Consider the following 112,543-nt stretch of genomic DNA (forward strand, 5'->3'; position numbering starts at 1 on the left):
AGCGCGATTAGCTCAGCGGGAGAGCGCTTCCCTGACACGGAAGAGGTCACTGGTTCAATCCCAGTATCGCGCACCATCCAGGAAGCCCCCGGCCGCATCGCGGTCGGGGGCTTCTTCGTGCGCGGGGCGGGAGGAGTGCACCGGGAGGTCCGGTGCACCGCGTCACCCGGTCAGGAGGAGAAGAGCATCCGGCCGAAACCGCGCTGCCGGTAGTGACCCCCGTGGTGGCCGCCGTGGTGCGGGGCGCCCCAGGCGGGAGCGGCGGGCTGCGCGGCCGGGTAGGCCTGCGGGGCCGGCGGCGCGGGCGGGGCCTGCTGGACCCACTGGGACTCCAGGCGGGTCAGGGCCTCCAGCTCGCCGTAGTCCAGGAATATGCCGCGGCAGCCGCTGCACTGCTCGATCTGGACGCCGTTGCGGTTGTACGTGTGCATGGCCGCGTGACACTTGGGACACTGCATGGTCGGCTCAACTCCCTGACTTCGCCGTTCGAATGGTGGCCTCACCCTACGTGGACGCCACCGCGGCCGAGTCGGTTCGATGCCCGGCGATACGGGCGCAGGTGTCGATCATCACGTCCTCGACCTCGTCCAGCGGCCGGCCCTCCGCCGTCGACTTCGCGACGGCGAGCGCGGCCGTCTGCACCGTCAGGGCGCGGGCGGGCACGTCGAGTTCGGCCCAGGGGTCGGCGCCCACCGCGGGGCCGCCCGCCGCCCGGTACGCGCCGAGGAAGCGGGACCAGACCTCCGGGGGCAGGATGCCGGCGGCGAACCAGGCGGCGGGCCGGGCGAGATCCCAGGCGGGGTCGCCGAGACCGGCGTCGTCCACGTCGATGAGCAGCCAGGGGCCCGCGTCCGGGGCTCCCCCGCCGCGGACCAGCTGGCCCAGGTGGAAGTCCCCGTGGCAGAGGAGGCGCGGACCGTCCGCCGGGGCGCGGTCCGGGACCGACCGCCAGGCGGCCAGGACGGTCGCGGCGGCCGGATGGTCCGGTGCGGTCCGGCGCATCCGGTCGACGGCGAGGGCGGCCTTCACGGGCGCCCGCATGGCGGGGAGCGGGCCCGCCGCCGGGTCCACGGGCGGCGGCGTGCGGTGCAGCACGGCGAGCAGGGCGGCCGCCTCCTCCCAGGGAGCGGCGTCGGGGTCGGCCGGGTCGACGGGCGCGCCGTACGGCCACAGGCTGACCGGCCGGCCGTGGAGTTCGCCGTGCCCGGGGCCCGGGAGGGGTGGGAGGAGGATCCCGCGGAGGTCCGGACGGGCGGCGAGCGCGATCCGCGTGCGGTGCTCCGCGGGGTCGGTTCCCGGGGCATGGGCCTTGGCGACGAGGTGCCCGTGCCGGACCACCGTTCCGTCGTCCCGGTCGGCCAGCACCCGGACGCGTCCGCTCGCGCAGCGGCAGGGCGCGCCCGGCGGGTGGACGGCGGTGTGCGCGTACGCGGCGAGGGCGTCGGAGAGGGGCCGGTCGGGGAGGTCCACGGGGGTGAGCGTACGGGGCGGGAACGCGCGAGGGCCGGTCAGCTCCCCAGCTGACCGGCCCCACGCTGCCGTCCGCCGCACCCCCGTCCCCACGGGGCTGATGGCCGGATGTCCCGACCCGGGCCGCTCTCCCGGGTCCGGGGCGCTGGTCAGCGCCCCAGCATCACGCCCACGGACGACGCCTGTGTGACCACTGCCTCCCAGCCGCCGAAGACGACCACGAGCAGGGCCGCGAGAGGGAGGACCATGGCGGTGGCGACCAGCGGGTGACGCCGGCTCGAAGGCTGGGTGCTCGTCCGCGATGCCGTGAGGGCCATGGTTCCTCTCCTGTCGTGTCTGGCGCGGCGGGTGCGTGACCTCGGGGGACGAGTGCTGCACCCGCCGCTTGACCTCAAGACTAGGGATCCGGGGGCGGCCGGACGTCATGCCCGCGTACCGACTTGCGGGCCTCCCGGAGGATGACGTGCGGCCGTACGGCGTACTCCCCTGGGTGGAGACGGCCGTGCGGAAGCCGGGGTCATCCCTGAGGCGTCCCCCGGAGACCTCCGGAGGGCCGGCCGGGGCGTGACTTCGATCACGTGCCGGGGCGCCGTGCGAACGCCCTGGTCGGAGGGGGCCGGCGCGTCTCCCCGGGAGGCCCGGAGGGCTTCTTCGACAGATCGTCAACTGAATTGCCCCGCCGGGGGGTTGGGGCGAGGGGCGGACGCGGCCCGCGCCGTGTCCGCCCCTCGCCGCCGACAATCGATCCGGGCGCGAGGGCGCGGCCTATGAGCGCGTGCGGGCGCCACTACGTAAGCTGTGCCACGTCGAACGGACGAGGGGACGGACATGGCGATGATGCGGCTCCGGCGCGAGGATCCGCGGATCGTCGGGTCGTTCCGGCTCCACCGCAGGCTGGGGGCCGGCGGGATGGGCGTCGTGTACCTGGGGTCCGACCGGCGCGGCCAGCGGGTGGCGCTCAAGGTGATCCGGCCCGACCTGGCCGAGGACCAGGAGTTCCGGTCCCGGTTCGCCCGGGAGGTCTCGGCCGCCCGACGGATCCGCGGCGGCTGCACGGCCCGGCTCGTCGCCGCCGACCTGGAGGCCGAGCGCCCCTGGTTCGCCACCCAGTACGTGCCCGGGCCCTCGCTGCACGACCGGGTCGCCGAGGAGGGCTCGCTGCGTGCCGCCGACGTCGCCTCCATCGGGGCCGCGCTGTCGGAGGGGCTCGTCGCCGTCCACGAGGCCGGTGTCGTGCACCGCGACCTCAAGCCCTCGAACATCCTGCTCTCCCCCAAGGGCCCCCGCATCATCGACTTCGGCATCGCCTGGGCGACCGGGGCCAGCACCCTGACCCACGTCGGGACCGCCGTCGGCTCCCCCGGCTTCCTCGCCCCCGAGCAGGTGCGCGGCGCGGCCGTCACCCCCGCCACCGACGTGTTCTCGCTCGGGGCGACGCTGGCGTACGCGGCGATGGGCGACTCGCCCTTCGGGCACGGCAGTTCCGAGGTCATGCTCTACCGGGTGGTGCACGAGGAGCCGCAGCTGCAGGGCGTGCCGGACGCGCTGGCGCCCCTCGTCCGGGCCTGTCTCGCGAAGGATCCCGAGGACCGGCCCAGCACCCTCCAGCTGTCGATGCGGCTCAAGGAGATCGCGGCGCGCGAGGCGCAGGGCCTGCCGGTCGCGCGGCCGCCGGTGCAGCGGGAGCGCGCCGAGGAGCGGAACACCGTGCGGCCGACGGAGCGGTACACCGACCGGGACGTGCCGGGGCGCGGGCCGGAGCGGGGGTCCGAGCGGAACACGGAGCGCGGCGCGGACCGCGGCACGGAGCGCGGCGGGCGGGGGCCCGGTCCCGCGTCCCGGCCCTCGGCCGGTCCCCGGACCGGGGGCCGTCCGGCGACCCGGCCGGGTGCGCGGTCGACGTCCACGGGCCGCCGGCCGGCCAACCCGCGGCTGCTGCGGCAGCGCCTCTTCGTCTTCGTGGTGGTGACGCTGGTGGTGGCCCTGGGCATCGCCGCGGCCCAGGCGCTCCAGGGCTGAGCCCCCGCACCCGGGGGGCCCGCCCACCGGGCCTCAGGACTCCGGGCGGCCCGTCGCCACCGCGTAGAAGGCGACCGCCGCCGCGGCGCCCACGTTCAGCGAGTCGACACCGTGGGCCATCGGGATGCGGACCCACTCGTCCGCCGCCCGCAGGGCCTGCGTGGACAGTCCGTCGCCCTCCGCGCCCAGCATCAGGGCCACCCGGTCCATCCGGTGCGGGGCGGCCTCGTCGATCGACATCGCCTTCTCCGCCGGCGTCAGGGCCAGGAGTTTGAAGCCCGCCTCGCGGACCGCCTCCAGACCCCGCGGCCAGGAGTCCAGCCGGGCGTACGGCACGGAGAACACCGCGCCCATCGACACCTTCACCGAGCGGCGGTACAGCGGGTCGGCGCAGTCCGGCGACAGCAGCACGGCGTCCATGCCGAGTGCCGCCGCGCTGCGGAAGATCGCACCGATGTTGGTGTGGTCGTTCACCGACTCCATGACGACCACCCGGCGGGCGGTGCCGAGCAGTTCCGCGGCGTCCGGGAGCGGCTTGCGCTGCATGGAGGCCAGGGCGCCCCGGTGCACGTGGTAGCCGGTGACCCGCTCGGCGAGGTCCGGCTGGATCGCGTAGACCGGCGCGGGCACCTCGTCGATGACGTCCCGCATCGCGTCGACCCACTTCGCGGAGAGCAGCATCGACCGCATCTCGTACCCGGCCTGCCGGGCCCGGCGGATGACCTTCTCGCCCTCCGCGATGAACAGGCCCTCGGCCGGTTCCCTCCTGCGGCGGAGTTCGACATCGGTCAGACCGGTGTAGTCCCGCAGGCGCGGGTCGTCGGGGTCGTCGATCGTGATGAGTTCGGCCACGAGGTGATACTGCCTTGTCCGGGGTGTGGTGCCAATGTGTCTGCCGCTGTGCGTCGCCCGTCCGCGACCGGGTGCTACGAGAGCAGGCGGTCGGGTCCCTCCGCGACGACGTCGCCGATCACGATGACCGCCGGCGGGCGGACCTCCTGGGTCCGGACCGTCTCCGCGACCGTCGCCAGCGTCGCGTCCACCCGGCGCTGCGCGGCCGTCGTGCCCTCCTGGACCAGGGCCAGCGGGGTCTCCGGGGCCTTGCCGTGCGCGATCAGGGCCTCGGCGATCTTTCCGATCTTGTCCACGCCCATGAGGATCACCAGGGTGCCCGTGAGCTTCGCCAGCGACGCCCAGTCCACCAGGGAGCGCGGGTCCTCCGGGGCCACGTGGCCGCTGACCACCGTGAACTCGTGCGCCACGCCCCGGTGCGTCACCGGAATGCCGGCCGCACCCGGGACCGAGATGGAGCTGGAGATGCCCGGCACCACCGTGCAGGCGATGCCCTCGGCGGCGAGCGCCTGCGCCTCCTCCATCCCCCGGCCGAAGACGAACGGGTCGCCGCCCTTGAGCCGGACGACGGACCTGCCCGCCTTGGCGTGCTCGATCAGCGCGTTGTTGATGGCCTCCTGCGCCATGAACCGGCCGTACGGGATCTTCGCCGCGTCGATCACCTCGACGTGCGGGGGCAGCTCGTCCAGCAGGTCACGGGGGCCGAGGCGGTCCGCGATCACCACGTCCGCCTCCGTCAGCAGACGGCGGCCCCGGACCGTGATCAGGTCCGGGTCGCCCGGGCCGCCGCCGACCAGGGCGACGAACGGGGTGCGGGCGCGGCGCTGCGGGGCCGCGATCGAGCCGTCCCGGAGGCCCTCGACGATCGCGTCGCGCACGGCGGCGGAGCGGCGCGGGTCGTGGCCGGTGAGCACCGCGACGGTCACGCCCTCGCTGCGGCCCGTCGCAGGAGTCCAGGCGGTGGCGGCCTCGGCGTCGTCGGAGCGCACGCACCAGGTCCGGGACCGCTCGGCCTCGGCGGAGGCGGCGGCGTTCGTGGCGGCGTCGGTGGTCGCGACCAGGACGTACCAGGCGTCTGCGAGGTCGCCCTCCTCGTACCGGCGCTTGATCCAGGTGATCTCGCCCGTCTCCGCCATCACGTCCACGGACGGGGTCGCCGAGGGCGAGATCAGGGTGATCTCGGCGCCCGCGGCGATCAGGGCGGGGAGGCGTCGCTGGGCGACCTGGCCGCCGCCCAGGACGACCACGCGGCGGCCGGCCAGGCGCAGGCCCACCGGGTAGGCGGGGTGCGTCGACGGCTGGGCGGTGTGATCGGCGTGCTCGGCCATGGGTGCGCGGCTCCTCGGAGGGCGGATGCTGGCCGCTGCTGCGATGGAGCGGCTGGTGGGCGGCGGCGGGGCGCCTGTGACCACGATATCTGTGGCGGGGGCACGTCACGCTGTGACGGATCTCCCCGCCGTGGGGCGTGACGTGGGGACCGCTCCGGAACGGGGTTCGGGACTGCATGATGTACGGCGCCCACCGCCCTGGAGAGTTCGGCTTCTGTAAGCGCCACACATCACGCTTTACGTCCCGAACCCTGTTCCTGCGCGGCCCCCCACTCCCGTACGGGGGTGGGGGCCGCGTCGGTGGTGCTACTTCTCGGTGACGCCCGCCGAGTCGAACGTTGCCACCTCGTGCATCGCGCGGGCCGCGCTCTGCACCAGCGGGAGGGCGAGCAGCGCGCCCGTGCCCTCGCCGAGGCGGAGGTCCAGGTCGACCAGGGGGCGCAGGCCCAGCTTGTTGAGCGCGGCCACGTGCCCCGGCTCGGCGCTGCGGTGTCCGGCGATGCAGGCCGCGAGCGACTCCGGCGCGATCGCGCGGGCCACCAGGGCCGCCGCGCCGGTGGACACGCCGTCGAGGATCACCGGGGTACGCAGGGAGGCCGCGCCCAGGATCAGGCCGACGAGGGCCGCGTGTTCCAGGCCGCCGACCGCCGACAGGACGCCGATCGGGTCCGCCGGGTCCGGCTTGTGCAGGTCGAGGGCGCGTCGGACGACGTCCACCTTGCGGGCGTGCGTCTCGTCGTTGATGCCGGTGCCGCGGCCCGTGACCTCGGTGGGGTCGACACCCGTGTAGACGGAGATGAGCGCGGCGGACGCGGTGGTGTTCGCGATGCCCATCTCGCCCGTGAGCAGGGCCTTGTTGCCGGCCGCCACGAGGTCGCGGGCGGTCTCGATGCCCACCTCGATCGCGGCCAGCACCTCCTCGCGGCTCATCGCGAGACCCGTGGTGAAGTCGGCGGTGCCGGGGCGGACCTTGCGGGGCAGCAGGCCGGGGGTCGCCGGGAGTTCGGTCGACACGCCCACGTCGATGACGCAGACCTCCGCGCCCACCTGGTTGGCGAAGGCGTTGCAGACCGCTCCCCCGCCGAGGAAGTTGGCCACCATCTGGCCGGTGACCTCCTGCGGCCAGGGAGTCACGCCCTGGGCGTGGACGCCGTGGTCGCCGGCGAAGATCGCGACGGCGGCCGGCTCCGGGATCGGCGGCGGGCACACCCGGGAGAGTCCCGAGAGCTGGGCCGCGATGATCTCCAGCATGCCGAGCGCGCCGGCCGGCTTGGTCATCCGCTTCTGGCGTTCCCAGGCCTCGCCGAGCGCCTTCGCGTCCAGCGGGCGGATGTTGGCGACGGTCTCCTGGAGCAGGTCGTGCGGCTCCTCGCCGGGCAGCGCGCGGCGGCCGTACGTCTCCTCGTGCACGACCCAGGCCAGCGGGCGGCGCTTGGACCAGCCCGCCTGCATCAGCTCGGGCTCCTCAGGGAACTCGTCGACGTATCCCACGCAGAGGTACGCGACCACTTCGAGGTGCTCGGGCAGGCCCAGGGTGCGGACCATCTCGCGCTCGTCGAAGAAGCTGACCCAGCCGACGCCGAGGCCCTCGGCGCGGGCGGCGAGCCAGAGGTTCTCGACGGCGAGAGCCGAGGAGTACGGGGCCATCTGCGGCTGCGTGTAGCGGCCGAGGGTGTGCCGGCCGCCGCGGGTCGGGTCCGCCGTCACGACGATGTTGACCGGGGTGTCGAGGATGGCCTCGATCTTCAGTTCCTTGAACTGCTTCGCCCGCGCCTTCGGCAGCGACTTGGCGTACGCCTCGCGCTGTCGCCGGGCCAGCTCGTGCATCGACTGCCGGGTCTCGGCGGAGCGGATGACGACGAAGTCCCAGGGCTGGGAGTGACCGACGCTGGGGGCCGTGTGGGCGGCCTCCAGGACGCGGAGCAGCACCTCGTGCGGGATCGGGTCGGAGCGGAAGCCGTTGCGGATGTCGCGGCGCTCGCGCATCACGCGGAGGACGGCCTCGCGCTCGGCGTCGTCGTAGCCGGGGGCGGGGGCCGACTCCGCCTCCGGCAGGGCCTGCGGGCCCTCCGGGTCGTCCGCCGCCGGGGTGCCCTCCGTGGCCTGCGGGGCGTCCGCGGCCGCGGGGGGCGCCACGTCCGGGGCGGCGTCGTGGGCGCCCTGGGCGTCCGGGGCGTCACCGGCGGCTGCGAGGGCTTCGGCTTCGGCTTCGGCTTCGGCTTCGGCTTCGGGGAGCGTCTCCGGCTGCGCCTCGGCGGCCACGGCCTCCACGGGGGCGGCCTGGGCGACGGGCTGCTCGTCCGCGACGGGCTCCTCGGACACCGGCTGCGCCGACGGCTCCTCGCCCGGGGCCTCGGCGGCGGGCTCCTCCGCGACGGCCTCCGGGGCCGGCTCGGGGAGGGCCTCGGGGGCATCCTCCGGGGCCTCCTCCGGTACGAACGGGATCTCGTCGGCGACCGCCTCCACGGGGGCCTCCTCGGAGACCTGCTCCTCCGCGGGCTGCGTCTCGGACGCGGCGACCGCCTCGGCCGGGGTCTGGGCGACCGCCTCCGCGACGGGCGCCTGCTGCTCCTCGGCGCGGGCCTCCGGGGACTGCTCGGCCGCAGCCACGGGCGTGGCCTCGACCTCCTCCGGCTCCGCGGGCGCGGCAGCGGGGACCTCGGCGGCCGGCTCGCCCTCGCGCGGGGCGGGAACGGTGGCCTGGACCTGCGCCTCAGCGGGGGCCTCCGGCGCGGTCTCCTCAGCGGCGGCCGGGACCTCTTCGGCGACCGGCGCCTCGGGCTGGACCTGCTGCTGCTCCGGCTCCGCGTGCGAGGCGGCGGGGACGGCGCCGTCGGCCTGGACGAACGGTCCGTCCTGCGGGACGACCGTTTCTGCGGGGACGGCCGGGGCCTCGGGCTGCGCCGGCTGGGCGCCCCACGGCTCGGCGCCCTGCGGCGCGAGCTGCTGGTCCTGGGCGATCTCGAAGTACTCGGGGCCGCCGGTCGGCGGGCCCGGGGTGCGGACCGGCACCGGCGCGGGGCCGGTGGCCACGAGCGGCTCGGGCGCGGGGGCCTGCGCGGGCTGCGGGGCGGGCGCGGGCGCGGCGGCGGGACCGCGGTCGGCCAGTGAGAGGACGACGCCGCCGGCCTCGGGCACCGGCGGGCCCATGTGCAGCGGGCGGCGGGCCTGCTGCGGGGCGGGGGCCGGCGGGGGCACGCGTACGCCGCCGAGGTCGACGGAGCCGGAGTCGCGGCCCGCCGCCTCGTGGGCGCCGGTGTCGAGGATGCCGGGCTCGTAGCCGTGGTCGGTGGGCACCGGCTCCTGCGGGGCGGGGACGCCGTGCGCGGGGGTTCCGGTGGCGTGGTCGAACGGAACGCCGTGCGCCGGGGTGCCGGTGGCGTGGTCCATCGGGACACCGTGGGCGGGCGTGCCCTGCGGCTGCTCCAGCGGAACGCCGTGCGCCGGAGTGCCCTGCGGAGGGGTCTGGTGCTGCTGCGGGGCCGTGAGGACGTCGCCGAGGGCGACGGAGTCCAGCGGGGCCGTGAGCGGGTCGGGCAGCGGATCGGTGAGCGGGTCGCCGATCGGGGCCGGCGCCTCGGCGGGGGCCGGGTGCCCGCCCGGCACGCCCTGGTGGGGGGCCTGCTGGTGCGGGACGACGGGTGCGGCCGGCGGCGGCACGGCGACCGGGGGCGCGGGCGCGACACCCGGCGGGTGCTCGCTCCAGGCGCCCTGGGCACCCGGCATCAGGAGCAGGTCGTCGTCCTCTGCGGTGTGCTCGGAGGGGTCCAGGAAGGTGTACGCGCCCGGTGCGGGGATGCCCGGCTGCTCGACCATGCCTGCGTTCTCCGGCAGCCCCTCGCCCGGGACCTGGCCGGTGTCCGTCATGCGTACCCCTCGCCCATCATGTGTGCTCCTTCAGACCTGCGCCCGTCGACAACAACGAGCGCGCGCGCCGCGCGGCACGAAGGACACGCGGACACCCACACATTGTCGCGGCCCCGGGCCCTCGTGGCAGGGAGATTCGCCACGGTGCGCTGTGGACTGCGCCACGTCGCGCGGTCCCCCCTTGTCGCGTACCGCCGAACATCCGTATGCGGTACAACAATCGGCCAGCCTACCTGGCCAGACGGGCCGAACGGTCACGGGTGGGGGGTGCCCGGACCGGGCCAGGGGGGTACCGGGGCACGGCCCGGAGGGTGTCGCGCCGATCGGGCCGGACCGGGGAGCGGCGTGATCGGCGGGACGCCGCTCAGGGGGCGTCGGTCCTGCGTCCGGAGAGCAGGAAGACGACCGAGCGCTCGCGTTCCGACCAGTCGTGCGGATCGAGTCCGACGGTCTGGAGGAGGAGGCTCTCCACGGTGTAGCCGCCGTCGGCGAGTGCGGCGCCGATCGCCTCGGCCTCGTCCCGGGTGGAGGCGTGGGCGACGATCCGTTCGGGACGGCGGTCGGTGCAGGCGGTGACCAGGGCGGCGCCGCCGGCCGCGATGCGGACGACGTCGGGTTCGGGGAGGGTCTCCAGGACGTGCGGGGCCCGGCCGCGCACCGTCTGGAGGCGTACCCCGTGGCGGCGGGCGGCCTGCTCGGTGCGGGCGCAGGCGGTCGCGTCGACGTCCACCGCGATGACGGCGGCGCCGAAGCGGGCGGCCTCGACGGCGAAGGCGCCTCCCGCGCAGCCGATGTCCCAGACGAGGTCGCCGGTGCGGGGGCCGAGGCGGGCGAGCTGGGCGGCGCGCAGGGAGGGGTCCTCGCCCGCCCGGGCCGGTGCGTCGTCCGCGGCGGAGTCGTACTCCTCGGCGGGCAGGCCCCAGCCGCGGACCGCGGGCGCCGCCGCGTCCAGGCCCATCAGCCAGGGGGCGGAGGGGGCTCCGCCCGAGGTGCCGCCGATGACGAGGACCACGTTCGGGTCGCGCCAGCTGTGGTCGGCGGCCTTGTCGGAGGTGAGGACGGAGACCTGTTCGCGGGAGGTGCCGAGCTCCTCGCAGACGACGAAGGTGCGGTGCACGCCGTCGAGCAGCAGGGCCAGTTCGGCGGGTCCGGCGCCGGGCGAGGTGAGGACGGCGACCTTGGGGTGGGCGCGGCAGACGTTGACGGCGCGCCGCAGGGTGCGCTGGTGGGCGACGACGACGCGGGCGTCCTCCCAGGGCATCCCGGCGCGGGCGAAGGCGGCGGCGACGGAGGAGACGGCGGGGACGACCTCGACCTCCAGGCCGTGCTCGGGGGCCCGCAGGGTGCGGACGACGCCGAAGAAGCCGGGGTCGCCGTCGGCCAGGACGACGGCGGTGCCCCGGTGGCCGGCGATGCGGCGGGCGGCGAGGTCGACGCTGCCGAGGCGGATGCGCTCGGCGCCGGGCGGGATCTCGGGCAGCGCCAGGTGGTGGGCCGCCCCTGCCACCAGGGTGGCGGCGGAGAGCGCGGACCGGGCCGCCTCGGTGAGGGGCGAACCGTCCCAGCCGATCACCGTGACGCGGTCGGCCATTCGTCGTCTCCTGGTGTCGTCGCAGGTCGGGGGCGTGCCGAGCGTACCCCGGGTGGGGTCGCGGGAGTCAGCTCCAGTCGGTGTACGAGGAGTATCCGGCCTCGGCCATCTGGTCGGCGACGCCGTCGAGGTCCTCCGGGAGGAGGCCCCAGACGATGTAGTCGGTGCGCAGTTCGGTCCAGCCGCCGTCCTCGGTGCGGGTGCGGGCTATGCACGCGTTGCGCAGGACGCCCTCGCTGATGCAGCCGATCTTCTGGGCGACCTGCTGGGAGGCGGTGTTGTCGGCGGCGGTGCGCAGCTCGATGCGCTCGAACCTCTGGTCGCCGAACAGCCACTGGGCGGTGGCGAGGGCGGCTTCGGAGGCGTATCCCTCGCCGCGGGCCCAGGGGGCGACGATGTAGGAGATCTCGGTGGAGCGGACCTTCCAGTCCGTCTTGGCCAGCTGGACGATGCCGACCAGGCGCTGGGTGAGGAACTCGGTGACGGCGAGGTCGATGCCCCGGCCCGCGGCGCGTTCGGAGGGGGCGTACTCGGTGATCCAGTGCCGGGCGGCGGCCTCGGTGTAGGGCTGGGGCACCGCGGTCCAGGCGCCGACGAGTTCGTCGTTCATCATCTCGGCGAGGGCGGGGGCGTCCGCCTCCTCCAGCGCGCGCAGCACCAACCGGTCCGTGTTGATGGAGATGTCCGGAAAGGTGGTAGTCATGCGCAGCTCCATGCCGTGGACCGTCCGAATCGACCGTGAACGCACAGCATGCAGCATGCGGCCGCCGGTGCGCATGGCCGGGTCGGTGTCGGGTGGGGGGTGTGGCGAAGGCCCCGCGCACCGGACGGGGTGCGGGGGCCTTCTGCTCAAGGACTGTACGGGGGAGCCGTTCTGACGGCCCCTCGGGCGCCGGAGTCTACTGGGCGGCGCCGAAGGCCGGGATGACCGAGCCCTTGTAGGTGTCCTCGATGTACTTCTTCACCTCGGGCGAGTTGAGGAGCTTGGCGAGCTTCTGCACGCGGGCGTCCTTCTCGTTGCCCTCCTTGACGGCGAGGAAGTTGGCGTACGGGTTGCCGTCCGCCTTCTCCAGGACGAGGGCGTCCTTGGCCGGGGAGAGCTTGGCCTCGATGGCGTAGTTGCCGTTGATGACGGCGGCGTCCACGTCGTTCAGGGCGCGGGGCACGGTGGCGGCCTCCAGCTCCTTGAACTCCAGGCCCTTCTTGTCGGTGATGTCGGAGATCTTGGCGTTGGTGCCGACACCGGGCTTGAGGGTGATCAGGCCGTTCTCGGCGAGCAGCTGGAGCGCGCGGCCGCCGTTGGTGGTGTCGTTGGGGACCGCGACGGTCTGGCCGGCCTTGATGTCCTTCACCGACGTGAGGTTCTTGGAGTAGAGGCCCAGCGGCTCCAGGTGGACGTCGACCACCGGGACGATGTGGGTGTCGTTCTTCTTGTTGAAGTCGTCGAGGTACGGCTTGTGCTGGAAGAAGTTGGCGTCGACCTGGCCGGTCTCGGTGGCGGTGTTCGGCAGGACGTAGTCCGTGAACTCCCTCACCTCCAGCTTCAGGCCGGCCTTCTCGGCCAGGTGGTCCTTGACGTAGTTGAGGATGTCGGCGTGCGGCGTCGGGGACGCGGCGACGACGAGCGGCTTGTCGGCGGCGCCGGCCGCGTCCTTGGAGGAGGACGGGTCCGAGGAGGTGCCGCAGGCGCTGAGGCCGAGGGCCAGGGCGGCGGCGGTGGCGATACCGGCGGTGAGCTTGATGTTCTTACGCACGAAGAGTGCCTCTTTCCGGTGGTGCGGTGGTCGCCTGGACAACAAGTCCGGGCCGTGTTCTTCGAGGGGACGAAGTCTGGGGTGGCCGGGGGCGGTTACGCGGTGCGGCCCCGGCGGGCGAGGAGTCGTACGACTCCGTCGCCGATGAGCTGGACGACGGTCACGATCAGGACCAGGACGACGACGGTGACCAGCATGAACGTGGTGTCGAAGCGCTGGTATCCATAGGTGACGGCCTTGGAGCCGAGGCCCTCGCCGCCGACCGCGCCGGCCATCGCCGAGTAGCCGATGAGGACGATGACCGTGGTGGTGACGCCCGAGATCAGCGACGGCAGTGCCTGCGGGAGCAGCACCTTGCGGACGATGGTGGGGATGCCGCCGCCCATGGCCTGGACGGCTTCGACGAGCCCGTGGTCGACCTCGCGGATGGAGGTCTCGACGAGGCGCGCGAAGAAGGGGATGGCGCCGATCGCGAGCGGGACGATCATCGCGGTGGGGCCGATGAAGGTGCCGACGACGAGGGTGGTGAAGGGGATCAGGGCGATCAGCAGGATGATGAACGGCAGCGAACGCCCGATGTTCACGATCGCACCGACGACCTTGTTGACCGGCAGGTTCTGCAGCAGTCCGCCCTTGTCCGTGAGGACGAGGAGGATGCCGAGCGGGAGGCCGCCGAGCACGGTGACGACGGTGGCCCACAGGACCATGTAGAGGGTGTCGAGGGTGCCCTGCTCCAGCAGCGGCTGCATCTCGGACCAGGTCACTTGGCACCTTCCTTCACGAGCAGGGTCGCCGCGTCCTGGACAACCGTTTCTTCGGTGGGCGTCTCCTCGACGACCTCGACCTGGAGGCCCTGCTCGCGCAGGAAGCCGACGGGGACGACGTTCTCCTCGTACCGGCCGGGGAGTTCGATCCGCATCCGGCCGATCTGCCTGCCGCCGACGGTGTCCATCGCCGCCCCGAGGATCGAGATGTCGATGTTGTACGTGCGGGAGAGCTGCGAGATCACCGGCTGGTTCGCGGCGTCGCCGTGGAAGGTGACGTCGACGACCGTGCGGTCGGGGCCGGTGTGGGCGCCGCTCACCGGGAAGAGCTCGGCGGCCAGCTGGGAGCCGGGCGTCGCGAGCAGCTCGCTCACGGTGCCGGACTCGACGATCCGCCCCTTCTGCATCAGCGCGGCCGAGTCGCAGATCGTCTTCACGACGTCCATCTCGTGCGTGATGAGGAGGACGGTCAGGCCGAGCTGCCGGTTGAGGTCGCGCAGCAGCTGGAGGATGGAGCGGGTGGTCTCCGGGTCGAGGGCGCTCGTGGCCTCGTCGGAGAGGAGGACCTTGGGCTCGCCGGCGAGGGCGCGGGCGATGCCGACGCGCTGCTTCTGGCCGCCGGAGAGCTGGCCCGGGTAGGCCTTGGCCTTGTCGGCGAGGCCGACCAGGTCGAGGAGTTCCAGGGCGCGGCGGGAGCGCTCGGCTCCGGAGACGCCGAGGATCTCCAGGGGGAGCTCGACGTTGTCCTTCACCGTGCGGGAGGACAGCAGGTTGAAGTGCTGGAAGACCATGCCGATGCTGCTGCGCGCCCGGCGCAGGTCCCTGCCCGCGCGGCGGCCCCTGCCCGCGAGGGCGGTGAGGTCCACGCCGTCGACGGTCACGGTGCCGGAGGTGGGGCGCTCCAGGAGGTTCACGCAGCGGATGAGCGAGGACTTGCCGGCGCCGCTCTGGCCGATCACGCCGAACACCTCGCCCTCGCGGACGTGGAGGTCGACACCGTCCAGAGCGGTGACCTGGCGGCCGCGCGACTCGTAGACCTTGGTCAGGCCCGAAGTGGTGATCACAGGGGGTTTCCGTCACTGTCGAGTGCGCGACGCGGGGTCCGTCGTGCACGGGGCATTCGTCTTAGGACAGTCAGGCGCACGGGGGCCGGTTCCGGCGGGTGGCCGGGGGGTCGGCGGGTGCGCGGGGCGGGCGCGGTCCACCGCCGCGAGGCGGGTGGCACGGCACGGCCGTCGGTCCCGCTTCGGGGCGCGGGACGCGGGCGGGGGCCCTCAGATGGCGCACATTCGACACATACAACGAGCACCGGGCGTCATGGTCGCCTCGGTCGCAAGGGTGCGGCTGCTCGTCGTGGTCATGTCTGCAAGTAAAGCATGCGCAGGTGCGAACGAAAGGGGGCTGTCCGAATAGCGGACGCCATTGAGACGCCATGCGGACACCGCGGAGGCGCTCGTTCCGCCCGTTCTCCCCGTGTGGCCAGCGGGGACGGGCGTCCTCCGGCGGCGTGCGCGCGGGGTGCGCCAGAGTCCTCGCGGGCGCCCCGTTGTGGCCAAGGCCACGGTCGGCGCGGGGTGCGCGGCGGCGGCTCGGGGGCCGGGCGCGGGGAGGGGCGCGCACCGTAATACCCTCGGGCGCATGCTTGACGCCCTGACGGTCGCGGTCTCCGTGGCCGCGCTCGCCCTCGCCGCCTGGTGCGGCTTCGCCGCCTTCCGCGACCAGTCGACCAAGGACTGGCACTTCATCGGCATGGCCGTGGTGACGTTCCTCGTCCTGGTCCAGCTGGTCGTCGGGATCGTGCAGCTGGCGCGCGGCGAGAAGGCCGAGGAGGGCGCGACGATCTTCGTCGCCTACCTGCTCGGGGCGCTGTGCGCGGTGCCCATCGCCGGCTTCATGTCGCTGGCGGAGCGCAGCCGGTGGGGTTCGGCCACGGTGGCCGCGGGCGCGGTCGTCCTGGCCGTGCTGGAAGTGCGTCTCTACGACATCTGGACGGTGGGCTGACCATGACCGAGACGCAGCGGAAGGCGGCGGGGGGCGCGCGGGCGCGTCTCGTCTCCGGCCCCGGCATCCTGCTGGTGTGGCTCTACGGGGTCATGTCGGTCGGCGCGGTCTCGCGCTCGATCTACCAGATCGCCACCGAGTTCGACCGGGCGCCGCTCGCGTACACGCTGTCGGCGGTGGCCGCGGTCGTCTACGCCTTCATCACGTACACGCTGGTACGGGGCGGCGAGAGGGCCCGCAGGGCGGCGCTGGTGTGCTGCGCCGCCGAGCTCGCGGGCGTACTGGTCGTCGGGACCTGGACGCTGGTCGAGCCGTCCGCCTTCCCGGACGCGACGGTCTGGTCGGACTACGGCTACGGCTACCTGTTCATCCCGGTCCTGCTGCCGCTGAGCGGCATCTGGTGGCTGCGCCGGTCGCGCGCCGCGACGGCCGGCTGAGTCAGGCCGCCGTCTTCTCCAGGGTCACCAGGGTGAGCTTCGGGCCGAGCTCCCGGGTGGCGACCTGCGCGTAGCCCCTGCTGCGGTAGAGGCGCAGATTGCCCTCGCTGCGGTGGCCGGTGAAGAGCTGGAAGCGCTTGGGCGACGGGGTCTCGCGGAGGGCCGCCCGGTCCGTCCCGGCGAAGTGGCGCTCGATGCCGTCGAGGAGGCGGCCGCCGAGACCGTGCCGCTGCATGCGGGGGTGCACGATGAGCTTGGCGATCCGTACGGTGCCGTCCTCGTCGATCCTGGCCCGCACGGAGGCGACGACCTCGTCGCCGAGCCGGGCCACCAGCCCGTAGCCCTCGGCCAGTTCGGCACGCAGGCCGTCGAGCGACTGGGTGAGCGGTTCGATGGACCAGTCCCCGTAGAGCTCCGCCTCGCTCTGGTAGCAGAGGTACTGCAGCTTCAGGATGTGCTCCGCGTCCGCCGCGTCCGCCGCTGAGATGGTCACACTCAGGCCCATGTGTGCACGCCTCCCGCTCATCTGCCGATCACCGGTCTACCGCACCCTTCCCCTTCGGCCGGGGGCGGGAACCTCTGCAGCCAGCATTCTGCGCAGGCATCCCAGGCAACGGGAACGCATCGGCCCCAGACTGCCCTGTGAGATACCCAACTCTCCTGCGATTTCGCGGTACGTGGGGTCCTCGGGATCGAGCATCGCGGCCAGCACCCGGGGGCAGCGGCCGGGGGTCCGGGTGACGGCGTCCCGCAGCGAGCGGCGGCCCTCGGCGGCCATCAGCGCGTGCTCGGGGGACCCCTCGGGCTCCGCGGCGCCGGGTTCACGGCCGGGTTCGTCGCGGTAGGGGCGTTCGCGGTCGCCGGTCCTGCGGGCGCGGCGGGCCTCGGCCCGGACGGCGCGGCGCAGCCATTCGGCGGGACGCTCGGGGGCGGTTCCGGTGTCGCGGAGCTGCTCCAGGAGGCGGAGCCAGACGGCCTGCTCCAGGTCGCCGGCCTCGATGCCGGCGGCCGGCGCCTCGGCGTCCGACTCGGCGGCGAGCAGCGGGGCGAGAGCGGCGAGGAGCCCGGGGGCGGTGTCCGGGTCCGCGGAAGGATCCGAGCCCCGGGCGGCGGAGTCCCGGGCGGGGGTCGAGTCCCGGGCGGGGGTCGGGAGGCCGGTCCGGGTGGGTGCGGGAGTGGTCACGGGGATGGTCATGCACCGGACCATGCCGGGGCACGCGGGCTTGGTTGCGCTTCGGCCGCCAAACCACCCGGGAGGGCGGTGTGCGGGCCCGGTCGGCGGACCCGCACACCGCTCGCGCCGCTCAGTCGCGGCCGGTGAGGTCCGCCGCGCCCAGCAGGGCCGTGTCCGGGTTGTCGGAGAAGATGCCGTCGATCCCCGTGGCCAGGTAACGCCGCAGCGCCCCGAAGGAGTCCCCGTAGGCCGCCGGGTCCGTTCCCCTGCGGAACTCCACGGGGAGGAAGGAGTTCTCATTGCGGTGGGTGTACGGGTGGAGGATCAGACCGGCCCGGTGCGCGTCGCGGACCAGGGTGGTCGGGTCTCCGAGGCGGCCGCTCGCGTCCTTGGGGATCACCAGGTCGAGCGAGGGGCCGATGCCCTTGGCGTACGAGGCGATCCAGCGCAGGCCCTCGGGGGTGACCAGGTCGGCGACGGTGCGCGGGTCCCCCGCCTCGACGAAGTCCCAGGGGCGGCTCGTGGGGCCGGAGAGCAGGACGACACCGGGCGGGTCGACCAGCTCGGCGAGCCGCCGGACGCTGGTCGGCTCGAAGGACTGGAGGAAGACCGGGGAGTCGGCGCGGTCGCGGCCGTACCGGCGCAGCAGCCGGGCGAGGCGCTCTTCGAGGCCGAGGCCGAGGGAGCGGAAGTAGGTGGGGTGCTTGGTCTCGACGTGCAGCCAGATGCGGCGGCCCCGGCGGCGGCCCTCCTCCTCGGCCCAGCGCAGCACCTCCTCGAAGGTGGGGATCGTCCAGCGGCCGTCGTACAGGGTGTTCTCCTGGCGGACGGCCGGGATGCGCTCCTTGGCCCGGAGGGTCTTCAGCTCGGCGAGCGTGAAGTCCTCGGTGAACCAGCCGGTGAGGGTGACGCCGTCGACGCTCTTGGTGGTCCTGCGGGACGCGAACTCCGGGTGGTCGGCGACGTCGGTGGTGCCGGTGATGTCGTTCTCGTGGCGGCAGACCAGGTGGCCGTCCCTGGTGGGGACGAGGTCCTGCTCGATCACATGGGCGCCGAGGTCCAGGGCGTGCCGGTAGGAGCCCAGGGTGTGCTCGGGCCGGTAGCCGCTGGCGCCGCGGTGGGCGATGACGGTGGGGACGGGGAGGGAGCGGTAGCCGCGGTCCCGGCCCGCCGCGGCGGACGCGGCCCCGGCGGTGTCCGGCGCCGCCTGCGCCGCGCCGCCGCCGGTGAGGGCCGTGGAGGCGCCGAGGACCGTGGCGCCCGCCGCTCCGAGAACCGTGCGCCGGGCCGGGATCCGGCGTTCGCCCTGGGTCATGTGGTGTCCTCCTGTGTCATGTCCCGCACCTGTCGACGGGTGCCCCCGACGCTAGGCACCGGGGCCCACCGCGCGGCAGACCTACGCCGAACATGGCGGAAACACACGTCAACACTGCGTATCCGGTCGGTGAACCCGATGTGCGCACGGACGTGACCCGCGAGTATCGTCGCCAGCTGCACCGTCAGCTCGACTGACCCGCATCCCACCGGAGGAACCGTTGTCCCGTCTCGCGATCATCAAGGCAGTGCTCGGGCCGGTCATGCGCCTGATGTTCCGCCCCCGCGTGGAGGGCGCCGAGAACATCCCGGGGACCGGTCCCGTCATCCTCGCGGGCAACCACCTGACCTTCATCGACTCGATGATCATGCCGATCTGCCTGGACCGTCCGGTCTTCTTCATCGGCAAGGACGAGTACGTGACGGGCAAGGGCCTCAAGGGCCGCGCGATGGCCTGGTTCTTCACCAGCGTGGGCATGATCCCGGTGGACCGGGACGGCGGCCGCGGCGGCGTGGCGGCCCTGATGACCGGCCGCCGGGTGCTGGAGGAGGGCAAGATCTTCTCGATCTACCCGGAGGGCACCCGCTCCCCCGACGGCCGGCTGTACCGCGGCCGTACGGGCATCGCGCGGCTGACGCTGATGACGGGCGCCCCGGTGATCCCCTTCGCCATGATCGGCACCGACAAGATCCAGCCGGGCGGCGCGGGCTTCCCGCGTCCGGGCCGGGTGACGGTCCGCTTCGGCGAGGCGATGGAGTTCTCCCGCTACGACGGGATGGACCGCGACCGCTACGTGCTGAGGGCCGTGACCGACTCGGTGATGGCCGAGGTCATGCGGCTCTCGGGCCAGGAGTACGTGGACATGTACGCCACCAAGGCGAAGGCGGCGTGACGCCGCGACCGTGACGGCAGGGGCGTGCCCCGTACAGCCCGGCTGTACGGGGCACGCCCCTGTGCGGGAGCGTCAGTGCTCGACGCCGTCCTCCAGCTTCTGGCCCCTGAGCAGGAACCAGGCCGCGACCGCCGTCGCGAGGAGGACCGCGGCGCCGACGCCGGCCGCGATCCGCAGACCGTCGACGAAGGCCTCCTGGGCGGCGGACACCAGCGCGGTCGCCGTGTCCGGGGCGAGGGCGCCGGAGGCCTCGACCGCGCCGCCGAGGGACTCGTGGGCGGCGGACGCGACATCGGAGGGGACGTCGGCCGGGGTGGCGAAGCCCCGGTAGACGCCGGTCACGATCGACCCGAGGACGGCGATGCCGAGCGCGGCGCCCAGTTCGTAGGCGGTCTCGGAGACCGCGGAGGCCGAGCCGGCCTGGTCCTTCGGGACGCTGGAGAGGATCACGTCCGCGGTGACGGTGAAGGCGAACCCGGCGCCCACACCGACCACGAGGAGCGCGGCGCCCAGCAGCGGGTAGCCGGTGTGCTGGTCGAGCGTCGTCAGGACGGCCAGGGAGAGGCCGACCGCCGCTAGACCGCCGGCGACCACGGACCGCACGGAGAAGCGCCGGGCGACGACACCCGCGATCAGACCGGCCGTGACCGCGCCGACCGCCGCCGGGAGTTCGGCGAGTCCGGCCTCCAGCGGCTGCCTGCCCTGCACCAGCTGGAAGAACTGGGACAGGAAGAAGACCAGGCCGGAGAGGCCGAGGATGGTCAGCAGGTCGGCGAGCACCGCGCCCGAGAAGCCGCGGTGGCGGAAGAGCCGCATGTCCAGGAGCGGCGCGGGCAGGGTCAGCTGCCGGCGGACGAACCAGGTCAGGGCGCCGGCCCCGAGGAGGGCGGCGAGGCCCGCGTCGGCGGAGAGGCCGTGCGAGGCGAGTTCCTTGATCGCGTATACGATCCCGATCAGGCCGACCAGGGAGAGTCCGACGCTCGGCAGGTCCCAGGGACCCGGGTTCGGGTTCCTGGACTCCGGGATCAGCTTGATGCCGACGAAGACCAGGACCGCCATCACGGGCAGGTTGATCAGGAAGACCGAGCCCCACCAGAAGTGCTCCAGGAGGAAGCCTCCGACGACCGGTCCGACGGCGGCGCCCGCCGACGCCATGGCACCCCAGATGCCGATGGCGAGACTGCGCTCGCGCGGGTCGTGGAAGAGGTTCCGGATGAGCGCGAGCGTGGACGGCATCAGGGTCGCGCCGGCGACGCCGAGCAGGGCGCGCGCCACGATCATCATCTCGGGGCTGGTCGCGTAGGCGTTCAGCACGGAGACGGCGCCGAAGGCGGTGGCGCCGATCAGGAGCAGCTTCTTGCGGCCGATGCGGTCGCCGAGGCTGCCCATGGAGACCAGGAGTCCGGCGATGACGAAGGAGTAGACGTCGCCGATCCAGAGGAGCTGGGTGCCCGACGGCTTCAGGTCCTCGGAGAGGAAGGGGGTGGCGAGGCCCAGCACCGTGGCGTCGACCGCCACGAGCAGGACGGCCAGGACGAGGACGGAGAGGGCGAGCCACCGGCCGGGGCGGCGCACGCCCTCGGTATGGCCCGTGGTGTTGAGGGTGCTGGTGGTCACTTCTCCACGCTCCTGCGCGCTCCGCCGAGCAGCAGCTCGACGATCATGTACTGGAAGTCCTTGGCGGCGACCCGGCCGTCCTGTACGGCCCAGGCGCCGGAACCGATGAGCCCGTAGAAGGCCTCGGTGAGCCAGGCGGGGGTCAGGTCGATCCGGAAGACGCCGTCCTCCTGGCCGCGCCGGAAGAGCGCCGAGACGCGGGCGTCGATGCGGGCCCAGCCCTCGTTCTGCTGGTCGCCCTCGAAGAGCTGGTTCTCGGTGACGAGGAACGACAGCAGCGGGGCGAGGTGCTCGACCTCGGCCACGATCCGGCGCACCGCCTCGTCGGCGGACCCCGCCTCGGGCTCGGCCCGTTCGAGCGCGGCCTCGATCTCCTGCAGCCCGTGCTCCTCGAGCGCCCGCACGAGCGCGTCCCGGCCGGCGAAGTGCCGGTGCAGCGTGGCCCGGCCGATCCCGGCGGACCGGGCGACCTCGTCCATCGTGGCGGTCGCCTTGCGGGAGAGCAGGGCCGCGGCTGCGTGGAGCACCTGGGTGCGATCGACTGACATGAGACGACCATACACCCGATGAGACATCTATGTCTCATTCAATAATTCGACGCCTCACCCGGGGCGGGAACGGAATGCCGTGAACATGACGAAGCCACTGCTGCTGCTCGACGTCGACGGGCCGCTGAACCCCTACGCGGCGCAGCGCGAGCGGCGCCCCGAGGGGTACACGACCCACCGGATGCGGCCGGGCGGCTGGGACGGGACGAAGCCGCTCCGGGTGTGGCTGAACCCCGGGCACGGGGACGAGCTGCGCGCGCTGGCGGAGGCGTACGAGCTGGTCTGGGCGACAACCTGGAAGGGCGAGGCGAACGACTGGATCGGACCGCACCTCGGGCTGCCCGCGCTGCCGTTCATCGACTGGCCCGTGATGCACGGAAAGGCCCCTCGCGGGACCTTCTGGAAGACGCAGTACATCCTGGAGTACGCGGCGGGGCGGCCGTTCGCCTGGGTGGACGACGACATCACCCCGTACGACCGGGAGTTCGTGGAGCGGAACCACCTCGCCGCCGCCCTGCTGCTGCACGTCGACCCCCGGTTCGGACTGCTCCGGCCGGACTTCGACGCGCTCGCGGACTGGGCGGCGGCGCTGTGACGCCCCGAGGGCGGCGGACTACTTCCTCTTGGCGGCGGCCCAGGCGTGCTGGATCACCAGATCGGCCTTGACCTCGACGAGCTGGACGGCGACCGCGGAGGGGGCCGTGCCACCGCGGCCGCTGCGGGAGGCGAGGGCGCCCGGAACGTTGAGGACGGTGCGGACCTCGGGGGTCAGGTGCTCGGAGATCTTGGCGAACTGCTCGTCCGTCAGCTCGTCGAGCTCCTTGTCCTCGGACTCGGCGACCTTCACGCACTCGCCGGCGACCTCGTGGGCCACCCGGAACGGCACGCCCTGCTTGACCAGCCACTCCGCGATGTCGGTGGCGAGGGAGAAGCCCGCCGGGGCCAGCTCCTCCATGCGCTCCCGGTTGACGGTGAGCGTGGCCATCATGCCGGTGAAGGCCGGCAGCAGGACCTCCAGCTGGTCGCAGGAGTCGAAGACCGGCTCCTTGTCCTCCTGGAGGTCGCGGTTGTAGGCGAGCGGCAGCGCCTTGAGCGTGGCGAGGAGGCCCGTGAGGTTGCCGATCAGGCGGCCCGACTTGCCCCGGGCGAGCTCGGCGATGTCCGGGTTCTTCTTCTGCGGCATGATCGACGAGCCGGTGGAGAAGGCGTCGTGGAGGGTCACGAAGGAGAACTCCTTCGTGTTCCAGATGATGATCTCCTCGGCGATCCGCGACAGGTTGACGCCGATCATCGCGGTGATGAAGGCGAACTCGGCGACGAAGTCGCGGGAGGCCGTACCGTCGATCGAGTTGCCGACCGAGCCGCGCTCGAAGCCCAGGTCCCTGGCGACCGCCTCCGGATCCAGCCCGAGCGAGGAGCCGGCGAGGGCGCCGGAGCCGTACGGGGAGACCGCCGTGCGGGTGTCCCACTGCCGCAGCCGCTCGGCGTCCCGCGCGAGGGACTGCGCGTGGGCTAGCACGTGGTGCGCGAAGAGCACCGGCTGGGCGTGCTGGAGGTGCGTACGGCCGGGCATGGCGACGTCTGGGTGCGCCTCGGCGAGACCGACGAGGGCGTCCTGGAGGTCGGCGACGAGGCCGCCGATGATCCGGGCGTGGTCGCGCAGGTACATCCGGAAGAGGGTGGCGACCTGGTCGTTGCGGGACCGGCCGGCCCGCAGCTTGCCGCCGAGGTCCTGGCCGACGCGCTCCAGGAGCCCGCGCTCCAGGGCGGTGTGGACGTCCTCGTCCGCGATGGTGCCGACGAGGGTGCCGTCGGCGACGTCCGCCTCCAGCCGGTCGAGGCCCGCGAGCATGCGGGTCAGCTCGTCCTCGGTGAGGAGCCCGGCCTTGTGCAGCACGCGCGCGTGGGCACGGGAACCGGCGATGTCGTACGGCGCGAGGCGCCAGTCGAAGTGCACCGACGCGGACAGCTTCGCCAGGGCCTCGGCGGGCCCGTCGGCGAACCGTCCGCCCCAGAGCCGCACGTCACCGTTGTTGCTGCTCACAACTGCTCCTCAGTCTTCGCGACCATCGATATGCATGAGTATGCAGAACTCTGCATGATTCGTCAATCTGGCCGGGTCGGCTCCGCCCGCGGGCGGGATATTCGCAGGTGGACGGGGGCATCGGACCACTACAGTCCCGCGCATGACACCGCCCGAGCCCCTGCCGCCCCTGCTGCCGACCCGGCACCGCTCCCCCGGAGAACGACTGCTGCACGGCAAGGGCATCGCCGCGGCGGCGGACGGGGTCCGCGCCGAGGACTGGACGAGGCTCGACCTGAGCGCACACGTCGCCACCTGGTGGACGGGTTCCGCCCGGTCGAGCGGCCGCGTCCGGGTGGGCTTCCACTGGTTCGACAGCCGCGAGCTGGACGCCCACGGCGCACCCCCGCACTGGCACGAGGCGGGGCCGGACGGACGTCCGGCCGGGGTCGCCTGGTCCCGGCCGCCCACCGAGTCCGAGATCGCGCTGGCCCTCTGCCACGACGACCCGCGGCTCCGCGCGGCCGCGCTCCGGCTCTCCGCGGACGGGACACTGCCCGCCGCCGCCCTGCCGCTGGTGCTCCTCCGGTGCGCCGACACGGACGGGACCGTGCGCGGGCTCGCCCGCCCGGTCCTCGCCGGGATGCTCGACGCGGCCGGGGACGCGACCGTACGGGCCCTCGCCCCGCTCGCGCTGCTCCTGGACCTGCGGCGGCACGGCGGCTGGGCCCGGGAGGCCGTCCTCGCCCGGACCGGCGGCGTCCCGGCCGACGCGGTGGCCGAACTGCTGGCGAGCCGCCGGCCGGAATGCCGCACCGCCGGGGTGCGGGCCGCGGAGTCGGCGGGACTGCTGGACGCGGCCGGGGCCTACGCGATGGCGGAGTCGGAGGCCGACGTGGGCGTCGCCGGCCATGCGGCGCGCGCCGCGGCGCGCCTGACCCGCCGGGCCCTCGACGCGCCGGGCGGCCCCACCCGCGCGGCGGCGCTCGCCCCCTTCCACTCCTTGATGGCCGCCCGCCGGGACCCCGATCTCGGCCGGGCCGCCCTGACCGCCGCCCACGCGTCGGGGCTCCTGCGGGCCGAGGACCTGGCACGGCTGGCCGTCGGCCAGCCCGAACCGAGAACGCGCCGGCACGCCCTCGGCACACTGCTGGCCGAGCACGATCCGACCCCGTACCTCGACGCCCTGGCGGACGCCCGCGACGCCGCCGCCCGGAGGGCCGCCGTCGCCCGGCTGCGGTCCGCCGGCCGGGCCGGCGAACTCACCCGGCACCTCACGGACGCGAACGCCTCGGTGCGCGCCGTCGCGCGCCGCGAGCTGGAGGCCGACGGGGGCGACGCGCACCCGGTGTACCGCGCCCTGTGCGCGGACCCGGCGGCCGTCACCCCGGCCGCCGTCACGGGCCTCGCGGAGCGCCCGGGCCCCGGTGACCCGGCGCTGCTGCACGCCCTGACCCGCCATCCCCGCGGCCCGGTACGCGCCCGCGCGGTGGGCGCGCTGCGCATGCTCGGCGCCCTGCCCGGCGACGCGCCGGTCGCCTTCGCCGGCGACCCCGACCGGGCCGTGCGGCACACCGCCCTCCGGGCCGTACGCCGCCTCCCCGACGCCCTGCGCGCCTGCCTGGCCACCGCCCACGGGGATGTGCGGGCGGCGGCGCTCGACCTGCTGGCCTCCCGGCACGGGCTCGACTGGCGGGAGGCCGTCCCCTTCCTGGAGGACCCCGATCCGCGGGTGACGCGGGTGGCGCGGCGCGTGGTGGGGTGGAACGCCTCCGAGCTTCCGCTCCCCTTCGTGCTCGGCCTCGCGGCCCCCGGCAGTCCGCTCGCCCAGCGCGCGGTCGGGCTCGCCCTGGTCCGCCACCACGACGAGGCCGGGGCCCTGCTCGCCGCCCTCCGGCTGGCCGACGACACCGACCCCGCGCTGCGCGGGGAGGCGCGGCTCCGGGCCGTCCACGCCCTGCGGCGGCTGGACGAGGAGGTCGGCGGTCCGCACGGGGAGGAGATCCGGCGGCTCGTGGAACGCCATGCCTCCGCGCTGCCGCTCTGGTACGAGGAGATACGGCGGCGGAACCGGGCGGCGCGGCGGCGCTGAGGTCCGGCCACGGAGCGGAACGGCTTCGCGTCGGAGCCGCCGTTCGGAAAGAATCCCGACCATGGGAAAAACGTACGAGCGGATCGACGGGCGTCTCCGTGCCTTCATCGAGGCCCAGCCGGTGTACTTCACCGCGACCGCCCCCCTCTCCGGGGACGGCCATGTCAACCTCTCCCCCAAGGGCCGCCGCGGCACCCTCGTGGTGCTCGACGAACTGACGCTCGCCTACGTCGACTTCGGGGGCAGCAGCGCGGAGACGGTCGCGCACCTGCGGGAGCCGGGCAACGGGCGGATCACCCTGATGTGGACGGCGTTCTCGGGGCCGCCGACCGTCGTGCGGGTGCACGGGACCGGGGAGGCGGTGTTCCGTGACGACCCGCGCTGGGCGGAGCTGTTCGCGCGGTTCCCCGCGGAGGCGGTCGAGGGCCAGGGCAGCGCACGGGCGATCGTCCTCGTGCACGCGCGGCGGATCAGCGACGCGTGCGGGTTCGCGGTCCCGCTGATGGAGTACCAGGAGGACCGGGGGATGCACGCCGAGTACTTCAACCGGAAGACCGACGAGGAGTTCAACGCGTACTGCGAGCGCAAGGACCACATCGGCACCAGCCTCGACGGCCTCCCGGCCCTGCCGCTCCCGCTGCCGCCGCAGCCGCACACCGCCGGTTAGCCGCGCCCCGCGGGCGCGGGGCGGGGGGCGCGGCTAGGCCGTCTCTTTCGGATCTTGCCGGTCAAGCCCGCGTCGTCCGGTGCCGTGCATCGCAAGGCGGAGAGGTACCCGTGTACTGGGCGTACCCGGGTGCCTCGACAACGCGGCGAGGTGCGGTGCCGGGCGGCGCGGGTCAGGCAAGATCCGAAAGAGACGGCCTAGTGTCGCGGCCATGCGCACCGGACTCCCCCGCACCCTGGCCGTCCTCGCGGTCGCCCTGCTGTCGCTCGGCGCGGGGCCCGCACCCGTGCCGCTGCCCGCCCGCATGGCGGACACCGGCGGCGGCTCCCAGCTGATCACCGCGGAGGCCGCCGGGACCGGTTCCACCACGGGCACCCTGACCTGGTGGGACCGGCGCGGTGGCCGGTGGGTGAAGGCGGGGTCGGCGCCCGCCCGGTTCGGCGCGAAGGGGCTGGTCGAGGGGACGCGGCGGCGGCAGGGCACGAACACCACCCCCACCGGGCTCTACCGGCTGCCGTACGCCTTCGGGATCGAGGCCGCGCCGCCGGGGACCTCGTACCGCTACGCGCGCGTGACGCAGCGCTCCTGGTGGTGCCAGGACGGCGACTCGCGCGCGTACAACCGCTGGGTCGAGGGGCTGCCGCGGGACTGCCGGGCCGCCGAGGCCGAGCACCTGGTCACCTACCGGCGGCCGTACGCGCACGGGCTCGTCATCGGCTTCAACTACGACCGGCCGGTGCGCGGGCGCGGTGCCGGGATCTTCCTGCACGTCAACGGGAAGGGGGCGACGGCCGGTTGCGTCTCCGTGCCGGCGGAGGCGATGCGTGCGGTGCTCGCCTGGGCCGATCCCGCGCGCCGGCCGCACATCGCCGTCGGAACGCGCGGCGGTCCGACGGCGATCACGCGCTACTGAGGCCGGGCTACTGCTGCGCGAGCTTCAGCAGGTGGTCGGCGAGCGCCTGGCCGCCCGCCGGGTCGCGGCTGATGAGCAGCAGGGTGTCGTCCCCCGCGATCGTGCCGAGGATCGCGTGGAGTTCGGCCTGGTCGATGGCCGACGCGAGGAACTGGGCGGCGCCCGGCGGGGTCCGCAGGACCACGAGGTTCGCGGACGCCTCGGCGGAGATCAGCAGTTCGCCGGAGAGGCGCCGCATGCGCTCCTCCTTCGCGGACTCGCCGAGCGGGGCCTGCGGGGTGCGGAAGCCCCCCTCGCTCGGCACCGCGTAGATCAGCTCGCCGCCGGTGTTGCGGATCTTGACCGCGCCCAGCTCGTCGAGGTCGCGGGAGAGCGTCGCCTGGGTGACGCTCAGCCCGTCGTCCGCGAGGAGCTTGGCGAGCTGGCTCTGCGAGCGCACCGGCTGCCGGTTGAGGATGTCGACGATCCTGCGGTGGCGTGCGGTGCGGGTCTGCGGAACGGACGGCCCGCCGTGCTCATTTTCCTGCGCGTCGGTCATCGTCGTCTCATTCTCCGGTTCGTCCTTGCCCGTTCACCACGTCGAGGACTCCGGGCAGGGCCTGGAGGAAGGCGTCCGCCTCGGCGTCGGTGAGGAGCAGCGAAGGCATGATCCGTACGACATCGGGGGCGGGCGCGTTCACCAGGAGGCCGGCGTCCTGAGCCGCCTGCTGCACCTGGGGTGCGAGGGACTCCGTGAGCACGATACCCAGCAGGAGGCCCGCACCACGGACGTGGGAGACCAGCGGGTGGCCGAGACCCTCGATTCCCTGCCGCAGCCGCTCGCCGACCGCCTTCACGTGGTCGAGGGCCGCGTCGGCGCCGAGGGTGTCGAGAACGGCGATCCCGGCGGCGCAGGCGACCGGGTTCCCGCCGAAGGTGGTGCCGTGGTGGCCGGGTCCGAAGAGGTCGGCCGCGGGGCCGAAGGCGACGGTGGCGCCGATCGGGAGGCCGCCGCCGAGTCCCTTGGCGAGGGTCACGACGTCGGGGTCGGCGCCCTCGTGCGCCTGGTACTCGAACCAGTGGCCGCAGCGGCCGATGCCGGTCTGCACCTCGTCGAGGACGAGGAGGGTGCCGGTGGCGCGGGTGATCTCCCGGGCCGCCTTGAGGTAGCCGGGGGGCGGGACGACGACGCCGTTCTCGCCCTGGATCGGCTCGATGACCACGAGGGCGGTGTCCTCGGTGACGGCGGCGCGGAGCGCCTCCGCGTCCCCGTAGGGCACATGGGTCACGTCGCCGGGGAGCGGCAGGAACGGGGTCTGCTTGGCCGGCTGCCCGGTGAGCGCGAGGGAGCCCATGGTGCGGCCGTGGAATCCGCCCCGGGTGGCGACCATGTGGGAGCGGCCGGTGAGCCGGCCGATCTTGAAGGCGCCTTCGACGGCCTCGGCGCCGGAGTTGCAGAAGAAGACCTTGCCGGGCCTGCCGAAGAGGGCGAGGAGCCGCTCGGCGAGGGCGACGGGCGGCTCGGCGACGAACAGGTTGGAGACGTGGCCGAGGGTGCCGATCTGCCGGGTGACGGCCTCGACGACGGCCGGGTGGCCATGGCCGAGGGCGTTCACGGCGATGCCGCCGACGAAGTCCAGGTACGTGTTGCCGTCGGCGTCCCAGACCCGGGCGCCCTCGCCGCGGACGAGGGGCAGCCGGGGGGTGCCGTAGTTGTTCATGAGCGAGTCCTGCCACCGTGCGGTGAGCTGCTCGTTCCCGGTCTGCGTGGTGCCGCTCATCAGTCCCCCTGTCCGTCCGGCACGACCATCGTGCCGATGCCCTCGTCGGTGAAGATCTCCAGCAGGATGGAGTGCGGGACCCGGCCGTCGATCACGCGGGCCGTGGTGACCCCGTTCCGTACGGCGTGCAGGCAGCCCTCCATCTTGGGGACCATGCCGCTGGAGAGCTCGGGCAGCAGCTTCTCCAGCTGGCTCGCGGTGAGCCTGCTGATGACCTCGTCGCTGTGCGGCCAGTCCTCGTAGAGGCCTTCGACGTCGGTGAGGACCATCAGGGTCTCGGCGCCCAGCGCCGCAGCGAGTGCCGCAGCCGCCGTATCAGCATTGACGTTGTAGACATGTCCGTCGTCCTGGGAGCGGGCGATGGAGGAGATGACCGGGATCCGGCCGTCCTCCAGGAGGGCCTGGATCGCGCCGGTGTCGATGGCGGTGATCTCGCCGACGCGTCCGATGTCGATGTGCTCGCCGGCCACGAAGGGGCGGTGCCGGGTGGCGGTGATGGTGTGGGCGTCCTCGCCGGTGAGGCCGACGGCGAGCGGGCCGTGCTGGTTGAGCAGCCCGACGAGTTCGCGCTGGACCTGTCCGGCGAGGACCATCCGCACGACGTCCATGGCGTCCTCGGTGGTGACCCGGAGGCCGGCCTTGAACTCGCTGACGATGCCGTGCCGGTCGAGGGCGGCGCTGATCTGGGGGCCGCCGCCGTGCACGACGACGGGCTTGAGGCCGGCCTGGCGCAGGAAGACGACGTCCTGGGCGAAGGCGGCCTTGAGGTCCTCGTCGATCATGGCGTTGCCGCCGAACTTGATGACGACCGTCTTGCCGTTGTGCCGGGTGAGCCAGGGCAGGGCCTCGATGAGGGTCTGCGCCTTGGGGAGCGCGGTGTGCTTCCGGGTCGTGCTCTCGGGGTTCCTGGGGTCGCTCATGACGAGTACGCGCTGTTCTCGTGGACGTAGTCGGCGGTGAGGTCGTTCGCCCAGATGACGGCGGACTCGTCGCCGGCGGCGAGGTCGGCGGTGATGGTGACCTCCCGGTAGCGCATGTCGACGAGGTCGCGGTCCTCGCCGACGGAGCCGTTCTTGCAGACCCAGACGCCGTTGATGGCGACGTTCAGCCGGTCGGGCTCGAAGGCGGCCCGGGTGGTGCCGATGGCGGAGAGCACCCGGCCCCAGTTGGGGTCCTCGCCGTGGATGGCGCACTTGAGGAGGTTGTTGCGGGCGATGGACCGGCCCACCTCGACGGCGTCGTCCTCGGTGGCGGCGTTGACCACCTCGATGCGGATGTCCTTGCTGGCGCCCTCGGCGTCGCCGATGAGCTGGCGGGCGAGGTCGTCGCAGACCTCCCGCACGGCCGCGGTGAACGCGTCCTGCTCGGGCGTCACGCCGGAGGAGCCGGAGGCGAGGAGGAGGACGGTGTCGTTGGTGGACATGCAGCCGTCGGAGTCGACCCGGTCGAAGGTGACGCGGGTGGCGCCCCGCAGGGCGCCGTCCAGGCCCGCGCTGTCGACGTCGGCGTCCGTGGTGAGCACGACGAGCATGGTGGCGAGGCCCGGGGCGAGCATGCCCGCGCCCTTGGCCATGCCGCCGACGGTCCAGCCGCCGGCGGTCACCACGGCGGTCTTGTGGACGGTGTCGGTGGTCTTGATGGCGATGGCGGCCTTCTCGCCGCCGTGCTCGGACAGTTCGGCGGCGGCCTTCTCGACGCCGGGGAGGAGCTTGTCCATGGGGAGCAGGAGGCCGATGAGCCCGGTGGAGGCCACGGCCACCTCGCCCGCTCCGACCTCGGCGCCGCCGGCGCTGAGGACCTCGGCGACCTTCTCGGCGGTGGCGTGGGTGTCCTGGAAGCCCTGGGGGCCGGTGCAGGCGTTGGCTCCGCCGGAGTTGAGGACGACGGCGGTGAGCTCGCCGTCGGCGAGGACCTGCTGGGACCAGACGACCGGGGCGGCCTTGACGCGGTTGGAGGTGAAGACTCCCGCGGCGGCGCGGCGGGGCCCGGTGTTGACCACGAGGGCCAGGTCCGGGTTGCCGTTCGCCTTGATTCCGGCGGCGATGCCCGCTGCCGTGAACCCCTTCGCTGCGGTGACACTCACTGTGCTTCTCCGTTCGCTTCTCCGCCGGCGCCGGGGGTACCGCCCGCCGGAGGCGGGAGGAGCGGCGGTGCGGGCTTCTTCGTCGTCTGCGGACCGGTGGCTGCGCGCGCGTCGCTCACGGCGCCACGCCGATCGTGGAAAGTCCGGTGCTCTCGGGGAGGCCGAGGGCGATGTTCATGCTCTGCACCGCGCCGCCGGCGGTGCCCTTGGTGAGGTTGTCGATGGCGCTGATCGCGATGATCCGGTTCGCCGCGGCGTCGTACGCGACCTGTACCTGGACGGCGTTGGAGCCGTAGACGGAGGCGGTCGCCGGCCACTGCCCCTCGGGGAGCAGGTGGACGAACGGCTCGTCGGCGTAGGCCTTCTCGTACGCGGCCCGCACGGTCTCGGCGGTGACGCCGGGCTTCGCGGCGGCGGTGCAGGTGGCGAGGATGCCGCGGGGCATCGGCGCGAGGGTCGGCGTGAAGGAGACGGTGACCCGCTCCCCGGCCGGTCCGCTGAGGTTCTGGATCATCTCGGGGGTGTGCCGGTGGCCGCCGCCGACGCCGTAGGGCGACATGCTGCCCATGACCTCGCTGCCGAGCAGGTGCGGCTTGGCCGCCTTGCCGGCGCCCGAGGTGCCGGAGGCGGCGACGATCACGGCCTCGGGCCGGGCGAGTCCGTGCTCGTACGCGGGGAAGAGGGCGAGGGAGACGGCCGTCGGGTAGCACCCCGGCACCGCGACCCGCTTGGAGCCCTGGAGCGCGGCGCGGGCGCCGGGCAGTTCGGGGAGGCCGTAGGGCCAGGTGCCGGCGTGCGGGGAGCCGTAGTAGGCCTCCCAGTCGCCGGGCTCCTTGAGCCGGAAGTCGGCGCCCATGTCGACGACGAGGACGTCCGGGCCGAGCTGTTCGGCGACGGCGGCGGACTGGCCGTGCGGGAGGGCGAGGAAGACCACGTCGTGCGGCCGGTCCCGCCCGGCGAGCTCCTCGGCGGTGGTGGGCACGAGGACGCGGTCGGCGAGCGGCAGCAGGTGGGGCTGGAGGGCCCCGAGCCGCTGGCCGGCGTTGGAGTGGCCGGTCAGGGCGCCGATCTCCACGTGGGGGTGGGCGAGGAGGAGACGCAGGAGCTCTCCGCCCGCGTATCCGCTCGCACCCGCCACTGCTACTCGTACCGTCATCGAAACCCTCCTCATGGATGGCATGACTATACGTGGCGCCGCAGTTTTATGCAACGACGTACGGGCAGGCGGGCGGGTCGCCCGGTTCCAGCCCCGGGCGACGAACCCCGGGGGCCACCCGGACGCGCCTCACCCCCCTCCCCCCGCACGCCGACCCACCCCTCACGAGGACCCCGATCGAGCGGCTCCCCGCCGCCCGGCGAGGCCCCCTTTGCATGACCATGCGAGATGATGCATACTCTTCCCATGTCCAAGGTCCTCACCTCCCTGCCCGCCGGCGAGCGCGTCGGCATCGCCTTCTCCGGCGGCCTCGACACCTCCGTCGCGGTCGCATGGATGCGCGACAAGGGCGCCATCCCCTGCACCTACACCGCCGACATCGGTCAGTACGACGAGCCCGACATCGCCTCGGTGCCCGGCCGTGCCAAGACCTACGGTGCCGAGATCGCGCGCCTGGTCGACTGCCGCGCCGCGCTGGTCGAGGAGGGGCTCGCCGCACTCACCTGCGGGGCGTTCCACATCCGCTCCGGCGGCCGCGCGTACTTCAACACCACGCCGCTCGGCCGCGCCGTCACCGGCACCCTCCTCGTGCGGGCGATGCTCGAGGACGACGTCCAGATCTGGGGCGACGGCTCGACCTTCAAGGGCAACGACATCGAGCGGTTCTACCGCTACGGTCTGCTCGCCAACCCGCACCTGCGGATCTACAAGCCCTGGCTGGACGCGGACTTCGTGACGGAGCTCGGCGGCCGCAAGGAGATGTCGGAGTGGCTCGTCGCCCACGGCCTCCCCTACCGCGACAGCACGGAGAAGGCGTACTCCACCGACGCCAACATCTGGGGCGCCACCCACGAGGCCAAGACGCTGGAGCACCTCGACACCGGCGTGGAGACCGTGGAGCCCATCATGGGCGTCCGCTTCTGGGACCCGTCGGTCGAGATCGACACCGAGGACGTCACGATCGGCTTCGCCCAGGGCCGGCCGGTGTCCATCAACGGCAAGGAGTTCGCCTCCGCCGTCGACCTCGTCATGGAGGCCAACGCCATCGGCGGCCGCCACGGCATGGGCATGTCCGACCAGATCGAGAACCGGATCATCGAGGCCAAGAGCCGGGGCATCTACGAGGCGCCCGGCATGGCCCTGCTGCACGCGGCCTACGAGCGGCTGGTCAACGCCATCCACAACGAGGACACCCTCGCGCAGTACCACAACGAGGGCCGCCGCCTCGGCCGGCTCATGTACGAGGGCCGGTGGCTGGACCCGCAGGCCCTGATGGTGCGCGAGTCGCTCCAGCGCTGGGTCGGCACGGCCGTCACAGGCGAGGTGACCCTGCGGCTGCGGCGCGGCGAGGACTACTCGATCCTCGACACCACGGGCCCGGCGTTCAGCTACCACCCGGACAAGCTCTCCATGGAGCGGACCGAGGACTCGGCCTTCGGGCCGGTGGACCGGATCGGCCAGCTCACCATGCGGAACCTCGACATCGCCGACTCGCGGGCCAAGCTGGAGCAGTACGCGGGCCTCGGCCTGCTCGGCACCGACAGCCCCGCCGTCGGCGCCGCCCAGGCGGCAGCGACCGGGCTCATCGGCACCCTCACCGAGCTCCCCGAGGGCGGCGCCGAGGCCATCGCGTCCCGCGGCGAGGCCGCCGACGAGGACGAGATGCTGGACCGTGCCGCGATGGAGTTCGGCACCGACTGACCCCCTCCGGTCGGGCACCGCGCGCTCGACTCCCCCGTCGCGCACCCGTGCCCGACACCCCCGGCAGGCCGGCTCGACGACCCCCGCGTCGAGCCGGCCTTCGCCGTCCTCCCGCCCGGAGGGCGGCCCCGGACGGAAACTCCGGCGCGCCCGGACGCCCGCTCCGCTAGCCTCGGCAGCATGTCCACGCCCCGAATCTCCTAGCTGAGGACCCGCACCCACGCCACCCGTGTGTCCTCAAGCCCTTTCGGAGCGTTACCCCATGATCACCGTTCGTGGTGCCGACGTGCGCGTCGGCGCCCGGCTCCTGCTGTCCGGCGTCTCCTGCCACGTCGCCCCCGGCGACCGGATCGGCCTCGTCGGCCGCAACGGCGCCGGCAAGACCACCTTCCTCGACACCCTGGCCGGGCTGCGTCCGCCCGCCGCCGGCACCGTCACCCGTACCGGCTCCGTCGGGCACCTCGCCCAGGACTCGCGGGCCGCCGACCCCACCGTGACCGTCACCGACCGGATCCTCTCCGCGCGCGGGCTCGACGGGGCGGTGCGGCGGCTGGAGGAGGCCGCCCGCCGGCTCGGCGAGAACGCCGACGCGCGGACGCTCGCCGCGTACGACCGGGCCGAGGCCGCCTTCGAGGCGGGCGGCGGCTACGCGGCCGAGGCGGAGGCCGCCAGGGTCGCCGCCGGCCTCGGCCTGCCCGCCGAGGCCATGGACCGGCCCGTCGGCCGGCTGTCCGGCGGCCAGAAGCGCCGGGTCGAGCTGGCCAGGATCCTCTTCGCCGGTCACGGCCGGGACGACACCCTGCTGCTCGACGAGCCGACCAACCACCTGGACGCCGACTCGATCGGCTGGCTTCGCGGCCATCTCGCCGCCCACCGGGGCGGCCTGGTCCTGATCAGCCATGACGTGCGGCTCCTCGCCGACACCGTCAACCGGGTCTTCCACCTCGACCCGGGGCGCGCCGCGCTCGACGTCCACCACACCGGCTGGGAGGCGTACCTCGCCCAGCGGGAGACCGACGAGCGACGCCGGGTGCGGGAGCGCGCCAACGCCGAGCGCAAGGCGGCGGCGCTGCACGCGCAGGCGGACCGCATGAAGTCCCGGGTGGCGACGGCGACGACGGCCCGCAGCATGGCGCGCCGGGCCGACCGGATGCTCGCCGGGCTCGACCCGGCACGGCAGGCCGAACGGGTCGCCCGGATCCGGCTGCCGGAGCCCGCGCCCTGCGGCCGGATGCCGCTCGGCGCGGTCGCGCTCTCCAAGGCGTACGGGACACGCCCGGTGCTCGACGGGGTGGACCTCGCGGTGGACCGGGGCAGCAGGCTCGTCGTCCTCGGGCTCAACGGGGCGGGCAAGACGACCCTGCTGCGGATGCTCGCCGGCCGGGAGGCGCCCGACAGCGGGCGGGTCGTGCGCGGGCCGGGGCTGCGGCTCGGCTACTTCGCGCAGGAGCACGACACGCTGGACCCGGCCCGTACGGTCCGCGAGAACCTGGCCGACGCGGCTCCGCGACTGACGGACGGTGAGGTACGGGCGGTCCTGGGCGCGTTCCTGTTCCGGGGCGACGACGCGGAGAAGCCCGCGGGGGTGCTCTCCGGCGGCGAGAAGACCCGGCTCGCCCTGGCCGCGCTCGTCCACTCGGGCGCCAACGTCCTGCTCCTCGACGAGCCCACCAACAACCTGGATCCCGCCTCCCGCAACGAGGTCCTGGCCGCCGTGGGCACCTACCCGGGCGCGATCGTGATGGTCACGCACGACGAGCAGGCGCTCGACGCCCTGCGCCCCGAACGGGTCCTGCTGCTGCCGGACGCGGACGAGGACCTGTGGAGCGAGGAGTACCGGGGGCTGGTGGGCCTGGCATGACGGACTCCCCGGGGAGACCCGCCCGGCCCGGCCTCACCCAGGGGATGTCCTGGCGGTCGGGCCGGGCTCGCGGGGTCCGGCCCTCATGACGAAGGGGCGCGGCCGGAAGGCCGCGCCCCTGTCGACGTCATGACAGAACCTTCCTAGGCCTGCCGTACCGCGCGCAGGACCACGAACTTGGCGTCGCTCGCGACCAGTTCGCTGTTGCCGAAGATCCGGCGGAGGGTGACGTGGTAGCCGAGGTGGCGGTTGCCGATGACCCAGAGTTCGCCGCCCGGTCGCAGCGCGCGCCGCGCGTCGGAGAACATCCGGCGGGCCGTGCGGTCGGTGGTGGCCTGGTGACTGTGGAACGGGGGGTTGTTGAGGACGAGGTCCACCGAGCCGTCGGGGACGTCGGCGAGGCCGTCGCCGACGAGGAACTCAGCCTTGCGCCCCTCGCCCACGTGCGTGCGGAAGTTCTCCTCTGCCGAGGCGACCGCCTGGTACGACTCGTCGGTGAAGACCAGTTCGGCCTGCGGCTCGTGCAGCGCGATGGCGAGGCCGACCACGCCGTTGCCGCAGCCGAGGTCGGCGACCCGGACGCGGCCGATGCCGCCGGGCAGGTTCGCGAGGAGGAAGCGGGTGCCGATGTCGAGGCGGTCGGCGCAGAAGACCCCGGCCTGGTTGGTGACGGTCAGACCGGGCAGACCGGGGGCCGGGGTGTCGGCCGGCAGGTCGTAGCGGTGCGGCCAGGGGTTCGGGCGCGGGGTGAGCGACGGGTCGGGCGTGGTGTGGATCAGCCGCGCCTTCTTCACCGCGAGCGAGGTGCGGGTGGGCCCGAGGATCCGCTCGAAGAGCCGGAGGGTGGAGGTGTGGATCTCCTTGACCATGCCGGTGCCGAGGATCACGGTGCCCTCGTGCACGGCCGGCGCGAGCCGGTGCAGCTGGTCCTCCAGGAGCGCGAGGCTCTTGGGGACGCGGACGAGGAGGACGTCGATCCGCTCGGGCGGCGGGTCCTGGGTGGTGAGAAGCCGGACGGAGTCCCGGGCTGCTCCGGCGCGCGCGAGGTTGGTCCGGGTGGCCCGCCGTCCGAGGTACGAGTCGGAGATCTGGACGAGCTCTCCGGGGCCGGCGGCCTGGAGGGCGGTGACGAGGGCTCCCCAGCGGTCGCCGAGGACGGCGACGGTGCCGGACAGGTCGGTGCCCTCCTCGGCCAGTCTGGCCAGGAGGTACTCGTCGGACGCGTCCCAGGCGCGCAACTGGTCGCGCGGGTCCTCGGGATGGCGGGTCAGCGTGAAGGCGCCCCATGACGTGGTCAAACGGTTCATCGTGCTCTCAGGCTAGCCGGTCGTGGCCGGTCCCTCCCGCCGCCACGTGCCGACCGGCCGTCTCAGCGGAGGGCGGCGTCGAGCTGGAGGTGCCAGAGACCGGGGCGGCCGGTGAGGGTGACGGTGGAGAGCGGGCGGACGTCGACGTTCCAGTACGTGGCCGGCGGCGCCTTCAGGGCGTACACGAGGGCGGCCCGGACCACGGAGGGTTCTGCGACGGCGACGATCTCGACGTCGTCGGCGGGGCGGGTGTCGAGCCAGTTCCCTATCCGGGTGATGAAGGCGAGGAGGGGTTCGCCGCCGTGGGGGGCGGTGCGGGCGTCGGCGAGCCAGGCGTCGACGGCCTCCGGTTCGAGGGCGGCGACCTCGGCGAGGGTCAGGCCGCGCCAGCGGCCCATGTCGCAGTCGCGGAGCGCGGGCTGGGCCAGGGGGGCGTAGCCGAGGGCGGTTCCGGTGGCGCGGCTGCGCGGGGTCGGGGAGCAGTAGCGCAGTTCGGCCGCGCCGAGGGGGATGAGGGCGGGCGCGGCCTGCTGCACGTCGTACCAGCCGGCCTCGTCGAGCGGCCGGTCGTCCTCGAAGCGCTCGGCGAGCAGGGAGGAGCTGCGTGCCGCCGTGACGAGCGTCACCCTGAGACCCATGGCCGCGATCGTGGGGCCGGAGGCTCCGCAGGTCAAGGGGTCATTCGCCGGGGCCGGAGGGGCTCCGGCTCACTGCTGCCCGAGAGCCATCCACTTGTCCGGATTCTGGAGTGGCGCGAAACCGACCTTCTCGTACACGCCGTGCGCGTCGGCCGTGGCGAGCATGATCCGGCGCAGTCCGCAGGGCGCGAGGTGGTCGCGGACGGCGGCGACGAGGGCCGTGCCGAGGCCGGTGCCGCGGGCCGGGCGGTCGACGTAGACGTCGCAGAGCCAGGCGAAGGTGGCGTAGTCGGTGACGACGCGCGCGTAGGCGGCCATCTCGCCGGTCTCGCGGTGGTAGGCGCCGAGGTTGAGCGAGCCCGCGATGGCCCGGTCCTGCTTATCCCGAGGTCGGCCGTGGGCCCAGTACGAGTCGGTGGACAGCCAGTGGTGGACCCGGGCGGCGTCGATCCGGGCGGCGTCGGCTGAGATCTCGTACGCCCCGTGCATGACGGGGGTGTCCGTGGCGGCGCTGTCGCTCATGCGCGAAGCGTTCCAGTGACTCCGGGGTTTGTCAGGTGAATTTGCCCGGCCCGCGGTGCGGCGGAGGCCCGGCGGGCGGCGGCGGATGCGCCGCCCGCCGGGCCGTCGGCGCTCAGGCGGTGAGCTCGTCGAGGGCCGTGCGCAGGCGGCGCACGCCCTCCGCGATCTCCGTGGGGCCGGCGACACCCGCGAAACTCAGCCGGATGTGGCCGGCGGGGGGTTCGGCGCAGAAGTACGGGCGACCGGGGGCCGCGGCGACCCCGGCCCGCAGGGCCGCGGCGTGCAGCCCCGCCTCCGGGACGCCGTCGGGGAGCCGGAGCCAGAGGTGGAAACCGCCGTACGGGACGTGCGGCAGGCCGAACGCGGGCAGCCGGTGCGCGAGGGCGGCGGTCAGCAGGTCCCGCCGGCTCCTCAGTTCCCGTGCGACGCCCCGCAGGTGCCGGTGCCAGGCCGGCGAGCCGACGAGTTCGAGCGCGGCCTCCTGGAGCGGGCGGGGTACGAAGAAGCTGTCGACGACCTGGATCGCGCGGAGCCGCTCCAGGACGGGGCCGCGGGCGGCGAGGGCGCCGACGCGCAGGCTGGGCGAAGTGGCCTTGGTGAGGGAGCAGACGTGCACGACGACGCCGTCGGGGTCGTCGGCGGCGAGCGGTGCGGGGAGGGGCGGCGCGCCCTCGTGGACGAGCCGGCGGGCGAAGTCGTCCTCGACGACGAAGGCGCCGGCGGCGCGGGCGATGCGGAGCACCTCGCGGCGCCGCTCGGGCCCCAGGACCGCCCCTGTGGGGTTCTGGAAGAGCGGCTGGCAGACGAAGACGCGGGCGCCGGTGGCCCGGAACGCGGCGTCGAGCAGCTCGGGGCGGACGCCGTCGGCGTCGACCGGGACGGGGACGGGGCGCAGTCCGGCGGCGCGGGCCACGGCGAGCATGCCCGGGTAGGTCGGCGACTCGACGAGGACGGGCGTGCCGGGCGGGGCGAGGGCGCGCAGGGCCGTGGTGATGGCGGACTGGCCGCCGGCGGTGACGAGCAGGTCGGCGGCGGTGACGCCGCCGCCGATCTCGCGGGCGAACCAGTCGCGCAGCTCGGGCAGGCCGTCGGTGGGCGGTCTGCCCCAGGCTCCGGGGCGGCGTCCGGCGCGGGCGAGCGCCCCGGCGAGGGCCTGTTCCGGCTGGAGGGAGGGGTGGAGGTAGCCGCCGTTGAACTCGATCACGCCGGGCGGCGGGGCGGCCAGGGTGACGAGGACGCCGGAGGCGTCGACGGCGCGGGGGACGAGCTCGGTGGCGGTGTCGGCGCTGAGGGCGACCTCCTGCCAGGAGGTGTCGCCGGTGACGGGCGCGGCGGTGCGGGGCTCGGCGCGGAAGGCGCCGGCGCCGGGGCGGGTGACGACCAGCCCCTCGGCGGCGAGCTGGGCGAGCGCCCGGGTCACGGTCACCGGGGAGACCCGGTAGCGCTCGACGAGGGCACGACTCGACGGCAGCTTTCCACCAGGAGAGTAGCGGTCGAGCTCGGCTTTCAGGGACTGCGCCAGTTCCGCGACGCTGCTACGCTCACTCATGAGAGCACAGAATAGCGCTACTGCCTCCAGGACGATAGCGGTTACCACGACGGACGGACCCGCCGACGGTCACTCCGCGGGCCACGGGGACTCCGCGGGAGACGCGGCCGCCCGTCCGGGGGGCTCCGCCGCCGTCGCGAACGGCACCTCGGCGGCCGGCGGCACGGGAGGCACCGTGGTGGCGGGCAGCGCCGGCCGCGGCGCGGCGCCCCGGACACCCGGCGGCGCGGGCACCGGCACCGCCGACCCGCTCCCCCGCGGCACCCTGCTCGCCGCCCTCGGCGTGGTCGCCTTCTCGCTCACCTTCCCGTCGACCGCCTGGGGCCTGGAGAGCTTCGGACCCTGGTCGCTCGTGGCCGTGCGCTCCACCCTCGCCGCCCTCGTCGCGGGCGGGTTCCTCCTCGCCGGCCGGGTACCGCTGCCGGACCGGCGCCACTGGGCGGGCCTCGCCGTGGTCGCCGCCGGTGTCGTCGTCGGCTTCCCGCTCCTGACGACCCTGGCCCTGCAGACCTCGACCACCTCGCACGCCGCCGTGGTCGTCGGCCTGCTGCCGCTCACCACGGCCGCGTTCGCCGCGCTGCGCACCGGGCGCCGGCCGTCCCGGACCTTCTGGGGCGCGGCCGTGGCGGGCGCGGTCGTGGTGCTCGCCTTCACGGTCCAGCAGAGCGGCGGCGCGGTGTCCCGGGGCGACCTGTACCTGTTCGGCGCGCTGCTCGTCTGCGCGGCCGGCTACACCGAGGGCGGGCGCCTCGCGCGGCTCATGCCGGGCTGGCACGTCATCGGCTGGGCCCTGATCCTCTGCCTCCCGCCGATGGCCGCCGGCTCGGTCGTGGCCCTCTCCCTGGAACCCGTCCACCTGAACGCCCACGGCGTCATCGGCCTGGCCTGGGTGGCGATCGGCTCCACCTTCTTCGGCCTGTACGTCTGGTACCGGGGCATGGCCTCGATCGGCATCCCCAGGGCGAGCCAGCTCCAGCTCGCGCAGCCGCTGCTCACCCTGGTCTGGTCGGTCGCGCTGCTCGGCGAGACCCTGCCCCTCGCCGCGCCGCTCGCGGCGGTGGCCGTGCTGGTCTGCATCGCGGTGACCCAGCGGTCGAGGAGCTGACGCCGCCGGCCCGGCGGATCGGGGCGATCCGCGACACAATGGCAGGCATACGCACGGAACAGCACAGGCCCGGTCTCGAGGAGGTCATCCCCGATGCAGGCGAACGTGGGCGACACACTGCTGGTGCACGGCCGGACCGTCGGTCACCACGACCGTACGGCCGAGATCCTTCAGGTACTGGGAGAGAACGGCACGCCCCCGTACCGCGTGAAGTTCGACGACGACGGCCACGAGGCCCTGATGTCCCCGGGTCCCGACACCGTCGTACGCCACCACCCCGAGGAGGGCGCGGGCTGAGTCCGGACCGGCCCCCGCCCCTGCTCCGGGACCCGGCCGGGCGGACGTCCGCCACGACGGCGGACCTCTCCCCGACCGGGTCCCGCCCCTCTGCTCGTCGTGAGGATCTCCTCACGTCGCCTCTTCGCGCGTCGTGGGGAGATCCTCACGTCGAGCCCTCGGTCGACACGGCTCGGGCCGCCCCGCCGCCCGCCCCCGCCCCGCCCCCGCCGCGAGGCCTCTTCTGCCGATAGGCCGCACTTGTACCCCCCGCATGTCGGATACGTCACACCCACCGGGACAGCCTGCCCGCCCCGGGCGATCGATCATCGGTTAATGAGCGGTAACGTCGTGGGGTCGAGGCGGACGCACCGGAATCGCACGGGCCCCCGCCGCCAGAGAAGAGCGAAAGGCACGAGGTGACGGACTCCATGGCCGACATTGAGCGCGTCGGAGTGGTGGGCTGCGGCCAGATGGGCGCGGGCATCGCAGAGGTGTGTGCCCGGAGCGGCCTTGAGGTGAAGGTCGCCGAGACCACCGGCGAGGCGCTGGAGATCGGCCGCACACGGCTCTACAACTCGCTGGCCAAGGCCGCCGAACGCGGCAAGATCAGCGAGGAGGAGCGGGACGCGACGCTCGCCCGCCTCAGCTTCACCACCGACCTGGGCGAGTTCGCCGACCGCGACCTCGTCATCGAGGCGGTCGTGGAGAACGAGCAGGTCAAGACCGAGATCTTCCAGGTCCTCGACCAGGTGATGACCCGGCCGGACGCCATCCTGGCCTCGAACACCTCGTCCATCCCGCTGGTCAAGCTGGCCGTGGCGACCTCCCGCCCCGACCAGGTCATCGGCATCCACTTCTTCAACCCGGCCCCGGTGCAGAAGCTCGTCGAGCTGATCCCGGCCCTCACCACCTCCGAGGGCACCATCAGCCGGGCCCAGGCCTTCGCGGAGAAGACCCTCGGCAAGCACGCGATCCGCGCCCAGGACCGCTCCGGCTTCGTGGTCAACGCGCTCCTCGTGCCGTACCTGCTCTCCGCGATCCGGATGTTCGAGTCGGGCATCGCCAGCCGCGACGACATCGACAACGGCATGGAGTTCGGCTGCGCCCACCCGATGGGCCCGCTGAAGCTCTCGGACCTGATCGGCCTCGACACGATCGCGTCGATCGCCGACTCGATGTACTCCGAGTTCAAGGAGCCGCTGTACGCCGCTCCCCCGCTGCTCCAGCGCATGGTGGACGCGGGCCGGCTCGGCCGGAAGACGGGCTCGGGCTTCTACCCGTACTCCTGATCCCCCCGACCCCGGACGGCCCGTACACACGCACAGGTACGGGCCGTCCGGCATGTCACGGGCCGCCCCGGCCCGGGCGCCTCAGCCCAGGCGCAGGTGGTGGAGCATCAGCAGCCCCGCCGCCATGTTCGCGGCCGGGACCTCGCCCCGGGCGATCATGTCGGGGACCTGTTTGAGCGGGACCCAGGCCCGCCGTGAGGACTCGAAGTCGTCCTCGGGCGGTCCGGTGTAGGTGGCCGTCTCCGCCCAGTAGAGGTGGTGGCGGGCGTCGGTGAGGCCGTTGGACGGTTCGACGGTGAGGAGATGGCGCAGCGGCCCCGGCCGCCAGCCGGTCTCCTCCTCCATCTCGCGGGCGGCGGCGGCCTCGACCGCCTCGCCGTCCTCGACGACTCCTGCGGCCAGTTCCCAGCCCCAGCTGTCGGTGATGAAGCGATGGCGCCAGAGCATCAGGACTTCGTCGGCCTCGTTGACCGCCGTCGCGACGGCGACCGGGCGGAGCCGGATCAGATAGTGGTCGAGGTGGCGGCCGTCCGGGAGTTCGACGTCCGCGAGGTTCACCTGGAACCAGCGATTCTCATAGACAGAGTGTTCACTCAGTTTCGTCCACTGCACGTTCTTGCCACCTTCCGACTGGTCGGTGCTTGTTTGGTGGCAATATCGCAGCAGTCAGCGGGTCACAGGGGAACGCGCAGCGCCCCGTCGATGAGTGCGGCCGCCTCCCGGGCGTCGCCGCCGCCGCTGGCCAGCAGAGACTCCCGCACCTGGCGCAGCCGGTCGCGCAGCCGCCGCGACTCCATCCCCCGCGCCCGCTCGGTCATCTCGACCGCCGTCCGCGCCGCCGCGTCCGCCTCCCCCTGGCGCAGCTCGATCTGGCACAGCATGGCCAGCCGGTGCACCCGGCCCCGGTCGTGCGAGGGGGCCCGCACCGCCGTCGACGCGTGCTCGTGGGCCGCGGAGAGATCGCCCAGATCGAGCAGCGCCTCGGCCACCTGCACGTTGACCAGCCCCGGCTGCACATAGCCCGTCTCGGCCGGCTCGTCCCCCGGACTGATCCGCTCGGCCGCCGTCTCCGCCCGCCGGATGCAGGCCAGGGCGGCCGCCCCGTCGCCGAGGTGCGCGTACGCCTTCGCCTGCATCGCCGTCAGATCCGCGGTGAGCGCCGGGGTGATCTGCCGCCCGGCCGTCCGCAGCGCCGCCTCCGCGAACGCCACCGCCTGCCGGTACTCCCCCATGAACAGCGACTGGTTGACGAGGAGCGCGATCACATAGGCGCCGAGTCCCCGGTCCCCGCTCGCCTTGGCGAGCCGCAGCGCCTGGTGGAAGTAGCGCTGGGCGAGACCGTGCGCGTCGGCGTCGTACGCGCAGATGCCGGCCACCGCCACGAGTCCCCCGGTCGCGCGGTGCAGCCGCCGGCCGAGGGCGTCGCTGTACGAGCCGCGCAGCAGCGGCGCCGTCTCGGCGGTGAGGAAGCCGACGATCCGGGCGCGGGTCGCGATGCCCCCGGCCTTGCGGTACATCTGCTCGTAGTGGGACCGGGCGGCGCTGAGCACCGTGATGTCGGCGGCGGACACCGTCGTCCGGCCGACCCGGGAGACGTCCACGTCCTCCGGCGGGTTCTCCCACTCCCACACCGGCATCACGGCCGGAGTGCCGGTCACCGCGGGGGCGGCGACTATGTGCGGCCGCTGCTGCTCGTCGGACCGCCACAGGGCGGCCGCCCGCTCCACGAACCCGGACAGCGGCGAACCGACCGCCGGCGCCGGCCCGCCGGGCACCCCGAAGCCGATGTCGTCCAGGGTCACCTGCCGGTGCAGCCGGGCGGCCAGCACCTCGCAGATGAGGTCCGGCACCTGGCCGCGCGGCCGCTGGCCCTTCAACCAGCGCGCCACGGCGGTGTGTTCGTAGCGCAGGGTGAGACCCCTGGCCCGGCCGGCCCGGTTCACACGGGCGGCGAGGCCGGCGTTCGAGACGCCTGCTTCGTCGAGCAGGGCGTCGAGCAAGGTGTTGGGCTGCATGACCGCTCCGGTCGCTCCGTTCGCTCGGCTCCGAGCGCGGTGAACTCAGCGTAGCGGTGGCCGAATTCGTACGGAGCGAACCAGCGGGAGAACCCCCTCGGCATCGCCTCGGCCCACCGCTGCAGGCGGGTTTCGCACGGGGTGTGAACGAAGTACCCGTTCTTCCGGTCCGCGCGCTCTGCCGCGCTCCTCCCCGTACCGGTTGACTGTGCTTCTCGCCGCAAGGCGAAGACCGGGCCGCCGGCTCCCCCCTCAAACAGTGCGGCCGCCCGGTCCGTGTCGCCCGCCCCGCTGATCTGCCCGACACTCCGTGGCGGGGCGGGCGGCACCGGCACCGGCCCCGCCGCTCACCCGTGGGTGGAGGGGGCGGGCCGGGGGCGGCGCAGCCCGGGTTCGGCGGGCTGCGCCGGCACCCGGACACGGTCGTTCCGCACGACGAGGAGGGCCACGTCGTCGGTGAGCCGCCCGCGCGTGTGGTGCAGGAGAGCGGTGTGGACCGCGCGGACCACCCCTTCGGGAGCCGCCCCGCACGCCTCCGCGAGCACCGCCTCCAGGCCGAAGAACCGGCCCCGGTGGTCCCTCGCCTCCTCGGCGCCGTCGGTGTGCAGGACGAGCGTCTCGCCGGGTGCCAGCCGGGCCCCGGTGTACGGCGCGAGCGCGGCGGGCAGCGGGAGCACCCCCAGCGGCGGCAGCGGGTCGCCCACCGGCAACCGCTCCACCGAGCGCCCGAGGCGGTACGGCCCGGGATGACCGCAGTTGAGCACGGAGAGCCGCCCGTCGGCCCGGACCTCCAGCAGCAGCAGCGTCACGAACTCCTCCGCCGCCGGATGCTCGGGGGCCGCCGCCGCCCTCGCGGGGTGCTCGTCCCGTGCCCGCTCCCGCAGATGCCGCTCCAGGGCCCGCTCGAGACGCCGCAGCACCCCGGCCAGTTCGGCCTCGTCGTGCGCGGCCTCGCGGAAACTCCCCAGCACCGCGACCACGGCGCCGAGCGCCGCGAGACCGTGGCCCCGCACGTCCCCGATCACGATGCGCACGCCGTACGGGGTGGCCACCGCCTCGTACAGGTCCCCGCCGACGGACGCGCCCCGGGAGGCGGACGACTGCCCGGCGGCGAGGGAGAGCCCGTCGAGCCGGGCGGGCGGCGGGCGCAGCAGGACCTGCTGGGCGGCGTCGGCGACGGCCCGCATCAGCGCCAGCTCCCGGGCCGGGCCGCGCCGCAGCCCGATCACCAGTCCGATGCCGACGCTGAGGAAGACGACGCTGGTGGCGATCCTCATCGCCGGCCCCGGCTGACCGGCCGGCGGACAGCCGAACCTCCACGCCACGGCCACCACGCCCCAGGCGGTGGGAAGAGCGAGCGGGGCCAGCCGGCGGAGCCGGGAGCCTTCGGCGAGCGACGACCTCGTACGGATCATGCACGGCCCTTCCGGAGCCCCCGACAGCGCCCGAAGGCCCTGCGGCCCACAGGTCCGCCCCTGCGGCCGCGTCGATTCTCCCGACCGCGGGGACCACCGGGGAACACCGCCCGGCGATCTCACCCGAAGGAGTGAGAGCCCTCGGCGCGCCGTCCCGCGCCAGGCCCGCGCCACCGGCACGGGTGCACGAGGACCGTTCTCCTGAACGACTCGCCGGGCCCGGGGAACGGCGGAGGGCCGCCCCGGGGATTCCCCGGGGCGGCCCTCCTGAGTGCGGTTCCGCTACGGCGCTCAGGCGCCGCGCAGTACGGCGCCGGTGCGCTCGGACGCCAGGGCGACTGCGGCGTCGCGGGCCGCGCTGGCCTCCTCGACCGTGAGGGTGCGGTCCGCGGCGCGGAACTTCAGCGCGTACGCCAGGGACTTGGTGCCCTCGCCGAGCTGGTCGCCGGTGTAGACGTCGAACAGCCGGATGGACTCCAGGAGTTCACCCGCTCCCTCGGTGAGGGCGGCCTCGACCTCGGAGGCCGGGACGCCGCTCGCGACGACCAGGGCGACGTCCTGGGTGGCGACCGGGAAGGAGGAGATCCGGGGAGCCTTCACGGGCCCCTCGTTCGCCTTCTCCAGGAGGTCCAGGTCGATCTCCATCGCGCAGGTGCGGGCGGGCAGGCCGAAGGCCTTGACCACGCGCGGGTGGAGCTCGCCGGCGTGGCCGACGACGATCTTCTCGCCGTCCACCTCGACGTGGAACGCGGCGCAGCGGCCCGGGTGCCACGGGGCGTGCTGGTCGGCGCTGATGATCAGCTCGACCCCGGCCTCGGCGGCCACGGTACGGCCGGCCTCGACCGCGTCCGCCCAGTCGGACGGACGGCCCTTGCCCCACCAGCCGGCCTGCTCGCGGGCTCCGGCGAGGACGACGGCGGCGCGGCGCGGCTGCGCGGGCAGCACGGCGTTCACCGAGGCGATCTCCTCGTCGGTGGGACGGCGGTCGACGGGCAGCCGGACGGCGACGCCCGGCTGTCCCTCCGGCCGGAAGACCAGACCGGTCTCGAAGAGCGCCAGGTCGTGGCTGCCGCGGCTGTCGTTCCGGCGCAGCGCGCCGAGCAGGCCCGGCAGCAGCGTCGTACGGAGCGCGGGCTCCTCGTCCGAGAGGGGGTTCACCAGCTTCACGAGCCGGCGGCGGGCGTCGTCCGCGTCGAGGCCGAGGTTGTCCAGGGCCTGCTCGCCGATGAACGGGTAGTTCAGCGCCTCGACGTAGCCGGCGCCGGCCAGGGCGCGGCCCACGCGGCGGTGGACGCGCTGGCGGTCGGTGAGCCCGCGGCCGGCCGGCGGCTTCGGCAGCGTGGAGGGCAGGTTCTCGTAGCCCTCCAGCCGGATGACCTCTTCGGCCAGGTCGTTCGGCTCGTTGAGGTCGGGGCGCCACGACGGCACGGTGACGATCAGCTCGTCCTGGCCGTAGACGTCGCAGCCGACCTGCTGGAGGCGGCGGACGACGGTCTCGCGGCCGTAGCCGACGCCCGCGACCCGGTCCGGGTGGTCGGCCGGCATGGTGATGGTGCGCGGCGCGGGCGGGGCGCTGATCTCGGTGACGCCGGCCTCGGCCGTGCCGCCCGCGAGCAGCACGAGCAGGTCGACGCAGCGCTGCGCGGCGGCGGCCCCGGCCTGCGGGTCGACGCCGCGCTCGAAGCGCTTGGACGCCTCGGAGGCCAGCCGGTGGCGGCGCGCGGTGCGGGCGATCGAGATCGCGTCGAAGTGCGCGGCCTCGATGACGATCTCGGAGGTGCCGGTGACGACGCCGGTCTCCGGGTCCGTCTCCGGGTCGGCGATCTCCGTGTTGGCGCCGCCCATGACACCGGCGATGCCGATCGGACCGCGGTCGTCGGTGATGACCAGGTCCGCCGCGTCCAGGACGCGGACGGTGCCGTCGAGCGTGGTGATCTTCTCGCCGGCCTCGGCGCGGCGCACCCCGATGGGGCCGTCGAGACGGCTCCGGTCGTAGGCGTGCAGCGGCTGGCCGAGTTCGAGCATCACGTAGTTCGTGACGTCGACGGCGAGCGAGATCGGCCGCATGCCGGCCTTCTGGAGGCGGCGGCGCAGCCAGATCGGCGACCGGGCCTCGGGCTGCAGACCGACGACGGTGCGCGCGGTGAAGCGGTCGCAGCCGACGGGGTCGGTGACCCGGACCGGGTGGCCGTACGCGTTGGGCGCGGGCACGTCGAGCAGCGCCGGGTCGCGCAGCGGCAGGCCGTACGCGATGGCAGTCTCGCGGGCGACGCCGCGCATCGAGAGGCAGTAGCCGCGGTCCGGGGTGACGGCGATGTCGAGGACCTCGTCGTACAGCTCCAGGAGCTTCGTGGCGTCGATGCCGATCTCCAGCTCCGGCGGCAGCACGATGATGCCGTGCGTGCCGTCGTCGCCCATCCCGAGCTCGTCGCCGGAGCAGATCATGCCCCGGGAGACCCGGCCGTACGTCTTGCGCTCGGCGATCCGGAAGTCTCCGGGGAGCACGGCGCCGGGCAGGGCCACGACGACCTTGTCGCCGGCGGCGAAGTTCCGGGCGCCGCAGATGATCTCCTGGGGCTCGCCGGTGCCGTTGGCCTGGCCGACGTCGACGGTGCAGAAGCGGATGGGCTTCTTGAACTCCGTCAGCTCCTCGATGGTGAGGACCTTGCCGACCACCAGCGGGCCGGTCAGGCCGGCGCCGAGCTGCTCGACGGTCTCGACCTCGAGGCCTGCCGAAACGAGTTTGGCCTGGACGTCGCGGCCGGTCTCCGTCGCCGGCAGGTCGACGTACTCCCGCAGCCAAGAAAGCGGGACCCGCATCAGATCTCCATCCCGAACGGCCGGGTGAACCGGACGTCACCCTCGACCATGTCTCGCATGTCGTCGACGTTGTGGCGGAACATCAGCATCCGCTCGATGCCGAACCCGAAGGCGAATCCGCTGTACTTCTCGGGGTCCACTCCGCAGGCGACGAGCACCTTCGGGTTGACCATGCCGCAGCCGCCCAGCTCGATCCAGCCCTCGCTGCCGCAGGTGCGGCAGGGGCGGTCGGGGTTGCCGACGGACTCGCCGCGGCAGACGTAGCAGAGCATGTCCATCTCTGCCGACGGCTCGGTGAACGGGAAGAAGTTCGGGCGCAGCCGGGTCTTCATGTCCGGGCCGAAGAGCGCCTGGACCATGTGGTCCAGGGTGCCCTTGAGGTCGGCCATGGTCAGGCCCTCGTCGACGGCGAGCAGTTCGATCTGGTGGAAGACCGGGGTGTGCGTGGCGTCGAGCTCGTCGGTGCGGTAGACGCGGCCGGGGCACACCACGTAGACCGGGGGCTTCCGGTCGATGAGCGTGCGGGCCTGGACCGGCGAGGTGTGCGTCCGCAGCACGACGCCGGACTCGTCGCCGCCGGTACCGGCCGGTCCTTCGACGAAGAAGGTGTCCTGCATCTGGCGCGCCGGGTGGTCCGGTACGAAGTTCAGGGCGTCGAAGTTGAACCACTCGGCCTCGACCTCGGGGCCCTCGGCGACCTCGTACCCCATGGAGACGAAGACGTCGGAGACGCGCTCCATGAGCGTGGTCAGCGGGTGGCGGGCACCGGCCGGGACGCGGTCGTACGGCAGGGTGACGTCGACGGCCTCCTCGACGAGGACGCGGGCGTCGCGCTCGGCCTCCAGCTCCGCCTGGCGGGCGGCGAGCGCCTTGGAGACGGTGCCGCGGGCCTGGCCCACGATCTTTCCGGCGGCGGCCTTGGCCTGCGGGGGCAGGGCGCCGATCTCCCGGTTGGCGAGCGCCAGCGGCGAGGTGCCGCCGGTGTGCGCCGTCTTCGCGTGCGCGAGCGCGTCGAGGTCGCCCGCGGCGGCGAAGGCGGCGAGCGCCTCGTCCCGCATGCGCTCGATCTCTTCCGGTTTCAGTGCCTCGACCTCAACCGGGTCGTACGACTTATTGGGTGCGGACATCTCTTCCCGTGCTTCCGTTGGCTTGGCTGGGCGGCCCCGCTCGACGTCAAGGGCGCAAACGTGCCAAAGGACGAGTCTAACGGGGTGGGGGGATGCGAATGAGCCCGTGGGCGCCCCGGGCGGCTTTCGATCTCGTCCGATCCTGTCCGATCCGGTCGGACTTCGTGCTGGATCTCGTCAGGCGAGATGGGCCGGGGTGCCGACGGGCAGCATAAATCGGAACTCGGCCCCGCCTCGGGGGCCCCTGCCGACGGTGATGGTTCCGCCGTGGGCCTCGACGACGCCCTTGACGATGTAGAGGCCGAGGCCGGTGCCGCCGCGCTTGCTGCCCCGCCAGAAGCGGGTGAAGACGCGGCTCATCGACTCCTCGGGGATGCCGGGGCCCTCGTCGCTCACGGTGACCTCCGTCCCCTCTTCTCCGTCGGCGCACGTCCTGGCGGGTGCCACCTCGATGGTGACGGTTCCCTCGCCGTGGCGCACCGCATTTTCGAGGAGGTTCCCGAGGATCTGGTCGATCTTGTCGGGGTCGGCCCAGAGCGCGGGCAGCCCGGGCACGATCCGCACGAAGAACCGGTCCGGCGACTGGCCGCCGGTGGTGTGCACCTGGACGTGCCGGCCGACGGCGGCGGCGATGTCGACGGGCTGGCGGCGCACTTCGAGGCGTCCGGAGTCGATCCGGGAGATGTCGAGGAGCTCGGCGATGAGCCGCTTGATGCGGCCCGCGTCGGCGTCGACGGTCTCCAGCATGAGCCGCTTCTGCTCGTCGTTGAAGCGGTCCCACTTGCCGAGCAGGGTGGCGGTGAAGCCCTTGACGGAGGTGAGCGGGGAGCGCAGCTCGTGGGCGACGGTGGCGATGAGCTCGGCGTGGCTGCGCTCGGTGCGGCGGCGCGCCTCGGTGCCGCGGAGGCAGACCACGACCCGGCGGACCGGTCCGGTGGGGTGCTCGCGGACGTAGCGGGCGGAGACGAGGACCTCGCGGCCGCCGGGCAGCAGCAGGTTGCGTTCGGGCTGGCCGCGGCGGGTGGCGAGGCCGCCGTAGGGGTCGGTCAGGGCCCACCAGCGGCGTCCCTTGAGGTCTTCGAGCGGCAGAGCCAGGTCGAGGGGGAGGCCGAGGGCTCGCTCGCCGGGGACGGCGGTGATGCGGCTGGCGGCGGCGTTGAAGGTGACGACCCGGCCGGTCTCGTCGGCGACGACGAGGCCGTCGGGCAGGTCGTCGGGGAGGACGCCGGCGAACGCGTCGCCGTCCCCGGGGTCCCCGGCGGTGTCCCCCGGGCCTGTGCCCTCCCGGGGCCCGCCGTCGCCGCCGGGCCGCCCGGCGGCGGTCCCGGACTCCTCCGGGGCGGTCTCCGGTGGTTCCTGGGCGTGCGGCGCGGAGCTCCGTGCCTCCGCGGGACTGTCCGTGCCGACCGTCATCGCCGTACCCCCACCCCTCCGTGTAGCGCAGTGGGCCCCCGAGTGCGTCACTCTACTGGGCGGAGAGAACGGAATGGACCCCTCAGGCGGAGGTTCGGGGCCGCTGGGCGCGGGCGGAGGCGTACAGGCAGACCGCGGCGGCCGTCGCAAGGTTGAGGCTCTCGGCCTTGCCGTGGATGGGGACGCGGACGACGGCGTCGGCGAGAGCCCGGGTCTCCTCGGGCAGGCCCCAGGCCTCGTTGCCGAAGATCCAGGCGGTGGGCCCGCCCATGGTGCCGGCGTCGAGCTCGGCGTCCAGGTCGTCCTGACCGGCTCCGTCGGCGGCGAGGATCCGGACGCCCGCGCCCTTCAGCCCGGCGACGGCCTGCTCGACGGGGACGCCGACGGCGACCGGCAGGTGGAAGAGCGAACCGACCGAGGCGCGGACGGACTTGGGGTTGTACAGGTCGACGGAGGCGTCGGTGAGGACGACCGCGTCGGCGCCGGCCGCGTCGGCGCAGCGCAGCACGGTGCCGGCGTTCCCGGGGTCGCGTACGTGGGCGAGGACGGCGACCAGCTTGGGGCGGGCGGCGACGATCTCCTCGAACGGCGAGTCGAGGAACCGGCAGACGCCGACGAGGCCCTGCGGGGTGACGGTCTGGGACACCTCGGCGAGGACGGCGTCGGAGGCGTGGTGCACGCGGGCCCCGGCGGCGCGGGCGGCCTCGATGATGGCGCCGTGGCGCTCGGCGGCCTCGACGGTGGTGAAGAGCTCCACGAGCGTGGACTCCCCGGTGGAGCCGCGGTGCTCGGCGGCCTCGCGGACGGCCTGCGGGCCCTCGGCGATGAAGAGGCGGTCCTTGCCCCGGAAGTTGCGCTTGGCGAGCCGCCGGGCGGCGACGACGCGCGGGGAACGCGGGGAGATCAGCTCGGGGGTGACCATGAGGTGCGGCGGTTCTCTCTTCGGTGCCGGTGGGCTGCGGTGTCCGGGACGGTCCGGGCCCGGGCGGCCGGTTCCACGGCGCTGCGGGCCGGTCCGCGGGACCGGGGGCGGTGGCGCGTCGGGCCGGGGGCCCGCCTCCGCCGAACACCCTTCAGGGGCGGACGCACCCGGACCCGCAGGCGCGTGCGCGTCTGCGGGTCCGGGCGGAAGTACTGCGGCCTGGGAGATCAGGCGGCGGCCTTCGGGGCGTTGACGTCGGCCGGGAGGGCCTTCTGCGCGACCTCGACCAGCGCGGCGAACGCGTTGATGTCGTTGACGGCCAGCTCGGCGAGGATCTTGCGGTCCACCTCGATGTTGGCGGCCTTCAGACCCTGGATGAGGCGGTTGTACGTCATGCCGTTCTGGCGGGCAGCGGCGTTGATGCGCTGGATCCACAGCTGACGGAAGTCGCCCTTGCGCTTCTTGCGGTCGTTGTAGTTGTAGACCAGCGAGTGGGTGACCTGCTCCTTGGCCTTGCGGTACAGGCGCGAACGCTGACCGCGGTAGCCGGAGGCCTGCTCGAGGATCGCCCGGCGCTTCTTGTGGGCGTTGACTGCCCGCTTGACGCGTGCCACTTGTTGACTCCTTGTAGCGGGGTCGTGGTTGGACTCACACGACCCGAAAAACGAATGGGTCCCGGACCTGGCCGGTGGCCCTCGTCGCCGAGGGCGGGTGATCAGATCAGATGCCCAGCATCTTCTTGATCTTGGCCGCGTCGCCCGGGGCCATCTCCGCGTTGCCGGTGAGGCGACGCGTCAGCTTGGACGACTTGTGCTCGAGCAGGTGGCGCTTGCCGGCGCGCTCGCGCAGGATCTTGCCGGTGCCGGTGACCTTGAAGCGCTTCTTGGCACCGGAGTGCGTCTTGTTCTTCGGCATCGCGCCGTATCTCCTCGTCAGTGGCGCTCCCCTCCGGTGCGGGCACCGGAGATCCGGGAGCGTCAGTTCTTCGTTCGGTGGTTCCGGGCGGGGCCCGGGGCTGCCTGGTTGGCAGCCCCGCGGATCACGCCTCGGGGGTCTCGGCCGGGGCTTCCGCCTCGGCCTCGGCGACCGGGGCCGGAGCCTCGGTGCCGGCGGCCGCGGGCGTCTCCTCGGAGGCGACGCCCTGGCGCTCGGCCTTGCGTGCGGCCTGGGCCTCACGCGCCTCGGCCATGGCCTCGGTCTTCTTCTTGTGCGGGCCGAGAACCATGATCATGTTCCGGCCGTCCTGCTTCGGGTTGGACTCGATGAAGCCAAGCTCCTCGACGTCCGACGCCAGCCGCTGCAGCAGCCGGAAGCCAAGCTCGGGACGGGACTGCTCACGACCACGGAACATGATCGTGATCTTGACCTTGTCACCCTGCTTGAGGAACCGGACGACGTGACCCTTCTTGGTGTCGTAGTCGTGCGGGTCGATCTTCGGCCGGAGCTTCATCTCCTTGATGACCGTGTGCGCCTGGTTCTTGCGCGCCTCACGGGCCTTCATGGCCGACTCGTACTTGAACTTCCCGTAGTCCATGAGCTTGCACACGGGCGGACGGGCGTTCGCCGCGACCTCGACCAGGTCGAGGTCGTACTCCTGTGCGAGCTCCAGGGCCTTGGCAAGCGGAACAATCCCGACCTGCTCGCCGCTGGGTCCGACAAGTCGCACCTCGGGAACGCGAATCCTGTCGTTGATGCGGGGCTCGGCGCTGATGGATCCTCCTCGGTAGCACCACGCGACCGCCTGGCGGACGGACGCGCATGTCTGTATCTGGTGAGACCAACCGAGCCGGTACATGAAAAATGCCCCGGACGGGACACAGGCGGGGCTCCAGGGGAATACCGGAGCACCGCCGCGGTCAACCGCGGGGCGCACATCGGGCGGCTCCATCGTCCGTACGGAACGATGGGCGCCACCTGACCGGTGACCCGCCACCCGCGAGGGTGGTCAGGTGGGAGATCGGAGCCTCCACTTGTGGGCCGGGCACACAGGTGTCCGGCCGGTCGTTACACAAGGTTAGCAGGACCCGGCGGTCTCCGCTAACCGAGGACCGGCATATCGTATGAGGCATGAGCGAGACGCCCCAGAACGAGTCCCCCGACACCGCCGATTCCCCCGACTTCGACGCCATGACCCGCGACATCGCGGAGGTCCCCGCGGTCGAGGTGATCGTGACCGTCGCCGTCAACCTGATGAGCGCCGCCGCGGTGAAGCTCGGGCTCACCGAGGAGGGCGACAAGTACAAGGACCTCGACGAGGCCCGGAAGCTGGTGCACGCGCTCGCGGGCCTGCTCGACGCCGGGGCGACGGAGGTCTCGTCCTTCCACGCCGCTCCCCTGCGGGACGGCCTGAAGTCCCTCCAGCTCGCCTTCCGCGAGGCCTCCCTGGTCCCGGACGAGCCGGGCCAGGGACCGGGCGAGAAGTACACCGGGCCGGTGTTCGGCTAGGACCGATCTCGTCCGCGGGTACGCGGGCGTACCTAGTTCCTCACGTAGAAGGGCTCGCCGGGAGGGGTGGCCGAGGCCGGCAGGAGTGCCAGGTCGAGGCCCCGCACCAGGCGGGCCCTCAGTGTCTCGTCGGCCGCCAGCGCGCGGGCCACGCGCTGGGCGGCCTCCGCGGGGGAGCCGCCACCGTCGAGGACCAGGGCGAGGGTGCCGTCGGCGGCGCCGGGGCCCAGGTGGGCGCGGAGCACCGCGGGCTCCGCGGCGACCGCGGCCCGGACGGCCTCCCGCACGGCGGGGTCGTCGAGCGGGTCGGTGCTGGCGCGGCCCTCGGCGAGGGCGAGCAGGGCCGGGCCGGTCAGCTGGTACGGCACCGGGCCCGCGAGGTCGAGGACCACCGTGTCGGCCTTCTCGTGCGCGGCCGCCTGGAGCGCCTGGTGCAGCGGGACCGCGACCGGCCGTGCCTCCGGGTCCCAGAGGGCGAGCGAGGCGATCGAGGTGAAGGCGGGCAGGGCCCGCCGGTCGCCCGCGGTGAGGGTGGGGACGGCCATGTCGCTGGTCTTCTCGCGGCGCAGGCCGTTCTCGTCGGTCTCGACCTCGCCGAGGACGGCGACGACGGGGACGAGCAGCCGGGCGTCGCGGAGCGCGTCGAGGACGGGGCCGTGGGCGGTCCGGTCCTCCGCCCAGGCCGCGAGGGCCGCGGCGAGCCGCGGGTCGGCGGTGCCGTCGTCGTCGGAGAAACCGGGGTCCGGGATGTTCTTGAGCGCCACGCACCGAGCCTAACCGCCCGGCCCGGGCGCTCCGCCCGGCGGGGCGGCTCAGTCCGCGCGGTGGGCGCGGCGGAGGACGACGGCGGTGAGGAGGAGCAGGACGCCGAGGCCGCCGGCGGCGGGGGCGAGGAGTCCGACGGGGCGGCTCTCCTCGGGGGCGGGGAGCGGGCCCGGGCCGAAGTGGCGGCCGCGGTAGCCGGTGGAGGCGGCCTTGGGGTCGCCGCCCTCGATCTTCGCGCCGGCCTCGATCGCGGCGGCCGGGTCGACCGTGCCGTAGCCCTTGGCGTCGCTGCGCCCGCCCTCGGGCCGGTTGCGGGCGGTGTCGATCAGGAGCCGCTTCACCTGGGCCGGGGTGAGGTCGGGGTGCGCGGAGCGGACGAGGGCAACGGCTCCGGAGGCGAACGCGGCGGCGGCGCTGGTGCCCCAGCCCTCGTAGTAGCGCCGGTCGGGGTCGGCGATCGCGATGTCGACGCCGGGGGCGCTGACGGTGGCGTACCAGCGGCGGGTGGAGAAGGAGGCGTGGGTGCCGTAGCGGTCGACGGCGGTGACGGCGATGACGCCGGGGTACGCGGCGGGGTACGAGATGTGGTCGCCCTTCTCGCCGCCGTTGCCGGCGGAGGCGACGACGGAGACGCCCTTGGCGAGGGCGTACTGGACGGCGGCGTCCTCGCCCGCGTCCGGGTGGGCGGACTTGGAGTCGTCGCCGAGGGACATGTTGATGACGTCGGCGCCGTGGTCGGCGGCCCAGCGGATGCCGTCGGCGAGCGCGGTGCCGCGGGTCTTGCGGGCCTTGTCGCGGGACGTGTCGGTGCTTTCGAGGATGACCCGGACGGGCAGGATCCTCGCGTCGGGCGCGATGCCGAGGACGCCGTCGCCGCCGTCGGGGCCGTGGCCGTGCCCGGCGATGATCCCGGCCATGGCGGTGCCGTGCCGGGCCCAGGCGCGGTCGCCGCGGGAGGCGCCGAAGCCGACGAGGTCGCGGCCGGCGAGGACCGAGCCCTCGAGGTCGGGGTGCTCGGCGTCGACGCCGGTGTCGAGGACGGCGACCGTGACGCCCTCGCCCCTGGTGGTCCGCCAGGCCTCCTCGGTGTGGAGGGCCTGGAGGCCCCACTGCCGGGCCCGGATGGTGTCGGCGTACGCGGGGGTGGTGGTGGCGGGGAGCACGGCGAACGCGGTGGCGAGGAGGACGGCCGCGGGGGTGCGGAGGCGGATCACCGGGCATCCTCCCCCGTGCCGTCGCCGTCGCGGCTCGCCTCGCCGTCCGCGTCCTTCGCCGGCGGGGCGACGGCGGTGCGCAGCAGCTGCTCGAAGCGGACGGTGATGTTCTTGGCCTCGTGGCCGAGGCCGGACTGGGCGGTGGCGTCGGTGCGGCCGGACGTCATGGCCCGGTCGGCGGGCTGGGGGGAGTCGACGCGGCGCCCGTCGGCGAAGCCGGACACGGCGGTGACGACGACGGGGAGGTCGGTGGGGGCGTTCAGCCACCAGCTGGCCCGCTGCTGTACGCCGAAGCGGGCGGCGACGGTGCCGGGCCCGGGAAGCGACGGGGGGACGTCCTGCCCGAGGCGGCTCGTGAGGCCCTGGCCGAGGGTGCTCTGGACGGCGGCCTCGGCGTCGGTGAAGACGAGGCCGACGGTGATCACGCTGCTGGCGGTGGCGTCGGTGTACGTGGCGCGCAGGACGCGCTCGCAGCCCAGCGGCCGGACGGTGGCGAGGAGGCCCTCGGCGAGGACGGCGGGGGTGCAGGCGGCGTCGGGGGCGACGACGATCCGGGTCCAGGTGCGGGCGGCGGCGCCCGGGCCGGCGCCGGGTCCGGCGAGGGTGCGGGGGAAGAGGGTGTCGACGGGGGCGTTGTGCCAGAGGTCCTTGGCCTCGGTGTACCCGGGGGGTTCGGTGGGCGCGCCCGGTTCGGCGGCGGCCAGCCACATCCCGGTGAGGGCGCCGCCGATGAGGCCGATCCCGAGGACGGCGCAGACGCCGACGGCGACGGCCCGGCCGGTGCGCCGCTCCCGTACCGGCCGGAGCCGGGTGGTGGTCTCGACGGGGGCTTCGGGCGGCAGGACGGCGCGGTGGGGGCCGTGGCCGTGGAGGGGGGTGTGGCCGAACGGGGTGCTGTGGGGGCGTGCGTGGTGGGGCACCGGCCGCGGGAGCGGGCCGGCGGCGGGGCCCGCGGGCGCGGGAACGGCCGGGAGCGGGCCGGGGACCGCCGGAGCCGGACCGGTGGCCGGGGACGACGGGCGGGCGGGGGCGCTCGCGGGGATCGTCGTACGGAGGGGTGCGGGCGCCGGACGGGCGGCCGGGGCGGCGGACGCGGGCTGCCAGGGGGCTCCGGGCGCCGGGGCGGACGGAGTGGCCGCCGACGTGCCCGGGACGGTGGCCCTCGCGGTGGCGGTGGGGATCGGCGGAGCGGCCGGGGGCAGCGGCGCTGCGGCGGCCTTCGGGGTGTCCGCCGGGGGAACGGCGGGGGTGGGCGGAGTCGCGGGGCGCGAGGGGGCGGCCGGCGGCCGGGCCGGGGGGACGGGTGCCGGTCCGGCGGGGCTGTCGGCGGGGCGGGGCGGGGCCCCGGCGGGGGTGGCCCGGGCCGCCGTCGGCGGCAGCGGCCTCGCGGTGCCCGAGCCCGCCCTCGGCGGAGCCGTCGGGGCGGCCGGGGTGCCGGCGGGGCGCGGCGGCGTGCCCGTCGCCGCGCCGGGCGCTGCGGCGGCCCGAGTCGCGGTCGGCGCCGTGGCGCCGGACGGCTTCGGGGGCGCCGCGGGGGCGGCCGGTCCCGGGGGCCCGTCGGCCGGCCCGATCGGGCGCAGCCGGGTCGTCGTCTCCACATCGGAGGGGGCCGGTGCCGGGTCCGGGCGGAGGAGGGCGTCCGTGATGCGGGAGGTCGTGCCGGGGCGCTGTTCGCCGGTCATCCCCGTCCCCCCGCTCGTGTCGACAATGCCCGTCACTCTACGGGCTGTTCCCCCTGGTACGGGAACCCAGGGGCTACCCACCCGTAAACCTGTCTGGCAAGCTCGGGCCATGACTCCCCGTGCCGCCGACCGGGCCCGTTACGACCGGGCCACCGCTCATCTCGACGCGCCCGTGGCGATCGTCGATCTGGAGGCCTTCGACGCGAACGCGGACGACCTCGTGCGCCGGGCCGGCGGCAAGCCGATCCGGGTCGCGAGCAAGTCCGTGCGGTGCAGGGCGCTCCTGGAGCGGGTGCTCGCGCGGCCGGGTTTCGCCGGGATCATGTCGTTCACGCTCGACGAGTCGCTGTGGCTGGCCCGCGCCGGGTTCGAGGACGTGCTCCTCGCCTATCCGTCGGCGGACCGCGCGGGCTTCGGTGAGCTGGCGCGCGATCCCAAGCTGGCCGCGGCCGTGACCGTGATGGTCGACGACGTGGCGCAGCTGGATCTGGTCGACGCCTCCCGCGCGGGCGGGACGGAGGAGGTCCGGGTCTGCCTGGAGCTGGACACGGCGCTCAGTCTGCTCGGCGGGCGGATCCGGGTCGGCGCCCGCCGCTCCCCGCTGCGTACGCCCGCGGAGCTGGCGGAGCTGGCCCGTTCCGTGGTGCGGCGTCCCGGTTTCCGGCTGGTCGGGATCATGGCGTATGAGGGGCATGTCGCGGGGGTCGGGGACGCGGTGGCGGGCCGGCCGCTGCGGTCGCGGGCGATCCGGCTGATGCAGGCGGCGGCCCGCCGGGAGCTGGCCGAGCGCCGGGCGGCTGTGGTGCGTGCGGTCCGGGCGGTGGCGCCGGACCTGGAGTTCGTGAACGGCGGCGGCACCGGCAGCGTGCAGCACACGGCCGCCGAGGACGCGGTGACGGAGATCGCCGCGGGTTCGGGGCTCTACGTGCCGCGGCTCTTCGACAACTACACCTCGTTCAGCGGGCGGCCCGCGGCGCTCTTCGCGCAGCCCGTCGTGCGCCGTCCGGGGGTCGGGGTGGTGACGGTCCTCGGCGGCGGCTACCCGGCCTCGGGGGCCGCCGGGCCCGACCGGCTCCCCGTGCCGTACCTGCCCGAGGGGCTGGCGTACGACCCCCAGGAGGGGCCCGGCGAGGTGCAGACCCCGCTGCTCGGCTCGCCCGCCGACGACCTGCGGATCGGCGACAAGGTGTGGTTCCGCCATGCGAAGGCGGGCGAGCTGTGCGAGCGGTTCGCGAGTCTGCGGCTGATCGAGGGCGACCGGATCACGGCCACCGTGCCCACGTACCGGGGCGAGGGCCGGACCTTCCTCTAGGGGGTCGCCGGGCTTCCTCGGTCGGGAGACCTGAGCCGACGTCGGAGCTTCTCAGAAGACCCGGTCCTGCTGGTCCGGGATCACGCTGCCGTCGGGCCGCCGGACCGGCTCCGGCGTGCCGTCGCCCGCCGTGTAGCCGGTGGTCGCGCAGGGGTACGGGGCGGCCTTCCGCGGCTTGGGCTCGATGAACATGGGGTTGACGATCCAGCGGCCGTCGCCGTTCTCGTACGCCCGGCACATGAGTTCGTTCTTGTTGCGGTTGAGGACCAGGCGCAGGCCGGTGGCGTCCCGCAGGAACGACACGTCGGTGTCGGAGTCGCCCGCGGCGAACACCGGGCGCCGGGAGGCGGGCTGGACGCGCTCGGCGGCGGGGCCGCGGATCCCGAAGATCTCCTGGTTGATCCAGCAGCGTTTGCCGTCGATGTAGGTGATCGTCGTGTCCTCGCCGTCCCGTACCGTTCCGCAGCCCTGGAGGTGGGCGGTGAGCCGGCCGCCCTCGGTGGTGTTGCGGATGCCGAGGACGTGCGAGGGGTCGATGCCGACGCCCTTCGCCCAGACGTCGACGACGGGTTCGGGCGAGGCGGAGACGATCCACACGTCGAAGCCGGCCTCCTCGAGCGTGCGGATCAGGTCGCGCTGCTGCGGGTAGTAGCGGACCCAGCCGGTGACCCGGGAGGTGCCGACGCGCTGGGTGGCGCCCTGTGGGGCGGCGAGGTTCTCGGCGCGGGCGGCGGCGGCGAAGGACTCGACCTGGCGGGTGGTCCAGCCGCGCAGGAGCTGGGCGAGCCAGGCGTACGGGGGCTCCATGCGGCGGCGGTCGTGGCCGGCGAAGGCGGTCTTCCCGGCCGTGGTGGTGCCGGAGGCGTAGACGGCGAGGAGCTCGTCGGCGCAGCGGGTGTCGGTGGAGGTGGGCAGGACGCGTCCACCGGTGGGACAGGCCTCGCCGAGGGCGGCGGCGGCCGCCGGGGTGAGGTGGCGGCTGGTGGTGGACCAGTCGCCGTCCCGGGGCGGGCGGACGCGGTCGTTGCGGAGGAGCCAGTGGAAGGTGGCGTCGCCGACGTCGTTCTTGACGACGGTGTTGTCCCAGTCGAAGACCGCGACGGGCTTCCGTCCCCTGTCGTGGCAGTGCGCGGCCACGAGGGCGTCGATCCGGGCCTCGTTGTCGCCGTGCCAGCCCTCGGAGACCCGCAGGGTGGGGCAGGGCCGGGGCGTGCGGGGGTCCCGGGGCTCGGCCTCGGCGGCGGTGGCCGGGACGAGGCTCGTCGCGGCGAGGGCGAGGGCGAGGGCGGCGGTGACGGCGGTGACGGCGGACGAGCGGAGCCGGACCTGCTGGTTCATGATCACTCTCCTGTCGGGGGCTGCGGCGGACGCCGGACAGCCGGGCGCCTCGCGACGCCCGGCTGCCGGGTGGGGATGTGGGGGTGTGGGGGTGTGGGGGTGTGTGGCGGTGTGGGGGGTGCGGCGGCGGTCTAGAGGGGCGTCACGTACGCGCCCGCGATGCCTCCGTCGACCAGGAAGTCGCTGGCGTTGACGAAGGAGGAGTCGTCGCTGGCGAGGAAGGCGACCGCGGCGGCGATCTCCTCGGCCTCGGCGAAGCGGCCGACCGGGATGTGGACGAGGCGGCGCGCGGCCCGCTCGGGGTCCTTGGCGAACAGCTCCTGGAGGAGCGGGGTGTTGACCGGGCCGGGGCACAGGGCGTTGACGCGGATGCCCTCGCGGGCGAACTGCACGCCCAGCTCGCGGGACATCGCGAGGACGCCGCCCTTGGAGGCGGTGTAGGAGATCTGGCTGGTGGCCGCGCCCATGATCGCGACGAAGGAGGCGGTGTTGATGATGGAGCCCTTGCCCTGGCGGCGCATGTAGGGCAGGGCGGCCTTGCAGCAGAGGTAGACGGAGGTGAGGTTGACGTCCTGGACGCGCTTCCAGGCCTCCAGGCCGGTCTCCAGGATGGAGTCGTCGTCGGGGGGCGAGATGCCGGCGTTGTTGAAGGCGATGTCGACGGAGCCGTAGGTCTCGAAGGCGGTCCTGAACAGCGCCTCGACCTGCTCGGGGTCGGTGACGTCGACCTTCACGAAGGTTCCGCCGACCTCCTCGGCGGCGGCCTTGCCGGCGGTCTCGTCGATGTCGCCGCAGACGACGTTCGCGCCCTCGGAGGCCAGGCGGCGGGCGGTGGCGAGGCCGATGCCGCTGCCGGCTCCGGTGATGACGGCGGTGCGGCCGACGAGCCGGCGGCAGACGATCTCTTCGGTGCTGGTGCTGGTCATGGGTGCTCAGGCCTCCGTGCTGATGAAGACGTTCTTGGTTTCGGTGAAGGCGGTCAGTGCGTCGGGGCCGAGTTCGCGGCCGAGGCCGGACTTCCCGTAACCGCCGAACGGGGTCCAGTAGCGGACGCTGGAGTGGGAGTTGACGGAGAGGTTGCCGGCCCGGACGGCGCGGGAGGCACGCAGGGCGCGGCCGACGTCACGGGTCCAGATCGAGCCGGACAGGCCGTACTCGGTGGCGTTGGCGAGGCGGATCGCGTCCGCCTCGTCCTCGAAGGGGAGGACGACGGCGACGGGTCCGAAGACCTCCTCGACGGCGCAGGGGGCGTCCTCGGGGAGGCCGGTGAGGACGGTCGGCGGGAACCAGAAGCCGGGGCCCTCGGGGGCCTTGCCGCGGATGCCGGGGAGGTCGTCCGGCACGTAGGAGCGGACGCGGTCGAGCTGGGCGCGGGAGATGAGCGGGCCCATCTGGGTGCGCTCGTCGGCGGGGTCGCCGACGACGATCTCCTCGATCGCGGGGGTGAGCAGCTCCATGAAGCGGTCGTACGCGCTCCGCTGGACGAGGATGCGGGTACGGGCGCAGCAGTCCTGGCCGCTGTTGTCGAGGAAGGACATGGGGGTGGCCGCGGCGGCCGCTTCGAGGTCGGCGTCGGCGAAGACGATGTTGGGGCTCTTGCCGCCGAGTTCGAGGGTGACGCGCTTCACCTGGCCGGCGCACTTCGCCATGATCGACTTTCCGACCCGGGTGGAGCCGGTGAAGACGATCTTGGCGACGCCGGGGTGTTCGACGAGGGCGTCGCCCGCGACCGGTCCGGTGCCGGGGAGTACCTGGAAGAGGCCTTCGGGCAGGCCCGCCTCCAGGGCGAGTTCGGCGAGCCGGAGCGCGGTGAGCGGGGTGGTCTCGGCGGGCTTGAGGAGGACTGCGTTGCCGGCGGCGAGGGCGGGTGCGGTGGCCCAGGCGGCGATCGGCATGGGGAAGTTCCAGGGGGCGATGACGCCGACGACTCCGAGGGGTTCGAGGATCGTGACGTCCAGGCCGCCGGCCACGGGGATCTGGCGGCCGTTGAGGCGCTCCGCTCCCCCGGCGGCGAAGTCGAGGAGGTCGCGGACGTTGCCGGCCTCCCAGCGGGCGTTGCCGATGGTGTGGCCGGCCTCGGTCACCTCGAGGCGGGCGAGTTCCTCGACGTGGTCGTCGACGACGAGGGCGAAGCGGCGGAGCAGCCGGGCCCGGTCGGCGGGCGCGGCGGCGGCCCAGCCGCGCTGGGCGGCGGCGGCGCGGGCGACGGCGGCGTCGACGTCGGCCGGGGTGGCGGCGGGGACGGTGGCGACCGGCTCCTCGGTCGCCGGGTTCAGTACCTGGAGCAACTCGTTCCTCTCAGCGGCGGTTCGGAGGTGGTGCGGAGTCGTCTGGAGCGGGGGCGCGCGGGCGGCGCGGTTCAGTGGCGCTCGAAGGAGCGGCGCAGTTCCCAGTCCGTGACGGCCGCGTCGAAGGCGTCGAGCTCGACCCGCGCCATGTTGCGGTAGTGGGCGACGACCTCGTCCCCGAAGGCGGCCTTGGCGATCTCGCTGGTCTCCCAGAGTTCGGCGGCCTCGCGCAGGGTGGTGGGCACGTGCGCGTAGTCGGCGGTGTAGGCGTTCCCGGTGCAGGGCTCGGGGAGTTCGAGCTTCTGCTCGATGCCGTGCAGTCCGGCGGCGACCAGGCCGGCGACGGCGAGGTACGGGTTGACGTCGCCGCCGGGGAGGCGGTTCTCGAAGCGGGTCGAGCGGCCGTGGCCGACGACGCGGAGCGAGCAGGTGCGGTTGTCGTGGCCCCAGGCGACGGCGGTGGGTGCGAAGGAGCCGGGCTGGAAGCGCTTGTAGGAGTTGATGTTGGGCGCGTAGAGGAGGGAGAAGTCGCGGAGGGCGGCGAGCTGTCCGGCGAGGAAGTGCCGCATGGTCGCCGACGTCCCGTACCGGTCGTCGCCGGCCATCACGTTCGTCCCCGCGGCGTCCTGGAGGGAGAGGTGGATGTGGCAGGAGTTGCCCTCGCGCTCGTTGTACTTCGCCATGAAGGTGAGCGCGTAGCCCTCCTGGGCGGCGATCTCCTTGGCGCCCGTCTTGTAGACGGCGTGTCCGTCGCAGGTGGCGAGGGCCTCGTCGTACTTGAAGGCGATCTCGTGCTGGCCGGGGTTGCACTCGCCCTTGGCGGACTCGACGGTGAGTCCGGCGCCGGTCATCTCGTTGCGGATGCGGCGCAGAAGGGGTTCGATGCGTCCGGTGCCGAGGACGGAGTAGTCGATGTTGTACTGGTTGGCGGGGGTGAGGCCGCGGTAGTTCGCGTCCCAGGCCTGCTCGTAGCTGTCCCTGAAGACGATGAACTCGAGCTCGGTTCCGACGTGGGCGGTGAAACCGTGCTCCGCGAGGCGCTCCAGCTGGCGCCGGAGGATCTGGCGGGGCGCCGCGACGACGGGGCTGCCGTCGCCCCACGCGAGGTCCGCCGTCAGCATGGCGGTGGCCTCGTTCCAGGGGAGGCGGCGGAGGGTGGTGAGGTCGGGGTGCATGGCGAAGTCGCCGTAGCCGCGGTCCCAGGAGGACATCTCGAAGCCGTCGACGGTGTTCATCTCGGTGTCGACGGCCAGGAGGTAGTTGCAGCCCTCGGTGCCGTGGCCGAGTACCTCGTCCAGGAAGAACGGGGCGGCGAACCGCTTGCCCTGGAGCCGTCCCTGCATGTCGGGGAAGGCCAGGACGACGGTGTCGATGTCGCCGCTCGCGACGAGGGCGCGGAGCTCCTCGACGGTGAGCGGGGGTGTGCGGTCTGCCACGGGATTGCTCCTCCTTCGGCCTGCCGGAAGCCATAAGGTATTGCGGAAGACCATTGCTTGGGAAGTGCTGACAGAAAGGGAATCGAGAACGTGTCCCGTACGAGTGAACCGGCGGACCGGCTGACGCCCGTGCTGCGGCCCGTCCGGGCGGGCAACGGCTTCGAGGAGGCCCTGGAGCAGATCCTCCAGGTCGTGCGGCTGGGGCTGGTGCCCGGCGGCGAGCGGCTGCCCGCCGAGCGGGAGCTGGCGGACCGGATGGGGATCAGCCGGGTGACCCTGCGCGAGGTCCTCAAGGTCCTCCAGGAGCAGGGCCTGGTGGAGAGCCGGCGCGGCCGCTACGGCGGGACGTTCGTGCTGCCCCGCGTCCAGACCGCCGACGAGGACGAGCTGCGCCGCCGGATCGCCACCGTCGACATGGAGGACACCCTGCGCTTCCGCGAGGTCCTGGAGGTCGGCGCGGCCGGGCTCTGCGCGGCCCACGGCCTCGACGCGGCGGGCGCCGAGCGGCTGCGGACGGCCGTGGCCGCGACGCACGACGCCCCGCTCGCCGACTACCGCCGCCAGGACACCCTGCTCCACCTCACGCTGGCGGAGCTGTCCGGCTCCCCCACCCTCACCGCGCAGTACGCGGCCGTCCGGGCGACGGTGAACGACCTGCTGGACTGCATCCCGCTGCTCGTCCGCAACCTGGAGCACTCCCAGCACCAGCACACCGCCCTGGTGGACGCGGTCCTGGACGGCGACGCGGACGCCGCGCGCGAGGTGATGCGGGAGCACTGCTCGGGGACGGCCGCGCTGCTGCGGGGCTTCCTGACATGAGGCGGGCCGCCCCGGGGTACGCGACCGGGGCGCCCCCGGGAACCCCCGGGTGTACGACCGGGGCGCCCCCGGGTACGTAACCCGAAAGTAACGCACGGGGGTTGCGCTCTCCGGTCGGCACCGCAAAGGTATGGCACCAATCCATTGGGCCCGTTGCGGGGAGCTGACGCTGCCATGACGCTCGAAGACACCACCGGGAGTGCCGGAGGCACCACCCCACCGCAGGACGACTACCTGGAACGCCGCGCACTGCGCCGCGGCAGCGCCGGGTGGCTGCTGCTCACCGGGCTCGGCGTCGCCTACGTCGTCTCCGGGGACTTCTCCGGCTGGAACATCGGCCTCTCCAAGGGCGGCTTCGGCGGACTCGCCATCGCCACGGTCCTGATGGGCGCGATGTACGCCTGCCTGGTCTTCGCCCTCGCCGAGCTCTCCGCCATCCTGCCCACCGCCGGCGGCGGCTACGGCTTCGCCCGCCGGGCGCTCGGCACCTGGGGCGGGTTCCTCACCGGCACCGCGATCCTCATCGAGTACATCCTGGCGCCCGCCGCGATCTCCATCTTCATCGGCGACTACGTCGAGTCCCTCGGCCTGTTCGGGCTGGAGTCCGGCTGGCCGGTCTACCTGGTCTGCTTCGCCCTCTTCATCGGCATCCACCTGTGGGGCGTGGGCGAGGCCCTGCGCTTCAGCCTGATCGTGACGGCGATCGCGGTCGCGGCGCTCGTCGTCTTCGCGCTCGGCGCCCTCACCGACTTCCACGTCGACGGGCTGAACGACATCCCGGTCGACGGCGAGGCGTTCGGCGCGAACTCCTGGCTGCCGTTCGGTCTGCTCGGGATCTGGGCCGCGTTCCCCTTCGGCATGTGGTTCTTCCTCGGCGTGGAGGGCGTGCCGCTCGCCGCCGAGGAGGCCAAGGACCCGGTGCGGTCCATGCCGAAGGCCCTCGCGATCTCCATGGGGATCCTGGTGCTGCTCGCCGTGATGACCTTCTTCGCCGCGACCGGGGCGCGCGGCTCGGCCGCCGTCTCCGAGGCGGGCAACCCGCTGGTCGTGGCGCTCCAGGGCGACGGGGACCCGACCGCGCTCAGCCGCTTCGTGAACTACGCGGGCCTCGCCGGCCTGGTCGCCTCCTTCTTCTCCCTCATCTACGCGGGATCGCGCCAGCTCTTCGCCCTCTCCCGCGCGGGCTACCTGCCCCGCTTCCTCTCCCTCACCAGCCGCCGCAAGTCGCCGTACCTGGGGCTCCTCATCCCGGGCGCGATCGGCTTCGCGCTGGCCGCCGGGACCGGGGACGGGGCCCGGATGCTGAACATCGCCGTGTTCGGCGCCACCATCTCGTACGCCCTGATGGCGCTCTCCCACATCGTGCTGCGGCGCCGCGAGCCGGGGCTGCACCGGCCGTACCGCACGCCCGGCGGGATCGTCACCTCGTCGGTGGCCTTCGTCCTGGCCCTGTCGGCCCTCGTCGCGACGTTCCTGGTCGACCGGACGGCGGCGTTCATGGCCGTCGGGGTGTACGCGATCGCCCTCGCCTACTTCGCGTTCTACAGTCGACACCATCTGGTGGCCCGGGCGCCCGAGGAGGAGTTCGCGGCACTCGCGGCCGCCGAGGCCGAACTCGCACGTGACTGACCCCGACCGCCCGACCGCCCCTCAGCTCCCGTCCGCCCCGCACTCCCGCAGTCCCGTACTCCCGGAGGACGTTCCGTGTCCAAGCCGCTCATCGGCGTGACCACCTATCTGGACCAGGCCCGCTGGGGCGTGTGGGACATGCGGGCCGCGCTGCTCCCCGCGCCGTACCCCCGGCTCGTCCAGGAGAGCGGGGGGATCGCGGTGATGCTGCCGCCGGACGCGCCGGAGGCCGCGGCGGCGGTCGTGGCCCGGCTCGACGGCCTGGTGGTCGCGGGCGGGGCGGACGTGGAGCCCGTGCGGTACGGGGCCGCGCCCGACCCGCGCACCGGTCCGCCGGCCCGGGAGCGGGACGCCTGGGAGCTGGCCCTGATCGACGCGGCCCTCGCGTCCGGGACCCCGCTGCTCGGCATCTGCCGGGGCATGCAGCTCCTGAACGTGGCCCGCGGCGGGACGCTGGTGCAGCACCTGGACGGGCACGTCGAGGCGGTCGGGGTGATCGGCCGGCATCCGGTGAAGCCGGTGCCGGGGAGCCGGTACGCCGCCCTGGTGCCCGAGCTCGCCGAGGTCCCGACCTACCACCACCAGGCCGTGGACCGGCTCGGCGCCGGACTCGCGGCCTCGGCCCACGCGGAGGACGGCACCGTCGAGGCGGTCGAGCTGGCCGCCCCGGCCTGGGCCCTGGGCGTCCAGTGGCATCCGGAGATGGGCGAGGACCTGCGGGTGATGCGCGGACTCGTCGAAGCGGCGGCGGCGCGCGCGGCGGCCGGCCCGGCCCCGACGGCGCCGGCCCCGCGGGAGCCGGTGGCGTCCGGGGGCCAGGCCGGGGCGGGCGCCGGGGCGCCCTGAGCCGGGCCCGGTCTCCGGGCGTCGCCGGACAGGCCGCCGCCGCACGTCCGGGGCGGCCGTCCGTCCGGGGCGGGAGGGGCGGTGTCCGGTCACCCCCCGGCCCGGGCCTCGCGCAGGGTGCGGTCCTTCCGCATGAGGAGGGCGTAGAGCGCGGCGGCGACGCCCATGCCGGCCGGGAGGGAGAGGTCGATCCCGCCGAGGGCGGCGGCGACCGGTCCCGTGTAGAGGGTGTCGACGCAGAGGGCCGCCGCGGTGACGCCGCCGACGAGTGCGAGGCCGCCGGCCGGGTTGACGCCCCCGGTGTACCAGAAGGGGCTCTCGGGGGTCTCGTCGGAGAGCGCGGGGCCGTCGTAGCGGCACCGGCGCAGCAGCACGTCGGTCGCGTAGATCGCCATCAGGGGGCCGCTGAGGACGATGATCACCTGGAGGGCGTTGCTGACGGTGTCCAGGAAGTTGGAGACGAGCAGCCCGTAGAGGGTGAGGGCGACGGCGACGGCCCCGTCGAACAGCACGCTGACGGAGCGCCGGACGCGCAGGCCCACGGCCTGGAGCGCGAGTCCCGCGCTGTACGCAGTCAGCGCGTTGATCGCGATGGTGCCGAGGACCAGGGCGAGCAGGAAGAGCGGGACGAACCAGCCGGGCAGGATCTCCTGGAGCGCGGTCTGCGGGTCGGTCATGTCGACGGCGGTGGCGGCGAAGGCCCCCAGCGAACAGACGACGACGCTGGGCAGGAACGCACCGAACGCGGTCCAGGCGGCGATCGCCCGCTTCGAGGCGGTGCGGGGCAGGTAGCGGGAGAAGTCGGCGCTCGTGGTGTACGAGAGCGGGCCCGAGGCGATCATCGCGGTGCCGGCGAGCAACAGCGCCCAGAGTTCGCCCCCGCGGGCCGGCTCCGCGGGGGCGTACGAGAAGTCGGCGTGCCGCAGGACCGCGAACGCGACGACGGCGAAGGCCCCGGCGAGGACCAGGGTGATCGGCAGGTAGAGCCGGACGATCAGGGCGTGTCCGTAGACGCTGATGATCAGCGTGAGCGCGGCGATGACCACGATGACGGCCACCTCGACGGGGGTGCCGGCCGTGATGCCGGCCTTCTCGACGAGCGCGAAGGCGGCGGTGGCCGCGGCGGCCAGGTTCAGGGCGAAGTAGCAGACGGAGACCAGCCAGCCGCCCACCGCGTTGTTCACGCGGTTGCCGAGGACGCCGTACACGGCCCGGGTGATGACCTCGCTGGGTGCGCCGGCGGCCGGGCCCGAGGTGGCGAGGAGGCCGGGGAGCACCCAGAGCAGGTTGCCCACGACGATCACGCCGACGGCCTGCCAGAGGCTCAGGCCCATCAGGACGAGGGCGCCGCCGATGACCAGGCTCAGGTAGTTGACGTTCGCGGCCGCCCAGACGGAGAAGAGCTCGCGGGGGTGTCCGTGGCGCTCGGAGTCGGGGATGTGGTCGATGCCGTGGGCCTCGATCCGGCCGGGCCGGTCGGCGTCCCGCGGGGCGACCGATGCGGCCCGGGAGCCCGGGTGCGGGTCGGGGATCGTGGAAGTCATGCGGCCCTCCGGTGCGTGGGGTGCCCACCTGGTTGCTTATTGGTCGCACACTCAATAGCATCACGGTTATGTCGTCAAGCGTCCAGCGCAAGAGAGTGCGGAAGACCCCGGAAGCCCGGCGGGCGGAGATCGTGGAGACCGCCGCCCGGGTGGCCCTGACCGAGGGGCTGGAGTGCGTCACCCTCCGGCGGATCGCCGAGGAGCTCGCCGTCCGACCGGGGCTGATCAGCCATTACTTCCCCTCGGCGGAGGATCTGGTGGGCGAGGCGTTCAGCGTGGCCGCCACCGGCGAGCTCGACTCCCTGCTGCCCGCGGAGCGGCCGCACGGCACCCCCACGCAGTACCTCGCGCGCTACTTCGCCCTCTCCGCGGGCGAGGAGTACGACGACATCAGCCGCCTGTGGATCAACGCCCGGCACCTGAGCCGCTACCGCCCCGTCCTGCGCGACCGGGTCACCGAGCAGGAGCTGGCCTCCGACGACCGGCTGGAGGAGCTGATCCGCGAGGGCGTCGAGCGGGGCGAGTTCCGCACGGACGACCCGCGCGCCACCGCCATCCAGATCCTGGTGGTGCTCGACGGCCTCGGCGCCCACGCCAACAGCGACCGGACCGACCGGCCGGCGGCGGTGACCCGCATGCCTCTCACGACCGCCGAACGCGAGCTGGGGCTGCCGCACGGCGCGCTGTCCGACGTCCCGCCGCCGGGGGAACCCGCCTGACGGCACCTGCGCCCGGCCGGGCGGATCCGGCCGACCACACCCACACCCGCCCCGGCACCGGGTGCCGGTCCCGGCCCGCCGGACATCGCGCAGCGTCCGGCGACGGCACGCGCTGTCCGGCGTCCGGCCGTCCGGCGACAGCACGCGGCGACGGCCGCGTACCGTCACGCGGCGCCGGGTGACGGCCCGTCCGCCGGACCGCGGCCGGGAGGCCCGGCGCCCCGAGGGGTCCTCCCCCGCGTGCCGGCCGCCGAACCCGGGACCGACCCGTACCCCGGGCCGCCCCGCCGTCCCGTCCCCCGGGACCTCCGACCACCACCCCCACACCCCCGCCCCCACCCTCACCCCCTCCCCCGTCCCTCCCTGGAGCCACCCGTGCGCATCCGACTCGCCCTGCTCTCCGCCCGCCTGCTCGACCCCGGCACGGGGGCGTTCCTGCCCGACACCGCGCTGGCCGTCGCCGACGACGGCCGGATCGCCGCCCTCGGCGACGACCGCGACATCCGCGCGCTCGCCGGGCCCGGCACCACCGTCGTGGACCTCAAGGGCGCCGTGGTCACCCCCGGGCTCGTCGACGGGCACGTGCACCCCGTGACCGGCGCCGAGCTGACCCACGGCCTCGACCTGTCGTACTGCTCCGACCTGGACGACGTACGGGAAGCCCTCGCCCGCGAGGTCCGGAACCTCGGCCGGGGCGACTGGCTCTTCGGCTGGGGCCTCGACCCGAACGTCTTCGGCGACCACCCCGTCGGCATCGCCCCCTTCGACGCGGTCCTCGACGGCGTCCCCGCCTTCCTGCTGCTCTTCGACGCCCACTCGGCGCTCGCCAGCCGCCGCGCCCTGGAACTCGCCGGGGTCGACGGCCCCCGCACCTTCGCCCAGGCCTCCGCCGAGGTCGTCTGCGACGCCTCCGGCCGGCCGACCGGACTGCTCCAGGAGGACGCCGCCTGCGAGCTCGTCGAACGGGTCGCCCCGCGCCCGACGGCCGGGGAGAGCCGCGAACGGCTGGCCGCGGCCCTGCGGTCCATGGCCGCGGCCGGACTCACCGGCGGCCACGTCATGGACGCGAACGGCGAGAGCCTCGCCCTGTACGGGGAGCTCGACGCGGCCGGCGACCTGGCGCTCCGCCTGCGGGTGGCGCCCTGGTGCCAGCCCGGCACGGACGAGGACGGCGTACGGGACCTCATCGCCGGGCAGGGCGTCGGCGGCGCGCTCTGGCGGGTCGCGGGCGTGAAGCTCTTCATGGACGGCACCATCGACAACGGCACCGCGTGGCTGGAGAAGCCCGACTGCCACGGGGAGTCCACCCACGCGTTCTGGCCGGACCCCGAGGCGTACACCCGCATCGTCGGCGAGCTGCACCGGGCCGGGGTCGCGACCGCCACCCACGCCATCGGCGACGCGGCCGTGCGGCACGCGCTCGACGCCGTCGAGAAGGCGCGGGGCGGCGAGCGGGGCACGGTGCGGCACCGGGTCGAGCACATCGAGACCGTCCCGGACGACACCCTGCGCCGCTTCGCGGAGCTGGGGGTGATCGCCTCCATGCAGCCCACCCACTGCTGCGACTTCACCCGCGCCGACCACACCGACAACTGGTCGCGCCGCCTCGGCGAGGAGCGCGCCTCGCGCGCGTGGCGCTGCCGGGACCTGGTCGACTCGGGGGCCGCGGTGGTCCTCGGCTCCGACTGGCCGATCGCCCCGTTCCCGCCGCTCGGCGTCATGGCCGGCGCTCGGCACCGGCGCCCCGGCCGCGACCTCGGCAGCCCGCCGCACGGCCCCGAGCAGGCCCTGACCGCGCTGGAGGCGCTGCGCGGCATGACGACGGCGGCGGCGTACGCGGCGGGCGAGGAGCACGAGGCGGGACGGCTCGCGCTCGGCTTCCGCGCCGACCTCACGGTCTTCGCGGACAGCCCGCTGACGACCCCGGCGACGGACCTGCCGGACCTCCCGGTCCTGCTGACGGTCCTGGACGGCCGGATCACGCACCGGGCCGCGGGGGTCTGACGAACGCACGACGGTGGCGCGCGCCCGCCCCGCCGTTCAGCCCGTGGGACGGGCCCGGGTCAGGGACAGGAGGTCGCGGGCCGGGCCCGTCGGGCGGTGGCCGGACGGCCAGACCGCGCGGAGGTCGCGGCGCAGCCGCGCCCCCTCCACCGGGATGGCGACCAGTCGCCGCGAGGCCAGTTCCTCGGCGACCGCGAGTTCGCTGAGGACGGCCGGCCCCGCCCCGCTGACCGCCGCGGCCTTGACCGCCGTCGTCGAGGCGAGTTCGAGCAGCGGCTGCGCGAGGCCGCCGTGGCCCGAAAGGGCCGCGTCGAGCACCTGCCGGGTGCCCGAGCCGCGTTCCCGCAGGACCAGCGGGGTGGCGGCGAGCTCCGCCGGGTCCAGCGGGCCGCGGCGGCGCGCCCAGGGGTGCGAGGGCGCGGCCACGATCACCAGCCGGTCGTGCGCGACGACGACCCCGTCGAGGCCGTCCGGCACCGCGAGGCCCTCCACGAAGCCCATGTCCGCCTCGTTCGCGAGCAACCGCTCCGCGACGACCGCCGAGTTCCCCGCCTGGAGCGACACCGCCGTGCCAGGGCGCTCGGCGCGCAGCGCGATCAGCCAGCCGGGCAGCAGGTACTCGGCGATCGTCATCGACGCGGCCACCCTCAGCCGGGAGTCCCGCCTCCCCCGCAGCGCCTGCGCGCCCGCGTCGAAGGCCTCGGCCGCCTCGACGATGCGCCGCGCCCAGTCGGTGACGAGCGCGCCCGCGTCCGTGAGCCGCGAACCGCGCGGCGAACGGTCGACCAGGGCCACCCCGAGCTGCCGCTCCATCGACCGGATCCGGCTGCTGGCCGCGGGCTGGGTGATGCCGACCTCCCGCGCGGCCGCGCCGAGGCTCCCGTGCCGCGCGACGGCGAGGAGCAGCTCCAGCGCCCCGAGGTCGGGGACCCGGTGATGGAGCTGGGCCCGGCCCCCGGAGCCGTACGCCTCGGTCCTGTGCCCGCCCGCCCGCTGCTCCTCGTGCCGCTCCCCGCGGTGCTCCCCGTTGCTGGCCATAAAGCCAGCTTATGACGTCATAGCCGCATGATCCCTGGTGGGGGCGGGGCGATCGGACGACGGTGGAGTCATGGCAAGCCTCGCACCTCCCCTCCCCGCCGTCCGCGCCACCACCCCCGGCGCCCGGCCGGACGCCTCACCGGCCCGCTCCGTCCGCCACCTCGGACCCAACTGGTACGCCGCCGTGATGGGGACGGCCATCGTGGCCAGTGCGGGCGCGGGGCTCCCCGTCGACCTCCCCGGCCTCCGCACGGCCTGCGCGGCGGTCTGGGCGCTGTCCCTCGCGATGCTGCTCGCCCTGGTCGCCGCCCGTACCGCGCACTGGGTCCGCCACCGCGACCAGGCCCGCGCCCACCTCCTGGACCCGGCCGTGGCGCCGTTCTACGGCTGTCTGTCGATGGCGCTGCTCGCGGTCGGCGGCGGCGCCGTGATCGTGGGCCGGGACTGGATCGGGCTGCCCGCCGCCGTCGCGCTGGACGCCGTCCTGTTCACCGTCGGCACGGTCGTCGGACTGGCCGCCGCCGTCGGCATCCCGTACCTCATGGTCGTGCACCACCGGATCGAGGGCGCGTCCCCGGTGTGGCTGCTCCCGGTCGTCGCCCCCATGGTCTCCGCCGCGCTCGGCCCGCTGCTGGTGCCCCACCTGCCCGCGGGCCAGGCCCAGGAGACCCTGCTCCTCGCCTGCTGGGGGATGTTCGGCCTCAGCCTCCTCGCGACGCTGGTCATGCTGCCGCTGGTGTTCGGCCGGCTGGTGACGGGCGGCCCGCTGCCCCTCGCCCTCACCCCCACCCTCTTCCTCGTCCTCGGCCCGCTCGGCCAGTCGACGACCGCCGCGAACAAGTTCGCCGACGTCGCGCCGGGCGTGCTCCCCGCCCCGTACGCGCACGGCTTCGCGTCCTTCGCCGTCCTCTACGGCGTGCCCGTGATGGGCTTCGCCCTGCTGTGGCTGGCGCTCGCCGGTGCGCTGGTGCTGCGGGCACGGCGGCGCGGGATGGGTTTCGCGATGACCTTCTGGGCGTTCACGTTCCCCGTCGGGACCTGTGTGACCGGCGCCGAGGGGCTCGCGCAGCACACCGGTCTGGCCGCGTTCCGGTGGCTCGCGATCGGCCTGTACGTGTTCCTCGTCGCGGCCTGGCTGGTGGCCGGGACCCACACGGTCCGCGGCCTGCTCAGCGGCGCGCTGCCCGCAGCGCCCGCTCCAGCACCCGCGGCGCCTCGACGAGGGACGGGCCGTACCAGGTGAGGTGACGTCCGTCGACGAGCGCGGCGGCGGTCCCGGGGAAGGCCTCGGGGCCGTCGTCGGGCGTGAAGCGGTACGGCTCGTCGGGCAGGACGACGAGGTCGGGCGCGGCGGCGCGGAGCTCGTCGAGCGGCAGCCGGGGGTAGCGCTCGGGGTGGTCGGCGTACAGGTTGCGGACGCCGAGGCGGGCCAGCAGGTCGCCGGCGAAGGTGTCCCGGCCGAGGACCATCCAGGGGCGCCGCCAGATCGGCACCACGGCGGTGGACTCCCTCTCGGGGGCGACCGCGGCCCAGGCCGCCTCGGCGTCGTCGAGCCAGCGGGGCCGGCGGGGCGCGCCGCACGCGGCGAGGACCCGCTCCAGCTCGCTGAAGCCCTCGTCGAGGGTGCGGATGTCGGTGACCAGGACGTCGAGCCCGGCGGCCCGGAGTGCGGCGAGGTCGGCGGCCCGGTTCTCCTCCTCGTTGGCGAGGACGAGGTCGGGGCGGAGGCCGGCGATCGCGTGGACGTCGGGGTTCTTGGTCCCGCCGATCCGCGCCGCGCCGAGGCCCGCGGGGTGGCTGCACCAGTCCGTGGCCCCGACGACCAGGCCGGGCGCGGTGACGGCGACGGCCTCGGTCAGGGACGGCACCAGGGAGACGACCCTGGCGACCGTGCCGCGGCCGGCGCTCACTCCTCCTCGGCCTCGACGTGCTCGGCGACGGCGACGACGAGGAGCCGGGTGCCGGCCTCCGTGGCGCGCCAGCGGTGCCGGACCCCGCCCGAGAGGTAGAGGGTGTCGCCGCGCCCGAGGCGGTACGCGCGTCCCTCCGCCTCGACCTCGGCGGCCCCGTCGGCCACGTACAGCAGTTCGTCGTTGCGGTGCTGGAACTCGCGTCCCGCGTCCTGCTCGCCGGTGAACTCCAGGGCGTGCAGCTGGTGGCGGCCGCGGACGATCGCCCGGACGCCGGGCGGGAGGGCGGGGGAGGTCTCGTCCGCCCGGACGACGTCGACGGTGCGGGAGGCCTCGGCGGCGGCCAGGAGTTCGGCCGCGGTGGTCTCCAGGGCGTCGGCGACGAGCCCGAGGGAGCGGGAGCTGGGGCGGGCCCGGTCGTTCTCGACCTGGCTGAGGAAGGGCACGGACAGTCCGCTGCGCGAGGAGACGACGGCCAGCGTCAGCTGGAGCGCTCTGCGTCGCCTCTTGACGGCCGCTCCCACGCGGGGTGATTCCTTCTCGTCCATGTCGGCCCCCTCCCTCGTGCCTCGTGCGTACCCGTACCGGGCGGTTACCTGAACCTTACGCAGCTTTGGGGCGGGGTTTCGCGTCGTGACGAAAAGGGGTGGTCGCCGAACACGTTCGGCGACCACCCCTTTTCGGACAGGTACTGTTCACCTGTCTCCGCCGGCCGCCGGGAGGCGGCCGCCGGTCTACTGCGGCGTGAGCTTCTCGGCGAGGCCCGGGTTGTCGTCCAGCCAGGTGCGGACGGCCTCCTGCTCCTTGCCCTTGCCGGTCTCCTGGATGACGGCTTCGAGGTCGGTGAGCTGCTTCTCGGTGAGCTCGAAGTTCTTCAGCCAGGCTCCGACCTCGGGGTTCTCGGCGGAGAATCCCTTGCGGGCCAGGGTGTGGACGCCGTCGCCCTTGCCCCAGGAGCCCTTGGGGTCGGCGAGCTTCTTCAGGTCGTGGGCGGAGTAGGCCCAGTGCGGCGACCAGAGCGTCACCACGACCGGTTCCTTGCGCTCGTAGGCGCGCTTCAGCTCGGCGAGCATCCCGGGCGTGGAGCCGTCGACGACCTTGTACTCACCCTGGAGCCCGTACTCCTTGACGACCTTGTCCTTGAGGATGCCCATCATGCCGGCGCTGGGCTCGATGCCGACGATCCGGCCCTTGAACTGCCCGGACTTGCCCTTGAGGTCGGCGAGCGAGTCGACGCCCTTCACGTACGAGGGGACGGAGAGCTCCAGGGAGGTGGGGCCGTACCAGGAGCCGAGGTCCTCCAGCTTGTTCTTGTACTTCTCCCAGTACTGGGCGTGGGTGACGGGCAGCCAGGAGTCGGTCTGGAAGTCGAGCTGGCCGCCGGCCAGGCCGGTGTAGAGCGCGCCGGCCTCCAGCTGCTTGGTGTCGACCTCGTACCCGCGGCGCTCCAGGAGCTCCTTCCAGAGGAACGTGGAGGCGATGCCCTCGTCCCAGGGGATGTAGCCGATGCTGACCTTCTTGCCGTTGCCGGCGGTGGCCGAGCCCGCTCCGTGGCCGCCGAGGATGCCGGTGCCGCCGGCGACGAGGGCGAGGACGACGACGCCGACGAGCGCGGTGACGGGCTGGGGGCGGTGGGCCCACAGCTTGGCCCCGGGACGCTTGGCGGAGAGCGCGGCGCGGGCCTTGGCGGCGGCGCGGCGGCCGAGCGGGGAGACCTGGCGGCCGAGGGCGCCGGTCATCCGGTCGAGGTACATGGCGAGGACGACGATGGAGACGCCCGCCTCGAAGCCGAGGCCGATGTCGACGTTGCCGATGGCGCGGTAGACGGCGCCGCCGAGCCCGCCGCCGCCGACCATGCCGGCGATGACGACCATGGACAGGCCGAGCATGATGACCTGGTTGACGCCCGCCATGATCGTCGGCAGGGCCAGCGGCAGCTGCACGCGCAGCAGGGTGCTGCGGGGCGTGGTGCCGAACGCCTCGGCGGCCTCGACGAGTTCGCCGTCGACCTGCCGGATGCCCAGCTCGGTCATGCGGACGCCCGGGGGCAGCGCGAAGACGATGGTGGCGATGATGCCGGGAACGACGCCGACGCCGAAGAAGATGATGCCGGGGATGAGGTACACCATGGCCGGCATGGTCTGCATGAAGTCGAGGACCGGCCGGAGCACGGCGCTGACGTGCTTCGAGCGGGCCGCCCAGATGCCGAGCGGTACGGCGATCACGAGGGTGACCAGCGTCGCGACGAGGACGAGCGAGAGCGTCGCCATCGCCTCGTCCCACAGCTGGACCGAGTCGACGAGCACGAAGCCGGCGAAGGCGAGCACGCCGGCGGCGAGCCCGCGCAGCCACCAGGCGACGACGGCGAGGATGCCGGCGAAGATCAGCGGCTGGGGCGCGGAGAGGACGGCGTCGATGCCGTCGTAGAGGCCGGTGACGCCGCCGCTGACGGCGTCGAAGAGCCAGGAGAACTGGGACTGGAGCCAGTCGACGGAGCTGTCGACCCAGTCGCCGAGGGGAAGCCTAGGCACGGGCGGTCAGCTCCTTCTTCGCGCGGGTGGCGGCCGCGGTGTCGTCCGCGTCGCCCTCGGGGCCGGCGGGCACGTCGTCCGCGGCTCCGCGGGACGTCCGGCCGGGGGCGGCGGGGCCACCGGCGGACGCGCCGTCCGGGTGGTCGGCGTCCCGGGCGCCCAGTCCGCCCATCACGGCGAGCAGCCGCTCCGCCGGTACGACTCCGAGGACGGCGCCGTCGGAGTCCTTCACGGTCACGGGGTGCGGGGCGCGGGCGGCCTCGGCGCACAGGTCGGCGACGAGCGTGTCCGGTCCGACCGGCCGGCAGGGGCAGTCGTCGGGGCACTCGGCGGGGGTGGCGCCGGCCGTCATGACGGCGGAGGCGGTGAGCACCCGGGAGCGGTCGACGTCCTGGATGAAGGAGGCGACGTAGTCGTCGGCGGGGCGGACCAGGATGTCCTCGGCGGTGCCGAGCTGCACGATCCGGCCGTCGCGCATGACGGCGATCCGGTCGCCGAGGCGCATCGCCTCGTTCAGGTCGTGGGTGATGAAGACGATGGTCTTCTTCAGCCGCTGCTGGAGGACGAGGAGCTGGTCCTGCATGTCGCGGCGGATCAGCGGGTCGAGGGCGCTGAAGGACTCGTCCATGAGGAGCAGGTCGGCGTCGGTCGCGAGGGCGCGGGCCAGGCCGACGCGCTGCTGCATGCCGCCGGAGAGCTCGTCGGGCCAGGACTTCTCCCAGCCGGCGAGGCCGCAGAGTTCCAGGGCCTCGGCGGCCCGGGACTCGCGCTCGGCACGCGCGACACCCTGGACCTCCAGGCCGTACGCGGCGTTCTCCAGGACGTTCCGGTGCGGGAACAGCGCGAAGTGCTGGAACACCATGCTGATCTTGGTGGAGCGCACCGCGCGCAGCTCGCGGGGCGACAGCGCGGTGAGGTCCCGCCCGTCGAAGAGGACCCGGCCGGCGGTGGGCTCCAGCAGGCCGTTCAGCATGCGGAGGAGGGTCGACTTGCCGGACCCGGAGAGGCCCATCACGACGAAGATCTGGCCGGGCTCCACGACGAAACCGGCGTCCACGACAGCCGCCGTCGTCCCCTCGGCCCGCAGCTCCTCCCGGTCGGCGCCGGCGGCGAGCCTGCGGACGGCTTCCTCAGGTCGTCTGCCGAACACCTTGAACAGGTGATCTGCCTGGAGCCTTGACACATGAACCTCACGGGTAGCAACGAAAAACGGCCCCTGCCACCCCCGCGCGGTAGGGCCGTGGAGCGGGCGGGATCGGCCCGCGGGCCCGTCGCGTACGGGGATCCTTTTGTTGAATCCCGTACCGGGTTCCGCTCCGGGCTCGCGCCTGCCCGGGCCCCGAGAGTGCAAACGCAAAGGTGACGGGGGTCACGCGAGGGGATCCGGAACCGCGAACGGCACCGTGTGCGTCCGCGAGGGGCACGACGACAGGTGCGGGCGCGCGGAGCGTACGGACGGGGGCGATGAGCGGGCGGGCGCTGCCGGGCGCTCGCCCCCTGCCGGTGGACCCCCGCCCGGGCGACGCACGCGTCCCCCGACCCCGCAAGCGTCCCGAGGCCTAGGATCACGCAGGTGACTCGACGCCTGATGCTCCTGGACACCGCCAGCCTCTACTTCCGCGCCTACTTCGGCGTGCCGGACTCCGTCCGCGCCCCCGACGGCTCGCCCGTGAACGCCGTGCGCGGACTCCTCGACTTCATCACCCGACTGGTGCAGGACCACCGGCCGGACGAGCTCGTGGCCTGCTGGGACGACGACTGGCGCCCCCAGTGGCGGGTCGATCTGATCCCCTCGTACAAGGCGCACCGGGTGGCCGAGGAGACGGAGACCGGCCCGGACGAGGAGGAGATCCCGGACACCCTGTCCCCGCAGGTGCCGGTGATCGAGGACGTCCTGGCCGCGCTCGGCATCGCCCGGATCGGGGCCGCGGGCTACGAGGCGGACGACGTGATCGGGACTCTCGCGGGCCGTGCGCCCGGGCCGGTGGACATCGTCACGGGCGACCGGGACCTCTTCCAGCTGGTGGACGACGCCCGGGGCGTACGCGTCCTGTACCCGCGCAAGGGCGTCGGCGACTGCGACCTGGTGGACGCGGAGTTCATCGCCGCCAAGTACGGGGTGCGCCCCGACCAGTACGCGGACTTCGCGGCGCTGCGCGGCGACGCCAGCGACGGCCTCCCCGGCGTGAAGGGCATCGGCGAGAAGACGGCGGCGCAGCTGGTCACGGAGTACGGAGACCTGGCGGGCGTACGGGCGGCGGCCGGGGACCGTACGTCGAAGCTGACGCCGGCCAAGCGGCGCGGCATCGTGGAGGCGGCCGCCTATCTGGACGTCGCCCCGACGGTGGTCCGCGTCGCCGGGGACGTACCGCTGCCGGAGTTCGACGCGACCCTGCCGAAGGCCCCCCGCGACCCGGCGGCCCTCGACGCCCTCGCGAAGCGCTGGGGCCTGGGCGGGGCGGTCGGCCGTCTGCTCCCGGTCCTGGCGCACTGACGGAATCGGGCCGCACTGGGGCGACCACGCCCCGGGGTGCTAGCTTAGGCATACCTAAGTAACCCTTACGCCGCATCGGCGTCGAGTCATGTCGAGTCAGGAGAGCCACCCGTGGCGGAGCAGCCCCGCAAGGCACCGAAGGCCACCGAAGCGCGCGTGGTCCGCACCGAACGCATCACCCCGCACATGGTGCGGGTCGTCCTGGGCGGCCCGGGCCTCGACGCCTTCGAGGTCGGCACGTACACCGACCACTACGTGAAGCTGCTCTTCGCCCCCGAGGGCGTCGCCTATCCGGAGCCGTTCGACATGGACCGGATCCGGGCGGAGTTCCCCCGGGAGGAGTGGCCGACGACGCGGACGTACACCGTGCGGGCCTGGGACCCGGTCCACCGCGAGCTGACCGTCGACTTCGTCGTGCACGGCGACGAGGGGCTCGCGGGCCCCTGGGCGGCACGGGCACAGGCCGGCGAGACGGTGCGCTTCCTCGGCCCCGGCGGCGGCTACGCGCCGGACCCGGCGGCGGACTGGCACCTGCTCGCGGGCGACGAGAGCGCGCTGCCGGCGATCGCGGCGGCCCTGGAGCGGCTGCCCTCGGGCGCCCGGGTGCACGCGTTCGTGGAGATCCCGGACGGCGCCGAGGAGCAGAAGTTCGCGACGGAGGACGGCATCGAGGTCACCTGGCTGCACCGCGGCGACCGCCCGGTGGGCGCGGCGCTCGTGGAGGCCGTGCAGGGACTGGACTTCCCGGCGGGCGACGTGCACGCCTTCGTCCACGGCGAGGCGGGCTTCGTGAAGGACCTCCGCCGCCATCTGCGCCTGGACCGCGGGGTTCCGCGCGAGCGGCTGTCCATCTCGGGCTACTGGCGCCTGGGCAAGTCGGACGAGGCCTGGCGCGCGATCAAGCGCGAGTGGAACGACCAGGTGGAGCGCGAGCAGGAGAACTGAGGCACGGAGCCGGCAGACCGGCTCACCGTGCGAGCGGGGCCCGGGGGCAGAGCCTCCGGGCCCCGCGCCGTTCACACCCGCGACTCCCGGAGCCGGCCGGCCGGGACCGGCCGGCGCAGCTCGACCAGGCCGCGCCACGCCGGGCCGGGCCGCACCGGGCGGCCCGCGCCCCTCCCCCGGCCGGACGTCCGCTAGGTCGCCTCTCCGAACATGCGGTCCGAGGTGTCGGTGTGGACCATCCGCCGGAGCGCGGAGAAGATCGCGTCGCCGATGACCGTGCCGACGACCACGCTCTCCACCAGTTCCTCGCGCGCCACGTTGCCCGCGACGTAGTCGAGGTCGGTCCGCGCCACCCGCTCCGCCGCGTCCGCGTACGTGTCCAGGACCTGCACGAACGCGCCGTGTCCGGCCTCGTCGACGGCGGCCAGGGCCACCGCGAGCGCCTCGGACGCCGGGTTGCCGGGGTCGACCCGCCAGCCGCGCGCGGCGATCAGCGCCGCGACCCGCTTCCGCGCCTCCTCGATCCCGGCGTGCGGTTCGCGGTCGTAGCGCGGCACCAGGCCCGAGGCCACCGTGCCCAGCATCATGTGCACCGAGCGGTCGGGGTCGTCGACCGCGACGATCACCTCGCGGATCGCCGCCACCGACAGACCTCCCACATCGAGGAGCGCCCGGATCAGGCGGAGGCGCTGCACGTGCGTCTCTCCGTACGAGGCCTGGTTGGGGCTCGTCAGTTCCCCAGCGGGCAGCAGTCCCTCCCGTACATAGAACTTGATCGTCGGGATGGACACCCCGGTCCTGCGACTCAACTCTCCGATGCGCAAAGCGCGTTCACCCTTCTGTTCCCGCTTCGGCCTTGCCGACCGACTCCCCATCATAGATAGTGGCGCTATCAGATAGCGGCTAGTGCCGCTATCCATACTTTCCCACGGGGGGGATCCGTATGTCCTTATCGCCCACCGACGCACCGGCACGGCTCCACCGGCCGCTCGTCTGGTTCGCCGCCTCCATGGGGGTCCTCGCCCTCGTCTCCGCCGTCGGCATCGCCGTCGACGACCGCGTCCTGGTCGGCGTACCGATCTGGACCAAGCCGTTCAAGTTCTCGGTCTCGTTCGTCGCGTACGCGCTCTCGCTCGCCTGGATGCTGACCCTGCTCCCCCGGGGGCGCCGGGTCGGCTGGTGGGCCGGCACCGTGGTGACCGCCGCGAGCGCCGCCGAGATGGTGCTCATCACCCTCCAGGTCATCCGGGGCGAGCGGAGTCACTTCAACCAGGCGACGCCCTTCGACAACACCGTCTTCCAACTCATGGGCGCCACCGTCCTCGTGCTCTGGCTGGGCGCGCTGGCCATCGCCGTCCTCCTGCTGCGCGCCAGGATCCTCGACCGGGCGACGGCCTGGGCCGTCCGGCTGTCCTCGCTGATCGCCCTGGCGGGGGCCGCCGTCGGCTTCCTGATGGTCAGTCCGACACCGGAGCAGCAGGCGGTCGACGGTTCCCCGATCGTGGGCGCCCACTCCGTCGGCGTACCGGACGGGGGCCCGTCGATGCCCGTGACCGGCTGGGCGAGCGACGGCGGCGACCTGCGCATCCCGCATTTCTTCGGCATGCACGCGCTCCAGGTGCTGCCGCTGCTCCTGCTCGTACTCGCCGCGCTCGCACCGCGCTTCACCCGCCTCGCCGACGAACGCGTGCGCCTCCGCCTCACCCTGACGGCCGCCGCCGCGTACTCGGCGACCTTCGTCCTGCTGACCTGGCAGGCCCTGCGCGGCCAGGCCCTGCTCGCTCCGGACGGCGCGACGGCGGCGGGCGCGGGGGCGATCGTCCTGCTGACCGCGGCGTCCGCGACCCTCTCACTCCGGGGGCCGACCACCGCCGGCCCGAACCCGCACTCCCCTGACCGGCGGTCGGCCGCCGGTCGCCGGCCAGTGGTCGCCGGCGATCCACCGGCCCGTCATCACCGTCCTCGGCCGGCCCACGATCGCCGCCCATCGGTCGGTCCGTGATCGCTGACCATCGATTCCGTGATCGCCGTCCTCCGCCCGGCCGAGGACGGCGCCCCCGGGTTCAGCCTCGTGTTCAGCCCCGTGCCCGTACCGTCGCCAGGACGTCCCGGTCCGGCTGGAGTGTGAGGCTGGGGACCGGGAGGACCTCCTCGGTGGTGACGTCCACGTCGTAGCGGCGGGCCAGGACCGCGAGGATCAGGACCGCTTCGACGAGGGCGAACCGGGTGCCGAGGCAGACGCGGGGACCGCCGCCGAAGGGGAACCACGCGTATTCGGGTATCTCCTCGGCGGGCTGTCCGTCCCGTTCGATCCAGCGCTCGGGGCGGAAGGCCTCCGCGTCGCCGTACCAGCGGGGGTCGCGCTGGGTGGCCCACTGGCTGGACCAGACACGGGTTCCGACGGGGACGGGCTTGCCGCCGAGGGTGGCGCCCTCCTTCGCGAGGCCGGTGAGCAGCCAGATCGTGGGGTAGAGCCGGAGGGTCTCCTTGATGACGGCCTGGGTGTAGGTGAGGGAGGCGTAGTCGTCGTAGCCGGGTTCGTGGTCGGCGAGGACCCGGTCGAGTTCCTCGGTGAGGGTGGCCCGGACGTGGGGGTTGCGGGAGAGCAGGTACCAGGTCCAGACGAGGGTGGAGCTGGTGGTCTCGTGGCCGCCGATGTAGAGGGTGACGGTCTCGTCGCGGATCTCCTGGTCGGAGAGGGGTGCGCCGGTCTCGTCGCGGGCGGCGAGGAGGCGGCTGAGGAGGTCGGGGCGTTCGGTGTCGCCGTCGCGGTGGCGGGAGACGACGCGGGCGACCTCGGCGTCGATGACGGCGGTGGCGCGCTTGATGCGGGCGCGTCCGGGGGTGGGCAGCCAGTCGGGGAGGATGGCTCCGATGCCGCTGAACTCGGCGCCGATCTCCTTCTGCGCGACGTCCATGGCCTGTCCGATGGCGTCGGCGTCGGCGGCGGTGTCGACGCCGAAGATGGTGCGGACGGCGACGAGTTGGGTGAGGGCGGCCATCTCCTTCTTGATGTCGATGTGCGCGCCGTCGGACCAGCGGTCGGCGAGGTCCACGGCGCATTCGGACATGGTGGCCGCGTAGGAGCGGACCTGCTTCGGGCGTACGGAGGGTTGCACGAGGGAGCGCTTGCGGCGCCAGTCGGCTCCCTTGGAGACGATGACGCCGTTCCCGAGGAGGGTGCGGAAGGCGATGCCGAGGTCGGGCTGGTCGAAGGTCCGCTCGACCTCGGTGAGGAGTTCGCCGACGGTGTCGGGGTGGGCGATGAAGAGGGAGGGTTTGCGGCCGAAGCGCCAGCGGACGATGTCGCCGCGGTCCCGGAGTTGTTCGAAGAAGGCCAGTGGGTCCTTCCCGAAGGCGGGGAGGCTGCCGAGGAGGGGGATGCCGCGGGGTCCGTCGACGACAACCGGAACCGCGGTCGGTGGTTCGTGCGGTGTCTCCGCCCGCGTCTGCGGTGGATGCTGCTCGCCGCGTTTCCCGGTGGGCGGCCGCCCTTCGTCCTGGGCCCCCGTGTTTGAACGACCGGCTTGCGTGGTCATGAACGTCCCTCCCCAACTGGCCTTTCCTGCTTGTGAGTCCATGCAATCGGAACGGCCGGGCGGGCGCCACCCCTGTGGACGACGGCCTGTGGACGACGGGGGGTCGACCGGCTCGGTATGACCATCGGACAGGCGGAGGCCGCGCCGCCGTGGACGATCACGGGCCGGGAGAAACGGAAAGGCCGAGTGCCCGTGGCGTGGTCGCCACGGGCACTCGGCCTGCGGGGTGGAGGCGGGTCGTCAGCCCACCGAGCTGTAGGCGACGACTCCGCGCAGCAGCGCGTCGACGGCCTTGCGTGCGTTCTTGGCGACGGTGCTGTTCTCCTTGGGTGCCGCCGCCGCGATCTGTCCGAGGACGTCGATGACCTGCTTGCACCAGCGGACGAAGTCGCCGGCGGGCATCTCGGCCTCGCGCAGCACCTCGTCGAGGCTCTTGTCGGAGGCCCACTGGTAGGCGGCCCAGGCGAATCCGAGGTCGGGTTCGCGCTGGCCGACGCCCTCCGCCTGGTTGATCTTGAATTCCTCTTCGAGGGCGTCGAGGCGGCCCCAGATCCGCACCATCTCGCCGAGTGCCGCCTTGGCGTTGCCCGCGGGCAGCTTGGGTGCGACGGCGTCGTCGGACTGACGTGCCTCGAACACCAGGGCCGAGACGCAGGCGGCGAGTTCGGCCGGGGTCAGGCCTTCCCATACGCGGTCGCGGAGGCATTCGCTGGCGAGGAGGTCGAGTTCGCCGTAGAGCCGGGCGAGCCGCTTGCCGTTCTCCGTGACCTCGTTGCCGCGCAGGTAGTCGAGTTCGGTGAGGAGCGCGACGATCCGGTCGAAGGTGCGCGCGATGGTGTTGGTGCGGCCCTCGATGCGCCGCTCCAGCTGCTGGGTGTCGCGCTGGAGGCGGTGGTAGCGCTCGGCCCAGCGGGCGTGGTCCTCGCGCTCGTCGCAGCCGTGGCAGGGGTGGGCGCGGATCTCGGTGCGCAGCCGGGCGATCTCGCGGTCGTCGGCGGCGGCGGAGCGCTGCTTGTGGTGGCGCTCGGGGTTGATGTGTCCGGCCTTGCTGCGCAGGGCGGAGGCGAGGTCGCGGCGGGACTGCGGGGAGCGGGGGTTGAAGGACTTGGGGATCCTCATCCGCTCCAGGGCCTCGACCGGGACGGGGAAGTCGATGGAGGCGAGCCTCTTGACCTGTCGTTCGGCGGTGAGGACGAGGGGGCGGGGGCCGTCGTGGTGCTCGAAGCCGCGGTGGTTGTTGGTGCGGCCGGCGGGGATGCCGGGGTCGAGGACGAGGGCGAGGCCGGCGAACTTGCCGGTGGGGACGTGGATGACGTCGCCGGGCTTGAGCTTCTCCAGGGATCCGGCGGCCTGGGCGCGGCGCTGGGCGGCGCCCTGGCGGGCCAGTTCGGTCTCGCGGTCCTTGAGGTCGCGGCGGAGCCGCGCGTACTCCTCGAAGTCTCCGAGGTGGCAGGTCATGCCTTCCCGGTAGCCTTCGAGGCCCTCTTCGTTCTTCTGGACCTGCCGGGAGATGCCGACGACGGAGCGGTCGGCCTGGAACTGGGCGAAGGACGTTTCGAGGAGTTCGCGGGAGCGGTGCCGGCCGAAGCCCTCGACGAGGTTGACCGCCATGTTGTAGGACGGCTTGAAGCTGGAGCGCAGCGGGTAGGTGCGCGTGCCGGCGAGGCCGGCGAGGTGGTCGGGGTCGAGGCCGCGCTGCCAGAGGACGACGGCGTGGCCTTCGACGTCGATGCCGCGGCGGCCGGCGCGGCCGGTGAGCTGGGTGTACTCGCCGGGGGTGATGTCGGCGTGCTGCTCGCCGTTCCACTTGACGAGCTTCTCCAGGATGACGGTGCGCGCGGGCATGTTGATGCCGAGGGCGAGCGTCTCGGTGGCGAAGACGGCTTTGACGAGGCCCTTGACGAAGAGGTCCTCGACGACTTCCTTGAAGGTCGGGAGCATGCCGGCGTGGTGGGCGGCGATGCCGCGCTCCAGTGCTTCGAGCCATTCGTAGTAGCCGAGGACGTGGAGGTCCTCGGTGGGGATGGCGGCGGTGCGCTCCTCGACGATCTCGCGGACGCGGCGGCGTCCGTCGTCGTCGTTGAGGCGGAGTCCGGCGTAGAGGCACTGCTGGACGGCGGCCTCGCAGCCGGCGCGGCTGAAGATGAAGGTGATGGCGGGCAGGAGGCCTTCGGCGTCGAGGCGCTCGATGACCTCGGGGCGGCCGGGGGTCCAGATGCGGGAGCGCTGGCGGCGCTCGCGCTCGCGGTCGGCCTCGCGGACCATCTTGCCGCGGCGCCGGTCGCGCGGGTTGTACGTGCGCGTGTTCTCGGTGCGGGCGAGGCGCTGGAGGTCGGGGTTGACCTCGCGGCGGGAGGCGCCGCGGCCGCCGTGGTCGGTCTCCTCCTCGAAGAGGTCGTACATCCGGCGTCCGGCGAGGACGTGCTGCCAGAGGGGGACGGGGCGGCTTTCGGAGACGATGACCTCGGTGTCGCCGCGGACGGTGTCGAGCCAGTCGCCGAACTCCTCGGCGTTGGAGACGGTCGCGGAGAGTGAGACGAGGGTGACCGATTCGGGGAGGTGGATGATCACTTCCTCCCAGACGGCACCGCGGAAGCGGTCGGAGAGGTAGTGGACCTCGTCCATGACCACGTAGCCGAGGCCGGAGAGGGCCTGGGATCCCGCGTAGAGCATGTTGCGGAGGACTTCGGTGGTCATGACCACGATCGGCGCGTCGCCGTTGACGCTGTTGTCCCCGGTGAGGAGGCCGACCTTGTCGTTGCCGTAGCGCTTGACGAGGTCGGCGTACTTCTGGTTGGAGAGCGCCTTGATCGGGGTCGTGTAGAAGCACTTGCGGCCCTGGTTCAGGGCGAGGTGGACGGCGAACTCGCCGACGATGGTCTTGCCGGAGCCCGTGGGCGCGGCGACGAGCACGCCCTTGCCCGCTTCGAGGGCCTGGCATGCCTCGATCTGGAAGGGGTCCAGGCCGAACTCGTACATCTCGCGGAAGGGGGCCAGCGCGGTGGCCGCATCGGCGTTGCGGGCGCGGGCGGCCGCGTACGCCTCGGCTGGTGTGAGGTCCTCTGTCATCTTGTTCTCGAGCCTACCCGTCGCCTGTGACAGTGACGCGATCTTTATCGAGGGGATGTGGAGCGCCGGGTTCCGGGCTTTTCGGATGCGCCGCCGTCCCGGTGGGAACGCGAGGACCCCGCCGCGGGGCCGCGGCGGGGTCGTCGTGTTCCGGACGGCGTCCGGAGGGGCGTACGGGTGTGCGGGGGGCGGCGTCAGGTGATGTCGTCGTACCCGTTGGCGCGGTGGACGCCGGCGCCGCCGGGTTCGCCGGTGGCCTGCTCGGGCAGAGCCCGGGCGGCGCCGACGGGTTCGATCGCGCCGACGGACTCGGGGTGGAGGTCCAGCACCGATGCTTCGTCGTCGTCGAGCTCGGCGTCGGGGTCGTTGCGCCTGCGCCGCCGGTCGTTGAGGAGGGAGAAGCCGACGGCCCCGAAGTACAGGACGGTGATGGGTCCGGCAAGGGCGATCATGCCGACGGGGTCGGTGGTCGGGGTGATGACGGCACCGAAGACGAAGACGCCCATGATCACGCCGCGCCACCAGCCGGCCATCCGGCGGCCCGTGAGGACGCCGGTGAGGTTGAGCATGACCAGGACGAGCGGGAGCTCGAAGGCGAGGCCGAAGACGAGCACCATGCGCAGGGTGAAGTCGAGCACGTCACCGAGCGAGAGAATGTTCGCGGAGCCCTCAGGAGTGAGGCTGATGAGGACCTTCACACTGATGGGGAGGATCAGGTACGCGAGGTAGGCGCCGGCGGAGAACAGCGGTACGGCGGCGCCGACGAAGGCGTACGTGTACTTCTTCTCGCTCTTGTGCAGTCCGGGCGCGACGAAGGCCCACAGCTGGTAGAGCCAGATGGGGCTGGCGACGACGAGGCCCGTCGTCAGCGACAACTGGATCGTCGTGCTGAACGGGGCCATCAGCGTGTTGAAGGAGACGATCGCGCAGTTTCCACCGTTGCTGGTGACGTTCGGGCCGCAGGTGGGCACCGACTTCGTCAGGAACTGCATCAGCTCCTCGCTGTACACGAGGGCGACGATCGTCACCGCGGCGACGGCGAGGAGACCCTTCGCCAGTCGGTTGCGGAGTTCACGCAGGTGCTCCACGAGGGGCATCCGGCCCTCGGGGTCTTTGTCCTGCTTGCGGGCAGACTTGGGCAACCCACGTCCTCATCTCATGCGGCAGGCCGCCGCCCGGTGCGGCGGCCGCGGCGGACCGGGTCAGCGCTTGGTGGTGTCCGAGGGCTCGGTCACGGGACGTGCGCTGGTCACGTCGCCGGGAGCGGCCTGGATGGTGCGCGGGGCGGGCTCCTGGGCGGCGGGGGCGGCGGCGCCGGCCTGCGGCGGGTCGGCGGGGGCGCTCTGCTGGTCGTCCGACTTCATCGCCTTGGCCTCGCTCTTGAGGATGCGGGCGGACTTGCCGAGCGAGCGCGCCATGTCCGGGAGCTTCTTGGCGCCGAACAGCAGGATGATCACGACGAGGATGAGAATGATCTCGGTGGGGCCGAGCCTACCCATAGCTGTTTACCTTCTTCACCGAGGCGACATGGAGTGCGTGCCCGGCGGGTCGGACATGCGTCCGGCCACCGCGCTGTCTGCGATCGTAACCCGCAGGAGTAAACGCAGGGCAATGCCCTTGCATACTCCCGATTGCGTCGTACGTGACCGGTCCGGGGCCACTTCACGCAGGGTACGGCACGGGATCAGCGCAGCGAGTCGCCCGTGCGGGCCAGTCCGACGGCGGCCGTTTCGAGGTCTTCGGCGGCGCGGTTGATCCGTTCTGTGGTGTGGGCCACTTGACGGCCGAGGCGCTGGACCTCGACGAAGACCCTGATGGCGAGGACGCCGAGGACGGCGATGCCGAGGAATCCGAGGGCGATGGCGAGCATGGGCCAGAACATGAGGCGAGCCTAGACGTTGGGCGTGGCGGGCCGGGCGTCCGGTCGCCGCTCAGACGGTCGTGTGCAGCCGCAGGGTCCGGACGCCGCCGCCGGTGAGGAGTTCGACGATCCGCTCGCCGGCGGGCTTGCGGACGGAGCTGCCGCACTCGGGGCAGGTGAAGGAGTAGAAGGTGGTGCGGCGGCTGGCGCCGATGGCGAGGCGCAGGGCGTTCGCGGAGAGTTCGCAGCGGGAGCGGCAGTCGGGGCAGGCGGCCTTGAAGAGGACCGGGGCGATCGTCGCCGTAAGATCGTGCATCACGGACATTTCCCTCATCTCTCGGCTCCCGCACCCCGCGCGACGCGCAGCGCGTACGTCCGCAGGCGCGGCTCCCGTGTCCGTGCCTGCTCCGGCCCGGCGGGCCGGCGACCGGTACCGGTCACCGCTCCCCTCGCGCCACCGGCCCGCGGCCGGTCATCTGTCTGTCACGGCCTCCCCTGGGCGGGGAGCGTCACGCGCCCTCGTACGCGGCGAGCGCGGCGGCGGCCGCGGCCCTGGCGTTGTCGGCGAGTTCCCGCGGTTCGGCGATCCGCCCGTCGCTGCCCAGGCGCAGCGCGAGCCGGCGCAGGGAGGCCGGGTCGGGGGTGCGCAGGGTGATCCGCAGGCCGCCGTCCGGCAGCTCCTCGGCCCGGTCGTGCGGGTAGTACTCGGCGACCCAGCGCCCGCCGGGGCCGACCTCGACGACCACCTCGGGGTCGTCGGCGGAGGGCTGGACCAGCCCGGCGGAGAGGTCGCGCAGTTCGAGCTCCGGCGGCGCGGCGTGCTCGTCGAGGATGCGGATCTCGGCCACGCGGTCGAGGCGGAAGGTGCGGCGCGCCTCGGAGAGCCGGCACCACGCCTCCATGTAGGTGTGGCCGACGGCGAAGAGACGGATCGGGTCGACCTCGCGCTCGGTGAGTTCGTCGCGGGCGGGCGAGTAGTAGCGGACCCAGAGACGGCGGCGCTCGGAGATGGCCCGGTCGACCTCGGCGAAGACGCCGCCCTCGGATTCGAAGGTGACGGAGAGCCGGGAGCTGGCTCCGGCGGCCTCGCCGGCCGCGGCCTCCAGCTTGGCCGTGGCGCGCAGGAGTGCCTCGCGGTCGCTCTCCCGGAGTCCGGGGAGGGTGGCGACGGCGCGGGCGGCGACCAGCAGGGCGGTCGCCTCGTCGGCGGCGAGCCGGAGCGGCGCGGCGACGTCGTCCGGGTTGTGCCACCAGATCCGGTCGCCGTCGGTGTCGATGTCGAGGAGGTCCCCGCCGCGGAAGCTGGTGCCGCACATGGGCAGCACGTCCAGGTCGGAGATCAGTTCGTCCTCGGTGATCCCGAAGGCGCGAGCGACGTCGGCGACGTGGGCGCCGGGGCGCTCGCGGAGATAGGTGACCAGCGAGAGCATCCGCCTCGTCTGGTCGATCGCGTTGGCAGCCATGCGGTACGTGTCCCCCTCAGCCCTTGGCGACGGCGCGCAGCCGGTCCACCACGTCGGCCCGCAGATCGGCCGGTTCCAGTACGACGACGTCGGGGCCGAACTCGACGAGCCAGGCGTCGAGGCCGTGCCCGTACGGGATCTCCAGCTCGTCCCATCCGTCGCTGCCCTCGGCCACGGACTGGGCGCGGGCGCGCAGCGGGTAGCCGCAGCCGGTGCGCAGCCGGATCCGGGCGGAGCGGGTGGCGGTCTCGCCGGCCCAGCTCTCCACGGTCTCGCGGACGGTGACGACGTCGGGCACGGGCGCGGTGAAGGCGCCGGCCCGGGAGCGGACCTTGCCGGTGATGCGGGAGAGCCGGAAGACGCGCTCGGCGCCGCGGTCGCGGTCCCAGCCGGCCAGGTACCAGTGGCCGCGCCAGCATTCGAGGGTCCAGGGCTCGACCTGGCGGGCCTCGGGGCGGGCGGCGTTGGCCTTGCGGTAGTCGAAGGCGACGGGCCGGCGGTCGCGGCAGGCCAGCATCAGGGGTTCGAAGGCGGTCTCGTGGACGGGGATCCGCGGTTCGAGGGCGCTGGGCTGGGTGTCGTACGAGTCCTCCGCCTCGGGCATGCCGGCGGCGCGGAGCTTCTGCAGGGCGCCGCTGGCGGCGCCGGCGAGGCGGGCCTGCTGCCAGACCTTGGCGGCGAGGCCGAGCGCGGCGGCCTCCTCGGCGTCCAGGGTGATGGGGGGCAGCCGGTTGGAGTCGCGGCGGGCGAGGTAGCCGGTCTCGCCCTCCAGGTTCTCGACGGTCTCGATGACGAGGCCGAGCTCGCGGAGGTCGTCCTTGTCGCGCTCGAACATGCGGTTGAAGGCATCGTCGCCGCTCGCCTCGAGGTAGGCCTCGATGGAGCCGCGGAGCTCCCGCTTGCTCAGCGGTCGGCGTGTCCCGAGCAGGCACAGCGCGAGATTCATCAGCCGCTCGGACTTGGCAATCGCCATCGACGCCCCGCACCCCTTCGCCGGATCCACTTCTCGGACGTCCGACCGTACCGCCCCGGGGTGTCGGGACCAAAGCGGGGACCGGAGGGCGGACCGCGGACGGGGTCGGCGGGTCGGCCTCGGGGGGCCCGGTCAGCGGCCCGCTGGGGTCCGCCGGCGCCCGGAGCACGCCGAGGGCCCCCGCCGTGGACGGCGGGGGCCCTCGGGCCGACCGGAACCGGTCGGGGCCGTGCGGGTCAGCGCTTGGTGACGCCGACGAGGTCGCAGACGAAGATCAGCGTCTCGCCCGGGGCGATCTTGCCGCCGGCGCCACGGTCGCCGTAGGCGAGGTGCGCGGGGATGACCAGCTGGCGGCGACCGCCGACCTTCATGCCCTGCACGCCCTTGTCCCAGCCCTGGATGACCTGGCCGGCGCCGAGGTTGAAGTCGAGCGGGGCGCCGCGGTTCCAGGAGGCGTCGAACTCCTCGCCGGAGTCGAAGGACACACCGACGTAGTGGACCTTCACGAAGTCACCGGCTTCGGCGAGCTCGCCGTCGCCCTCCCAGATGTCCTTGATCTCCAGGTCCTTCGGCGGCTCGCCACCCGGGAAGTCGATCTCGGGCTTCTCGATGCTCACTGAACTGCTCCTCATGCTGATGAACTGCGTGATCGGGACAGTCTTACATCTTCGTCAGGATGTCCACGGCGAACACCAGCGTGGAGTTCTTGGGAATGCCCTGCTGCTCCTTGTCGCCGAACGCCTCGGACGGCGGGGCGACGATGAGGACGCGGCTGCCGACCGTCTTGCCGACGAGGCCGTCCTTGAGGCCCTTGAGCGTGAGCTGCGGGAGCGGGAAGTTCACGGGCTTGCCCGCGGTGTACGTCGAGTCGAAGACCTTGCCGTCCTTCCACAGGGAGGCGACGTAGTTCACGACGACCGTGTCGGTGGCCTTGACGGCCTCGCCCTTGGCCTCGAGCACGTAGTTCGAGACGAGCTTGGTCGGCGGGTCGACCTTGGGGATCGTCACCGTGGGGGCCTTGCCGTCGGTGTTCGTCCCGACCTTCGGCAGGTCCTTGTTGTCCTGCGCGACCGGGGTGCCGGTGGCGGACTTGGGGATCGTGACGGACTTCAGGATGTCCACGACGAAGACGAGGGTGGCGTTGGGCTTGATGCTCGGGGGCGAGCCCTTCTCGCCGTAGCCGAGCTCCGGCGGGATGCCGACCTCGATGCGGCTGCCGACCTTCTGTCCTTCGAGGGCCTGCTCCCAGCCCTTGATGACCTGGCCCTCGCCCAGCGTGACGCTGAAGGGCTGGCCGCGGTCGAAGCTGTTGTCGAAGGGGGTGGTGGAGTCCCAGGCCTGACCCAGGTAGTTCACCGAGAGGGCGTCGCCCTTCTTCGTCTCAGCGCCCTTGCCCTCGCTGATGACGTTGACCTTGAGTTCCTTGGGCGGGTCGCCCTCGCCCTTGGCGAGGGTCGGCTTCTCGCCGAACTTGGCCCCCGCGGTGATGGCGGGCAGCCCGTTCGTCATCGAGGCGGAATCGGAGCCCTTGTCGTCGCTGCCGCAGGCTGCTGTGGAGAGCAGCAGCGGGACGACGAGAAGGCCGGCAAGTCGGCGCACGTGTTCCTCAGATCTCAGACGGCACAGTAGTTGTCCCGACACTCTAGGGGACCCCTCTGCCACGTCGAGGGCCCCGCACGGTAAAGGTGCGGGGCCCACAGCGCCGGTACGACCGGTCTACATTCCGGCGATCAGCTTTTCGACGCGGTCGTCGACCGAGCGGAACGGGTCCTTGCACAACACGGTGCGCTGCGCCTGGTCGTTCAGCTTGAGGTGCACCCAGTCGACGGTGAAGTCCCGCCGCTGCTCCTGGGCGCGCCGGATGAAGTCGCCGCGCAGGCGGGCCCGCGTGGTCTGCGGGGGCACCGACTTCCCCTCGAAGATCTTCAGGTCGTTGCAGATCCGGGCCGCCTGGCCGTTCTTCTGCAGCAGGTAGTAGAGACCGCGACGCCGGTGGATGTCGTGGTAGGCGAGGTCTATCTGCGCGACCCGCGGGTTCGACATGGTCATGTTGTGCTTGGCCCGGTAGCGCTCGATGAGCCGGTGCTTCATGACCCAGTCGATCTCGGTCTCGATCCGGTCGAGGCGCTCGCTCTCGATGGCGTCGAGCGTACGGCCCCACAGCTCCAGGACCTGGGCGACGGTGCCGTTCCGGATCCCGCGGCGGTCGACGAAGTCGACGGCCTTCTCGTAGTACTCGCGCTGGACCTCCAGGGCGGAGGCCTCGCGGCCGCTGGCGAGGCGGACCTTGCGCTGGCCGGTGATGTCGTGGCTGACCTCGCGGATGGCCCGGATCGGGTTCTCCAGGGTCAGGTCGCGCATCACCGTGCCGGCCTCGATCATGCGGAGGACCAGGTCGGTGGCGCCGACCTTGAGGAGCATGGTCGTCTCGGACATGTTCGAGTCGCCGACGATGACGTGGAGCCTGCGGTAGCGCTCGGCGTCGGCGTGCGGCTCGTCACGGGTGTTGATGATGGGGCGGGAGCGGGTGGTCGCGGAGCTGACGCCCTCCCAGATGTGCTCGGCCCGCTGGGAGACGCAGAACACCGCGCCGCGCGGGGTCTGGAGGACCTTTCCCGCGCCGCAGATCAGCTGGCGGGTGACCAGGAACGGAATGAGGATGTCCGCGAGCCGGGAGAACTCGCCGTGGCGGGCGACGAGATAGTTCTCGTGGCAGCCGTAGGAGTTTCCGGCCGAGTCGGTGTTGTTCTTGAAGAGGTAGACGTCGCCCGCGATTCCCTCCTCGTGCAGGCGGCGTTCGGCGTCGACGAGCAGGCCCTCGAGAATGCGCTCGCCGGCCTTGTCGTGGGTGACCAGTTCGGTCACGTTGTCGCATTCCGGTGTTGCGTATTCCGGATGCGATCCCACGTCCAGGTACAGGCGGGCGCCGTTCCGCAGGAAGACATTGCTGCTGCGGCCCCATGACACGACACGGCGGAAGAGGTAGCGCGCCACTTCGTCAGGAGACAGTCGGCGCTGTCCCCTGAACGTGCACGTGACGCCGTACTCGTTCTCCAGCCCGAAAATGCGGCGGTCCATGACTGAACATTACGCCTGACGGCCTGTGCTGAAACCGGGTTGGGCGCTCCCGTTTCGATCATTTTCCGATCAGTGCGTGTTCTTTTCCGTGTGTACGGCGGCGGGGGCGGGCGTGCCGACGGCGTGTCGCGCCTCGGCCGTGGGGGTCACGGGGGCCGCGGGCACGTGCAGGACGCGCCCGGTGGCGAGCAGGACCAGGAGGGCGACCAGGCCGCCCGCGCCGGCGACGGCGAATCCGGCGACCGTCCCGGCGAGTTCGACGGCGGGGCCCGCCACGGCGGAGCCGAGGGCCGAACCGACGCCGAAGGTGGTGACGAGCCAGGAGAAGGCCTCGGTGACCGTGCCGCGCGGAGCGTGCCGGTCCACCACGATGAACGCGCAGGCCAGCACCGGGGCCAGGAAGACGCCCGCGAGGGCCGCGAGGAGGGCCATGGCGACCGGGCCGGGGGTCAGCACCAGCGGCAGGTAGCAGACGGCGAGCAGCAGCACCAGGACGCGCAGCCGCCGCTCGGGGGCTCCGGACCATTCGCGGGCGCCGTAGGTGACGCCGCCGAGGAGCGCGCCGAGGCCCAGGGCGGCCATCAGCCAGCCGTAGACGGACGGGGTGCCCCGGTCGTCGGCGTAGGCGACGGCGGCGACGGTGATGGAGCCGAGGGCGAGGCCGACGAAGAAGAACGACCCGAGGAGGGCGAGCAGGCCCGGGGAGCGCAGGGCGCCGAGCCAGTGGGCCTCCCGGGGCGCGGAGCGCCAGGCCCGGGAGGGCGCCGAGAGGACCACGGCGAGGGCGCCGAGGACGCCGAGGACGTTGACGGCGAGAAGGGCGGCGGCGGGCGACCAGAGGGAGACGAGGAGGGTCAGCAGCAGCGGGCCGACGGTGAACATGACCTCCTGCGCGACGGCGTCCATGGCGTACGCGCGGTGGACCCGGTCCTCGCGGCCGAGGACGCTGGGCCAGAGGGCCCGCAGTCCGCCCTCCAGGGGCGGGGTGAAGAGTCCGGCGAGGACGACGGCCGCGTAGGCGAGGCCGAGGTGGCCGATGCCGGCGAGGGCGAGCAGGGCCATGCCGAGGGCGGAGAGGACCGCGGCGGGCAGCTGGACGCGGGGCTGGCCCTTGAGGTCGACGGCGCGGCCGAGGAGGGGCTGGCCGATGGCCGTGGCGACGCCGTAGGCGGCGATGAGGCCGCCGGCGAGGGTGTAGCTGCCGCCCTGGTCGCGGACGTAGAGGGTGAGGGCGATGGGGCCGACGCCGTTGGGCAGGCGCCCGACGAGGGTGCCGGCGAGGAGCCGGGCCGCGTGCGGCGCCCGGAGTATGTCGAGATAGCCGCCTCGTGCCGGGGCCCCGGTGGCCATGTGGTCTCCCCTCGCCTCGGACCCTGCCGAGGTTTTACGTATAACTTCCGAGGTCATACGTACCATGTCGGCAGCGCGCGGGTCCACCCCGCGACCAGTGAGCGGTCCGCGGACCGCCCGACGCGGAGGCTTGTGTGCAGACCCCGGAGCCGCTCGGCGGCAGCCGCCCGACCAGCCGGGACGTCGCGCGGATCGCGGGCGTCTCCCAGGCCACCGTCTCCCTCGTCCTGGGCGACAAGTGGCGCGGACGTGTGTCCGAACGCACGGCCGAGGCGGTCCGGGGGGCGGCCCGGGAGCTCGGCTACCGGCCCAACCTCGCCGCCCGCAACCTGCGCCTCGGCCGCACCCGGACCGCCATGCTCGTCGTCCCGGCCCTCACCAACGAGTTCTTCGCGCACGTCTACACGGGCGCCGCCGCGGCGGCGTCCCGGCACGGCTTCGGCGTCGTGCTCTACCCCTCCCCCGACGGCCTGGGGCCAGCGCGGGACCCGTTCGCCTCGGCGCAGGCCGCCCTCGACGGCGTCATCGCCTCCTCGATGGCCGCCGGCGCCCTGGAGGCCTTCCGGGGGACGGACCTGCCGCTCGTCATGCTCGACAGCGACCCGGCCGAGGCCGGCGCCGCCGCCCATGTGAACCTCGACGTCGCCGACGGCATGCGCCGGGTGACCGGACACCTCCTCGCACTGGGCCACCGCCGCTTCCTGCACCTGGCGTCCGCGGCCCCGTCGTGGACCTTCGACGTGCGGGCCGCCACGCTCGCCGACGCCCTGCGCGGGACGGAGGTGCGCACCGTGCGCGCGCCGCTGAACGTCGCGGACGCGTGGGAGGCCGCGCGCCGGGCTCTCTCCGCGCCGGGGCCCCGGCCGACGGCGGTGGTCTGCGACGACGACATCCTCGCGGTCGGCGTCTGCAAGGCGGCCCGGGGGCTCGGGCTGCGGATCCCGGAGGACCTGTCGGTCACCGGTTTCGACGACATGGCGCTGGCGACGGTGGTGGAGCCGGAGCTCACCACGGTGCGGCTGCCGGCCGAGGAGTTCGGCCGGCGGGGCATGGAGGCGCTCCTCGCCGTCCTGGCGGGCGGTACGCCGGGCCCGGACACCCTGCCCGTCTCCCTGGTCGCCCGGGGCTCCTCGGGGCCCGCACCGGCGTCCTGACACCCGCCGTGTCTCCGGACCCACGCCCGGAGGGGCCGGACACACCGGAGGACCCCGGACGCGTCAGAGGGGCCCGGACACGCCGCCCGCTGAGGCCCGGACGCGTCAGAGGGGCCCCGGACCGCGGGTGCGGTCCGGGGCCCCTCCGGGGCTCGGCGACTACTCCTCGGGCGCCTCGTCCGAGGGCTCGTCGGTCTTCGCCACCGCGGCGTCGTCCGCCTCCAGGAGGCGCGACAGCTGCCGGCCGACGATCCGCTTGAACTTGCGCTGCTGCGGCCGCGTGCGGTCCAGGACGGCCACCTCCAGGCGCTCCGCGGGGATCTCCCGCTCGGTGCCGTTGGTGTCCCGCGAGAGGGCCTGCACGGCCAGCCTCAGGGCCTCGGCCAGGGACATGCCGTCCCGGTGCCGCTGGTCCAGGAAGGAGCTGATCTGCTCGGCGTTGCCGCCGACCGCGACCGAGCCGTGCTCGTCCACGATCGAGCCGTCGTGCGGCAGCCGGTAGATCTGGTCGCCCGACGGCTCGGTACCGACCTCGGCGACGACCAGCTCCACCTCGTACGGCTTCTCCCCCGCGCTGGAGAAGATGGTGCCCAGCGTCTGGGCGTACACGTTGGCCAGGCCGCGCGCGGTGACGTCGTCCCGGTCGTAGGTGTAGCCGCGCAGGTCGGCGTAGCGGACGCCGCCGATGCGGAGGTTCTCGTACTCGTTGTACTTGCCGGCGGCGGCGAAGCCGATCCGGTCGTAGATCTCGCTGAACTTGTGCAGCGCGCGGGACGGGTTCTCACCGACGAAGACGATCCCGTCGGTGTACTGGAGGACGACGAGGCTGCGGCCTCGGGCGATGCCCTTGCGGGCGTACTCCGCCCGGTCGGCCATGGCCTGCTGGGGTGAGACGTAGAACGGAGTGGACACCGGCGGTCCGTCCCTTTCTTCTGGGCTTCAGTCGGGCGACGAGTGGTCAGAGCAGGGCGGCGCGGGGCCCGTCGGGCTCCTCCAGCCGCCGCTCGGTGACCGACCGGGCCAGCACGGAGGACTCCTCCTCCGTGAGCCTGCGGTAGCCCTCGTCCGTGATGACCGTGACGATCGGGAAGATCCGGCGTGCCAGGTCCGGACCGCCGGTCGCCGAGTCGTCGTCCGCCGCGTCGTAGAGCGCCTGCACGACCAGCGTGGTGGCCTGCTGCTCGGTCAGGTCGGAGCGGTAGAGCTTCTTCATCGCGCCGCGCGCGAAGATCGAGCCGGAGCCGGTGGCGGCGTACCCGTGCTCCTCGGAGCGGCCGCCGGTCACGTCGTAGGAGAAGATCCGGCCCTTCTCCTTGCCCTCGTCCCAGCCCGCGAAGAGCGGCACGACGGCCAGTCCCTGCATGGCCATGCCGAGGTTGCCGCGGATCATGGTGGAGAGGCGGTTGGCCTTGCCCTCCAGGGAGAGCGTGACGCCCTCCACCTTCTCGAAGTGCTCCAGCTCCAGCTGGAAGAGCTTGACCATCTCCACGGCGAGGCCGGCGGTGCCGGCGATGCCCACGGCGGAGTACTCGTCGGCGGGGAAGACCTTCTCGATGTCCCGCTGCGCGATCATGTTGCCCATGGTGGCCCGCCGGTCACCGGCGAGCACGACCCCGCCGGGGAACGTGGCCGCCACGATGGTCGTGCCGTGCGGGGCCTCGACGACCCCTTCGGGGAGCTTGCGCCCGCCCGGCAGCAGATCCGGCGAGTGGTCCGCCAGGAAGTCGATGAAGGAGGACGAGCCCGGCGTCAGGAAGGCCGCCGGCAGACGCCCGGTGCTACGAGGGTTGGCTTCCACGCGATTCCTTCCGGGTGGGAGAATCGGCCCGCCGTGGGAAGCGCCGGCCGATCTTGCTTGCTGTGCACGGACCTTACCCGTGCCACCGCTTGTCATCCGTCCCCGGGCCCACGGCTTTCACCGGGGCTCCGGGGACGGGGACGACAGACGCGCTGTGCGGCTACTCGCCGCCCTTCTGCACGAACGACCGGACGAAGTCCTCGGCGTTCTCCTCCAGGACGTCGTCGATCTCGTCCAGGACCGAGTCCACGTCCTCGCTCAGCTTCTCCTGCCGCTCCTGGAGGTCGGAGCTCGCCTCCGTGGTGGTCTCCTCGACCTCCTCCGTGGAACGCGTCGCCTTCTGCTGTCCGCCGCCGCTGTCCTTGGTCGCCATATCCCTCACCCCGCTCGAATCGGCCCGCTCGGTTGAGTCCGTACAAGATCAGACCCTATAGGGCGGGTCCTGTTTCGGCCCCGCAGTTTCGACAACGCCCGGGCACTGATTCCATGATTCCCAGTGCCGGGGCATTTCAGGCCCCCGGAGGGCCTCCGATCAGCCGCCGGACAGCACCCGGACCAGTTCCTCCGCGGTCCGGCAGCGGTCCAGGAGCGACTGCACATGGGCCTTGGTGCCCCGCAGCGGTTCCATGGTCGGGACGCGCTGGAGCGAGTCGCGGCCGGGCAGGTCGAAGATCACCGAGTCCCAGGAGGCCGCGGCGACGTCGTCGGCGTACTGCTCCAGACAGCGGCCCCGGAAGTAGGCCCTGGTGTCCTCCGGGGGCGCCGTCTGCGCGCGCGTCACCTCGGTCTCGTCCAGGAGCCGCTTCATGCGTCCGCGGGCCACCAGGCGGTTGTAGAGCCCCTTCTCGGGGCGTACGTCCGCGTACTGGAGGTCCACCAGGTGCAGCCGGGCGGCGTCCCACTCCAGGTTGTCCCGCCGCCGGTAGCCCTCCATGAGTTCCCGCTTGGCGATCCAGTCGAGTTCGCCGGCCAGGCTCATCGGATTGTTCTCGAGGCGGTTGAGCGTGTCCTCCCAGCGGACCAGGACGTCCTTGGTCTGCTCGTCGGCGTCCGCGCCGTACCGCTCCTCCACGTACTTCCTGGCCAGCTCGAAGTACTCCATCTGGAGCTGGACCGCGGTCAGGGTCCGGCCGCTGCGGAGCGACACCAGGTACTGGAGGGTCGGGTCGTGCGAGACCTGGTGGAGGGTCCGTACGGGCTGGTCGACGGCGAGGTCCACGGTGATGAACCCGTCCTCGATCATCGACAGGACCAGGGCCGTGGTGCCGAGCTTGAGGTAGGTGGAGATCTCGGAGAGGTTGGCGTCGCCGATGATCACGTGCAGGCGCCGGTACCGCTCCGCGTCCGCGTGCGGTTCGTCGCGGGTGTTGATGATGGGCCGTTTGAGGGTGGTCTCCAGGCCGACCTCGACCTCGAAGTAGTCGGCGCGCTGGCTGATCTGGAAGCCGTGCTCCCGGCCGTCCTGGCCGATGCCGACCCGTCCCGCGCCGGTCACGACCTGGCGGGAGACGAAGAAGGGCGTCAGGTGGCGCACGATGTCCGAGAAGGGGGTCTCCCTCTTCATCAGGTAGTTCTCGTGCGTGCCGTAGGAGGCGCCCTTGTTGTCGGTGTTGTTCTTGTAGAGGTGGATCGGCTGGGCCCCGGGGAGCTGGGCGGCGCGCACGGCCGCCTCCGCCATGATCCGCTCGCCGGCCTTGTCCCAGAGGACGGCGTCGCGCGGATTGGTGATCTCGGGCGAGCTGTACTCGGGGTGGGCGTGGTCCACGTAGAGGCGGGCCCCGTTGGTGAGGATCACGTTGGCGAGGCCGATGTCCTCGTCGGTGAGCTGGCTGGAGTCGGCGACCTCGCGGGCGAGGTCGAAGCCGCGGGCGTCCCGCAGCGGGTTCTCCTCCTCGAAGTCCCAGCGGGCGCGGCGCGCCCGGTGCATCGCCGCCGCGTAGGCGTTGACGATCTGGGACGAGGTGAGCATGGCATTGGCGTTCGGGTGTCCCGGGACGGAGATCCCGTACTCCGTCTCGATGCCCATTACTCGCCGTACGGTCATGCGGCCCTCCTTGCCCGGCGTCGCTCACAGTGCGCGACTCGGCGTTACCGAAGAGCCTAGAGCGGCTCCGCGCTGGTGGGGAGATCGATTGCGTATTTCCCTGCGGTGCCGGGGGAAATGCTGGATGGAATGCGACGGCTGCGGATGCCCGGTTTCCGGACATCCGCAGCCGGGGGCGTTCTACAGGTACTGACCGGTATTGGCCACCGTGTCGATGGAGCGTCCGGTGTCCGCGCCCTGCTTTCCGGTGACGAGGGTGCGGATGAACACGATCCGCTCTCCCTTCTTTCCGGAGATCCGGGCCCAGTCGTCGGGGTTGGTGGTGTTGGGCAGGTCCTCGTTCTCCTTGAACTCGTCCACGCACGCCTGGAGGAGGTGGGAGACCCGGATGCCCTTCTGGTTGTGGTCGAGGAAGGCCTTGATGGCCATCTTCTTGGCCCGGTCGACGATGTTCTGGATCATCGCTCCGGAGTTGAAGTCCTTGAAGTAGAGGACTTCCTTGTCGCCGTTGGCGTACGTCACTTCGAGGAAGCGGTTCTCCTCGGATTCGGCGTACATCTGCTCGACGACCGACTGGATCATTCCGTGGGCGGCGGCCGCCTTGGATCCGCTGTGCTCGGAGATGTCGTCCGTGTGGAGCGGGAGGGTGGCGGTGAGGTACTTCGCGAAGATGTCCTTGGCCGCCTCGGCGTCCGGACGCTCGATCTTGATCTTGACGTCGAGCCGGCCGGGCCTCAGGATCGCGGGGTCGATCATGTCCTCGCGGTTGGAGGCGCCGATGACGATGACGTTCTCCAGGCCCTCCACACCGTCGATCTCGGCGAGCAGCTGGGGGACGATGGTGTTCTCCACGTCCGAGCTGACACCGGATCCGCGGGTGCGGAAGAGGGATTCCATCTCGTCGAAGAAGACGATGACGGGGGTGCCCTCGCTCGCCTTCTCCCGGGCACGCTGGAAGACGAGGCGGATGTGCCGCTCGGTCTCGCCGACGTACTTGTTGAGGAGCTCGGGGCCCTTGATGTTGAGGAAGTAGGACTTCCCCGCGGGCTGGCCGGTCACCTCGGCGACCTTTTTGGCCAGGGAGTTGGCCACGGCCTTCGCGATCAGCGTCTTGCCGCAGCCGGGCGGGCCGTAGAGCAGGATTCCCTTGGGCGGCCGGAGTTCGTGCTCCTTGAAGAGGTCCGGGTAGAGGTAGGGGAGCTCGACCGCGTCCCTGATCAGCTCGATCTGGTTGCCCAGGCCGCCGATCTTGTTGTAGTCGACGTCCGGGACCTCTTCCAGAACAAGCTCTTCGACCTCGCTCTTGGGGACCACCTCGTACACGTAGCCGGACCGGGAGTCGAGCAGCAGGGCGTCGCCGGGGCGGATGGTGACGTCCAGCAGAGGCTCGGCGAGCCTCACCACCCGCTCCTCGTCGGTGTGCCCCACCACCAGGGCGCGCTCGCCGTCCTCGAGGATCTCCTTGAGGGTGACGATGTCCCCGGCGCGCTCGAACTGCATGGCCTCGACCACGTTGAGCGCTTCGTTGAGCATGACTTCCTGGCCGCGCTTGAGCTCTTCGAGCTCGATGCTCGGGCTGACGTTCACCCGGAGCTTGCGGCCCCCGGTGAAGATGTCGCACGTGCCGTCCTCGTTCGCCTGCAGGAAGACACCGAAGCCGGCCGGCGGCTGCGCGAGCCGGTCGACCTCCTCCTTGAGGGCCACGATCTGGTCGCGGGCCTCACGGAGCGTGTTCGCCAGTCTTTCGTTCTGCGCGGACACGCCGGCCAGGCTGGTCTGCAGCTCGACGATCCGCTCTTCGAGAATCCTCGTGTGTCGCGGAGAGTCGGCGAGCTTGCGGCGCAGGACGGCGATTTCCTGCTCGAGATAGGCAACCTGACCGGCGGGGTCCTCAGACCCTCGCCCCGGCCGGATGCCGCGGTTGATGTCGTCGTCGTGGGCTGCCACGGTCCTCACCTCCTCCAAGGGGAGCTGGACGCTTCCTGACCCTACCTGCGTGGGTGGTGATTGAAACCCCTAGATCAAAAAGACTCCGAGGTGTGTCCGATCTTCACCCTTGCGCTTCCCCTGTCGACAGGGGAATACCCACCCTGCGCTGGTTGAAAGCGGGCGGTTGTATCGTCGTGTGGGGCCAACACCCTTCGGAGGCGGCCCGACTTACCCGCGAGAAGCAGCAGAAGCAGAAACGGCAGGAGATATGACCGTGCAGCACGAGGCTCCGTCCACGGGCGCCGCGGAGGCGCTGGAGGTCTGGATCGACCAGGACCTGTGCACCGGGGACGGCATCTGCGCGCAGTACGCTCCCGAGGTCTTCGAGCTGGACATCGACGGGCTCGCGTATGTGAAGAGCGAGGACGACGAGCTGCTGCAGGAGGTCGGCGCGACGACGCCGGTCCCGCTGACGCTGCTCCAGGACGTGGTGGACTCCGCGAAGGAGTGCCCGGGCGACTGCATCCACGTGCGCCGGGTCGCGGACCGGGTCGAGGTGTACGGCCCCGACGCGGAGTGACGGGTCAGGCGCCGCGCGCTTCGGCCTGTCCGGTGCGTACGAAGGCGCCGCCCTTCCAGTACCAGCTGACCTGCTCCTTCTCGTCGGGGCAGCAGCTGGGGACGTCGGGGGACGAGTAGCCGAGCAGGGTGGCGTGCACCGCTCCGCCGCGTACGGAGAAGCCGGTGACGGTCTTCAGCTGCTCGGGGGCGACGAGGGTGGCGACCACGCGCGCGGGTGCGCCGTCCTGCCGGCCCCGGGTGAGGACGTAGACGCCGCTCGGCGGCGTGCCGGAGCCCGCTTCGCAGTGCACGACCGCAACGGTCTCGGGGTTCCCGTCTCCGTCGAGGTCTCCGGAGGCGCGGGCGGCGACCTTGTGGGGCGCTCCCCCGCAGTCCAGGGGGTAGGTGACGCCCGCCGCCTCGGGGGCGGCCGCGGGGCGGGCCGCTGCGGCCGGGGGCGGCGCGGTGGCGGTGGCCGTGGCGGGGCCGGGCTGGAGCAGGCCCGCGAGGGCGACGACCGCGGCGGTCGCGGTGGCGGTGGCCAGCCAGTGGCCGGGCCGGGCGTGGGTGTGTGCGAGGTCCGCGAGGTCCGGGGCGGCGGAGGGCTGCACGCGAGACGTCTCCTGAGGGGTGGTGCGGAGGGTTTCCGGCATCGTGCCACACGTCACAGGGGGACGGAACCGTCGGGGTCGGCCCGCCGGGCTCCGGGGCAGGTCGAACATGAGGACGCCGCCGCCGAGTTCTCCCGGCGGGCGGGGAACTCGGCGGCGGCGTGCCGTGGATGTCGGGACGTCAGCCCTTGTTGGGGCCCTCGTAGTCCTCGCCATAGGCGCCCTTGGCGGGGCGGCGGCGGCGCATCGGGGGCTCGACGCCGTCCGCGAGGCGGCGGGCGGTGACGAGGAAGCCGGTGTGTCCGATCATGCGGTGATCGGGGCGGACGGCGAGGCCCTCGACGTGCCAGTTGCGGATCATGGACTCCCAGGGCTGCGGCTCGGCGTAGCAGCCGAACTCGCGGATGGACTCCACGGTGCGGGCGAGCTGGGTGGTGGTCGCCACATAGCAGCAGAGGATGCCGCCGGGGACGAGGGCCTTGGAGACGGCCTCCAGGCATTCCCAGGGGGCGAGCATGTCCAGGATGACGCGGTCGACGTCGGTGTCGGAGAGGTTGTCCTGGAGGTCGCCGACGGTGAGCTGCCACGCGGGGTGGGGTCCGCCGAAGTAGCGTTCGACGTTGCCCTTCGCGATCTCGGCGAAGTCCTCGCGGCGCTCGTAGGAGTGCAGCATGCCGCTGTCCCCGATGGCGCGCAGGAGGAAGCTGCTCAGCGAGCCCGAGCCCACACCCGCCTCCACGACGCGGGCGCCGGGGAAGATGTCGGCGAAGGCCAGGATCTGCCCCGCGTCCTTGGGGTAGACCACGGCGGCGCCGCGGGGCATGGACAGGACGTAGTCGGGGAGCAGGGGGCGCAGCGCGAGGTAGGCGACGTTTCCGGTGGTGCGGACAACGCTGCCCTCGGGGGCGCCGATCAGTTCGTCGTGCGGGAAAGAACCCTTGTGGGTGTGGAAGTTCTTTCCCTCTTCGAGCGTGAACGTGTAGTGACGGCCCTTGGGGTCGGTCAGCTGAACCTGGTCCCCGACCTTGAAGGGCCCGCGTCGGCGGGCGGCACCGGTCGGTTCGGACATGTGACCAGAGTACAAGGACTACGAGGAGGGTCGTGCCATGGCCCGGACGAAGGCCCGCTCGACGTCGGTGGTGGAGAGGACGCCGTAGATCGCGCCGGTCTCCTCGACGACGAGGTACTCGGTGGCGGGGCTGGCGCGGAGGTGGTCGAGGAGGGGCTGGCCGGTGAGTTCGGCGGGGACGCGCATGCCGTCGGTGAGGTCCTGGACGAGGGTGCTGACGGCGACCCAGGGGCGGCGGTGCTCGGGGACGGCGGCGATGGCGGCCTCGCGGACGATGCCGGTGGGCTCGCCGTTCCCGTCGACGGCGACGAGGGCGCGGGCGCCGGCCGCGTTGGCGCGGCGGAGGGCCTCGGAGAGCGGGGTGGCGGGTTCGACGGGGATGGCGCGGCGGGTGAGGCTGCGGGCGCGGAGCTCGGGGAGGTGCTCGCGGAGCCTGGCCATGCGGAGGCTGTTGCCGGCGCCGGTCCAGATGATCGCGGCGAGGATCGCGGCGAGCAGGGCGTCGGTGACGGTGTCGAGGCCGCTGATGTCGTCGGTGGAATTGCCGAGGAGGCCGGTGCGGGTGAGCAGGGGCAGTCCGACGAGGACGAGGACGGCGAGGGCGCGGCCGACCCAGGCGGCGGCGATGGTGCCGCTCATGGGCTTGCCGGTGATCTTCCAGACGACGGCGCGGAGCATCCGGCCGCCGTCGAGCGGGAGGCCGGGGAGCAGGTTGAAGATCGCGACGATGAGGTTGGAGATCATCAGGCCGGCGAGGAGGACGCCGGGGACGGTGCCGGGCTCGACGGCGTAGAGGGAGAGGTAGAACACGCCGGCGAGGACGAGGGAGAGGAGGGGGCCGACGAAGGCGAGGACGAACTCGCGGCCGGGGGTCTCGGACTCCTTCTCGATCTCGGAGACGCCGCCGAAGAACTGGAGCTGGATGCGGCGCACCGGGAGCTTGAAGCGGAGCGCGGCGATGGTGTGGGCCAGCTCGTGGACGAGTACGGAGGCGTAGAAGGCGACGGCGAAGAAGAGGGAGACGAGGTAGCGGGCGGCTCCGAGTTCGGGCAGCACGCGCTCGATCTGGTCGCCGAAGACCCAGGTGATGAGGGCGGCGACGAGGAACCAGCTGGGGGCGACGTAGACGGGCACGCCGAAGGGCCGTCCCATGAGGATCCCGCCGCCGGGATCCTCGGTCCGCTGCGGCTTGGGCTCGTCCTGGTTCACGGGTTCCTCTCGTCGCGGGGGGTGACCCGGCGTCGGTGTGTCACGGTTCGATCATGCAGTGCGACGGGGTCCCAGGTCGATGGTATTCCGCCCGTTGTCGGCGGCGGGTCGTAGGGTCTTCGTCATGAGTACGAGCGAGCAGGTGCCGGCGGAACCCCGGGCGCCCATGTCGTTGTCGCCGTCGCGGGCGAGCGATTTCATGCAGTGTCCGCTGCTGTACCGGTTCCGGGTGATCGACCGGCTGCCGGAGAAGCCGAGTCCGGCGGCGACCCGGGGCACGCTGGTGCACGCGGTGCTCGAGCGGCTCTTCGACGATCCGGCGGCGGACCGGACGGCGCCGCGGGCCAGGGCGATGGTGCCGGGTCAGTGGGACCGGCTGCTGGAGTCGAAGCCGGAGCTGGGCGAGCTGTTCGCGGAGGATCCGGAGGGCGAGCGGCTGGCGGGCTGGCTGGGCGAGGCGGAGCGGCTGGTCGAGCGCTGGTTCACGCTGGAGGACCCGACGCGGCTGGAGCCGGCGGAGCGGGAGCTGTTCGTGGAGACGGAGCTGGATTCGGGGCTGCGGCTGCGCGGGGTGATCGACCGGATCGACGTGGCGCCGTCGGGCGACGTGCGGATCGTGGACTACAAGACGGGGAAGGCGCCGCGGCCGGAGTACCGGGACGGCGCGCTGTTCCAGATGACGTTCTACGCGCTGGTGGTGTGGCGGCTGCGGCGGGTGATCCCCCGGCGGTTGCAGCTGGTGTACCTGGGCAGCGGGGAGGTGCTGACGTACGACCCGGTGGAGGCGGACCTGCTGCGGGTGGAGCGGCGGCTGCTCGCGCTGTGGGAGGCGATCCGGCTGGCGACGGAGACGGGCGACTGGCGTCCGCGGCCGACGAAGCTGTGCGGCTGGTGCGACCACCAGGCGGTCTGTCCGGAGTTCGGGGGGACTCCGCCGGTCTATCCGTTGAAGATCGTTTCGGTGCGCCCGCCGGACTCGGGCGATTCGGGTCAGGGCAGAATGGACCTGGCCCCGCCGGCGCCGTAGTGCCGGTGTACCTCGTGAGCTCAGCACCGTGAAGGAGCCCCTGTGACGATCCGCGTCCTGTTGGTCGACGATCAGCCGCTGCTGCGCACCGGCTTCCGGATGATTCTGGAGGCGGAGCAGGACATCGCGGTGGTGGGTGAGGCCGGGGACGGTCTCCAGGCGCAGGACCAGGTGCGGGCGCTGCAGCCGGACGTGGTGCTGATGGACATCCGGATGCCGCGGATGGACGGGGTGGAGGCGACCCGGCAGATCACGGGTCCGGGTCGGGACGGTCCGGCGAAGGTGCTGGTGCTGACGACCTTCGACCTCGACGAGTACGTGGTGGAGGCGCTGCGTGCGGGGGCGAGCGGCTTCCTGCTGAAGGACGCCCCGGCGAACGAGCTGGTGCAGGCGATCCGGGTGGTGGCGGCCGGTGAGGCGATGCTGGCGCCGTCGATCACCCGGCGGCTGCTCGACAAGTACTCGGCGCACCTGCCGACGGGCGAGGAGCAGATGCCGGACACGCTGACGACCCTGACGGACCGTGAGGTCGAGGTGCTGAAGCTGGTGGCGCGGGGTCTGTCGAACGCGGAGATCGCGGCTGATCTGTTCGTGAGCGAGACGACGGTGAAGACGCACGTGGGGCATGTGCTGACGAAGCTGGGGCTGCGGGACCGGGTGCAGGCGGCGGTGTACGCGTACGAGAGCGGTCTGGTGCGGCCGGGGGCGAACGGGCAGTAGGTCCGGCGGCGGGACGGGGAGGGGCCCGGTGCGCGGGGTGCGCGCCGGGCCCCTCTCGTCGTGTGCGGGGCGGGTCAGCCCTTGCGGATCTCCCAGAAGCGGAAGACCGTCGAGGCGTCGAGGGTCCATTCGAGGCCGGTGACGTCCTGGCGGGCGACGGCGTACTGCTTGCCCTGCCAGAGGGGCAGGAGGGGCAGCTGCTCGGCGACGAGGTCCTGGAGCCTGCCGTACTCGTCGGCGGTGGCGGAGCGGTCCGCGGCGGCGGCGGTCTTGGGGAGGAGGCTGCCGGTGATGGTGGCGTTCTCGTAGTGGTTGCCGAGGACGTTGCCCTCGCCGAAGAAGGGGGTGGTGAAGTTGTCGGCGTCGGGGTAGTCGGGGACCCAGCCCTTGACGTAGACGCCGTACTTGCCGGCGGCGATGTCCTTCTCGTACTGCTCGAAGGCGACGGACTTGACGTCGGCGTCGAAGAGACCGCTGGCGTTGAGCTGGCCGGCGATCGCCTTGAGCTCCTCGTCGGTGGAGGGGCCGTAGCGGCTGGGGGTGGACCAGAGGGTGAGCTTCACCTTCTCGGTGATGCCGGCGGCGCGCAGGGCCTTCTTGGCCTTCGCCGGGTCGGGGGCGCCGTAGGTGTCGTAGAAGGCGGTGTTGTGTCCGGCGATGCCGGCGGGGACGATCGAGTAGAGCGGGGTGGCCGTCGACTTGTAGACGTCCTCGACGAGGGCCTCGCGGTTGACGAGGTGGGCGATGGCCTTGCGGACGCCGAGCTTGCCGACGACCGGGTCCTTCATGTTGAAGACGAGGTGCTGGACCTCGGCGCTGCTGCCCTGGACGATCTCGATGCCCTTGTCGTCGGTGGTGTCCGAGGTCTCGAGGGCGGAGATGTCCTCGGCGGAGAGGCCTCGGTAGGCGACGTCTATGTCCCCGTCGGTGAGGGCCTTGGCGAGGGCGGAGCGGTCGCCGCCGTAGAGCTTGAGGGTGAGGGCGTCGCTCTTGCGCTCCGCGGTGCCCCGGTAGCCGGGGTTGGCGGAGAAGGTGGCCTCGGTGTCGCTGAAGGAGTCCAGCTTGTAGGGGCCGGAGCCGGTGGCCTTGCCGTCGGTGCGCAGGGCGTCGGCGGGGTACTCGCGGTGGTCGACGATGGAGCCGGCGCCGGAGGCGATCTTGCTGGGGAAGGTGGCGTCGGGGACCTTGAGGTGGAAGACGACCGTCTTCTCGTCCGGGGTCTCGATGCTCTTGATGGTGGAGAGCAGCGGCGCGGGGCCCGAGGGGTCGGCGATCTTGAGGGCGCGCTCGAAGGAGAACTTGACGTCCTCCGAGGTGAGCTTGTTGCCGTTGGAGAAGGTGAGGCCGTCGCGCAGGGTGCAGGTGTAGACGGTGCTGCCGGTGTCGAAGCCGCACTTGTCGGCGGCTTCGGGCTCGGGCTCGGAGCCGCCCTTGGGGAAGGCCATCAGGGACTGGAAGACGTTGTTGAACAGCAGCCAGGAGCCGGGGTCGTAGCCGGCGGCCGGGTCGGTGGTGTGGATCTCGTCGGACATGCCGACGCGTACGCCGCCGCCGGCGGCGCCCGGGCCGCCCTGCTCGGTGCCGCAGCCGCTGAGGAGGGCGGCGGACAGGCCGGCGGCGAGGGGGGCCGTCAGCCACTTGTTGTGCGTCTTCACAGAACGTGCCTCGTGATCTCTTGTCAGGCCGGTCGCGCGCGGGTGCGGGGCCGGTGTAACCGATCTGTCGACGGGTGGGGCCTGTCCGGTGGGCAGGCCCCGGGGGTGTCGCGAAGGGGCTGGTCCGCGGGGGCTCTAGGCCGTACCGCGCCCCAGTTCCCAGAGCAGGAGGTCGGAGGACGTGTTGAGCGCGTACTCGACTCCGTTGAGGTCGTCGCGCGCGGCGACGTACTGCTTGCCCTGCCAGAGGGGCAGGACCGGTACGTCCTCGGCGACGATCTTCTGGATCTGGTGGAAGACGGGGCCCGCGGCGGTGCGGTCGGCCTGTCGGCGCGAGCTCGGGATGAGCTTGTCGCGGACGACCTTGTTGACGTACGGGGTGTTGAGGAAGTTGTCGCTGTCGAGGAACGGAGCGATGTAGTTGTCCGGGTCCGGGTAGTCCGGGAACCAGCCGAGTCCGTAGACGGCGTAGTCGCCGCGCTTCTGGGCGGTGCGGAACGTCGACCACTCGGCGCCCTGGAGGGTGACGTCGAAGAGCTCGCTGCCGACGAGCTGCTTCTTGAGGGCGTCGAACTCCTCGGCGGTCTCGGCGCCGTAGTGGTCGGTGGTGTAGTTCAGGGTCAGCTTGACCGGGGTCTTGACGCCGGCGTCCTTGAGGAGCTTGGCGGCGCGGTCCTGGTCGGGCTCGCCGTAGGTGTCGAAGAAGGGGGTGGCGTGGCCGGTGATGCTGGAGGGGATCAGCGAGTAGAGCGGCTCGGCGGTCGTGCCGTAGACCCGGTTGACGAGGGCGCCCCGGTCGACGACGGCTGCCATGGCCTGGCGGACGGCCTTCTCCTGGACGGCGGGGGCCTTGGTGTTGAAACCGAGGTAGCGGATCTCCAGGCCGGGGACCTCGACGACCTCGATGCCGTCCTTGGGGGTCTCGGTGAGGTCCTTGACCTGCTTGCGGGAGAGGGAGCGGGCCATCATGTCGATGTCGTCGCTCTCCAGGGCCTTGCCCATGGTGCCGGCGTCGGCGTAGGCCCGCAGTTCGACCTTGTCGTTGCGGAGGGTGATGTCGCCCTTGTAGGCGGGGTTCTTGGTGAAGACGAAGCGGGTGGCCTTGTCGCCGTCGAGCTCGGCCTTCATGGTGTACGGGCCCGAGCCGTCGACGTCGAAGCCGTCGCGGAGCTTGCCGGCCTCGTACTTGTCCTTGCTGAGGATGCCGGCGACCGGGGTGGAGAGCTTGTACGGGAAGGTGGCGTCGGGGGTCTTCAGGTGGAAGACGACCTCGTCGGCGCCCTTGGTCTCGATGGTGTCGATGTTCGAGAGGAGGGCGGCGGTGCCGTTGTCCGACTTGATCTTCAGGACGCGCTCGATGGAGAACCTGACGTCCTCGGCGGTGATCGGGGTGCCGTCGGCGAAGGTGAGTCCGGCGCGGAGCTTGCAGCGGTAGCTCTCGCTGGCCTTGTCGGAGAATCCGCAGGTCTGGGCCGCCTCGGGGACGGGCTCGCCGCTGTCGCGGGGCACGTGCATCAGGGTCTGCACGGTCTGCCGCAGGATGTTCCACGCGCCGGTGTCGTAGGCGAAGGCGGGGTCGAGCGGCGCGGGAGCGTCGGCGGTGGCGATGAACTGGTCCGTGGTGCCGACGACGATCGCTCCGCCCTCCTCGGCTCCGCCGCAGGCGGCGAGCAGGGGGGCGAGCAATCCGGCCACGGCCGGCAGCACCAGGGTCTTGCGGTTCATCAGGGACGATCTCCTCATCCGGCACTGGGATACAGCGGTCAGTGGAACTCCGCCGCCGGCCGCCCGGTCGGGGCGGGAGCGATCGGGCCGGGTGTTGCGATCGGTCCTGTGTTCACGGCGACTTGGGTGTGCGCCGGGGCACTCGGGATATGCGGCGAAGTACTCGCGAAAGATTAGTGGGCGGCGTCCCTATTGCCTGACCACGGGCGGCGGCGGGGGTAATCGCACAGTGATCATGAATGCGGTGGCCTCGATAGTCATGCGTCGGATGATGCGGACGGCACCCATCGAACCGGGACACATGGGGGCGCCGAAACCCTGCCCAATCGGGCGGGGGACGCAGGAAGGCCACCCGCCGTCCGGCACTCTGCGTGAGCAAGGTCACGCGGAGGCCTTTCCGGCGAATGGCCTGATCGTTTTCCCGGGGCGTTCCCCGGGCGCGCACCGGGTGTCCCGGGCGTGC

The 112,543-nt window shown here is 73.2% G+C and carries 100 protein-coding genes and 1 tRNA gene; 29 read left to right on the forward strand and 72 right to left on the reverse strand.

What is annotated here, in order from left to right:
• Position 1 precedes the first annotated feature (1 nt).
• Positions 2 to 76: transfer RNA gene (locus ACF09E_RS19225), tRNA-Val, on the forward strand.
• 94 nt (positions 77 to 170) lie between these two features.
• Here the strand turns inward: ACF09E_RS19225 and ACF09E_RS19230 are convergent.
• The 3 genes from ACF09E_RS19230 to ACF09E_RS19240 form a co-directional block, all read right to left on the reverse strand.
• Positions 171 to 458, reverse strand: a complete 288-nt coding sequence (locus ACF09E_RS19230; protein ID WP_361846525.1) for a zf-TFIIB domain-containing protein — start codon at positions 456 to 458, stop codon at positions 171 to 173.
• Positions 459 to 504: 46 nt separating this feature from the next.
• Positions 505 to 1,470 carry an aminoglycoside phosphotransferase family protein gene (locus ACF09E_RS19235; RefSeq protein ID WP_392206232.1) on the reverse strand — a complete coding sequence of 322 codons (966 nt, stop codon included), beginning with the start codon at positions 1,468 to 1,470 and terminating at the stop codon, positions 505 to 507.
• A gap of 149 nt (positions 1,471 to 1,619) precedes the next feature.
• Positions 1,620 to 1,787: a hypothetical protein gene (locus tag ACF09E_RS19240; RefSeq protein WP_198955955.1), complete on the reverse strand. Its 168-nt coding sequence runs from the start codon at positions 1,785 to 1,787 to the stop codon at positions 1,620 to 1,622.
• Positions 1,788 to 2,298: 511 nt separating this feature from the next.
• On the opposite strand from ACF09E_RS19240, the gene ACF09E_RS19245 reads away from it, so the two are divergent.
• Positions 2,299 to 3,489 (forward strand): serine/threonine-protein kinase, encoded by a 1,191-nt coding sequence (locus tag ACF09E_RS19245; protein WP_388806501.1) that lies wholly within the window; start codon positions 2,299 to 2,301, stop codon positions 3,487 to 3,489.
• Positions 3,490 to 3,522: 33 nt separating this feature from the next.
• Here the strand turns inward: ACF09E_RS19245 and ACF09E_RS19250 are convergent, their stop codons facing one another.
• The 8 genes from ACF09E_RS19250 to ACF09E_RS19285 all read right to left on the reverse strand — a co-directional run bounded on the left by ACF09E_RS19250 (position 3,523) and on the right by ACF09E_RS19285 (position 14,709).
• A complete protein-coding gene (locus ACF09E_RS19250; protein WP_392206233.1) occupies positions 3,523 to 4,341 on the reverse strand; it encodes a TrmH family RNA methyltransferase in 819 nt (272 codons plus the stop codon).
• Between the two features lie 74 nt (positions 4,342 to 4,415).
• A complete protein-coding gene (cobA, locus tag ACF09E_RS19255) occupies positions 4,416 to 5,669 on the reverse strand; it encodes a uroporphyrinogen-III C-methyltransferase (RefSeq protein ID WP_392206234.1) in 1,254 nt (417 codons plus the stop codon).
• 306 nt (positions 5,670 to 5,975) lie between these two features.
• The gene (gene cobT / locus ACF09E_RS19260; RefSeq protein WP_392206235.1) at positions 5,976 to 9,536 is read right to left on the reverse strand and encodes a nicotinate-nucleotide--dimethylbenzimidazole phosphoribosyltransferase; all 3,561 of its coding nucleotides are present in this window, start codon (positions 9,534 to 9,536) and stop codon (positions 5,976 to 5,978) included.
• 364 nt (positions 9,537 to 9,900) lie between these two features.
• Complete coding sequence (gene cbiE, locus ACF09E_RS19265; RefSeq protein WP_392206236.1) at positions 9,901 to 11,127, reverse strand: precorrin-6y C5,15-methyltransferase (decarboxylating) subunit CbiE; 1,227 nt, start codon at positions 11,125 to 11,127, stop codon at positions 9,901 to 9,903.
• Positions 11,128 to 11,194: 67 nt separating this feature from the next.
• A complete protein-coding gene (locus ACF09E_RS19270; protein ID WP_392206237.1) occupies positions 11,195 to 11,830 on the reverse strand; it encodes a GNAT family N-acetyltransferase in 636 nt (211 codons plus the stop codon).
• 196 nt (positions 11,831 to 12,026) lie between these two features.
• Entirely contained in the window at positions 12,027 to 12,881 is an 855-nt protein-coding gene (locus ACF09E_RS19275) for a MetQ/NlpA family ABC transporter substrate-binding protein (RefSeq protein ID WP_392206238.1), read from the reverse strand.
• Between the two features lie 95 nt (positions 12,882 to 12,976).
• On the reverse strand, positions 12,977 to 13,645 hold the full coding sequence (locus ACF09E_RS19280; protein WP_392206239.1) for a methionine ABC transporter permease: 669 nt from the start codon (positions 13,643 to 13,645) through the stop codon (positions 12,977 to 12,979).
• Positions 13,642 to 14,709, reverse strand: a complete 1,068-nt coding sequence (locus ACF09E_RS19285) for a methionine ABC transporter ATP-binding protein (protein WP_392206240.1) — start codon at positions 14,707 to 14,709, stop codon at positions 13,642 to 13,644. Before ACF09E_RS19285 ends, ACF09E_RS19280 begins: the two co-directional genes overlap by 4 nt.
• Before the next feature lie 574 nt (positions 14,710 to 15,283).
• Between ACF09E_RS19285 and ACF09E_RS19290 the strand changes: the two genes are divergently transcribed.
• Positions 15,284 to 15,646, forward strand: coding sequence for a hypothetical protein (locus ACF09E_RS19290; RefSeq protein ID WP_209493878.1), 363 nt, complete (start codon positions 15,284 to 15,286; stop codon positions 15,644 to 15,646).
• Between the two features lie 2 nt (positions 15,647 to 15,648).
• Positions 15,649 to 16,083: a hypothetical protein gene (locus ACF09E_RS19295; protein WP_392206241.1), complete on the forward strand. Its 435-nt coding sequence runs from the start codon at positions 15,649 to 15,651 to the stop codon at positions 16,081 to 16,083.
• A 1-nt stretch (position 16,084) separates the two neighbouring features.
• Here ACF09E_RS19295 and ACF09E_RS19300 read toward each other — a convergent pair whose 3' ends face one another.
• The 3 genes from ACF09E_RS19300 to ACF09E_RS19310 form a co-directional block, all read right to left on the reverse strand.
• Entirely contained in the window at positions 16,085 to 16,588 is a 504-nt protein-coding gene (locus ACF09E_RS19300; RefSeq protein ID WP_392206242.1) for a GNAT family N-acetyltransferase, read from the reverse strand.
• Positions 16,589 to 16,624: 36 nt separating this feature from the next.
• A complete protein-coding gene (locus tag ACF09E_RS19305) occupies positions 16,625 to 17,278 on the reverse strand; it encodes a sigma-70 family RNA polymerase sigma factor (protein WP_392206243.1) in 654 nt (217 codons plus the stop codon).
• Positions 17,279 to 17,387: 109 nt separating this feature from the next.
• A complete protein-coding gene (locus ACF09E_RS19310; protein WP_392206244.1) occupies positions 17,388 to 18,572 on the reverse strand; it encodes a glycerophosphodiester phosphodiesterase in 1,185 nt (394 codons plus the stop codon).
• Positions 18,573 to 18,792: 220 nt separating this feature from the next.
• Between ACF09E_RS19310 and ACF09E_RS19315 the strand changes: the two genes are divergently transcribed.
• Complete coding sequence (locus ACF09E_RS19315; protein WP_361858698.1) at positions 18,793 to 19,464, forward strand: lysophospholipid acyltransferase family protein; 672 nt, start codon at positions 18,793 to 18,795, stop codon at positions 19,462 to 19,464.
• Between the two features lie 72 nt (positions 19,465 to 19,536).
• Here ACF09E_RS19315 and ACF09E_RS19320 read toward each other — a convergent pair whose 3' ends face one another.
• Positions 19,537 to 21,081, reverse strand: a complete 1,545-nt coding sequence (locus ACF09E_RS19320) for an MFS transporter (protein ID WP_361850072.1) — start codon at positions 21,079 to 21,081, stop codon at positions 19,537 to 19,539.
• Positions 21,078 to 21,629: a TetR/AcrR family transcriptional regulator gene (locus ACF09E_RS19325; protein WP_388804718.1), complete on the reverse strand. Its 552-nt coding sequence runs from the start codon at positions 21,627 to 21,629 to the stop codon at positions 21,078 to 21,080. The genes ACF09E_RS19320 and ACF09E_RS19325 overlap by 4 nt, the downstream gene beginning before the upstream one ends.
• An 85-nt stretch (positions 21,630 to 21,714) precedes the next feature.
• On the opposite strand from ACF09E_RS19325, the gene ACF09E_RS19330 reads away from it, so the two are divergent.
• On the forward strand, positions 21,715 to 22,224 hold the full coding sequence (locus ACF09E_RS19330; protein WP_392206245.1) for an HAD domain-containing protein: 510 nt from the start codon (positions 21,715 to 21,717) through the stop codon (positions 22,222 to 22,224).
• A gap of 18 nt (positions 22,225 to 22,242) precedes the next feature.
• On the opposite strand, the gene argH is transcribed toward ACF09E_RS19330, so the two are convergent.
• Positions 22,243 to 23,673, reverse strand: a complete 1,431-nt coding sequence (gene argH, locus ACF09E_RS19335; RefSeq protein ID WP_361850076.1) for an argininosuccinate lyase — start codon at positions 23,671 to 23,673, stop codon at positions 22,243 to 22,245.
• A gap of 142 nt (positions 23,674 to 23,815) precedes the next feature.
• Between argH and ACF09E_RS19340 the strand changes: the two genes are divergently transcribed.
• The 3 genes from ACF09E_RS19340 (at position 23,816) to ACF09E_RS19350 (ending at position 27,324) form a co-directional block, all read left to right on the forward strand.
• A complete protein-coding gene (locus ACF09E_RS19340; protein WP_392206246.1) occupies positions 23,816 to 25,744 on the forward strand; it encodes a hypothetical protein in 1,929 nt (642 codons plus the stop codon).
• A 61-nt stretch (positions 25,745 to 25,805) separates the two neighbouring features.
• Positions 25,806 to 26,411, forward strand: a complete 606-nt coding sequence (locus tag ACF09E_RS19345) for a pyridoxamine 5'-phosphate oxidase family protein (RefSeq protein WP_388804706.1) — start codon at positions 25,806 to 25,808, stop codon at positions 26,409 to 26,411.
• A 211-nt stretch (positions 26,412 to 26,622) separates the two neighbouring features.
• Positions 26,623 to 27,324 (forward strand): L,D-transpeptidase family protein, encoded by a 702-nt coding sequence (locus ACF09E_RS19350; RefSeq protein ID WP_392206247.1) that lies wholly within the window; start codon positions 26,623 to 26,625, stop codon positions 27,322 to 27,324.
• 7 nt (positions 27,325 to 27,331) lie between these two features.
• Here the strand turns inward: ACF09E_RS19350 and ACF09E_RS19355 are convergent, their stop codons facing one another.
• The 5 genes from ACF09E_RS19355 to argC all read right to left on the reverse strand — a co-directional run bounded on the left by ACF09E_RS19355 (position 27,332) and on the right by argC (position 32,323).
• Positions 27,332 to 27,862 carry an arginine repressor gene (locus ACF09E_RS19355; RefSeq protein WP_148004907.1) on the reverse strand — a complete coding sequence of 177 codons (531 nt, stop codon included), beginning with the start codon at positions 27,860 to 27,862 and terminating at the stop codon, positions 27,332 to 27,334.
• Between the two features lie 7 nt (positions 27,863 to 27,869).
• Positions 27,870 to 29,084: an acetylornithine transaminase gene (locus ACF09E_RS19360; protein WP_392206248.1), complete on the reverse strand. Its 1,215-nt coding sequence runs from the start codon at positions 29,082 to 29,084 to the stop codon at positions 27,870 to 27,872.
• A complete protein-coding gene (gene argB / locus ACF09E_RS19365; protein WP_361853674.1) occupies positions 29,084 to 30,004 on the reverse strand; it encodes an acetylglutamate kinase in 921 nt (306 codons plus the stop codon). The genes ACF09E_RS19360 and argB overlap by 1 nt, the downstream gene beginning before the upstream one ends.
• Positions 30,001 to 31,167, reverse strand: coding sequence for a bifunctional glutamate N-acetyltransferase/amino-acid acetyltransferase ArgJ (gene argJ, locus ACF09E_RS19370; RefSeq protein WP_392206249.1), 1,167 nt, complete (start codon positions 31,165 to 31,167; stop codon positions 30,001 to 30,003). The genes argB and argJ overlap by 4 nt, the downstream gene beginning before the upstream one ends.
• A gap of 115 nt (positions 31,168 to 31,282) precedes the next feature.
• Positions 31,283 to 32,323 carry an N-acetyl-gamma-glutamyl-phosphate reductase gene (gene argC / locus ACF09E_RS19375; RefSeq protein WP_392206250.1) on the reverse strand — a complete coding sequence of 347 codons (1,041 nt, stop codon included), beginning with the start codon at positions 32,321 to 32,323 and terminating at the stop codon, positions 31,283 to 31,285.
• A 246-nt stretch (positions 32,324 to 32,569) separates the two neighbouring features.
• Between argC and argG the strand changes: the two genes are divergently transcribed.
• Both argG and ACF09E_RS19385 read left to right on the forward strand, forming a co-directional pair.
• Positions 32,570 to 34,024 (forward strand): argininosuccinate synthase, encoded by a 1,455-nt coding sequence (argG, locus tag ACF09E_RS19380; RefSeq protein ID WP_392206251.1) that lies wholly within the window; start codon positions 32,570 to 32,572, stop codon positions 34,022 to 34,024.
• 262 nt (positions 34,025 to 34,286) lie between these two features.
• Positions 34,287 to 35,885: an ABC-F family ATP-binding cassette domain-containing protein gene (locus ACF09E_RS19385; RefSeq protein ID WP_392206252.1), complete on the forward strand. Its 1,599-nt coding sequence runs from the start codon at positions 34,287 to 34,289 to the stop codon at positions 35,883 to 35,885.
• A gap of 143 nt (positions 35,886 to 36,028) precedes the next feature.
• Here the strand turns inward: ACF09E_RS19385 and ACF09E_RS19390 are convergent, their stop codons facing one another.
• The 4 genes from ACF09E_RS19390 to ACF09E_RS19405 form a co-directional block, all read right to left on the reverse strand.
• Positions 36,029 to 37,192 (reverse strand): methyltransferase, encoded by a 1,164-nt coding sequence (locus ACF09E_RS19390; RefSeq protein WP_388804685.1) that lies wholly within the window; start codon positions 37,190 to 37,192, stop codon positions 36,029 to 36,031.
• Positions 37,193 to 37,254: 62 nt separating this feature from the next.
• Positions 37,255 to 37,830, reverse strand: a complete 576-nt coding sequence (locus tag ACF09E_RS19395) for a histidine phosphatase family protein (RefSeq protein WP_388804682.1) — start codon at positions 37,828 to 37,830, stop codon at positions 37,255 to 37,257.
• Positions 37,831 to 37,899: 69 nt separating this feature from the next.
• A complete protein-coding gene (locus tag ACF09E_RS19400) occupies positions 37,900 to 38,352 on the reverse strand; it encodes a GNAT family N-acetyltransferase (RefSeq protein ID WP_392206253.1) in 453 nt (150 codons plus the stop codon).
• Between the two features lie 112 nt (positions 38,353 to 38,464).
• Entirely contained in the window at positions 38,465 to 39,901 is a 1,437-nt protein-coding gene (locus ACF09E_RS19405; protein WP_392206254.1) for a PLP-dependent aminotransferase family protein, read from the reverse strand.
• Between ACF09E_RS19405 and ACF09E_RS19410 the strand changes: the two genes are divergently transcribed.
• From ACF09E_RS19410 to ACF09E_RS19420, 3 genes are all read left to right on the forward strand, one after another.
• The gene (locus ACF09E_RS19410) at positions 39,900 to 41,006 is read left to right on the forward strand and encodes a DMT family transporter (RefSeq protein WP_392206255.1); all 1,107 of its coding nucleotides are present in this window, start codon (positions 39,900 to 39,902) and stop codon (positions 41,004 to 41,006) included. The genes ACF09E_RS19405 and ACF09E_RS19410 overlap by 2 nt on opposite strands.
• Positions 41,007 to 41,099: 93 nt before the next feature.
• Positions 41,100 to 41,303, forward strand: coding sequence for a DUF1918 domain-containing protein (locus ACF09E_RS19415; protein ID WP_392206256.1), 204 nt, complete (start codon positions 41,100 to 41,102; stop codon positions 41,301 to 41,303).
• Between the two features lie 410 nt (positions 41,304 to 41,713).
• Complete coding sequence (locus tag ACF09E_RS19420; protein ID WP_361856859.1) at positions 41,714 to 42,574, forward strand: 3-hydroxybutyryl-CoA dehydrogenase; 861 nt, start codon at positions 41,714 to 41,716, stop codon at positions 42,572 to 42,574.
• A gap of 81 nt (positions 42,575 to 42,655) precedes the next feature.
• Here ACF09E_RS19420 and ACF09E_RS19425 read toward each other — a convergent pair whose 3' ends face one another.
• The 10 genes from ACF09E_RS19425 to infC form a co-directional block, all read right to left on the reverse strand.
• Positions 42,656 to 43,186 carry an NUDIX domain-containing protein gene (locus ACF09E_RS19425; RefSeq protein ID WP_392206257.1) on the reverse strand — a complete coding sequence of 177 codons (531 nt, stop codon included), beginning with the start codon at positions 43,184 to 43,186 and terminating at the stop codon, positions 42,656 to 42,658.
• A 62-nt stretch (positions 43,187 to 43,248) separates the two neighbouring features.
• A complete protein-coding gene (locus tag ACF09E_RS19430) occupies positions 43,249 to 44,589 on the reverse strand; it encodes a transcriptional regulator (RefSeq protein ID WP_392206258.1) in 1,341 nt (446 codons plus the stop codon).
• Positions 44,590 to 44,936: 347 nt separating this feature from the next.
• Positions 44,937 to 46,004: a PP2C family protein-serine/threonine phosphatase gene (locus tag ACF09E_RS19435; protein WP_392206259.1), complete on the reverse strand. Its 1,068-nt coding sequence runs from the start codon at positions 46,002 to 46,004 to the stop codon at positions 44,937 to 44,939.
• A gap of 291 nt (positions 46,005 to 46,295) precedes the next feature.
• Complete coding sequence (gene pheT, locus ACF09E_RS19440; protein WP_392206260.1) at positions 46,296 to 48,824, reverse strand: phenylalanine--tRNA ligase subunit beta; 2,529 nt, start codon at positions 48,822 to 48,824, stop codon at positions 46,296 to 46,298.
• Positions 48,824 to 49,951 (reverse strand): phenylalanine--tRNA ligase subunit alpha, encoded by a 1,128-nt coding sequence (gene pheS, locus ACF09E_RS19445; protein ID WP_392206261.1) that lies wholly within the window; start codon positions 49,949 to 49,951, stop codon positions 48,824 to 48,826. Before pheS ends, pheT begins: the two co-directional genes overlap by 1 nt.
• Before the next feature lie 177 nt (positions 49,952 to 50,128).
• On the reverse strand, positions 50,129 to 51,364 hold the full coding sequence (locus ACF09E_RS19450) for an ATP-binding protein (protein ID WP_392206262.1): 1,236 nt from the start codon (positions 51,362 to 51,364) through the stop codon (positions 50,129 to 50,131).
• Positions 51,365 to 51,446: 82 nt separating this feature from the next.
• Positions 51,447 to 52,286: a TrmH family RNA methyltransferase gene (locus ACF09E_RS19455; protein ID WP_392206263.1), complete on the reverse strand. Its 840-nt coding sequence runs from the start codon at positions 52,284 to 52,286 to the stop codon at positions 51,447 to 51,449.
• 227 nt (positions 52,287 to 52,513) lie between these two features.
• Positions 52,514 to 52,900 (reverse strand): 50S ribosomal protein L20, encoded by a 387-nt coding sequence (gene rplT / locus ACF09E_RS19460; RefSeq protein WP_030493496.1) that lies wholly within the window; start codon positions 52,898 to 52,900, stop codon positions 52,514 to 52,516.
• A gap of 106 nt (positions 52,901 to 53,006) precedes the next feature.
• Positions 53,007 to 53,201, reverse strand: coding sequence for a 50S ribosomal protein L35 (gene rpmI / locus ACF09E_RS19465; protein ID WP_030316087.1), 195 nt, complete (start codon positions 53,199 to 53,201; stop codon positions 53,007 to 53,009).
• 124 nt (positions 53,202 to 53,325) lie between these two features.
• On the reverse strand, positions 53,326 to 54,081 hold the full coding sequence (gene infC, locus ACF09E_RS19470; RefSeq protein WP_361856886.1) for a translation initiation factor IF-3: 756 nt from the start codon (positions 54,079 to 54,081) through the stop codon (positions 53,326 to 53,328).
• A gap of 272 nt (positions 54,082 to 54,353) precedes the next feature.
• Between infC and ACF09E_RS19475 the strand changes: the two genes are divergently transcribed.
• Positions 54,354 to 54,731: a DUF1844 domain-containing protein gene (locus ACF09E_RS19475; protein ID WP_341625905.1), complete on the forward strand. Its 378-nt coding sequence runs from the start codon at positions 54,354 to 54,356 to the stop codon at positions 54,729 to 54,731.
• A 32-nt stretch (positions 54,732 to 54,763) separates the two neighbouring features.
• Here the strand turns inward: ACF09E_RS19475 and ACF09E_RS19480 are convergent, their stop codons facing one another.
• The 3 genes from ACF09E_RS19480 to ACF09E_RS19490 are packed head-to-tail and all read right to left on the reverse strand — an operon-like array spanning position 54,764 to position 58,392.
• The gene (locus ACF09E_RS19480; protein ID WP_392206264.1) at positions 54,764 to 55,495 is read right to left on the reverse strand and encodes an SseB family protein; all 732 of its coding nucleotides are present in this window, start codon (positions 55,493 to 55,495) and stop codon (positions 54,764 to 54,766) included.
• Positions 55,496 to 55,543: 48 nt separating this feature from the next.
• Complete coding sequence (gene mycP / locus ACF09E_RS19485; RefSeq protein WP_392206265.1) at positions 55,544 to 56,710, reverse strand: type VII secretion-associated serine protease mycosin; 1,167 nt, start codon at positions 56,708 to 56,710, stop codon at positions 55,544 to 55,546.
• The gene (locus tag ACF09E_RS19490; protein WP_392206266.1) at positions 56,707 to 58,392 is read right to left on the reverse strand and encodes a hypothetical protein; all 1,686 of its coding nucleotides are present in this window, start codon (positions 58,390 to 58,392) and stop codon (positions 56,707 to 56,709) included. The genes mycP and ACF09E_RS19490 overlap by 4 nt, the downstream gene beginning before the upstream one ends.
• 109 nt (positions 58,393 to 58,501) lie before the next feature.
• Here ACF09E_RS19490 and ACF09E_RS19495 point away from each other — a divergent pair, with 109 nt between their 5' ends.
• Entirely contained in the window at positions 58,502 to 59,704 is a 1,203-nt protein-coding gene (locus tag ACF09E_RS19495; RefSeq protein ID WP_392206267.1) for an amino acid deaminase/aldolase, read from the forward strand.
• Positions 59,705 to 59,755: 51 nt separating this feature from the next.
• On the opposite strand, the gene ACF09E_RS19500 is transcribed toward ACF09E_RS19495, so the two are convergent.
• The 4 genes from ACF09E_RS19500 to ACF09E_RS19515 form a co-directional block, all read right to left on the reverse strand.
• Positions 59,756 to 61,042, reverse strand: a complete 1,287-nt coding sequence (locus ACF09E_RS19500; RefSeq protein ID WP_392206268.1) for an HAD family hydrolase — start codon at positions 61,040 to 61,042, stop codon at positions 59,756 to 59,758.
• Between the two features lie 131 nt (positions 61,043 to 61,173).
• Positions 61,174 to 61,968 carry a 3-oxoacyl-ACP reductase gene (locus ACF09E_RS19505; protein ID WP_392206269.1) on the reverse strand — a complete coding sequence of 265 codons (795 nt, stop codon included), beginning with the start codon at positions 61,966 to 61,968 and terminating at the stop codon, positions 61,174 to 61,176.
• 6 nt (positions 61,969 to 61,974) lie between these two features.
• Positions 61,975 to 63,330, reverse strand: coding sequence for an aldehyde dehydrogenase family protein (locus tag ACF09E_RS19510; RefSeq protein ID WP_392206270.1), 1,356 nt, complete (start codon positions 63,328 to 63,330; stop codon positions 61,975 to 61,977).
• A gap of 71 nt (positions 63,331 to 63,401) precedes the next feature.
• Positions 63,402 to 64,766: a glutamine synthetase family protein gene (locus ACF09E_RS19515; protein WP_392206271.1), complete on the reverse strand. Its 1,365-nt coding sequence runs from the start codon at positions 64,764 to 64,766 to the stop codon at positions 63,402 to 63,404.
• Between the two features lie 90 nt (positions 64,767 to 64,856).
• On the opposite strand from ACF09E_RS19515, the gene ACF09E_RS19520 reads away from it, so the two are divergent.
• The 3 genes from ACF09E_RS19520 (at position 64,857) to ACF09E_RS19530 (ending at position 68,060) form a co-directional block, all read left to right on the forward strand.
• A complete protein-coding gene (locus ACF09E_RS19520; protein WP_392206272.1) occupies positions 64,857 to 65,585 on the forward strand; it encodes a FadR/GntR family transcriptional regulator in 729 nt (242 codons plus the stop codon).
• Positions 65,586 to 65,759: 174 nt separating this feature from the next.
• Positions 65,760 to 67,214, forward strand: a complete 1,455-nt coding sequence (eat, locus tag ACF09E_RS19525) for an ethanolamine permease (protein ID WP_388804630.1) — start codon at positions 65,760 to 65,762, stop codon at positions 67,212 to 67,214.
• A 75-nt stretch (positions 67,215 to 67,289) separates the two neighbouring features.
• Entirely contained in the window at positions 67,290 to 68,060 is a 771-nt protein-coding gene (locus ACF09E_RS19530; protein WP_392206273.1) for a gamma-glutamyl-gamma-aminobutyrate hydrolase family protein, read from the forward strand.
• Between the two features lie 89 nt (positions 68,061 to 68,149).
• Here ACF09E_RS19530 and ACF09E_RS19535 read toward each other — a convergent pair whose 3' ends face one another.
• Entirely contained in the window at positions 68,150 to 69,604 is a 1,455-nt protein-coding gene (locus ACF09E_RS19535) for a purine-cytosine permease family protein (protein WP_392206274.1), read from the reverse strand.
• Between the two features lie 68 nt (positions 69,605 to 69,672).
• Between ACF09E_RS19535 and ACF09E_RS19540 the strand changes: the two genes are divergently transcribed.
• Entirely contained in the window at positions 69,673 to 70,323 is a 651-nt protein-coding gene (locus ACF09E_RS19540; RefSeq protein WP_361863302.1) for a TetR family transcriptional regulator, read from the forward strand.
• 375 nt (positions 70,324 to 70,698) lie between these two features.
• Positions 70,699 to 72,327, forward strand: coding sequence for an amidohydrolase (locus ACF09E_RS19545; protein WP_392206275.1), 1,629 nt, complete (start codon positions 70,699 to 70,701; stop codon positions 72,325 to 72,327).
• A gap of 36 nt (positions 72,328 to 72,363) precedes the next feature.
• Here the strand turns inward: ACF09E_RS19545 and ACF09E_RS19550 are convergent, their stop codons facing one another.
• Positions 72,364 to 73,365 carry a LysR family transcriptional regulator gene (locus ACF09E_RS19550; protein ID WP_392206276.1) on the reverse strand — a complete coding sequence of 334 codons (1,002 nt, stop codon included), beginning with the start codon at positions 73,363 to 73,365 and terminating at the stop codon, positions 72,364 to 72,366.
• Positions 73,366 to 73,435: 70 nt separating this feature from the next.
• Between ACF09E_RS19550 and ACF09E_RS19555 the strand changes: the two genes are divergently transcribed.
• A complete protein-coding gene (locus ACF09E_RS19555) occupies positions 73,436 to 74,608 on the forward strand; it encodes a TDT family transporter (RefSeq protein WP_392206277.1) in 1,173 nt (390 codons plus the stop codon).
• On the opposite strand, the gene ACF09E_RS19560 is transcribed toward ACF09E_RS19555, so the two are convergent.
• The 4 genes from ACF09E_RS19560 to ACF09E_RS19575 form a co-directional block, all read right to left on the reverse strand.
• Positions 74,535 to 75,275, reverse strand: coding sequence for a helical backbone metal receptor (locus tag ACF09E_RS19560; protein WP_392206278.1), 741 nt, complete (start codon positions 75,273 to 75,275; stop codon positions 74,535 to 74,537). The two genes, ACF09E_RS19555 and ACF09E_RS19560, sit on opposite strands and share 74 nt — an antisense overlap.
• On the reverse strand, positions 75,272 to 75,823 hold the full coding sequence (locus tag ACF09E_RS19565) for a helix-turn-helix domain-containing protein (RefSeq protein WP_361859687.1): 552 nt from the start codon (positions 75,821 to 75,823) through the stop codon (positions 75,272 to 75,274). The genes ACF09E_RS19560 and ACF09E_RS19565 overlap by 4 nt, the downstream gene beginning before the upstream one ends.
• A gap of 186 nt (positions 75,824 to 76,009) precedes the next feature.
• Complete coding sequence (locus tag ACF09E_RS19570; RefSeq protein WP_392206279.1) at positions 76,010 to 77,806, reverse strand: ABC transporter permease/substrate binding protein; 1,797 nt, start codon at positions 77,804 to 77,806, stop codon at positions 76,010 to 76,012.
• Positions 77,799 to 78,989, reverse strand: a complete 1,191-nt coding sequence (locus ACF09E_RS19575; RefSeq protein ID WP_392206280.1) for a glycine betaine/L-proline ABC transporter ATP-binding protein — start codon at positions 78,987 to 78,989, stop codon at positions 77,799 to 77,801. Before ACF09E_RS19575 ends, ACF09E_RS19570 begins: the two co-directional genes overlap by 8 nt.
• Before the next feature lie 405 nt (positions 78,990 to 79,394).
• On the opposite strand from ACF09E_RS19575, the gene ACF09E_RS19580 reads away from it, so the two are divergent.
• Positions 79,395 to 80,300, forward strand: coding sequence for a 5'-3' exonuclease H3TH domain-containing protein (locus tag ACF09E_RS19580; RefSeq protein WP_392206412.1), 906 nt, complete (start codon positions 79,395 to 79,397; stop codon positions 80,298 to 80,300).
• 111 nt (positions 80,301 to 80,411) lie between these two features.
• Positions 80,412 to 81,245 (forward strand): siderophore-interacting protein, encoded by an 834-nt coding sequence (locus ACF09E_RS19585; protein WP_392206281.1) that lies wholly within the window; start codon positions 80,412 to 80,414, stop codon positions 81,243 to 81,245.
• 191 nt (positions 81,246 to 81,436) lie between these two features.
• Here ACF09E_RS19585 and ACF09E_RS19590 read toward each other — a convergent pair whose 3' ends face one another.
• Positions 81,437 to 82,036: a MerR family transcriptional regulator gene (locus ACF09E_RS19590; protein ID WP_388804597.1), complete on the reverse strand. Its 600-nt coding sequence runs from the start codon at positions 82,034 to 82,036 to the stop codon at positions 81,437 to 81,439.
• Between the two features lie 218 nt (positions 82,037 to 82,254).
• Between ACF09E_RS19590 and ACF09E_RS19595 the strand changes: the two genes are divergently transcribed.
• Positions 82,255 to 83,247 carry a hypothetical protein gene (locus ACF09E_RS19595; RefSeq protein ID WP_392206413.1) on the forward strand — a complete coding sequence of 331 codons (993 nt, stop codon included), beginning with the start codon at positions 82,255 to 82,257 and terminating at the stop codon, positions 83,245 to 83,247.
• Positions 83,248 to 83,320: 73 nt separating this feature from the next.
• On the opposite strand, the gene ACF09E_RS19600 is transcribed toward ACF09E_RS19595, so the two are convergent.
• The 12 genes from ACF09E_RS19600 to ACF09E_RS19655 form a co-directional block, all read right to left on the reverse strand.
• Positions 83,321 to 84,784, reverse strand: a complete 1,464-nt coding sequence (locus ACF09E_RS19600; protein WP_392206282.1) for a cytochrome P450 — start codon at positions 84,782 to 84,784, stop codon at positions 83,321 to 83,323.
• Between the two features lie 240 nt (positions 84,785 to 85,024).
• Positions 85,025 to 87,853 carry a DEAD/DEAH box helicase gene (locus ACF09E_RS19605; protein WP_361856076.1) on the reverse strand — a complete coding sequence of 943 codons (2,829 nt, stop codon included), beginning with the start codon at positions 87,851 to 87,853 and terminating at the stop codon, positions 85,025 to 85,027.
• A 194-nt stretch (positions 87,854 to 88,047) separates the two neighbouring features.
• Positions 88,048 to 88,950: a twin-arginine translocase subunit TatC gene (gene tatC / locus ACF09E_RS19610; protein ID WP_392206414.1), complete on the reverse strand. Its 903-nt coding sequence runs from the start codon at positions 88,948 to 88,950 to the stop codon at positions 88,048 to 88,050.
• A gap of 105 nt (positions 88,951 to 89,055) precedes the next feature.
• On the reverse strand, positions 89,056 to 89,352 hold the full coding sequence (gene tatA, locus ACF09E_RS19615) for a Sec-independent protein translocase subunit TatA (protein WP_392206283.1): 297 nt from the start codon (positions 89,350 to 89,352) through the stop codon (positions 89,056 to 89,058).
• A 185-nt stretch (positions 89,353 to 89,537) separates the two neighbouring features.
• Complete coding sequence (locus ACF09E_RS19620) at positions 89,538 to 89,735, reverse strand: hypothetical protein (RefSeq protein ID WP_361856070.1); 198 nt, start codon at positions 89,733 to 89,735, stop codon at positions 89,538 to 89,540.
• Positions 89,736 to 89,784: 49 nt separating this feature from the next.
• A complete protein-coding gene (locus tag ACF09E_RS19625) occupies positions 89,785 to 90,048 on the reverse strand; it encodes a hypothetical protein (protein WP_361856068.1) in 264 nt (87 codons plus the stop codon).
• 175 nt (positions 90,049 to 90,223) lie between these two features.
• Positions 90,224 to 91,177: a WYL domain-containing protein gene (locus tag ACF09E_RS19630; RefSeq protein ID WP_361856065.1), complete on the reverse strand. Its 954-nt coding sequence runs from the start codon at positions 91,175 to 91,177 to the stop codon at positions 90,224 to 90,226.
• A 16-nt stretch (positions 91,178 to 91,193) separates the two neighbouring features.
• Entirely contained in the window at positions 91,194 to 92,150 is a 957-nt protein-coding gene (locus ACF09E_RS19635; protein WP_392206284.1) for a helix-turn-helix transcriptional regulator, read from the reverse strand.
• Between the two features lie 236 nt (positions 92,151 to 92,386).
• Positions 92,387 to 92,767 carry an FKBP-type peptidyl-prolyl cis-trans isomerase gene (locus tag ACF09E_RS19640; RefSeq protein ID WP_351899861.1) on the reverse strand — a complete coding sequence of 127 codons (381 nt, stop codon included), beginning with the start codon at positions 92,765 to 92,767 and terminating at the stop codon, positions 92,387 to 92,389.
• Between the two features lie 43 nt (positions 92,768 to 92,810).
• Positions 92,811 to 93,749 (reverse strand): FKBP-type peptidyl-prolyl cis-trans isomerase, encoded by a 939-nt coding sequence (locus ACF09E_RS19645; RefSeq protein ID WP_392206285.1) that lies wholly within the window; start codon positions 93,747 to 93,749, stop codon positions 92,811 to 92,813.
• 117 nt (positions 93,750 to 93,866) lie between these two features.
• Entirely contained in the window at positions 93,867 to 95,228 is a 1,362-nt protein-coding gene (gene pafA / locus ACF09E_RS19650; protein ID WP_056566373.1) for a Pup--protein ligase, read from the reverse strand.
• Between the two features lie 69 nt (positions 95,229 to 95,297).
• The gene (locus ACF09E_RS19655; protein ID WP_392206286.1) at positions 95,298 to 96,578 is read right to left on the reverse strand and encodes an MFS transporter; all 1,281 of its coding nucleotides are present in this window, start codon (positions 96,576 to 96,578) and stop codon (positions 95,298 to 95,300) included.
• Positions 96,579 to 96,712: 134 nt separating this feature from the next.
• Between ACF09E_RS19655 and ACF09E_RS19660 the strand changes: the two genes are divergently transcribed.
• Entirely contained in the window at positions 96,713 to 97,732 is a 1,020-nt protein-coding gene (locus ACF09E_RS19660; protein WP_392206287.1) for a LacI family DNA-binding transcriptional regulator, read from the forward strand.
• 159 nt (positions 97,733 to 97,891) lie between these two features.
• Here ACF09E_RS19660 and prcA read toward each other — a convergent pair whose 3' ends face one another.
• From prcA to arc, 5 genes are all read right to left on the reverse strand, one after another.
• Positions 97,892 to 98,644, reverse strand: coding sequence for a proteasome subunit alpha (gene prcA, locus ACF09E_RS19665; protein WP_361851245.1), 753 nt, complete (start codon positions 98,642 to 98,644; stop codon positions 97,892 to 97,894).
• Between the two features lie 46 nt (positions 98,645 to 98,690).
• The gene (prcB, locus tag ACF09E_RS19670; RefSeq protein ID WP_361851247.1) at positions 98,691 to 99,530 is read right to left on the reverse strand and encodes a proteasome subunit beta; all 840 of its coding nucleotides are present in this window, start codon (positions 99,528 to 99,530) and stop codon (positions 98,691 to 98,693) included.
• Positions 99,531 to 99,690: 160 nt separating this feature from the next.
• Positions 99,691 to 99,903 (reverse strand): ubiquitin-like protein Pup, encoded by a 213-nt coding sequence (locus tag ACF09E_RS19675; RefSeq protein ID WP_187283998.1) that lies wholly within the window; start codon positions 99,901 to 99,903, stop codon positions 99,691 to 99,693.
• A 159-nt stretch (positions 99,904 to 100,062) separates the two neighbouring features.
• Positions 100,063 to 101,574, reverse strand: a complete 1,512-nt coding sequence (gene dop, locus ACF09E_RS19680; protein ID WP_392206288.1) for a depupylase/deamidase Dop — start codon at positions 101,572 to 101,574, stop codon at positions 100,063 to 100,065.
• A gap of 180 nt (positions 101,575 to 101,754) precedes the next feature.
• Positions 101,755 to 103,521, reverse strand: a complete 1,767-nt coding sequence (gene arc, locus ACF09E_RS19685) for a proteasome ATPase (RefSeq protein WP_392206289.1) — start codon at positions 103,519 to 103,521, stop codon at positions 101,755 to 101,757.
• A gap of 250 nt (positions 103,522 to 103,771) precedes the next feature.
• Here arc and ACF09E_RS19690 point away from each other — a divergent pair, with 250 nt between their 5' ends.
• A complete protein-coding gene (locus ACF09E_RS19690; protein ID WP_383437600.1) occupies positions 103,772 to 104,083 on the forward strand; it encodes a ferredoxin in 312 nt (103 codons plus the stop codon).
• 4 nt (positions 104,084 to 104,087) lie between these two features.
• On the opposite strand, the gene ACF09E_RS19695 is transcribed toward ACF09E_RS19690, so the two are convergent.
• The 3 genes from ACF09E_RS19695 to ACF09E_RS19705 form a co-directional block, all read right to left on the reverse strand.
• Entirely contained in the window at positions 104,088 to 104,675 is a 588-nt protein-coding gene (locus tag ACF09E_RS19695; protein ID WP_392206290.1) for a hypothetical protein, read from the reverse strand.
• Between the two features lie 181 nt (positions 104,676 to 104,856).
• The gene (locus ACF09E_RS19700; RefSeq protein WP_015032448.1) at positions 104,857 to 105,744 is read right to left on the reverse strand and encodes a tRNA (adenine-N1)-methyltransferase; all 888 of its coding nucleotides are present in this window, start codon (positions 105,742 to 105,744) and stop codon (positions 104,857 to 104,859) included.
• 18 nt (positions 105,745 to 105,762) lie between these two features.
• Positions 105,763 to 106,896, reverse strand: a complete 1,134-nt coding sequence (locus tag ACF09E_RS19705) for a site-2 protease family protein (RefSeq protein ID WP_361851278.1) — start codon at positions 106,894 to 106,896, stop codon at positions 105,763 to 105,765.
• Positions 106,897 to 107,077: 181 nt separating this feature from the next.
• On the opposite strand from ACF09E_RS19705, the gene ACF09E_RS19710 reads away from it, so the two are divergent.
• A complete protein-coding gene (locus tag ACF09E_RS19710; RefSeq protein ID WP_392206291.1) occupies positions 107,078 to 107,980 on the forward strand; it encodes a RecB family exonuclease in 903 nt (300 codons plus the stop codon).
• 42 nt (positions 107,981 to 108,022) lie between these two features.
• Complete coding sequence (locus ACF09E_RS19715) at positions 108,023 to 108,700, forward strand: response regulator transcription factor (protein WP_148004852.1); 678 nt, start codon at positions 108,023 to 108,025, stop codon at positions 108,698 to 108,700.
• A 74-nt stretch (positions 108,701 to 108,774) separates the two neighbouring features.
• On the opposite strand, the gene ACF09E_RS19720 is transcribed toward ACF09E_RS19715, so the two are convergent.
• A complete protein-coding gene (locus tag ACF09E_RS19720; RefSeq protein WP_392206292.1) occupies positions 108,775 to 110,355 on the reverse strand; it encodes an ABC transporter substrate-binding protein in 1,581 nt (526 codons plus the stop codon).
• A 135-nt stretch (positions 110,356 to 110,490) separates the two neighbouring features.
• Positions 110,491 to 112,080, reverse strand: a complete 1,590-nt coding sequence (locus tag ACF09E_RS19725) for an ABC transporter substrate-binding protein (protein WP_392206293.1) — start codon at positions 112,078 to 112,080, stop codon at positions 110,491 to 110,493.
• Positions 112,081 to 112,543 lie beyond the last annotated feature (463 nt).

This window comes from Streptomyces sp. NPDC014891 (assembly GCF_043081085.1).
Taxonomy (GTDB): domain Bacteria; phylum Actinomycetota; class Actinomycetes; order Streptomycetales; family Streptomycetaceae; genus Streptomyces.

Bases quoted from the DNA above. Each gene is read 5' to 3' on its own strand.
- ACF09E_RS19550 (WP_392206276.1), bottom strand. From the start codon at position 73,365: ATGGCCAGCAACGGGGAGCACCGCGGGGAGCGGCACGAGGAGCAGCGG.
- ACF09E_RS19500 (WP_392206268.1), bottom strand. From the start codon at position 61,042: ATGAACCAGCAGGTCCGGCTCCGCTCGTCCGCCGTCACCGCCGTCACC.
- ACF09E_RS19630 (WP_361856065.1), bottom strand. From the start codon at position 91,177: ATGGCTGCCAACGCGATCGACCAGACGAGGCGGATGCTCTCGCTGGTC.
- ACF09E_RS19475 (WP_341625905.1), top strand. From the start codon at position 54,354: ATGAGCGAGACGCCCCAGAACGAGTCCCCCGACACCGCCGATTCCCCC.
- ACF09E_RS19435 (WP_392206259.1), bottom strand. From the start codon at position 46,004: ATGATCCGTACGAGGTCGTCGCTCGCCGAAGGCTCCCGGCTCCGCCGG.
- ACF09E_RS19290 (WP_209493878.1), top strand. From the start codon at position 15,284: ATGCTTGACGCCCTGACGGTCGCGGTCTCCGTGGCCGCGCTCGCCCTC.
- pafA (WP_056566373.1), bottom strand. From the start codon at position 95,228: ATGGACCGCCGCATTTTCGGGCTGGAGAACGAGTACGGCGTCACGTGC.
- infC (WP_361856886.1), bottom strand. From the start codon at position 54,081: ATGTACCGGCTCGGTTGGTCTCACCAGATACAGACATGCGCGTCCGTC.
- ACF09E_RS19345 (WP_388804706.1), top strand. From the start codon at position 25,806: ATGGGAAAAACGTACGAGCGGATCGACGGGCGTCTCCGTGCCTTCATC.
- argB (WP_361853674.1), bottom strand. From the start codon at position 30,004: ATGAGCGACCCCAGGAACCCCGAGAGCACGACCCGGAAGCACACCGCG.
- dop (WP_392206288.1), bottom strand. From the start codon at position 101,574: ATGACCGTACGGCGAGTAATGGGCATCGAGACGGAGTACGGGATCTCC.
- cbiE (WP_392206236.1), bottom strand. From the start codon at position 11,127: ATGGCCGACCGCGTCACGGTGATCGGCTGGGACGGTTCGCCCCTCACC.
- ACF09E_RS19690 (WP_383437600.1), top strand. From the start codon at position 103,772: ATGACCGTGCAGCACGAGGCTCCGTCCACGGGCGCCGCGGAGGCGCTG.
- ACF09E_RS19455 (WP_392206263.1), bottom strand. From the start codon at position 52,286: ATGGTCACCCCCGAGCTGATCTCCCCGCGTTCCCCGCGCGTCGTCGCC.
- ACF09E_RS19705 (WP_361851278.1), bottom strand. From the start codon at position 106,896: ATGGGACGGCCCTTCGGCGTGCCCGTCTACGTCGCCCCCAGCTGGTTC.
- ACF09E_RS19625 (WP_361856068.1), bottom strand. From the start codon at position 90,048: ATGAGGGAAATGTCCGTGATGCACGATCTTACGGCGACGATCGCCCCG.
- ACF09E_RS19300 (WP_392206242.1), bottom strand. From the start codon at position 16,588: ATGGGCCTGAGTGTGACCATCTCAGCGGCGGACGCGGCGGACGCGGAG.
- ACF09E_RS19415 (WP_392206256.1), top strand. From the start codon at position 41,100: ATGCAGGCGAACGTGGGCGACACACTGCTGGTGCACGGCCGGACCGTC.
- ACF09E_RS19305 (WP_392206243.1), bottom strand. From the start codon at position 17,278: ATGACCATCCCCGTGACCACTCCCGCACCCACCCGGACCGGCCTCCCG.
- ACF09E_RS19655 (WP_392206286.1), bottom strand. From the start codon at position 96,578: ATGGCCACCGGGGCCCCGGCACGAGGCGGCTATCTCGACATACTCCGG.
- ACF09E_RS19430 (WP_392206258.1), bottom strand. From the start codon at position 44,589: ATGCAGCCCAACACCTTGCTCGACGCCCTGCTCGACGAAGCAGGCGTC.
- ACF09E_RS19325 (WP_388804718.1), bottom strand. From the start codon at position 21,629: ATGTCAGTCGATCGCACCCAGGTGCTCCACGCAGCCGCGGCCCTGCTC.
- ACF09E_RS19700 (WP_015032448.1), bottom strand. From the start codon at position 105,744: ATGTCCGAACCGACCGGTGCCGCCCGCCGACGCGGGCCCTTCAAGGTC.
- argG (WP_392206251.1), top strand. From the start codon at position 32,570: ATGTCCAAGGTCCTCACCTCCCTGCCCGCCGGCGAGCGCGTCGGCATC.
- ACF09E_RS19350 (WP_392206247.1), top strand. From the start codon at position 26,623: ATGCGCACCGGACTCCCCCGCACCCTGGCCGTCCTCGCGGTCGCCCTG.
- ACF09E_RS19535 (WP_392206274.1), bottom strand. From the start codon at position 69,604: ATGACTTCCACGATCCCCGACCCGCACCCGGGCTCCCGGGCCGCATCG.
- ACF09E_RS19385 (WP_392206252.1), top strand. From the start codon at position 34,287: ATGATCACCGTTCGTGGTGCCGACGTGCGCGTCGGCGCCCGGCTCCTG.
- ACF09E_RS19340 (WP_392206246.1), top strand. From the start codon at position 23,816: ATGACACCGCCCGAGCCCCTGCCGCCCCTGCTGCCGACCCGGCACCGC.
- ACF09E_RS19675 (WP_187283998.1), bottom strand. From the start codon at position 99,903: ATGGCGACCAAGGACAGCGGCGGCGGACAGCAGAAGGCGACGCGTTCC.
- ACF09E_RS19395 (WP_388804682.1), bottom strand. From the start codon at position 37,830: ATGGGTCTCAGGGTGACGCTCGTCACGGCGGCACGCAGCTCCTCCCTG.
- ACF09E_RS19405 (WP_392206254.1), bottom strand. From the start codon at position 39,901: ATGAGTGAGCGTAGCAGCGTCGCGGAACTGGCGCAGTCCCTGAAAGCC.
- ACF09E_RS19410 (WP_392206255.1), top strand. From the start codon at position 39,900: ATGAGAGCACAGAATAGCGCTACTGCCTCCAGGACGATAGCGGTTACC.
- ACF09E_RS19710 (WP_392206291.1), top strand. From the start codon at position 107,078: ATGAGTACGAGCGAGCAGGTGCCGGCGGAACCCCGGGCGCCCATGTCG.
- eat (WP_388804630.1), top strand. From the start codon at position 65,760: ATGACGCTCGAAGACACCACCGGGAGTGCCGGAGGCACCACCCCACCG.
- ACF09E_RS19390 (WP_388804685.1), bottom strand. From the start codon at position 37,192: ATGAACCGTTTGACCACGTCATGGGGCGCCTTCACGCTGACCCGCCAT.
- ACF09E_RS19540 (WP_361863302.1), top strand. From the start codon at position 69,673: ATGTCGTCAAGCGTCCAGCGCAAGAGAGTGCGGAAGACCCCGGAAGCC.
- ACF09E_RS19605 (WP_361856076.1), bottom strand. From the start codon at position 87,853: ATGACAGAGGACCTCACACCAGCCGAGGCGTACGCGGCCGCCCGCGCC.
- cobA (WP_392206234.1), bottom strand. From the start codon at position 5,669: ATGGCCGAGCACGCCGATCACACCGCCCAGCCGTCGACGCACCCCGCC.
- ACF09E_RS19580 (WP_392206412.1), top strand. From the start codon at position 79,395: ATGCTCCTGGACACCGCCAGCCTCTACTTCCGCGCCTACTTCGGCGTG.
- ACF09E_RS19310 (WP_392206244.1), bottom strand. From the start codon at position 18,572: ATGACCCAGGGCGAACGCCGGATCCCGGCCCGGCGCACGGTTCTCGGA.
- ACF09E_RS19240 (WP_198955955.1), bottom strand. From the start codon at position 1,787: ATGGCCCTCACGGCATCGCGGACGAGCACCCAGCCTTCGAGCCGGCGT.
- ACF09E_RS19450 (WP_392206262.1), bottom strand. From the start codon at position 51,364: ATGACGGTCGGCACGGACAGTCCCGCGGAGGCACGGAGCTCCGCGCCG.
- tatC (WP_392206414.1), bottom strand. From the start codon at position 88,950: ATGCCCCTCGTGGAGCACCTGCGTGAACTCCGCAACCGACTGGCGAAG.
- ACF09E_RS19245 (WP_388806501.1), top strand. From the start codon at position 2,299: ATGGCGATGATGCGGCTCCGGCGCGAGGATCCGCGGATCGTCGGGTCG.
- ACF09E_RS19330 (WP_392206245.1), top strand. From the start codon at position 21,715: ATGACGAAGCCACTGCTGCTGCTCGACGTCGACGGGCCGCTGAACCCC.
- ACF09E_RS19360 (WP_392206248.1), bottom strand. From the start codon at position 29,084: ATGAGCGGCACCACGCAGACCGGGAACGAGCAGCTCACCGCACGGTGG.
- ACF09E_RS19600 (WP_392206282.1), bottom strand. From the start codon at position 84,784: ATGACCACGCAAGCCGGTCGTTCAAACACGGGGGCCCAGGACGAAGGG.
- argC (WP_392206250.1), bottom strand. From the start codon at position 32,323: ATGACGGTACGAGTAGCAGTGGCGGGTGCGAGCGGATACGCGGGCGGA.
- ACF09E_RS19555 (WP_392206277.1), top strand. From the start codon at position 73,436: ATGGCAAGCCTCGCACCTCCCCTCCCCGCCGTCCGCGCCACCACCCCC.
- pheS (WP_392206261.1), bottom strand. From the start codon at position 49,951: ATGTCCGCACCCAATAAGTCGTACGACCCGGTTGAGGTCGAGGCACTG.
- ACF09E_RS19490 (WP_392206266.1), bottom strand. From the start codon at position 58,392: ATGACCGGCGAACAGCGCCCCGGCACGACCTCCCGCATCACGGACGCC.
- ACF09E_RS19270 (WP_392206237.1), bottom strand. From the start codon at position 11,830: ATGACTACCACCTTTCCGGACATCTCCATCAACACGGACCGGTTGGTG.
- ACF09E_RS19420 (WP_361856859.1), top strand. From the start codon at position 41,714: ATGGCCGACATTGAGCGCGTCGGAGTGGTGGGCTGCGGCCAGATGGGC.
- rpmI (WP_030316087.1), bottom strand. From the start codon at position 53,201: ATGCCGAAGAACAAGACGCACTCCGGTGCCAAGAAGCGCTTCAAGGTC.
- ACF09E_RS19230 (WP_361846525.1), bottom strand. From the start codon at position 458: ATGCAGTGTCCCAAGTGTCACGCGGCCATGCACACGTACAACCGCAAC.
- ACF09E_RS19565 (WP_361859687.1), bottom strand. From the start codon at position 75,823: ATGGACGAGAAGGAATCACCCCGCGTGGGAGCGGCCGTCAAGAGGCGA.
- ACF09E_RS19400 (WP_392206253.1), bottom strand. From the start codon at position 38,352: ATGAGCGACAGCGCCGCCACGGACACCCCCGTCATGCACGGGGCGTAC.
- ACF09E_RS19635 (WP_392206284.1), bottom strand. From the start codon at position 92,150: ATGGCGATTGCCAAGTCCGAGCGGCTGATGAATCTCGCGCTGTGCCTG.
- pheT (WP_392206260.1), bottom strand. From the start codon at position 48,824: ATGCGGGTCCCGCTTTCTTGGCTGCGGGAGTACGTCGACCTGCCGGCG.
- ACF09E_RS19620 (WP_361856070.1), bottom strand. From the start codon at position 89,735: ATGTTCTGGCCCATGCTCGCCATCGCCCTCGGATTCCTCGGCATCGCC.
- ACF09E_RS19505 (WP_392206269.1), bottom strand. From the start codon at position 61,968: ATGACCAGCACCAGCACCGAAGAGATCGTCTGCCGCCGGCTCGTCGGC.
- ACF09E_RS19595 (WP_392206413.1), top strand. From the start codon at position 82,255: ATGGGGGTCCTCGCCCTCGTCTCCGCCGTCGGCATCGCCGTCGACGAC.
- ACF09E_RS19355 (WP_148004907.1), bottom strand. From the start codon at position 27,862: ATGACCGACGCGCAGGAAAATGAGCACGGCGGGCCGTCCGTTCCGCAG.
- ACF09E_RS19295 (WP_392206241.1), top strand. From the start codon at position 15,649: ATGACCGAGACGCAGCGGAAGGCGGCGGGGGGCGCGCGGGCGCGTCTC.
- ACF09E_RS19495 (WP_392206267.1), top strand. From the start codon at position 58,502: ATGACTCCCCGTGCCGCCGACCGGGCCCGTTACGACCGGGCCACCGCT.
- cobT (WP_392206235.1), bottom strand. From the start codon at position 9,536: ATGACGGACACCGGCCAGGTCCCGGGCGAGGGGCTGCCGGAGAACGCA.
- tatA (WP_392206283.1), bottom strand. From the start codon at position 89,352: ATGGGTAGGCTCGGCCCCACCGAGATCATTCTCATCCTCGTCGTGATC.
- ACF09E_RS19725 (WP_392206293.1), bottom strand. From the start codon at position 112,080: ATGAACCGCAAGACCCTGGTGCTGCCGGCCGTGGCCGGATTGCTCGCC.